We start from the raw sequence: 115,343 nt of genomic DNA on the forward strand, positions 1-115,343 counted from the left end.
ATTACCACACTTGTGCCCTACTAGGCATGGCCTTATCTGATGGAACAAAGACTCAATACATTCCTTTTGACATTGTGGCAAAATCAGATACACTACGTCGCTGGTTAGAGGATTCCTCAAAAATAAAATATATGTCTGATTCCAAAGCGTCTCAAGCAGCATTAAAACGAGCGGGTATTCAATTAGCTGGTGTTGATTTTGATTTAGTGCTTGCTTCGTATATTAATAATCCTGGACTTAGTGGGGATGATGTTGCCACTCTTGCAAGGGAGCTTGGGTATTATGATGTACAAGCAGATGAAACGGTTTATGGCAAGGGAGCAAAACGTGCTATACCTGAAATAGATAAGCTTGCACAGCATGTTAGCCGAAAAGCTTATGCTGTCTGGTCATTACAGCCGAAGCTAGAAGCATTATTAAAGGAAAATGAACAATTTGATCTTTATAAAGACTTGGAATTGCCATTGGCCGCCATTTTAGGTGAGATGGAAAGTGAAGGGGTTACCGTTAACCGTGCTACGCTAGTAAAAATGGGTCAAGAGCTTAATGAAAAGCTCGTCGTGCTTGAACAAGAGATTTATGCGGAGGCAGGAGAAACGTTTAATATTAATTCACCAAAACAATTAGGTGTTATTTTATTCGATAAATTAGGTTTACCTGTTATTAAAAAAACGAAGACGGGCTATTCTACGGCTGCTGATGTATTAGAAAAGTTAAAATCAGAGCATGCCATTATTGAATATATTCTGTTATATCGTCAGCTTGGTAAATTACAGTCTACTTATATTGAAGGATTGCTAAAGGAAATCCATGAAAAGGATAGCAAGGTGCATACTCGTTTCCAACAAGCTTTAACCGCTACAGGACGACTAAGCTCAACAGATCCAAATTTACAAAACATCCCTATCCGTTTAGAAGAGGGACGTAAAATCCGTCAAGCATTTGTCCCGTCAAAAGAGGATTGGATACTGTTTTCTGCGGACTATTCGCAAATCGAATTACGCGTACTTGCACATATGTCGGAAGATAAAAATCTTGTAGAGGCCTTCCGTGAAGGGATGGACGTTCATACACGAACAGCGATGGATGTATTCCATGTATCCGAAGATGAAGTTGATAGTAATATGCGTCGTGCAGCGAAGGCTGTTAACTTTGGGATTGTTTATGGTATCAGTGATTATGGTCTATCACAAAATTTAGATATTACCCGTAAGGAAGCGGCAACTTTTATTGAGAAATATTTCGCTAGTTTCCCAGGTGTTAAACAGTATATGGATGATATTGTACAAAATGCGAAGTTCAATGGCTATGTCACAACAATTTTAAATAGACGTCGTTATTTACCGGATATTACAAGTTCGAACTTTAATTTAAGAAGCTTTGCTGAGCGTACGGCGATGAATACCCCGATTCAGGGAAGTGCCGCGGATATTATTAAAAAAGCGATGATTGATATGGATGCTCGATTAAAAAAAGAAAATATGCAGGCAAAGCTACTTTTACAAGTGCATGATGAGTTAATCTTTGAAGCACCTAAGGAAGAGATTGCGTTGCTAGAAAAAATTGTGCCAGAGGTAATGGAAAATGCAATTGAGCTTTCCGTACCGCTAAAAGTAGATTTTAACCATGGTTCGACATGGTATGAAGCAAAATAAGGAGGGGTTCAAATGCCTGAATTACCAGAGGTAGAAGGTGTCGTCCAGGCATTGAAGCCAAAGGTTGAAGGACGTACAATTCAACATGTTCAGCTATCTGAAAGGGTACACTTTTCTTTTAGTGAGGGGAAACAATGTATCGTTAAACAAGCAGAGCCTGATGCATTTGAATTAACGTTGTCTGAAATGACGATTACAAAAATTGAACGACGTGCGAAATATATTTTCTTTCACTTATTGAAAGATGAGGTCCCCTATGTTCTTGTTAGTCACTTAGGAATGACAGGTGCATGGTTTGTTGTGAATTCACCAGAAGACATCGATGAAGCAAAATTCCAAAAGCATATACATGCTACATTTAAGATGGCTGATGGTGGTTACTTAATTTATTCAGATATACGACGCTTTGGTGAACTACGATTTCTGGCAAAAATTGAAGATCATGTACCTTTAACAAAAATGGCACCAGAGCCGTTTGATGAATTAGCGTGTGATTTTTTTATAACGAAATCAAAATTACCAAAATATGAGAATAAGGCCGTAAAAGAAGTGATTATGGATGGGCAAGTCATTTCGGGCTGTGGCAATATTTATGCAACAGAGGCGTTGTTTGCTCAGAAAATTCATCCTGCTCGAAAAATGAACCGTATAAGTGAGCAGCGTAAACGAGCATTATTTGAGGAGATCGTTGCTGTTTTGCGTCAAAGTATTGAAGCAGGTGGTTCAACCATCTCTGATTATCGAAATATTAATGGGGAAGCTGGGAGCATGCAGAATCGTTTGAGAATGTATGGGAAAAAGTTATGCCCAGCATGCGAAACGGCAACAAGTCAAATGACGATTGGTGGGCGTACATCGGTTTTTTGCCCAAATTGTCAACATTAAAGGGGATTTAACAATGATTATCGGACTTACAGGAAGTATTGCAAGCGGAAAAAGTACAGTAGCAAAAATGATGCTCGAACTAGGGTTACCGATTGTTGATGCAGATATTGTAGCGCGAGATGTCGTCGAGCCAGGAACGGAGACATTGGCATTTATTGCAGAAAACTTCGGCCAAGATATTTTACTAGAGAATGGCAATTTAAATCGGACAATGCTCGGAGACATTATTTTTCATGAGCCTGCCAAACGCAAAATTTTAAATGATATTATGCATCCGGCCATTAGAAAGGAAATGCTACGACAACGTGATGCCTATTTAGAGGGCGGTCACGAGCATGTTGTTATGGATATTCCTCTGTTATTTGAAAGTAAGCTTCAGCATTTTGTAGAGCGTATCATTGTAGTGTCAGTAAGTGAAGAGGTTCAGCTTCGACGTTTAATGGAACGCAATCATTTATCAGAAGAGGATGCCTTAGCGCGCATGCACTCACAGTTACCTATGTCTGTCAAAGAAAAGGGAGCCCATGCAGTTATTTATAATAATGAGAATTTGGAAAATACAGAGGAACAATTAAAAAAAATTCTAGCTTTCTGGGGTGTAATTTAAAGTGTTTCAAACTAAAAATGTGTAGCAAGTAAATCTTGCTACACATTTTTTTATGGGCGAATGCCATAATAAAAGATAATTTTTCAGAAAATAAGAACTTTAATAATATTAGTATATAATGTTCATCTTTTTTAAAATTGTGTTATACTAATCACCATAAAGTATATAATTAATCTGAGTATGTACTCACAGGAGGATTTTTAAATGACAGTATCAATTGCTATTAATGGTTTCGGACGTATCGGACGTATGGTTTTCCGCCAAGCGATCGTACAAGAAAATTTAAATATTGTTGCTATTAACGCTAGCTATCCAGCAGAAACGTTAGCACATTTGATTAAGTATGACACAAATCACGGAACATTTGAGGGTACAGTAGAACCAGCAGGCGATGCTTTAGTTGTAAATGGCAAACGTGTTCAAATTATTAGCGAACGCGATCCATTAAAATTACCTTGGGCTACAATGGGTGTTGATATCGTTATTGAAGCTACAGGTAAATTTAATGAACGTGATAAAGCAGCAATGCACTTAGAAGCGGGTGCGAAAAAAGTTATCTTAACAGCACCTGGTAAAAACGAAGATGTAACAATTGTTTTAGGTGTTAATGATGACAAACTTGATATTGCTAAACATGATGTAATTTCAAACGCTTCTTGTACAACAAACTGCTTAGCACCAGTAGCAAAAGTATTAAATGATACATTTGGTATTGAAAATGGTTTAATGACGACTGTTCATGCTTATACAAACGATCAAAAGAACTTAGATAATCCACATAAAGATTTACGTCGTGCACGTGGGTGTGCACAATCCATTATCCCTACATCTACAGGCGCTGCCAAAGCATTAAAATTAGTTCTACCTGAGTTAGAAGGTAAAATTCATGGTATGGCACTTCGCGTTCCAACACCCAATGTTTCTTTAGTTGACCTTGTGGTAGATTTAAATACAGATGTAACAGTTGATGCTGTTAATGCAGCATTCGTAAAAGCTGCAACAGAAGGTCCAATGAAAGGCATTTTAAATTTCTCAGTTGAACCACTAGTATCTTCTGATTACAACACAACTACTTACTCATCAACAGTCGATGGACTTTCCACAATGGTATTAGGTAACCGTAAAGTGAAAGTACTTGCTTGGTATGATAATGAGTGGGGTTACTCTGCACGCGTTGTTGACCTAGTGAAAAAAGTGGCTAATGCATTAGAAACGGTAAACGCATAATATTTTCATTTTGAGCACATTGAAATCTAACTGGTTTCAATGTGCTTTTTTTTTAAACTTTCCTTGTACTTTAGGTGCTTTAGGTTTATCATGAGCTCACTACGTGAATGCACTTTTCTTATATGTAGGAAATTTGTTATAATAGAAATATTAAATTGTTGTAAACCAGGAGAGTAATTATATGAGATGTCCATCTTGCCAATTTAACGGAACGCGTGTTGTGGATTCGAGGCCAGTAGATGATAATAAAGAAATTCGTAGACGTCGTGAATGTGAGTCATGTGGATTCCGTTTTACAACGTTTGAAAAAATTGAAGAGACCCCATTAGTTGTAGTGAAAAAAGAAGGTTCACGAGAGGAATTTAGCCGTGAAAAGGTACTTCGTGGACTTATTCGTGCCTGTGAGAAACGCCCAGTTGCGCTTGATATACTGGAGCAACTTGTCCTATCAATTGAAAAAGATCTTCGTCGTATTGGAAATTCAGAGGTACGCTCAGAAGATGTCGGTGAATTGGTAATGGATCGCTTAGCCAAAATTGATGAGGTGGCTTATGTCCGTTTTGCATCGGTCTACCGACAGTTTAAAGATATCAATGTCTTTATCGAGGAGATTAAAGATATTATTCAACGTCAAACGGAGCAGAAATCATAGAAAATAGAGAGGATGAATGACGTTGAATCATTTATATAAGGAATTGCAGCCTGGCGATCCTTTTGACATTCGTCTACCTCATGCATTTTCTACTCAAGAGCGTCAATTAGTAACATTATTCTATCAACCGTTAACGGGCTCTGACCCTATTAGCTTTTATTTAACTTTATGGGCAGAAGCAGAGCATATACCAAAGCAGCAAATGACACATTATTATTTAATGAATGTGCTTGGTCTGCCTATTGGTAAAGTGTTTGAGGCACGTATAGCCCTTGAAGCGATTGGTTTACTACGTACATGGAAAAAAGAAAATGCTGGTGAGCGAAGTTTTTTATATGAGCTACAGCGCCCATTAGATGCGGAAAGCTTTATGAAAGACCCGTTGTTGTCGATGTTTTTATTTAGCAAAATTGGAGAGCAGGCATATCGTAATTTACGGCAACGTTTTATATCCCCTGTGAGGGACGCGGATTTTAAGGATGTATCTCGTGCTTTTATAGATGTCTATAAGCCCGTTCATTCCAATATTCCATCAGATTTACAAGGGGATACGAATCGTCAGGATAAACAACAAAGGGTGTATCCCTTTTATTTGGAGCAATTTGACTTCGATCTGTTACAAGCTGGTTTATCCGAGCAATTGGTGCCATCCAATTTACTGACATTAGAAGTTCGTGAGGCTATTGCGAAGCTGGCATTTTTATATCATTTAACAGCACTTGATATGCAAAAAGTAGTGATTCTTGCTTTAGACGATGATTTAGGGATTTCACAAGAGCGCTTACGCAAGGCAGCTGCTGATTTCTACAAGTTAACGATGTCAAAAGAGCCACCAAAAATAGCGAGAGTTAGCGAGCCGTTGCCAGTAGAAGAAACCGGACAAAAATCGAAGGATCAAGAGCTACAACACTATTTAGAGACTACGGCTCCTATTCAAGTGTTGCGTGACATTAATAATGGGAAAGAACCTTTGCAAACCTCTGTACAACTTGCAGAAAGTTTAATTGTGCAGCACGGCATGCCGATTGGGGTAGTCAATGCGTTACTTGAGTATGTTATGTTAACAACGGATATGAAGTTACCTAAAAAATATGTGGAAACAATTGCGGATCATTGGGTTCGTAAAAATATTCAAACGGCTAAAGAAGCAATGGAGCTTGCACGCCAGGAGCATGATAAATATACAACTTGGAAAAACAAACCTCAAACAACCACTAAAACGAGTCAGCGAGTTAAGGGACGTTCAGGACATCAACGAGAAGAAAAAGTCCCTGAGTGGTTTTATAAACGTGATGAGAAACAAGAGGAAAGTACTTCTAGCACGATAGATTTTGAAAAAGAACGTCAAAAAATCTTAGAAATGCTAGGGAAAAGTGAATAGTAAAGAAGGTGAGCAACAATCGAACCTATAAATGGACCATTAAAACGAGCTATTAATGTACCTTCGTTTCAAGAACGCTATGAAGCCATGCGACGTGAAATTTTAGAAAACCCACGAGTACAAGAATTTATAGCACGTCATGCAGATGAATTAAGCTATGATAATATCGAACGAAATTTACCTAAGCTCCATGAATTTATTAGTCAATCTACGGAATGCTGTGGTTGTGATAACACAGAACATTGTACAAACTATTTAAAAGGCTTCATTCCTACTTTAAGGGTAGTTCGGAATACCGTTGAAATTGATTATGTACGCTGTGAGCAAAAAATCAGAGAAGAAGAGCGTCGGGATGTCGCGAATATGATTGCCAGTATGCATATGCCAAAAGATGTGCTTCAAGCAACTATTCAAGATTTAAGTATTGATGATGAGTCTCGAGTGATGATTGCCCAAAAAGCAGCACAATTTGTAAAAGCGACAAAAGAATCGGGTCATTTACCATCAAAAGGTTTTTACTTATACGGTAAATTCGGTGTAGGGAAATCTTTTGTGCTTGGTGCTCTTGCCAATGAATTAGCGTCTATTAAAATACGTTCAGTTGTTGTCTTCGTGCCAGAATTTTTACGGGAAATGAAAAATGCTATTGGCGATAATACATTGAATGAAAAAATAGACTATATTAAAAAGGCACCTGTTTTAATGCTCGATGATTTAGGGGCAGAAACAATGACCGCCTGGACACGAGATGAAATTTTAGGGACTATTTTCCATTATCGGATGGCTGAACAATTGCCAACGTTTATTACATCTAATTTTAATTATGGAGAATTAGAGCACCATTTAGCCCAATCGCAAAAAGGTGATATTGAGGTTGTCAAGGCAGGGCGTATAATGGAGCGTATAAAAGCCTTAACAGAGCCAATTGAAATGCGTGGCAATAACCGTAGGATGTAACATTGGTAGTTGCATTTTTCAACAATCGAGCGTATACTGACTCATATACTAAATATCAATATGCATTGATGAGGACATGAATTTTGTGTATCAGCTTCTAGAGAGGGAAGTCAAAGGCTGAAAGCTTCCTAGTATGAACGCATCATTTACTACCTGCTGAGCAGCGAAAGGGATAATCTTTCGCCGGTCCCTAGCCCGTTAGCTAGCCTTGAGCTTCGTCTGACTTGATAAGTCGGAAGGAAGAAGGGTGGAACCACGAGCATACGCTTCGTCCCTTTCGTGAGGGACGGGGCTTTTTTTATTTTTGTGGAAAGACCTCGCTCAATCCGAGTTGTAGAGCGCTCATATAAGCAGCCGTATCACTTTATTCACTAGTCAACATTCCATCAATCATTATGTATTCAACAAAAACAAAGGAGTGCAACGAATATGTCAGAAATGATTAAATTAACTTTCCCAGATGGCGCTGTAAAGGAATTTGTAAAAGGTACATCAACAGATGACGTAGCCTTATCAATCAGCCCTGGCTTACGAAAAAAAGCTTACGCAGGTAAAATTAACGGTGTATTAGTAGATTTAAAAACACCAATCGAAGAAGATGCTGCAATTGCTATTATCACACAAGATGATGCAGAAGCACTTGAGATTTTACGTCACTCAACAGCCCACTTAACAGCACAGGCAATTAAACGTTTATTCCCAGATGTAAAACTGGGTATTGGACCTGTTATCGATGGTGGATTCTACTACGATATTGATTCTCCTACACCAATCACTGCTGAAGATCTACCAGCAATTGAAAAGGAAATGAAAAAAATTATTGCTGAAAATCTAGAGGTAGAACGTAAAAATGTAAGTCGTGCGGAAGCACAAGCAATGTATGAAAAAATTGGCGATGAATATAAATTAGAATTACTAGAAGCAATCCCTGCAGATGAACAAGTGTCCATTTATTATCAAGGGGAGTTTTTCGATCTTTGCCGTGGTATTCACGTACCATCTACTGGTAAACTTCGCGAGTTCAAGCTGTTATCATTAGCAGGTGCCTATTGGAGAGGAAACTCTGATAACAAAATGCTACAACGTATTTATGGCACAGCGTTCTTCAAAAAAGAAGAATTAAAACATCACCTACAAATGCTAGAAGAAGCAAAAGAACGGGATCACCGTAAAATCGGGAAGGAATTAGAGCTATTTACAACTTCTCAAAAGGTTGGCCAAGGCTTACCACTTTGGTTACCAAATGGTGCAACAATTCGTCGTGTTATTGAGCGTTATATTGTCGATAAAGAATTATCACTTGGATATAAGCATGTTTATACACCTGTATTAGGTTCAAAAGAGCTTTATCAAACTTCTGGTCACTGGGATCATTACCAGGATTCTATTTTCCCACCAATGGAAATGGACAACGAGACATTAATTATGCGTCCAATGAACTGTCCTCACCATATGATGGTTTACAAAAATAGCATGCATTCTTATCGTAGTTTACCATTACGTATTGCAGAGCTTGGTACAATGCACCGCTATGAAATGTCGGGAGCCGTTTCTGGCCTACAGCGTGTACGTGGGATGACTTTAAATGATGCACATATCTTTGTTCGTCCAGATCAAATTAAAGCAGAGTTCCAAAAAGTCGTTCAGTTAATCTTAGAGGTTTATAAAGATTTCGATTTAAATGATTATTCATTCCGTTTATCGTATCGCGACCCTGCAGATACTGAAAAATACTTCAATGACGATGCTATGTGGGAAAAAGCACAAAGCATGTTAAAAGAAGCAATGGATGAGCTTGGTTTAGATTACTTCGAGGCAGAAGGTGAAGCAGCATTTTATGGCCCAAAACTGGATGTGCAAGTAAAAACAGCGATCGGTAAAGAAGAAACTTTATCAACAGTTCAGCTAGACTTCTTATTACCAGAACGTTTCGACCTAAGTTACGTTGGAGAAGACGGCAAACCACATCGTCCAGTCGTTATTCACCGTGGTGTTGTATCAACAATGGAACGCTTCGTTGCCTTCTTAATTGAAGAATATAAAGGGGCATTCCCAACTTGGTTAGCTCCAGTGCAAGTAGAAGTCATTCCAGTATCGAATGAAGCGCACTTCGATTATGCAAAACAAATTGAAGAGCAATTAACAGCTGCGGGCTTACGTGTGGAAATGGATGATCGTGAAGAGAAATTAGGCTATAAAATCCGTGAAGCACAAATGAAAAAGATTCCGTATATGCTTGTCATTGGTGATAAAGAAGTTGAAGCTAATGGTGTAAATGTTCGCCGTTATGGCTCTAAAGATTCCGAAACAATTAGCTTTGAGAATTTCCTAACAGCTATAAAAGCGGAAATTACAAAATAATCTTTCATAAAAAATCTCACTTGCATAAGTGAGGTTTTTTGTATAAAATGAATCTTGCTGTTGTATAAATTATTTAATATTAGGTCAATCTAGGTATGATAAGAAAATTAGTATTTGACAGCTTATCATATACATGCTAATATAATTAAGGTTAATGAATACAAAGTTTGTGGTTGAAGTAGAGGCTGCCCGCTTCTCACCTGATACAACGCTTTAAAGGCTGTGAACAGGTATGACACGTTGAATTGTTTTGCGTAGACTTGCGCATGCACATATAGCGGGCGGACATCTTCAAAAATGTCCGTCCTTTTTTTATGGACATGACAAGAGGATGTACCGTTCAACCGGGCAAGGCTTTGCCCAAACCATGTATTCGCGACAACTACTTGGAGGTGGATTACTATTAGCAAAGACATGTATGTAAACGAAGGCATTCGCGCACGTGAACTTCGATTAATCGATCACAATGGTGACCAGCTTGGTGTAAAGACACGTAATGAAGCGCTAGAAATCGCCACTCGTGTAAACTTGGATCTTGTCCTTGTGGCCCCTCAAGCCAAGCCGCCAGTCGCTCGTATCATGGACTATGGTAAATTTAAGTTTGAACAGCAAAAGAAAGACCGTGAAATTCGTAAAAATCAAAAGGTCATCGTAATGAAAGAGGTTCGTTTGAGCCCAACAATCGATGAACATGATTTCCAAACGAAGCTACGTAATGCGATTAAATTCCTTGAAAAAGGCGATAAAGTAAAATGTAGCCTACGTTTCAAAGGTCGTGCGATTACACACAAAGATATTGGTCAACGTGTGTTAGATCGTTTTGCTGAAGCTTGTGCTGAAGTATCAACGGTAGAACAAAAACCGAAGATGGAAGGCCGAAGCATGTTCTTAGTTCTTCAACCAAAGAACGAGAAATAATATTAGACGAACAGTTTAGGAGGAATTCGACATGCCAAAAATGAAAACTCACCGTGGAGCTGCGAAACGTTTCAAAAAAACGGGTTCAGGTAAATTAAAATATGACCGTGCTTATGGAAGCCACTTATTCGCAAACAAATCTACGAAACAAAAACGTCACTTACGTAAAGCAAACATCGTTTCATCTGGTGACTTCAAACGCATCAAATCTTTACTTGTTTACATGAAATAATTGACTACAAAAATACTAACATTCATTTTTAAATGAAAAGCAGGAGGTAATTCATATGCCACGCGTAAAAGGCGGAACAGTGACGCGCAAACGTCGTAAAAAAGTATTAAAATTAGCTAAAGGTTACTATGGTTCAAAACATACATTATATAAAGTTGCTAACCAAGCAGTAATGAAGTCAGGTCAATATGCATACCGTGACCGTCGTCAGAAAAAACGTGATTTCCGTAAATTATGGATCACTCGTATTAACGCAGCTGCTCGTATGAACGGTCTTTCTTACAGCCGTTTAATGCACGGTTTAAAAGTTGCTGGTATCGAAGTTAACCGTAAAATGTTAGCTGACCTTGCTGTAACTGATGCTGCTGCATTCACTCAATTAGCAGAAGCTGCTAAAAAAGCAGTAGCTAAATAATATTTGAGTCAGTTAAATATTATTTCTGCACCCAAAGCGAATGCGACAGGTGTAAAAAAGACTGATGGATTTTTCCATCAGTCTTTTTTGTGTTAGATTAATAATATACGTTTGTTAATAAAGGAGTAGAGAATGGGACAAGCATTATTAGCTTATATGAGTATTATATCGATTGTGTTACTCATTTTAATGGGTATGGACAAATCGCGTGCTAAAAAGCACGAGTGGCGTATTGCAGAGCGTACTTTGTTTACACTAGCCATCGTAGGAGGAGCAGTAGGCGGAGTGCTTGGCATGTATTTATTCCGCCATAAAACACGCCATAATAGTTTTGCATTTGGATTTCCTCTACTTGCAGCCATCCAAATTTTTATTATCGTACAGCTTTGGTTATAAATGGAAACATTTTAAAACACATCCTCATCAAGAGGATGTGTTACGCATAAGCTGTTCAATGGGCTGCTTCCAATTAATTTTCGCATTTGGATAATTCAATAGAATTTCTTGCTGTAAATATTCAAAGTCGCCTTTTGTAAAGCCCTGCAATGTTGCAGTATCCCGTGCGCCGACAAAAATAGTGACAACCTCGAAGGCATCCTCAGTTGTGCCTAAGTATTTTTCGCCTTCAAAAAGAGCACCCTTATAGGAAATAAAGAAATTTTTCCGGACATTTTTAACGTCATCATAAAAGTAATATTGGCCTTTTTCATAGGCTTCATCAAGTTTGCGTTTAGGATCAGTTATATAACGAATCGCTTTATAAAATACATAAATAATAAGCGCAATTACAGCAAGTCGAATTAGTAACGGCAACATGTTTAAATTTCCCCCTTGAAGAAAGGTTATTCTTTCCTATACGATTAGGGAGGTCAAATAGTTTCACTTTTATTTAAATATTTTTTAGAAATTTAGGAGAAAAAAATGAATATACAACAATTGTTTATCATGCAAAAAGAGCTGGATGATTTCATTGAGCAAACTCAAAATATTCAGCAAGATGTATTTCAAGAAAAAGGACTAGCATTAATGGTAGAGCTAGCTGAGCTAGCCAATGAAACGCGCTGCTTTAAATTTTGGAGTACAAAAGGTCCTTCAGCACGAGAAGTCATTTTAGAAGAATATGTGGATTCTATTCATTTTATCCTTTCCTTAGGCTTATTAAAGAACTATACAACAATCGAAAAATGGCCATTGATAGAAGAACAGAGACATTTAACTTCAACATTTTTAGAGACACAAAGTGCTATTTTAGCATTTATCCAACAACCGACAGAGGATCGATATATAGCGATTTGGCAATGTTATGGTTTACTTGCGTACAATCTTGGTTTTACTTTCGAAGATGTAGTTCGTGCGTATATTGAAAAAAACCAAGAAAATTATAATCGTCAACGTACAGGATATTAAATAATTAAGAAATACACCAATTTTCAGACGATTAAGCTAGGAATATTTCGGTAAACGAAGTATAATAAAATAGATACAAGACGTAGGAGGCAAAAGGATGACACAACTAGATCCAACATTACAAATGTTTAAAGATTTAACAGATGCAAATGGTATTGCAGGCAATGAACGTGCACCGCGTGAGGTCATGAAAAAATACATTGCACCATATGCAGATACTGTAGAAACAGATAACTTAGGTAGTGTAATTGCTAAAAAAGTAGGCGATGAAAACGGACCTAAAATCGTCGTGGCAGGACATTTAGATGAAGTAGGTTTCATGGTTACACAAATCGATGACAAAGGATTTATCAAATTCCAAACAGTAGGTGGCTGGTGGAGCCAAGTTATGCTGGCACAGCGCGTTACAATTACGACACGTAAAGGCGATGAAGTAATTGGGGTTATCGGTTCAAAACCACCTCATATTTTACCTGCTGATGTGCGCAATAAAGTAGTAGACATTAAAGATATGTTTATTGATATTGGTGCCGCTTCTAAAGATGAAGTGCTTGAGTGGGGCGTACGTCCTGGCGATATGGTAACACCATATTTCGAATTTAATGTGATGAAAAATGAAAAATATCTATTAGCAAAAGCTTGGGATAATCGCATTGGTTGTGCCATTGCTATTGATGTAATGAAAGCTTTACAAAATGAAAAACATCCTAATATTCTTTATTCAGTAGGAAATGTACAAGAAGAAGTTGGACTTCGTGGAGCTAAAACAGCAACACATAAAATCCAACCGGATATTGGATTTGCAGTTGATGTAGGTGTAGCGGGAGATACTCCAGGAGTAACAGCTAAAGAATCAACTAGTAAAATGGGAGCGGGCCCTCAAATCGTTGTGTATGATGCATCTATGGTATCACATCGTGGCTTACGTGAATTCGTATTAGACGTAGCAGACGAGAACAATATTCCATACCAATTTGAAGCAATGGCTGGCGGTGGTACAGATGCAGGCTCTATCCACGTAACTGCAAATGGCGTACCAGCACTATCCATCGGTATTGCAACACGCTACATCCATTCACATGCAGGTATCCTACATCGTGATGATTATGATAATGCCGTTAAATTAATGGTGGAAGTCATTAAAAAATTAGACCGTGATGCAGTGAATAAAATTACATTCGATTAAATGAATGGAAAAAAACTAAATAGAATTACAAGTGGTTTGCCTTCTAACTAAAATGTTAGGAGGCTTTTTTCGTTGGAAAGGGACCACAACGATTTAACATAATAGTTATTAATATTGATCATAAGTACATATTATTAGCACAATGAAAATGAAACGAAAATACTATATTTGAAAATTATTTTTATATGGTATAATTTCCTATAAAAGGAGTGGATTTATTTGGGAATTAAAAAACCAATCAAGTTTTTAATATGTTTATCTATTAGTTTATGCCTTCTAACTTATCCAAGTATTTCATTTGCTGAAACACTTGATACTAATAGTTCAAGTGATATTGATACGGGTATAGCAAACTTGAACTACAACAACATGGAAATATTAGCAGTGAATGGTGACAGGGTTGATAGCTTTGTTCCTAAAGAAGGAGTTAGCTCAAATGATAAATTTATAGTGGTGGAACGTAACAAGAAATCACTGACAACTTCACCAGTGGATATATCAATTATTGATTCTATGGCGAATCGTACATATCCAGGGGCATTACAACTTGCCAACCAAGCTTTTGTAGACAATCAACCTAACTTATTGGTGGCTAAAAGAAAACCACTAAATATTAGCATTGATTTACCTGGCATGAAAAGGGAAAATACTTTGACTGTGGATAATCCGACATATGGTAATGTATCTGGTGCAGTGGATGAGTTAGTGTCTACTTGGAGTGAGAAGTATTCCACAACACATACGTTGCCTGCAAGACTACAATATTCAGAATCTATGGTTTATAGCAAATCTCAAATAGCAAGCGCTTTGAATGTAAACGCCCAAGTTCTCGACAATTCTCTGGGAATTGACTTTAATGCGATTGCGAATGGAGAGAAAAAAGTGATGGTTGCGGCATACAAACAAATTTTTTATACCGTAAGTGCCGAACTGCCTAACAATCCATCAGAACTTTTCGATGATAGCGTTAATTTTGCAGAGTTAACTCGTAAAGGAGTAAGCAATGATGCCCCTCCCGTTATGGTGTCGAATGTAGCCTATGGGAGAACAATTTATGTGAAATTAGAAACAAGCTCTAAGAGTAAGGATGTACAAGCTGCTTTTAAAGCATTACTGAAGAATGTTAATACGAATGTGGAAACTAGTGCACAATACAAAGATATTTTTGAGGAAAGTTCCTTTACGGCTGTAGTATTAGGCGGAGATTCACAAAAGCATAATCAAATTGTCTCAAAGGACTTTAATGATATTAGAGATGTAATTAAAGATAATGGAGAATTTAGTCTTAAAAACCCAGCCTATCCAATTTCATATACAAGTGTTTTCTTAAAGGATCATTCAATTGCTGCTGTTCATAATAATACAGATTATATCGAGACGACAGCTACGGAATATTCTAAAGGAAAGATCATCCTCGATCATTATGGTGCATACGTTGCTCAATTTGAAGTAGCTTGGGACGAATTCTCTTACGATGAAAATGGAAATGAAGTATTAACCCATAAGACTTGGGATGGAAATTGGAAGGACAAAACAGCTCATTTTTCTACTGTAATACCGCTTCCAGCTAATTCGAAAAATATAAGAATTTATGCTAGAGAATGTACAGGTCTTGCATGGGAATGGTGGAGAACGGTTATTGATGAATATAATGTTCCGTTGTCTAATGAAATCAAAGTCTCCATTGGAGGAACTACATTATACCCAACTGGTAGTATCGAGTAAGTAGCAGTATATAAAGGTAATGACATATATAAAGAATTTTACCTCCTAACAAATTATTGTTAGGAGGTTTTTAACGTTTTCAGGTTCTTTCAATAACTGCGCTCGCTTTTCTTTCTTTATTCATAACCAATCTTTCTTTAAGTGAATTTCTACAAAGGATTCGGTCGTAAAAATAACTAGCGTGCATAAATATTCATTTTGACGAATTTTTGTCACATTTAATAATTAATGAATAAAATTATAAAAATTCAATTGATTTTATATTTATGCATGTTATACTAATTTCAACAGCAATGATACAAGGAGCGAAGGCCATGAAATTACTCGAAGAAGTACAGCTAAAGTTAGTTTCTAGTTTAAAGGGAAAAGACCTGTTAACTTTGCTAGACTATACAAGTCAAGAAGTTGAAGAGCTTATTGAATTAGCAACACAGCTTAAAATGATTACCAAAGAGGGGAAATGCCCAAGATTACTAGAAGGCAAAACACTTGGTATGATTTTTGAAAAACATTCAACGCGTACTCGTATTTCATTTGAAGTCGGCATGAATCAGCTAGGTGGAAAAAGTATGTTTATGCATGCGCGTGATTTACAAATAGGTCGTGGTGAATCCATTTACGATACAGCACATGTCTTATCAGGCTATTTGGATGGCATTATGATCCGAGCAAATTCCCATGCAATGGTGAAGGAACTAGCAGAGCATGCGGCTATTCCTGTCATCAATGGATTAACAGACATTTATCATCCATGCCAAGCTTTAGCGGATTTAGAAACAATTGCAGAGAACAAAGGTTTTTTAAAGGGGCTTAAAATTGCCTATGTGGGAGATGGCAACAACGTAGCACATTCTTTAATAGTTGCTTCAGCGCATGTTGGGATGAATGTAGCTGTGGCGACACCAGCAGGCTATGAATGTGATGCAGAAGTAATCGCTAAAGCACAAGTAATTGCCGCGGCAAATGGCAGCACAATTATGATGACACATGACCCTGTGGAAGCTGTATTAAATGCAGACGTTGTTTATGCAGATGTTTGGACATCAATGGGCCAAGAGGAAGAAGCAGCAAAACGTTTGCAAGATTTTGCAGATTACCAAATTAATGATGAGCTTGTAGCGTATGCGAAACCGAACTACATGTTCCTACACTGCTTGCCAGCACATCGTGAGGAAGAAGTGGCAACATCTGTTATTGACGGCCCTAATTCTTATATTTTTGAGCAAGCTGAGAACAGACTTCATGCACAGAAAGCAGTTCTTGCATCGATTTTAGCGTAAGATTTGATCAAACTTTTCAGGTTGAGAAGTATGATAAATAGAGTTTACGTGTGCAACAGTGGGTGCCCATGTGAATAACATACAGTGGTTGGCAGACAGAGGGATGTTCACCACGCGCGATGCTTGTTGTCAAGATGGATGGCTGCATCGCTACATAGTTAAGTAACCTGGGAGACGCTGGGTTACTTTTTTCTTTTGTATCGAGGGATATAAGACTAAAAACTAAGTTTTCCTATAAAATATAGAGAATATAAAGAATTATTTATATAATAGAGTAAATAAGGATGAAGGGATGGAATTTACATGAATATAGACCATATCGAGGCTTTTTTATATGTTGTCCATTATAAGAGTACACATAAGGCAGCCAACGCCTTGTTTCTTTCTCAACCCACCGTGACTGCACGCATCAAATCATTGGAGCGGGAGCTAGGGGTTGAGTTATTTTATCGAGAGGGACGAAGTGTAACCTTATCAGATAAAGGCAAAGGTTTCTTACCTTTCGCGACTCAAATCGTACAAACGTTTCAGCAAGGAAAGAAGCAATTGGAAAAGACACAGGAAACAGATGATGTATGTATTGGCGCAAATGGCCTAACAGCTCAATATTTTTTAGCGTATGCGTTGCCTAAATGGAAAGAACAATTTCCTAATTTGCGTTTTCAATTGGTGACAGGTTCAACAACTATGCTATTAGAAAAATTGGAGAGTCACCAAATTCATGTAGCTTTCATTCAGTATGTACACAGAGAAGGAATATTCAACGAGTTATTATTAAATAATGCGGTGAAACTTGTGAGGCATTGTGAACACCCGTTACCACAATATGATTGCATCGAAGCGAAAGAATTGGCACAACAGAAAATGGTGTTTTTTGAGTGTGGAGCGTTCGATTGGAATTATGTGCATAAAATATTCGAGGTAGAGGGGGTAGCCGCCAATATAGAGGTTCGAACAGACCATTTAGAAATCGCTAAGGCTTTCATTCGCACAAAAAACTATATTAGCTTTTTACCACAGCTTTGTGTCAAGAATGAACTTGAAAGCGGCGAATTTGTTGAAGTAGGTATCAAGCATTTACTGGATATGAATCAACATATCTTCCTAACTTATAAAAATAAAGATACATTGACTTCTGCTTTTTGGGAGACAATTTGTCATACAGCGAAGGATTTTGAAAGGGTACAAATGATGGAGTGATAAAATTTTTTATTTAAACGCTAAATTTTTTCTATTACTTAACCTATTGCATATTATCTGAATGAACTGTAATATCATTCTCAATCCAAATTTATTTATGAATGATCGTAAATAAATATTTTTTTAACATAAAAACATACTTAACCACTATGTTTAGTAAAAAATAAAAATGAGGAGGAATTAATATGGCTAGACAAGACAAAATTCGTTTTGGAGCAATTATTCACGGGGTAGGTGGTAATATTTCAAGTTGGCGTCATCCAAAGGTAGCGAGCAATCAAAGTGTCAACCTACCTTTTTATATTCAACAGGCTCAAAAGGCAGAGGAAGGGAAATTTGATGTTGCTTTTATTGCGGATGGCTTATTTATTAATGAAAAATCGATTCCTCATTTTTTAAATCGTTTTGAGCCTATTACGATATTATCAGCATTGGCTGTAGCAACTAACAATATTGGGTTAGTTGGAACAGTATCAACTTCCTATAGCGAACCATTCACAGTGGCACGCCAGTTTGCTTCTTTAGATCATATTAGTGCAGGGCGTGCAGGCTGGAATGTTGTAACTACTCCTTTAGAAAGTACAGCTTTGAACTACAATAAAACGATTGAACAACATCCTAGTCATGCAGAACGCTATCAAATCGCTGAAGAATATTTAGAGGTTGTCAAAGGTTTATGGGATTCTTGGGAAGATGATGCCTTTATCGCAGATGTCGAAAATGACCAATTTTTTGACCCGGAAAAATTGCACACATTACATCATAAAGGGCAGTATTTTTCAGTCCAAGGTCCACTTAATATTGGACGAACAAAGCAAGGTCAGCCAGTTATATTCCAGGCTGGGGCATCTGATGCTGGGATTCGATTAGCTGCTAAGGATGCAGATGCCATTTTTACACATGGAGCATCTATTGAAGAATCACAAAAATTTTATAAAAGAGTCAAGGCAGAGATTGCAGCATTTGAGCGAAATCCAGATGAGGTAAAAATTTTCCCAGGTATTTCCCCAATCATTGGCGATACAGTTGAGGAAGCAGAGGCAAAATATCAGGAGATTGTTGAATTAGTTTCCATTGACCGTGCTCTGGCTTATCTTGGACGTTATTTCGATCATCATGATTTTACACAATATGATGTGGACGCGCCTTTTCCTGAACTAGGTGATATAGGGGCCAATAGCTTTAGAAGTACGACTGATTATATTAAACGCTATGCTAAGCAGGAGGGACTTACATTACGTCAAGTCGCTTTACGTGAGGCGACTCCTAAAACAGCATTTTTTGGAACGGCAGAACAAGTGGCAGATCTAGTACAGGAATGGTTTGAAAAGGAGGCAGCAGATGGCTTCATAATCGGTGTAACGGTACCAGGTGCCTTAGAAGATTTTGTTGATAAAGTAGTACCAATATTACAAGCTAGAGGACTTTATCGAGAAGACTATGAAGCTGATACATTACGTGGAAATTTAGGTTTGCCATTTAAAGAAAGCCGGTATATCAAGCAGTCTGTTTAAAAACCAAGTAAATTTATTTGAATAAGTGAAATTAAGGAGGCTGTGTATGAGTTATACATTAGGCATATTAGATCAAAGTCCAATTATTGATGGAGCTACAAATGAACAAACATTACAAAAAACTGTCGCATTGGCACAGAAAGCGGAGCAGTTAGGCTACTCTCGTTTTTGGGTATCGGAGCATCATCATACGGATGCACTAGCAGGGTCATCTCCAGAAGTATTAGTTTCCTATTTACTTGCAAAAACCGAGACTATTCGCATTGGGTCTGGTGGAGTCATGCTTCAGCATTACAGTCCATACAAAGTAGCTGAAAATTTTCATGTCCTTGCATCATTAGAGCCGAGGCGTGTTGATTTAGGCATTGGGAAGGCACCAGGTGGTTTACCGCTTTCTACAAAAGCTTTACAATATGGCACGCTCAATCAAGGCGAGGACTTTGAGGAGAGACTAACATTTTTACAGCAATTAATTGAACAAAATGTACCTACGAATCATGATCTTCATGGTGTGCAAGCAACACCCATTCCAAAAGTAAAGCCGGCTCTATTCTTATTAGGGGCAAGTCCGCAAAGTGCAGAACTTGCAGGGAAACTTGGAATTGCATTTGTCTTTGCACGATTTATTAATAGCGACAATGAATTATTGGCTCAGTCGTCTACTATTTATCGTGAACATCATCCTAATGGTCACTTTTCTGTCTCGATCGCAGCAGTTGCTGCACCGACAAATAAAGAAGCAAAAGGCTTGATAGAAGACCAAAAAATTACAAAAGTTCATTTGGCAAGCGGTAGGACGTTGACTTTACAATCAGTAGAGCTAGCAGAAAAATTTGGGCAGGAATCTGGAGAGGAATATACGGTCAAACAATATGATGCGGATATTGTTTATGGGTCACCAGAAGAAATTAAAGATCTACTAGATCATTTTCATATGCAGTATCAAATAGATGAATTCATTTTGCACACGCCTGTACGAAAGGAATTAGAACGGCAACGCTCCTTTGAGCTTTTAAGTCCTATTCATTTAAAGTTGCAGCAACAAATAACGGTAATCTAAGGAGGAAAATTAATGACAGTGACAAGAGATATCATTGTTTGGACGAAGCAGGGATGTAGCTATTGTGATGATATAAAAGCGTATTTACAAGAACAACATATTCCTTATAAAACAGTTGATGTAACCAATAATGATACGTTTAGAGACATTCTTGACTTAAAATATGGCGTTCGTTATGTGCCGATTGTGGAAATTGGCTCGAGCGAAAGTGGTGTCTATAGAGCCATAACAGAAATTGGATTAGAGCATGTAAAGAATGCACTCGCTGTGGGCTTACCCTCACATTTATAGAAGGAGGAGAGGGAATTTTATGAAAAAAATATTATTTTATATGCTACTTTTACTGATGGCACTTTTAACAGCATGTGCGAGTTCAGAAAAATCGGACGGAGATTCGAATGAACAAAAAACAGCACAAGGTGGGAAAGATATCCAAAAAATTATTGTCGGTACAGGTACACAATTTCCAAATATTTGTTTTATAGATGAAAAAGGAAACTTAACTGGCTATGATGTGGAGCTAGTTCGAGCAATCGATGAAAAGCTACCTGAGTATGAATTTGAATTGAAAACAATGGAATTTTCAAATTTATTACTAAGTTTAGAAACAAGAAAAATAGATTTTATAGCCCATCAAATGGAAATTAATAGTGAACGAGAAGAAAAGTTTTTATTTAATAAAGAACCATATAATGTTTTCCCATTAAAGGTGACAGTTAATGAAAAGAATAATGAGATTCAATCTATTGAAGATTTGAAAGGAAAGAATGTGAGTGTTTCGCCAACAAGTAACTCCGCTGTCTTTATTGAAAAATATAATAAGGACCATCATTTAGGAGCGAATATCGTTTATTCTTCAGGTTCAGTCGATGTGAATAATCAACTGGCAAGTGGTCGTATTGATGCTATTATTACGACACCCTTTGCGGTGAAATATTATAACGAAAGCAATAAGGCACAGCAAAAGGTCGTTGGAGATGCATTATTAAATTCGAAGGTTTATTTCTTATTAAATAAGGATGAGGTGAAGTTACAAGAGCGTTTAGATGAGGCCATTGTTGAGCTAAAGAAAGAGGGAGTGATTAGCGATCTAAGTAAAAAATGGTTAGGAGATGATTACACAGTAGACTTCTAACAATTAGGAAAGGAAGAAAGAAGTATGGATAATAATTTTGATTTTGTACTTATTGCGAAAGTACTTCCGACATTGCTTCAGTATTTACCAGTAACAGCTGAAATACTAGTGTTCTCCATACTTTTTGGTATGGTGTTTGGAATAATGCTAGCTATACCAAAGCTTCTAAACATAGCAGGATTAAAGCAAATTATCACTATTTATATTTCATTTATTCGTGGCACACCAATTTTAGTACAGTTGTTTTTAGTATTTTATGGGGTACCAGCACTCCTAAAGCTCATTCAAATTGATGTTACTCGAATGGATGCCATGTATTTTGTCATTATTACGTATACTTTGAGCAATGCGGCAGCCTTTGCTGAAATATTTCGTGCAGCCATATTAACTGTCGACCGTGGGCAAATGGAGGCAGCCTATTCCGTGGGCTTAAGCGGTCCTCAGGCTTTTCTGCGAATTGTTTTCCCACAAGCAATCCGCGTTGCTTTTCCTAATATAGCGAACACAATGATTAGTTCATTAAAAGATACATCACTCGCTTTTTCCATAGGTGTAATGGATATGGTTGGGCGTGGAGAAACTTTAATCGCGTCCACAACTCGGGCATTTGAAATATATGTGGCATTATCGATCGTTTACTTTGCGATTGTCCTAATTCTTGAAAAAATATTCAAATTCAATGAACGTTATTTCAATCGCTATATGCCAAAAGAAGTTGCCACTCATTAGGGGGATGTGCTATGACCATTGATATTGCATTTGTGTTGGTGGCTTTACAAGAAATTAGTAGAGTAATACCACTAACTCTATTCATGACATTTACACCTGTTTTATTAGGTATTGTAATAGGGATACTAATAGCCTTTGTGCGGATAAAACAAATAAAATTTTTGACACCCTTCTTAAATTTCTATGTTTCCTTTTTCAGAGGCACACCTATTATTATGCATATCATGCTTGTTTATTTTGGATTACCCATGCTAGTTGATTTTGTGGCAAATACTTTCCACTTATCATTTCAATCCAGTTCCATTCCTATATTATTTTTTGTAATACTTGCACTTACATTCAGTGCAGGGGCTTATGCTTCAGAAATTATTCGCTCTGGTATTTTAAGTGTTCCGAAAGGACAATTGGAAGCGGCCTATGCAATAGGTTTAACATTTACACAAGCAATGCGACGTTATATTTTACCCCAAGCATTTGGTAAGTCAATTCCTAACTTTACTAATGTCTTTATTGGTTTTTTACATGCTACATCATTAGCCTTTTTTCTGTCCATTAAAGAATTGACAGGAGTGGCGAACATTGTTGCTTCTGTGAACTTGAAGTTTTTAGAGGCTTTCATTGCGGTTGGAATCATTTATTGGGGGATTTCAATTATTACAGAATGGATCTCACATCGTATTGAAAAAAGAGTAACGGCCTATAGTAAAAGTGGCCTGTAGTAGAAAGGGGAAAATATATGACAATAGCGGAAATTGTTATTGAACATTTACAAGAGGAAGATTATGCAGCTTATCTTGAGGTTTTAGTAGAAAGCTATGGGCAATATGAAAAGGATTATAAGGACCCAGAGCACTGGGCTTCGTATTTAAATGATATTCGAGCATCTGTTGGCAATCCAAACGCTGAAACTATTCTAGTTGCAAAACGAGGAGATGAGATTTTAGGTGGACTACAATTGTTTACCGATGCGGAGAAAGCATATGGGCTGCCTGAGCTAAATATCCAATCGACCATCGTGCGTTTATTGGGGGTCCATCCAAAAGGAAGAGGGCAGGGAGTTGCTAAGAAATTATTGCATGAAAGCTTTACCTTTGCAAGAAAGAGACAGGATCAAGCAATATATTTGCATTCAGGAGATATTATGCAGGCTGCTATTAATCTCTATTTATCTTTAGGTTTTGTAAGAGACGAGTCAAAGGAGTTTTATAAGGGAGAAATATTAGTAAAGAGCTTCCGCTATGATTTATAAATAAAAGCCGCTGATTGTTGGAATCAGCGGTTTCTTTATGGCTATAGGGGGAAGATTTTCCCTGGATTCATTATGTTAAGGGGGTCAAGTGCTATCTTAATACTTTTCATGACAGCAAGGGAGGTACCGTGTTCAGTAGCTTGATATTTCATCTTGCCAATTCCAACCCCATGTTCTCCTGTACATGTGCCCCCACGAAGTAGAGCATATTGAACGATGTGCTCGTTATAGCGATCGGCTTTTGTCTGCTCCTCTGCATCATCGGGATTTAACATTAACAGCGCATGGAAGTTTCCGTCTCCTACATGCCCGACAATTCCTCCTGGTAGTCCAACAGTATTTAGTTGCTCCCTTGCATATAAAATAGTTTCTGCAAGCATGGAAATAGGAACACAAACATCTGTGGACATAAGCTTTTTACCAGGATGAGCATGCATATAAGCATAGGCCAATGAATGGCGTGCTTCCCAAAGCTTATTACGTCCAGCATTATCGTGTTCAAACTCAACAGATAGGCAATGAAAGTCCTCAAAAATTTCTGTAGCAAATGCTATATCGGCATGCATACCTGCTTCATTTCCATGAAACTCTAAAAAGAGTGTCGGCTTTTCGTTAAAGGCAGTGTCATTATAAATATTGGTTTGTTGAATGGAGGCCTCATCGACCAATTCCACACGACCAACTGATATTCCTGTTTGTAATAATGCTGTGACGGAACTGACAGCATCACCGACTGTATTAAAGACAGCCCGTCCGGCGGTCACAAATTCAGGTATTCCATATACTTTCAGTGTAAGCTCAGTAAAGCAACCGAGCGTACCTTCTGAACCAACGAATAAACCGTTTAAATGATAGCCAGAAGAGGATTTCGCTGCCAAATTTCCTGTATGGATTACAGAGCCGTCTGCCAGTACTACTTCTAAATCACGAACTTGATCGCGCATAACACCGTAGCGAACCGCAGTAGTGCCACTAGCGTTAGTAGCTGTCATACCACCTAGTGTGGCATCAGCACCCGGGTCCACTGTAAATTGTAGCCCATACTTTTTTAATTCCTTATTCAATTGTGAACGTGTGACGCCTGGCTGTACTTTTACAAGAAGGTCTTCAGGTCTAACTTCTAAAATAGCATTCATTTCAGAGAAATCGATTGAAATACCATTTGCAATGGGAATTGCATTTCCTTCTAGGCTTGAGCCAACACCGAATGGTACAACTGGAACACGTTGTGCATGCGCGACTTTTAAGATGGCACTGACATCAGCGGTGGAACGGGGAAAAACAACGATATCAGGTAAGCTCATCGCATGATGGGATTCATCCTTACCATGTAGCTGTCGTACCGTTTCGTTTGTTGACACTTGTTCTTCTAATAATACCTGTTTGAGTTGATTGACAATAAATTCTACTGCAACAGTCATTCCAATCCCTCCAAATTTTCTGATAAGTAAAACATTATCATGCATTTATTGGAAATGGAATGCATTGCTTATAAAAAATCAGTTTGCAAATGCTTTTTCTAACTTTTGAACGAATGCTTCTTGCTCAGTGGAGTTTGATTGCTTCCACCATTTTTCAAAAAACACCCCAAGTCCTGGCAGTAAATGCTCTTCTCCACGGCTAATGGCATCTTCAACAATATCTTTAATTTCTGCCGCAGATTGACCGTGTACATTGGCTGTAATCGCATCTCTAATTTGAAAATTCATCTATTTCGCCTCCTTAATAGTAATTTGTCCAAGTATCTTTTTTATATGTACGAAATGCCAAAGAAAATATATCAAATTTACAAAAATAAGCTGTAATTAGGATGAAAAACGATAGGAATTTGAACCATATTGAGCAATCAAATGATAAAAGTGAACATTCGATTTCAAAAAATATCCAGTTTAAGATAATGTCACCTAGGAATATTGGACTGTGCATAGTCAACAGGAAGAGACAAATGACCATTCATAACAATCGAAAGCTCACAAATACCCAATCATTTGAGGAAATCTTGGAAAGTGTGCAACCGATGATTAGCTCTATTCTTACAAGTTTGAGAATTTATAAAGATTATGATTATTATCGTCAAGTAGCGACTATTGCTGTTTGGAGAGCATGGCTAAAAGCAGATCCATCAAGAGGACAATTATCTGGTTATATTTATTCCAACATAAAAGGAGAAATATTAAATGAATTAATAAAGGAAAAAAACTATTTAGCGAAAATAGCTACAGTGGATGATGAAACACTTGACTATCTTCGTAGTGAGTTTGAGTGGGAGGAATATAACTATCCAGAAAGTTCAAACCTTCTAGAAAGTTTGGTATGCCAGTTAAAACAGGTAGAAAGGAGGATCTTATACCTATATTATGTAGAAGATCTCAGTGATCAAGACATCGCTAAAATACTTGGTTTTTCCGTAGCAGCCAGTAAAAAAAGAAGGCAAAGAATCATTAAGAAGTTAAGAAATAAGGATTTTAGGGTGAGAAAAAAGCAATAATATATCAAAAGTATGCTAATATTGTAATAAAATGAATATTAGCATACTTCACTTGAATGCATACAAATTACGATAAAAGTGTTATGATTTGTAAGTAGTCAAAGAAAAATACAATTTTACATAAATTATTCAATTGTGGTAGTTAAAAATACCTAGCGTTTTTTTTACATAGTAGTATGGAGGGTTTGTGTTGGGCAAATGGTTTAATCAGATCGATAAAAAAGAGGTTTGGTACATGGTATTACCATTACTACTGGTCATACCATTATTAAGTTTTAGCAATCAAATATATGGTGTTTTTCAAGGTGAGATTTATACAAATTTAAAATTGATTATACAAGTTTTAATTATTGTATTTACAATGGCAATTGCCATACAATCTTATTTAGTTTTTTCCCACTTACTATCAAATCAAACTTTATACATAGGAAATGTGTTTTTTATTCTAGCATTACTTGAATTAGTCAGTTTATTTTTTAGCCATAATCATTACATAAAATGGGATTATATGGATAGCACTTTGCATATCTTAATACGTTTTTATTTATCACTTGGTTTTTTATTTATTATTTTATACCCTAAAAAACAATTAACAATGAAGCATCGAACCCTTAGTTATAGCGGTTCACTACTTTTTGTTATAGCAAGTATTCTCCTAGTATATATCTCACCAAAATTATTGCCTGTACAATGGATAGATCATATTGATAATATGGTACACCTATTTTCTATTGTTCTTCAACTGATAACAATAAACATTATTAGTAGGTTTTTTAAGAAAATGCCAAAGCGTTCCATGTGGCTCATCAGTGCAGCTATCTCGCTCATTATAAGTGATACGTTTTTTATTATTAGCCAAGATACGCATGCGATTTGGGATTTCTCCGCCCTTATATATCAATTTTTAGCATTTTACTTTTTCTTAAAGGCGATTTATTATACATCTGTTGAAAAACCATTTCAACAACTGTTAAAAATAAAGAAGGATCTTGAACAATCACAACGGGAGCTACAATTTCAAGCCTATCATGACGATATTACACTATTGCCAAATGAGCATTTATTACTTAAAACATTAAAGGAAAAATTACATGAAAACGGACTTCAAAAGGCGATCATTGCCATAGAGATCGATCGGTTTGCAGCCATTCGTTCTTCCATAGGGATCAGTCATTCTAATAAAATGATGCAGCTAGTGGCAGAACGTATTCAAACGATTTTACCACCGCATTATTTTGCGACTAAACTACAAGAGGGCCAATTTGTCATTTACATTCATCATGTAAAGACTGTTGAGGAGCTATTACAATTTTGCTTAAATCTAAAAAGTGCCATGAAAAAACCTTTACAAGTACAATTATTTTCTTTAAATGGCAATTTAAATATGGGAATCGCCTTACAGGAGGAAAAGTGGACAGGTGAAGAGCTATTGATGCATGCCCAATTAGCCATGCGGGAGTCTAGACAAATACCGCAAAGATTTCTTTTCTATAAGCCTTACATGTCTAAAGGAATTGCAGATCGGATATTGTTAGAGCAAGATTTACATAATGCGTTAGCCAATAACGAATTTTATTTAGATTATCAGCCACAGGTAAATTTAAAAAGTGGTGCAATTGAATCAGTTGAAGCACTAGTCCGCTGGCGACATCCAAATCGAGGATTTGTGTCACCTGAAATATTTATTCCGATCGCCGAAGAATGTGGTCTCATTATTCCACTTGGCAAATGGATATTAGAAACAGCCTGTCAGCAAGCGAAACAATGGGAGGAACAAGGGTTACCTCCAATCAAAGTGGCTGTGAATCTTTCACTTGGACAATTATTTCAACAAGATTTAGTTGAAATGGTGGGTGACATATTACAACGTTCGAAATTAGATGCCCATTATTTGCAATTAGAAATTACGGAAAGTATGACAATGAATATTGATCAAATGACACAGCTACTGCATGAATTAAAGGCGCTCGGTATTCAAATAGCAGTAGATGATTTTGGCACAGGGTATTCTTCGTTATCCTACTTAAAGGATTTCCCAATTGATTGTCTAAAAATTGACCGTACTTTTGTGAGAAATGTTCAACATAATCCAAATGATGAGGCACTTGTGTCGATGATTATTTCGATGGCAAAGCATTTACGCTTGAAGGTTGTGGCGGAGGGCATCGAAGAGGTTGAGCAACTGTCGTTTCTGATGGAAGGTGGGTGTGATTATATTCAAGGTTATTTATTTAGTAGACCGATTTCACCTCAGCAAATTTCGGAAACCTTTCATGATTTACACAACCATGTAGATGAAGTCTTAACGCAGCTTCGATATAAAAAACAATATAGTATGTAAAGCAATGCAAAGAACCTGCTTAGGTAAAGATAAGCAGGTTCTTTCTTTTCTAGTGAACGAGATATTCTTCCTTCAGTTCAGATATATCTACTTCAGACCGCTCCTCTAAAGAGCGGCGTAGGTGAACAGTCGCTGTTTTCTCATCATGAAGTTTATCGATCCAAACGGATACACCATTATAGCTTACTTCATATTCTAACGGTGAGGCGACAATTTCACGTGCACGTTGAAAATCCAACAGAAGCCCCCCTTATTTTTTCTTCTTATTGTGCTGCGTTACTGTATTTATCAGCTCCATGAACTCTTGAGAAAATTCCTCACTAACCTTATTAGGGGCGATCTTCTGGTTTTTTGGCGTTTGAGGTAATGAACCTTTATTGTTACTTTGACCTTGTTTATTGTCTCTTCCCATGTGAGTTGCTCCTTTCAAATTGGTATATCTTAATATGGCTTTGAAATAAGCTTTTTATCATGGGAAAAAATCGGGAAATGTAGCATATCTTTATTAGTTGAGTGCACAATAAAAAAACTACGGTTTTTTTATAGAAAAATTCTCATTTAAAAGTACCCAATTTTGTGGGAATGGGAAACCTAAAGCCCAATAACTAATTCCTCGAAGATTATATTGTTTGACCATGTCAAATTTAGCTTGTGCACTTCTCGCATCTTCGAACCATACCTCATGATTTCTTCCTTGTTCATCGACATAACGATAAAATGGGGATTGCGCTGTTTGGTCATATTGGATGGTGGCACCATATTTAATGGCACGATTAAGGGCCTCCTGTGGACTAAATGTCTCGGCTTCTTGGCCTTTGACATGAGGTAATACCCAATCACGGGCATATAGCTCAAAGCCTAATAAAATTTTATCCGCAGGTATTTCTGTAAGTGCATATTCAACAACTCTTTTCATTTCATTAATAGGGGAAATGGCTTGAGGAGATCCAAAACGATATCCCCATTCATACGTCATCAAAACTACAAAATCTGCTATTCGACCATGTGCCTCGTAATCATGTGCTTCATATAACGTTCCAACTTGCGTTGCACTTGTTTTAGGTGCCAGTGCAGTTGATACGAGATAACCCATAGGGTGTAGCATATCCGCTGCTAATTGGATAAATGCATTGTAATTTTCTCGATCAGCAGGCAAAACATTTTCAAAATCAATATTCAAAACTTGATAGCCCTTCTCTTTCATCACCTGTAAAACATTATTCATCACTTTGACACGTAACTCTTCATTGGACAAGACAACATGTGCCAAATTAGAGCCTTCTTCTGTTGAAGTAAAATTAGTGAGGGTTAACATAGGAATGATGCTTTTAGCCTGTGCAGCTGCTATCATTTCTTCATCATTTATAGGCTGTAATGTACCGTCTTCCTTCATTTTATAAGCAAAAGGACTAAAATAAGTAAGTAGATGGCCAACGGCATTAATGGAATCAATTGCTTCCTTATATGGTTGGTAAGAATAAGCATTTACTTCGATAAGTGGTAATTTTCTAGGGATGATTAATTGAGCACCCACATAAATCATATTAGGGTTGTTAATATGATTTGCAGCAATAATTGCTTGGATAGTCGTATCATAATTTTGAGCAATTTGCCATAAAGTTTCACCAGGCTGCACAATATGAACGACTGGTGGAATAATTAATTTAGTACCAGGTGTTAACATATCAGGGTTAGTTAGATGATTGTCTGCAATGATTGCTTGTAGCGGAACGCCAAATTGTTGGGCAATCGACCATAATGTATCTCCGCTTTTCACGGTATATGTGGTATACGATGAAGGGATAACAAGTGATTGTCCGATGGCTAATTGATCTGGTGTAGCTAACGCATTTAACAGAGTAATAGATTGAACAGATACCCCATAACGATTGGCAATATGCCAAAGCGTTTCCCCAGCACTTACTACATGAATAATCATAGAACACCTCCTAAATGATAGTTCATTACTGCATCATATGATTCAAATCATGAAATGAGTATTTTATAAGAGATATGCAAAAGCTTAAAGCTTCAAATTCTTTCCCCAGGATACCTAGCATAGGATATGACATAGATTAGATGTGAAGGGGAAGGGGTTTTAGGTGAAGAAAGCGAAACTTACAGGTAGAATTGTTACTCCTGAAGATCCGAATTATGAACAAGCGCGGACGAATAATAATTTAAATAATCCCAAATATCCGAGCTTAATTGTATTTTGTCAAAGAACAAAAGATGTGGTCAATGCCTTAAAATGGGCAAGGGAAAACAATGAACCTTTCAGGGTTCGCAGTGGCCGACATAGCTATGAAAATTATTCGTTATTAAATAAGGGTCTTGTTATTGATATAAGCGATATGAATAACATGGCGATTAATCTCCAAGATATGTCGGTCAAAATCGAGGCTGGTGCCAATTTAGGAAAGGTATACAGAGAATTATGGGAAAAAGGTGTAACGATACCTGCTGGTACAGAAAGTAGCGTTGGCGTTGTTGGCTTAACCCTTGGTGGAGGGATTGGCATGCTGTCACGACTTTTTGGACTAACTTGTGATAATCTCCTCGAATTAGAGATAGTGATTGCAGATGGGCAGGATGGTGCCAAGATTATCCAAGCAAATAGGCAAAACAATAATGACCTCTTTTGGGCAAGTTGTGGTGGCGGTGGTGGCAATTTCGGCATTGTCACTTCATTAACATTTAAGCTACATGCTATCAGCGAAGTTTCGCTTTTTTCCATCACATGGGGATGGACCGATTTTGAGCTTGCTTTTGATACATGGCAAAAATGGGCTCCATTTACTGATATGCGTCTGACATCACAAATTGAGTTAAAGACTAAAGAAGTTGGGGAGATCGTATCTCAAGGGGAATTTGTGGGTTCCGCAGCTGAATTAAAAAAACTTCTTCGACCACTAAGAAAAGCAGGTTCACCAATAAATATATGGATAAAGGAAGTACCCTATATCAAGGCTGTAGAATTTTTTGATCTACCAAGTGGTAATCAACCAGTTCTCTATAAAAGATCAGGTTCCTTTATTGAGAGACCGCTTCCTTTTGAGGCCATTAAGAGAATGAAGGAGTTTTTAACGCATGCCCCTAATCCAAATACGACAATTTGGCAGCAATCCTTACGAGGAGCTGTCAGTGAAATTACGCCTAATCGCACAGCCTATTTCTACCGAAATGCAATTATGGCTCAAGAATACAATACCTCTTGGAAAAAAACAGATGAAGAAAAACAAAATATCGAATGGGTGGAGGACATACGGAGAGCTTTATCTCCATATACCACAGGCGATTATGTCAATTTTCCTGATCGATTTATTCAGGATTGGCCAACAGCCTATTATGGCCGTAATTTTAGAAGGTTGAGAGAAGTGAAAACAAAATATGATCCTTTTAATGTTTTTCAATTTCCGCAAAGTATTCCACCTAATAGAAAATGGTTATAGCCTATAAGATGAGCAGTATGCGGATGCATTGCTGCTCTCTTTTTATAGTGAAAGCATGACCGATCTATAAGAGGAAATTAATCTTGATAATTACAGTATCAAAGGTCACAATAAAACTATTACATATATTTCTAAAAAGGAGTTAGTAGGATGGAAAATATTGTTGTTCGTAATCATGTGAAAGTAATTGGACAAGGGGATCAACCGATTATTTTTGGACATGGTTTTGGCTGTGATCAAAACATGTGGCGTTTTATTACGCCTGCATTTATGGACAAATATAAAATTATATTATTCGATTATGTCGGATCTGGAAGCTCAGATAAAAATGCCTATACATCAGAGAAATATCAAAATTTGCAGGGCTACGTGCAAGATTTATTGGATATTATTGAATCTTTAAAATTACAGCAAAGTATTTTTGTAGGACATTCTATTAGTTCCATGATTGGACTACTTGCGTCCATCCAACGACCTGAATACTTTAAAAAATTAATTATGATTGGACCTTCACCGTGTTATTTAAATGATGGTGAATATATTGGTGGATTTGAACGTAGTGATATTTCGGAATTATTAGATATGATGGAAATGAACTTTGCAGGTTGGGCAAGTTATATGGCTCCTATCGCAATGAGCAATCCTGAAAATCCAGCATTAACGGATGAACTCAAACAAACATTTAAATCTGCAGACCCTGTCATTGCGAGAGAATTTGCCGAGGTAACATTTTTATCGGATCATCGAAATGAATTATCAAAGGTAACAGTCCCGGTTTTAATTATACAATGCTCCGAGGACAGTATTGTGCCCATAGGTGTAGGAGATTATTTACATAAACATATTAAAGGCAGTACTTTTAGCTTAATGGAAGCGAAAGGACATTACCCTCACATTAGTCACCCAAATGAAACCATTCAGTGTATTACGGGTTTTTTGTAGGGAAGAATAATGAAAGGATTATTGTAAATGGAACAACGACTTAATGATGCGCCATGTGGTTTTCTTTCCATCACTCATGAAGGAGTAATTGCAGAGGTTAATGACACCTTATTAAATTGTTTAGGCTTTGAGCAGGCAGATTTGCTGCAACAACATCTAGAGATACTTCTATCTACTGCTAATAAATTAATTTTTCACTCGTATTTTTATCCGATAATAAATTTAGAACAGCAAGTAGAGGAATTGTTTATTCATCTCAAACATAAGGAAGGGATGGCTATCCCATTTCTAATGAATGCTAGATTGTATACCGAAGATACGGTAGAGCGAATTGATTGTATTTTAGTCAAAATGCAAAAACGTATTGATTATGAACAAGAATTACGTTCGGCTAAAAAGCTACTAGAGGCAGCCTACCAAGAAAAAGAACAGGCATTAGCCAATTTGGAGCAAATTCATATGGAAATCGAACAACAACAGGCAAAATTGTTAGCCATGAATGCTACTTTAGTTGAATTATCGGAGACAGACAAACTAACGGGTTTAAAAAATAGAAGATTCTTTCAAGATAAACTTGAACAACAGCTCAATAGTTATTATGAATTAGCTAAGCCTTTTTCACTATGTATTCTTGATATTGATCATTTTAAAAAGGTTAATGATACGTTTGGACATCAAGTAGGTGACGATGTTCTTGCTCAATTGGCACAGTTATTAACACAACGAGCGCGTAAAGAAGATACCGTCGCTCGTTATGGTGGTGAGGAATTTGTCATGATTTTACCGGAAACTGATATTGCCGCAGCAAAAGAGTTAGGGGAGCAAATAAGAAAAACGGTTGCGTTAGATTATTGGCCAGCTGGTCAGGTGACGATAAGTATTGGAATGGCAACCGTCACATCCGAAGATACTGGTGCGACATTGTTAAAAAATGCGGATGATGCCTTGTATGCATCGAAAAAAAACGGTCGTAACCAAGTGACTCATTTTTATGATATGAAGTAAATATGTGTTATTGTTCCGCTAATAGTTTTTCAATGGAAGGTAAATCGGCAGGAGCAAAAGAAAGCTCCAGCAGTTGCTGACGAGGAACCCATTTTGCTTCAGCGTGTTCCGATATTTGTGGAGTACCTTTAACAATAGTGGCTAGATAAGTTTCTAGGTGAACAAAAAATTGTTCGTATTCATAAAGAGTTTCGGTCACTGGTTCACCAACTTGAATGATGCAGTTGAATTCCTCAAGTATTTCTCGATAAAGTGCTTGCTGGGGAGTTTCACCGGGTTCAATTTTACCACCAGGGAATTCCCAATAATTAGCGAGTACCATAGGAGCATTTCTTAAAGCACAGAAAATTTCTTGTCGATCATTTTCAATAATGGCACCCACTACATGTATTGTTTTTTTCACCCTTATCACCTTTTTTCTCGATACTGTAAAATTATTTCGAAATATGTACCATTATAGCATGGTGGAGATGTTAGACACTGCATTAAAATTACACTTGTCTTAGGAAAATAACAGTTTTCTCACATAGCTATGAAATTTAGTATTTCCTAAGGTATAATAATGGTCAATATATAGGAAAAAGGCGGTAATAGGTAGCAATGAAGAGAATCGAATCTACGCAAAATGCGCTAGTGAAATATTGGAAAAAATTGGCGACAACAAGAAAAGAACGGGAACGATCAGGTGAATTCATAGTAGAAGGATTTCATCTTGTAGAAGAAGCATTAAAAAATAAAGAGCAAGTGCTGCAAATTATTGTACGTGAAGGTGTAGATTTACCGATGCTATGGCCGATTGATGGAATCGCTATTGTAGAGGTGACGTCAGTAGTAGCGAAGGAATTTGCGGAAACAGAAACGTCACAAGGTGTTTTTGCTATCTGTAAACAGCCTGTATTAGAAGAGGAAGTGAAGGCATCTTGGCGTAAAGTGCTATTGATAGATGCTGTTCAAGACCCAGGTAATATTGGAACAATGATTCGTACAGCCGATGCAGCTGGGTTAGATGCCGTTATTTTAGGGAAGGGCTGTGCCGATGTCTACAATCCTAAAACGTTACGAGCTGCACAAGGCTCACATTTCCACATCCCTGTAGTACGTGAAGAGTTAACAGAATGTGTAGACTTTTTACAGGATCAAGGTGTTCCAGTATTTGGTGCGGCATTGGATGAAGACGCCGTGCCATATAGCGACATTCAGCATACTGGTGCATTTGCGATTATTATGGGGAATGAAGGTAGTGGCATTCAGCCGCAGCTTTTAGCATTGACAGACCAAAATATAATCATTCCTATTTTTGGTCAGGCAGAATCACTTAATGTAGCTGTAGCAACTGGAATAGTTTTATATGGTTTTGTGAAATAATTGACAGATTCATGCGGGTTTCTGCTAGTTGCCCCTTGATTTGCAACTGTTCATTATTGTATAATCAATTCTAAAATGTAAGTTTAAATATGAAATGCTATGACCGGGAAGTAGTAAAAATTGTGAATGGACGACAGGGAGCGTGTGGCCGGAGATTGAGAGCCAACGCCGTACCGATGCAATTTTGAATTCAGCCTGTGAGCAGCTACCGGGACCAGCCTGATGCTGTAAAGGTAAGCCGGCTTTATCAAGTCGTTATGTCAATGAAGTGATTGTAAGGATATTGGCCTTGCAATAACTAGGGTGGTACCGCGAATATGTCCTCGTCCCTTTTTTAGGGGCGAGTTTTTTTATGCCTAAAAACAGGCATTAATTTTCTAAGGAGGTTTTAACATGGAAGAGCAATTAAAGCAATTAGAGCAAGAAGCACTTGCTAAAATTGAAGCAGCAGCAAGTCTAAAAGAATTAAATGAAGTACGTGTTGCATATTTAGGGAAAAAAGGACCTATTACTGATTTATTAAAGGGAATGGGGAAATTATCAGCTGAAGAGCGACCAAAAATGGGTGCTTTAGTGAATAATGTTCGTGAGAACGTAACGGCAGTATTAGAGTCAAAAGCTGCTGTACTTGAAGAAGCAGCTATTGCTGAAAAATTAGCAAGTGAGTCGATTGATGTTACTTTACCTGGACGTGAAATAAAAGTAGGAAATCGCCATCCATTGACACGTGTCATTGAAGAAATTGAAGATTTATTTATTGGGATGGGCTATGAAATTGCTGAGGGTCCTGAAGTAGAGAAGGACTATTATAACTTTGAAGCATTAAATTTACCAAAGGGTCATCCTGCTCGAGACATGCAAGACTCGTTCTATATTTCCGAGGAAATATTATTACGTACTCATACTTCGCCTGTACAGGCTCGTACTATGGAGGCTAAAAAAGGTGAATCTATTCGTATCATATGTCCAGGGAAAGTATTCCGTCGTGATAATGATGATGCCACGCACTCCCATCAATTTATGCAAATTGAAGGTTTAGTAATTGGTGAAAATATTCGTATGAGTGATCTAAAAGGAACTTTAGATACTTTAGCGAAAAAAATGTTTGGTGCTGAACGTGAAATTCGACTTCGTCCAAGCTTCTTCCCATTCACCGAACCGTCTGTTGAAATGGATATCTCTTGTTTTAAATGTGGTGGTGCAGGATGTAACGTATGTAAGAGCACTGGCTGGATTGAAATACTAGGAGCAGGTATGGTTCATCCAAACGTCTTAGAAATGGCTGGCTATGATCCGAAGAAAGTTTCTGGTTTCGCATTTGGTATTGGTGCAGAGCGTATTGCCATGTTGAAATATGGTGTCGACGATATTCGACACTTCTATACAAGTGACACTCGTTTCTTATCACAATTCGAGCGAACAGAGGCGTAAGGGGGATAAAACATGTTAGTATCATTAGAATGGTTAAAAGATTATGTCAACACACAGGACTTAGCACCTGAGCTATTAGCAGAAAAAATTACACGTTCAGGAATTGAAGTAGACGCGGTCATTGATCGTGCAAATGCAATGGATAAAGTTGTAGTTGGATATGTTGTATCAAAAGAAAAACATCCAGAAGCCGATAAATTAAATATTTGTCAAGTGGATGTTGGAGAAGAAGAGCCTCAACAAATTATTTGTGGTGCTCCCAATGTAGATGCTGGTCAAAAAGTAATTGTGGCTCGCCCAGGTGCCCATTTGCCAGGCGGTATTAAAATTAAAAAAGCTAAGCTTCGTGGACATGAATCAAATGGCATGATTTGTTCATTACAAGAGCTAGGTATTGAAGGAAAGCTTGTTCCTAAGGCGTACTCTGAGGGCATTTACGTGCTTCCAGAAGGTGCGGAAGTAGGAACGGACGCACTGGCTATTCTAGGCTTACGCGATACGGTGTTAGAGCTTGGTTTAACACCAAATCGATCAGATGCACTTTCAATGCTGGGTGTAGCATATGAGGTGGGCGCTATCCTGTCAGAGGAAGTAAAGTATCCAAATATCGCTTATCAAGCTGCCAGCGAAAAAGCAGAGGATTTACTAAAGCTTCGTGTGGATGATATGCAAGCAAACCCAATGTACGTCGCAAAAGTTGTGAAAAACGTCAAAATTGGTGAGTCACCAATGTGGCTTCAAAATCGTTTGATGGCAGCAGGTGTACGTCCCCATAATAACGTAGTGGACGTAACGAATTATGTGTTAATGGAATATGGTCAACCACTTCATGCCTTTGACTATGATAGCCTAGCAACAGGTGAAATCGTTGTTCGTAAAGCAACAGAGGGTGAGAAAATCACAACTTTGGATGATCAAGAACGTACATTAAAAGCGTCAGATTTAATTATTACGAATGGCAAAGAGCCAGTTGCTATTGCTGGTGTAATGGGTGGTGCTAATTCTGAGGTAACAGATTCTACAACGACTGTTGTCATTGAATCGGCTTATTTCGACGGCTTAACAGTGCGTCAAACATCTCGTCATCTTGGACTTCGATCTGATGCATCTGCCCGCTTTGAAAAAGGGGTAGACCCGAACCGTGTTTTACCTGCAGCCGAACGTGCTGCAACATTACTTGCTGCATTAGCTGGTGGTGAAGTATTAGAAGGTACATGTGTAGTAGACGAGTTAGATAAAACACCAGCGCGTGTTGTCGTATCACCAGATTTTATTAACGAACGTTTAGGCATGAAGATTGCATTAGAGGATATGCTTTCTATTTTAGAGCGCTTAAAATTCGGAGTAGAAGCTGCGAATGGTTTATTAATTATCGATGCACCAACACGTCGTCAGGATATTAAAATCGAAGAGGATATCGTAGAGGAAATTGCTCGTCTTTATGGCTACGACGAGATTCCAACGACATTACCAGAAGGTCCTACGCAAGTAGGTAGTTTGACATCTTACCAAGCTAATCGTCGTGTTGTTCGTAATTATATGGAGGGTGCTGGTCTGTATCAAGCAGTGACGTATTCATTAACATCTGATGCTTTGTCACAACGATTTGCATTGAAAGCTGAACCAGTGACACGTTTACTAATGCCTATGAGTGAAGAACGCTCTACATTACGACAAAGCCTGGTTCCACACTTAATCGAAGCAGCAGCCTATAATGTTGCCCGCCAAGCAGACAGTGTAGCTCTATATGAAATTGGCTCAGTATTCCTTGGTCAATCGGAGGAAGGGCAGCCTTTCGAAGAAGAGCATCTTGCTGCAGTCCTTACAGGGAAATGGCTTGATCACGCATGGCAAGGCGAGAAAAAGGCTGTAGATTTCTTCGTCTTAAAAGGTGTTATAGAAGGTGTTATTGGTAAGCTTGGCCTAGGAAATCGCATTTCATTTGAAAAAGCACAAATTGATGGATTACACCCAGGTCGTACAGCTAGTATATTGTTGGATGGCGAGCAAGTTGGTATTATTGGTGGCCTACATCCTGCAGAGGAAAAGGCTTGGGGTGTAAAAGACACGTATGTTATGGAAATGAATCTCGTTGCTCTTTTAAATGCAACTGATCAAGAAGCGCCACTTTCCTACAAACCAGTACCTCGTTTCCCTGCGATGTCTCGTGATATTGCGCTTATTATGGACCGTACAACAACTGCAGGCGAAGTCGTTAAAGCTATTAATGTAGCTGGTGTAAAATTATTGAAGGATATACGCGTATTTGACGTTTACGAGGGTGAAAAAATGGAGCAAGGGAAAAAATCCGTAGCATTCTCGCTCACATACTTCGACCCAGAACGCACGTTAACAGACGAAGAAGTAGTAGCTGCACACAATAAAGTACTAAAAGCAATTGCTACAATCGATGGTACAGAAGTGCGCTAAAATTTATTTAAAAGACTGTCGTACTAGATAGTCTCAGACTTAGTCAAAAGTCATCGAGAAGTTTACTCTCGATGGCTTTTGTCATATTTCTTACACTGTCATAAGGAAAGTGTCCCCTTCATGGAAAACAACCTTTACTTTATTTTGGTAAAGAAAAAAGACTGTCATCTAGACAATCTTTTTCGTTTGGAGCTCAATGTTTTTCTAAATCATCTTTCGCGCTTTTTCTGTATTAGCAAAATGCCATTTTGTAATGGAGCGTAGAAATTCTTCCCCTTGTTTACGCCAAATACGTGCAGCTTGCATATCTACCTTGTTTGAGGCCCCTTTCGTTAACTCTAAACCTGCCATTTCACTTAGACGATCCATTTCCTTTAAAAACGCAGCACGAGCTAGAATTGAAGCTGTAGCCACGGCTACATGTAATTGCTCGGCTTTAGTAGAAAAGTACACGCTTTCCTGTACAATTTCTCGTTCGTTTTTTAAGTAATTGTAATAAACACCTCGTTCTGCAAACTGATCAATTAAAATACATGCAGGTTTTTCGGGAGCCATTTTTGTCAGTGTGTTTTGTAGGGCCTTGTTGTGCATCATGGCTTTCATTTTCCCTTGGGAGTAGCCCTTTGCCTGTAAGCTGTTATATTTTTCATTACGTAAGATGAGAACACTATGAACGCAAGCTGCGCGTAAATCAGGAGCAATTTTCCGCATGTAATCATCCGATAACATTTTAGAGTCCTTGACACCAAGCTCATTGATCAGTTCAATTTTGGAGGCAGGTACATACACGGCAGCTACTGTGATAGGGCCAAAATAATCACCAGTGCCTGTTTCGTCTGAGCCTAATACGGACATCGTTGCAAATTGGTCGGGTAGTGTATCACCCTTTGCCCCAATAGTAGATGATTTCGAGTTCGGTGTTTTTTCAATTGTCCCCCAGCGGGCAGCTTCACGTTCAGCTCCACCACCCTGAAACATTACTTTTCCTGATTTATACATTGTTATGGAGGTATCTGGTAGTTTTGCGGCGAAGATTACACCAGCAGCCTTGCGTTCAATATAGTTGGATGCATAGTATGCCATCACCTCTTTTTGAATATTTGTTGAAATGGAAAGTACAATATTTGACATTTAATCGATCCTTTCTGTCCTCATTGTTCACAATTTTATACCTTTCATGGTATGATAATAAATAGCTTTTTTGTGTGATGGTGCTAGCAAGCAAAAAAATCTTGCGTGTATCGAATTTATAGGAGGGTGCGACTATGGAAAAACAAGAAAAGAATAAAATTTCTGTGGAAATATATGGTCATACATATAAAATGGTCGGCTTGGAATCCATTGGCCATATGCGACTTGTTGCTTCGATTGTTGATGACCGTATGCGCGAGATGAACGTACATAATCCCTCACTTGATAGCACAAAACTTGCTGTTCTGACAGCAGTAAATACAGTACATGATAATTTACTATTAAAAGAGCGGCTGGAGCAGCTGGAAGAAGAATTGAAAAAATTAAAGGGTTGAAGAGCATGTTAGATTTAATCATATTAGTGGTACTTTTAGCTGGAATTGGTGTCGGTGCAAAACGTGGTTTCATTGTACAAATGATGCACATTGTCAGCTTTATAGTAGCCCTAATTGTTGCGTATATTTATTATAAGCCATTAGCACAAAAATTTGTATTTTGGGTTCCGTATCCAGGAGTTACTGATACAGGTAGTCTTGGTGTCGTGATAGACAGTCTAGATTTAGACCGCACATTCTATCGTGTAATTGCTTTTGCAGTAATTTTCTTCGCTGTAAAAATAACATTGCAAATTGTGGCATCGATTTTTGATTTTATCGCTTATTTACCTGTACTGAACACAGTAAATCGTTGGCTTGGAGCGTTATTCGGCATGATTGAAAACTATTTAATTATGTTTATTTTGCTATACGTATGCGCTCTACTACCGATTGATAGCATACAAAATTTAATGTCGAAGTCATTGTTAAGTGGTCTTATTTTAGAGCATACACCGGTCATTACAAAGATGTTCCAAAACTGGTGGTATATTTATATGCAATAGTAACTATGCACTTCTCTCTGTTTTGAGAGAAGTGTTTTTACGATAGGAGGAATTATCGGTGAATAAAAAAACCATTATTCGCACGCTTGAAAAAATTGCTCTGTATATGGAATTACAAGGTGAAAATCCATTCAAGGTTTCTGCCTTTCGAAAAGCAGCCGCGGCACTTGAAGGAGACGAGCGTTCATTAAGTGAAATGGATGATGTAACAAAACTTAAAGGGATTGGCAAGGGGACGGCTGCTGTTATTGAGGATTTGATGGTAACAGGTGAGTCAAGTTTGCTAAAGGAACTAGAAGAGCTTGTCCCTAAAGGGTTATTGCCATTGTTAAAGTTGCCAGGTTTAGGTGGAAAAAAGATAGCCAAGCTTCACCAAGAGCTAGGCATCGACTCAGCAGAAAGCTTAAAGGCGGCTTGTGAAGCAGGCAATGTTCGTGAATTAGCTGGCTTTGCTGCCAAAACAGAGGAGAAAATTTTAAAGGAACTTGCCAATTTAGCTAATCGCTCTGAACGTCTACCTATTTGGCAGCTAGAGCCTGTGGTTTTACAAATAGAAGCCCTTCTAGATAGTATGGAGGAAGTGGAACGTTTTTCTGTAGCTGGAAGTTTCCGTCGGGCAGCTGAAACTAGTAAAGATATTGATTTTATTGTTGTAACAGAAGCAGCTGAGGCAGTCCGTGAAAAATTAATAAATACATTAGCCATTCAAGAAGTCGTTGCTGCAGGAGATACAAAAATCTCGGTGATTTTGGACTTAGATGAGCCAGTCAGCGTTGATTTCCGCTTAGTGAAGGACATCGAATATGCGACTGCCTTGCATCATTTTACAGGTTCTAAGGACCATAATGTCCGCATGCGCCAACTTGCAAAAGCACGAGGTGAAAAAATTAGTGAATATGGTGTGGAGCAGGAAGATGGTACTGTTCTAACATTTCAAGATGAAGCGGCATTTTTTGCTCATTTTGATTTACCTTGGATTCCACCAAGCTTGCGTACAGGGACAGTAGAATTTGACAAAACAGAGAGTATCCAAAAATTAGTTCGACTAGAGGATATTAAGGCCGATTTGCATTTGCATACGACGTGGTCAGATGGTGCATACTCTGTTACAGAAATGGGCAAAGCATTACTAGCGCGTGGCTATCAATATAGCGTCATTACGGATCACTCCCAATTTCTAAAAGTCGCAAATGGTTTAACACCAGAGCGTTTAGAAAAACAGCGAGTGGAAATTGAAGCATTTAATGAAGCCCATCCCGAATTCTATTTATTTACAGGTACAGAAATGGATATTTTACCGGATGGTAGCTTAGATTTTGATGATCAAGTTTTGTGCGAATTAGATTTTGTTATTGCTTCTATACATTCAAGTTTCACACAATCACAAGATAAAATTATGGCACGGCTACTGACAGCTATGCAAAATCCTTATGTCCATATGATTGCCCATCCTACAGGGCGAATTATTGAAGATCGTGATGGCTATAATCCTGATATGCGACAGTTAATTGCCTGGGCGAAGGAATATGGTAAAATTTTAGAGTTAAATGCTAATCCATATCGTCTTGATTTATGTGTTGAACATTTAGAGATGGCTTTAGCAGCAGGTGTGCCAATCGCGATTAATACGGATGCCCATGATACGGCACATTTACGTTTTATGGATATTGGAGTTCGCTATGCCAATAGAGCATGGATGCCAAAAGATTTGATTGTGAATACATGGACGCGCGAACAATTTGAGGCGTTCATACGACGAAATAAATAGGTTGAGGAGGTGTTCTCAGTGATTGCAGAACGCGCATTGAAAACACTAGAATACGATAAAGTACGGCAACAAGTGGCTACCTATTGTACTTCTTCAATTGGGAAATCTGCCATCGAGGAGCTTGTACCACAGACTGACTTTGATAAAGTAGTACAACTATTAGAAGAAATGGATGAGGGTTTATCCATTTTACGTGTAAAAGGTAATGTACCGATGGGTGGAATATTTGATGTTCGACCATCTGCAAGACGTGCACAAATCGGAGGCATGTTAGCAGCAATAGAACTAATGGAAATTTCTAGTACAATTCGAGCTAGTAGAATTCTTCGCAATTTTATTGAGGATTTGGAAGCCGATGAAGTGATTGAGATTCCCCATTTCATCGCCAAAAAGGAAACAATGCCTGTATTAACGGGTTTACAGCATGAAATTAATAACTGTATTGATGATAATGGAGCTGTTTTAGATTCGGCTAGCTCAACTTTACGAACTATTCGCCAATCCTTACGCTCTGAAGAAGCAAAGGTGCGTTCTAAATTGGAGAGCTTAATCCGTGGCAGTAATGCATCGAAAATGCTATCTGATACACTTGTTACAATTCGGAATGATCGCTTTGTTATTCCCGTTAAGCAAGAATATCGTCATCATTATGGTGGAATTGTTCATGACCAATCTTCTTCTGGACAAACACTATTCATTGAGCCAGATTCTATTGTCCAAGCGAATAATGAAATTCATCGTTTGAAAATGAAAGAACAGGCTGAGGTTGAACGAATTTTATTAGCATTAAGCGCAATGGTGCAAGAAGTAGCACCAGATTTATTTAACTTAGTAAAGGTATTAGGGGATATCGATGTCATTTTAGCTAAAGGCAAGTATGGCCAAGCCAATAAATGTACTATGCCTAAAATGAATCAGGATGGCTATATCCGCCTTGTTCGTGCACGCCACCCTCTATTACCAATAGATACAGCTGTGCCAAACGATATTGAGTTTGGGAAAGACATTACGGCAATAGTAATTACGGGTCCAAATACAGGTGGTAAGACGGTAACATTAAAAACAGTTGGCTTGTGTACATTAATGGCTCAAGCAGGGTTACCGGTACCAGCATTGGATGGATCTCAGCTTGCCGTGTTTAAAAAATTGTTTGCTGATATTGGAGATGAGCAGTCTATAGAGCAATCGCTTTCTACATTCTCATCTCATATGGTCAATATTGTTGACATCTTACAAAAATTTGATGATGAGTCACTTGTTCTTTTTGATGAGTTAGGAGCAGGTACAGACCCCCAAGAAGGGGCAGCTTTAGCCATTTCTATTTTAGACGAGGTGCATGGTCGCGGTGCTCGTGTGATGGCAACGACTCACTACCCTGAACTTAAAGCATACGGTTATAACCGACCTGGTGTTGCCAATGCTAGTGTAGAATTTGATATAGAAACATTGAGTCCTACCTATCGTCTACTAATTGGTGTTCCTGGACGTTCGAATGCATTTGAAATCTCCAGTCGCTTGGGTCTCCCAGAATCGATTATTGGGCGTGCTAAAGGCTTCACAGGAACAGATCGACATGAGGTTGAATCGATGATTGCTTCATTAGAGGAAACACGTCGTCAATCAGAAGATGATGCAGAGCGTTCTCATGCATTATTGTTAGAATCAGAGAGCTTACGTAAAGAGTTGCAAGATAAATTGCAAGCCTATGACGAACGTAAAGAGGCACTTGATAAGAAAGCTAAAGAAAAAGCTCGTAAAATTGTAGAAGAAGCAAAACATGAAGCGGAAGGCATTATTGCTGAGCTGAGAGAAATGCGTAAAAATGCCGACCAAGTTGTTAAAGAGCATGAACTAATTGAAGCGCGTAAACGTTTGGAAGAAGCAACACCGCTTGAAAACAATAAAGTATTAAAAAAAGCTGCACAAGTAAAAGCCCGTGCGCAAAACTTAGTTGTCGGGGACGAGGTAAAGGTGTTAAGCTATGGTCAAAGAGGTACTTTGATAGAAAAAGTTTCGAATACAGAATGGGTTGTCCAAATGGGGATTTTAAAAATGAAAATCTCTGATAATGATTTGGAGTATATTAAACCTGAAAAAGAGCCTATTGTACGAACAGCAGGTGTGAAAAATCGAAATGGCCATGTGAAATTAGAATTGGATTTGCGTGGAGAGCGCTATGAAGATGCGATTTTAAGGACTGAAAAGTATATTGATGACGCTTTACTTGCGAATTATGGTCGTGTATCTATAATCCATGGTGTTGGTACTGGGGCTTTACGCCAAGGTATTCAAAGCTATTTGAAAAACAATAAGCGTGTGAAATCCTTCCGTTTTGGTGAAGCCGGCGAAGGGGGCTTAGGCGTCACAGTTGTTGAATTGAAATAAGCTATAAAGGGGACGGAGAAAAATGCTGAATTCTGGCTTTTGGCGATATCCAATTATCGAAACGGCAGGATACTTTAGTGTTGTTGTGTTATGTTTGGTCGTGTCGATGGCATTGTTCGAAGTCGTGACGAAGTATAAAAATTGGGAAGAAATTAAAAAAGGTAATGTTGCTGTGGCACTTGCAACAGGCGGAAAAATACTAGGAATTTGTAATATTTTTCGTTTTTCTATTGCTCGTCATAGTACATTAAGTGAAATGATTGGCTGGGGTCTTTTTGGTTTTACGTTGTTAATTGTTGCATATTTCTTATTTGAATTTATGACACCTCGTTTTAATGTTGATCAAGAGATTGCCAATGATAATCGCTCAGTTGGTTTCATTTCCTTTACCATTTCAGTTGGACTATCGTTTGTAATTGGGGCAAGTATTGCATAGGAGTGTCATGACATGGAAAAATTAGCAAAAGTACTAATCATTGTCTGTATCGCATTTTTGGCAGTGGGCGTCTATTATATGATGACTATTTAAACACTTTAACGCATCCTTTTAAAAGGATGCGTTTTTTATTGAGCTTATTGTAGGTGGCTTCAACTAAACTCTACTAAAGCCTTGAAAGGAAAAATTATTTTTCAAATATAGAAATATATAGATTATTTCTATTTGAAAAACCAGTGAATGAATGAGTATTCATCATATGTATCCATACAAATCCTATTTAGAATTAGTCATAATAATGTTGTTAAATGCATAATAATTAATCGAAAATACGTTTATTTTCTATTTTCTGTTTGAAAGTGCATTTCTTTTTCATTATAATAAAATTAAGAATTGACAAAGTTTGGGACAAAGGGGAGAGGACGTATGACAGCAAAACCATGGCTAGCAAATTATCCTGAAGAAGTACCATCGTCTTTAACGTTTGAAGAAATTCCAGTGCAAGAGTTTTTGACACGTGCCTATAAAAAGAATCCATCAAAAGTAGCGATTCATTTTATGGGGAAGGATTTGACGTACACCGAACTATATGAGTCTGCTTTAAGATTCGCAAACTATTTACAATCATTAGGTGTGGAAAAGGGAGACCGGGTGGCAATTATGTTACCTAACTCGCCTCAAAGTGTAATCGCTTACTACGGTGCCATGTATGCAGGTGCTGTTGTCGTACAAACAAATCCACTTTATACTGAACGTGAACTTCAATATCAAATGGCAGATTCGGGTGCGAAAGTTATTCTTGTGATGGATATTTTGTACCCAAGAGTAATGAAAATTTTAAAAGAGACCGCCCTAGAAAATGTCATTGTGACAGCCATCAAAGATTATTTACCATTCCCAAAAAATTTAGTCTATCCGTTTATTCAAAAAAAGCAATATGGCTTTAGTGTCAAGGTTGAACATAGTGGACAAAATCATTTGTTTTCAGAAATCATGCGTTCTGCACCAATCAAGGTAATGGATCCTATTCCTTTCGATTTTGAAGAAGATCTAGCATTACTTCAATACACAGGTGGAACAACCGGATACCCGAAAGGAGTCATGCTAACCCATAAAAATTTAATCGCCAATACGACAATGTGTGATGCATGGATGTATAAATGTGTGCACGGTGAAGAGGTCATTATGGGTATCCTTCCATTCTTCCACGTCTATGGTATGACAACTGTTATGCTTTTATCAGTCTTCACTCAAAATAAAATGGTGCTTTTACCGAAATTTGATGCTGAAACAGCATTAAAGACAATCGATAAGCAAAAGCCAACCCTTTTCCCTGGTGCGCCAACCCTATACATCGGTTTATTAAATCATCCAGACATTGCTAATTACGATTTATCGTCTATTAAGGCTTGTCTAAGTGGCTCTGCTTCATTGCCAATTGAAGTGCAAGAGAAGTTTGAAGAGGTAACAGGTGGGAAATTAGTAGAGGGTTATGGATTAACTGAAACATCACCAGTGACACATGCTACTCCAATTTGGGGCAAGCGGGTGATTGGCTCGATTGGATTACCTTGGCCAAATACAGAAGCGATTATTTTGCGGACAGGGGATACGGAAGTATTGCCAGTTGGTGAAGTTGGTGAAATTGCAGTTAAAGGACCACAAGTGATGAAGGGCTATTGGAATCGCCCAGAGGATACGGCCGCTACATTCACAGATGACTGGTTTTTAACAGGAGATCTTGGTTATATGGATGAGCAAGGCTTTTTCTATGTAGTGGATCGTAAAAAAGATATGATTATTGCCGGAGGCTTTAACATATACCCTCGAGAGGTTGAAGAAGTGTTATACGAGCGTGAGGAAATCCAAGAATGCGTTGTAGCAGGTATACCAGACCCTTATCGAGGAGAAACGGTAAAAGCTTATATTGTTTTAAAAGAAGGATATTCGATTACAGAAGACGAATTAAATAAATATTGCCGTCAGCATCTAGCGGCATTTAAAGTTCCACGGTATTATGAATTTAAAGATGAGCTGCCAAAAACAGCCGTTGGGAAAATTTTGCGCCGTACATTAGTGGAAGAAGAAAAAACAAAAATGGCGAATAAAGAAGCGAAATAAATACGTGTTAAAGTATTGACAAGCAATGATGTAAAATATAATATGAAAATATGAATGAATGACCATTCATATTTTCATATTTTTTTAGGTTCTCACGTCATACTTGATTATGGTGACGTGCGCATGTTTTTTAGGTGGTGATATAAAAGTGAAACGAGATAAGCCAAAATATAAGCAAATTATTGATGCTGCTGTCATCGTTATTGCGGAGAATGGGTATCACCAAGCGCAAGTATCGAAAATCGCCAAACAGGCTGGGGTGGCCGATGGAACAATCTATTTATATTTTAAAAATAAAGAAGATATATTAATTTCTGTCTTTAATGAAAAAATGGCTGTTTTTGTAGAGTCATTACAAGATATAATAGAAAATGGGAATACGTCTAAAGATAAACTTTCCCGAATGATTGAAAATCATTTTAATGTTCTAGCGACAGATCGATACCTAGCAACCGTCACACAATTAGAGCTTCGCCAATCAAACAAAGACTTACGACTAAAAATTAATTCAGTATTACGTGAGTATTTACATTTACTTGATCAAATTTTAATCGAAGGTATGCTTTCAGGTGAGTTCAATCAAACGATGGATGTACGCTTGGCACGTCAAATGGTTTTTGGAACAATTGATGAAACTATTACGTCGTGGGTTATGAATGACTATCGATATGATTTGATGGAACAGGTTCCGAAGGTTCAGGCATTAATCCTGAACGCCATTAAAGGTTAAAAGGATGTGGAGAAATGGAATTTCTAAGTTGGAAAGTGGAAGATGGGGTAGCAAATGTTACAATTGCACGTCCACCAGCAAATGCATTATCTCGCGGTATTATTGCAGAAGTAAATGCTGTGCTAGATGCTGTAGAACATGATGATGCTGTAAGAGTCCTTGTACTTCATGGTGAAGGCCGTTTCTTCTCTGCAGGTGCAGATATTAAAGAATTTACTGGGGTAGAATCTGGAGAAGAGTTTACGAAGCTAGCTAGCAATGGACAGCAAGTATTTGAGCGTTTGGAATCATTTCCTAAGCCGGTTATCGCAGCTATTCATGGTGCAGCATTAGGTGGTGGTCTTGAGCTAGCAATGAGCTGTCATATGCGCTTTGTTACGGAATCAGCGAAACTAGGTTTACCTGAGTTACAATTAGGCCTTATTCCTGGCTTTGGGGGTACGCAACGCCTACCACGTTATGTTGGTGTAGCAAAGGCTGCTGAAATGATGTTTACGAGCGAACCGATCTCAGGTACGGAAGCTGTACAATGGGGCTTAGCAAACCGTGCATTCTCAGAAGAGACACTATTAGAGGAAACGTTAAAAATTGCAAAGAGTATTGCCAAGAAGAGCCCAATTGCTTTAAAGGCAGCTATTCAAACATTGCAATATGCAAAACATGCTTCATTTTATGAAGGTATTGAAGCGGAAGCGAAATCCTTTGGTACAGTGTTCGTCACAGAAGATGCAAAAGAAGGAATTCAAGCATTCATTGAAAAGCGTGAGCCTATGTTTACTGGCAGATAATTTTCCCATATGTCGATAGCAACGAGCAAGTATGTTATCGATGTTATTGAAACTAAATATATATAATATTTATAAGTTTACTTAGAATTATAAAACGTTCCAGGAGGTATGGATATATGAATATTTTTGCATTAATTAAACGTACGTTTGATACAGAAGAAAAAATCGTTGTGTCGGGTGGTAAAATCCAAGAGGACGGCGCAGAATTCATTATTAACCCTTACGATGAATATGCCATCGAAGAAGCAATCCAAGTACGTGACGCTGCTGGCGGTAAAGTGACGGTAGTAACAATTGGTGGCGAGGATGCTGAGAAGCAATTACGAACAGCTCTAGCAATGGGCGCTGATGAAGCAGTGCTTATCAATACGGAAGATGATTTAGATGAATTAGATCAAAATGCTGCTGCTTATCTATTAGCAGAATACTTAAAAGATAAAGATGCTGATTTAATTTTAACAGGAAATGTTGCGATTGATGGTGGTTCTGGTCAAGTAGGTCCACGTGTTGCAGATTTACTAGATATTAATTATGTAACAACGATTACAAAGCTTGAAATTGATGGAACTTCTGCAAAAATTGTTCGTGATATAGAAGGGGATTCAGAAGTAATTGAAACTTCTTTACCACTGTTAGTAACAGCTCAACAAGGGTTAAATGAGCCACGTTATCCATCTCTACCAGGTATTATGAAAGCGAAGAAGAAACCGCTTGCAGAGCTTGAATTAGATGATTTAGATATCGATGAAGATGATGTAGAAGTGAAGATTGAAACGGTTGATATCTTCTTACCAGCTCAAAAAGCAGCAGGGCGTGTTCTTGAAGGCGACCTTTCTGTACAAGTAAAAGAACTGGTAAATCTACTTCACACAGAAGCAAAAGTAGTTTAAAAAATCGAATCTTAAAGGGTAACGGAGGGAATATGCTATGTCAAAAAAAGTATTAGTATTAAGTGAAGTTCGTGAAGGAAGCTTACGTAATGTTTCTTTCGAAGCAATTGCAGCTGCAAAACAAATCGCTGATGGTGGCGAGGTTGTAGGGGTACTTTTAGGGGATGCTGTAGCAAATTTAACAGGTCCATTATTTGAATACGGTGCTGATCGTGTTGTAACGGTGGAACACCCACATTTAAAACAATATACATCTGATGGCTATAGTCAAGCGCTACTAGCTGTTATTGAGCAAGAAAAGCCAGCTGGCATTGTCTTTGGTCATACGGCAAATGGGAAAGATTTATCGCCAAAAATTGCAAGTAAATTACAAGCAGGTTTAGTATCTGATGTTACTACAATTGAAGGTTCAGGCGATGATGTTGTATTCATCCGACCAATTTACTCTGGTAAAGCTTTTGAAAAGGTGAAAGTAAAAGACGGAATTGTATTAGCATCTATTCGTCCAAATAACATTACACCTTTAGAAAAAGTTGATGGTAAAACAGGAGATGTTTCGGCAGTTACTGTAGAAATTACAAACCTTCGCACAATTATTAAAGAGGTTGTTCGTAAATCTTCAGAGGGTGTTGACTTATCAGAGGCAAAAGTAGTAGTTGCTGGTGGTCGTGGTGTAAAATCTGAAGAAGGATTTGAACCACTAAAAGAGCTTGCTGATTTACTAGGCGGTGCAGTTGGAGCATCTCGTGGTGCTTGTGATGCTGAGTATTGCGACTATTCACTTCAAATTGGTCAAACTGGTAAGGTTGTAACGCCTGATCTTTATATTGCTGCTGGTATTTCAGGTGCTATTCAGCATTTAGCAGGAATGTCAAACTCTAAAGTGATTGTTGCTATCAATAAAGATCCTGAAGCAAATATTTTTAAAGTAGCAGACTATGGAATCGTTGGAGATTTATTTGAAGTAGTTCCGCTATTAATTGAGGAATTTAAGGCTTTAAAAGTGAATGCATAAAGGTTATAGCAGGAAGGGATGAATCCTTCCTGCCTTTTTTTATTTTTTAAGCAAGCAACTGCTATTTGAAAATTATCGCAAAATAAAATATTGACATAATTAACAGTTGCGATTATAGTGTTGAATAATCATTAAATTTTCAATCATAATGTTTTTAAACGCAAAGATTAGGAGTAGTAAAAGTCATTATTAGGTAAAGAGAGCTGCGGGTTGGTGCAACGCAGACCAATAAGACTTTGAACTTGCCTAGGAGTGGTAAGATAAATAGAATTGTCTGATTATTCTATTTGTTTGACGATTAACCTTCGTTACAAGGTTTTAAGTAGGGTTCATAAAGAACCAATTAGAGTGGTACCGCGGTTTGCTTATGGCATATCGTCTCTTCTTTCATTTGATGATGAAGGAACAGACGGTATGCCTTTTTTGATTTTTAGGAGGTAAGAAAGTGGAAAAGAACAATCAACAACAATTAAAACGAACAATGACCTCGCGTCACATTACGATGATGGCATTAGGTGGTGCTATTGGCGCAGGATTATTTAAAGGAAGTAGTGCAGCCATCGATATGGCAGGTCCATCGGTGCTCATAGCCTATTTATTAGGGGGCATTATTTTATTATTTGTTATGCAAGGTCTTGCAGAAATGGCAGTCCGCAATAAAGAGGCAAGAACGTTTAGAGATTTAGTTGAATCCGTGTTAGGTAAATATCCAGCTTATTTTTTAGATTGGATTTATTGGAAGATGTGGGTATTAAATATTGCTGCAGAATCTGTAGTGGCTGCTATTTTTATTCAATATTGGTTACCAGAATACCCAATTTGGATATTGGCGTTATCTGTCTCGGTACTAGTGACAGCTATTAATCTGTTATCTGTGAAGATTTTTGCTGAAACAGAATATTGGCTAGCATTGATTAAAATTACAGTTATTATTGTATTTATTATTGCAGGCCTAATTTTATTGCTTGTCTCATTTGGGCATCATAGTGCTGTTGGTTTTTCTAACTTAACTTCGCACGGTGGTTTTTTCCCAAATGGATCAATGGGATTAATTGCAGCTATGCTTGTGGTGATCTATTCCTATGGTGGGACTGAAATCATTGGGATTACATTAGCTGAAACAAAAAATCCTGAAAAGGTAGTACCAAAAGCTGTGCGCAGTACATTAATCCGTATTGTTACTTTCTATTTACTGCCATTCTTTATTATCGTTAGTTTGATTCCTTGGAATGAAGTGAATGGAGTACCAGAAAGTCCATTTGTAATGGTATTTAAAATGATTGGAATTCCTGGTGCGGATCATATTATGAATGCTGTAGTTTTACTTGCCATTATTTCTTCGATGAATTCGGGCCTTTATGGTTCATCACGTGTACTTTATACGCAAGCGGTAGACGGTCGTGTCCCTAAAATCTTTGCTCAATTATCCAAAAGAAATGTTCCCGTATATGCGATTTTGATGTGTACATTAGCATTGTATTTAGGTGTCATCCTTTCGTTATATGCTGGAAGCAAGACGTTTGACTTTCTAATGGGGTCACTTGGATATACGGTATTATTTATATGGTTAATTATTGCAATAGCCCATCTAAAGTCAAGAAAAAAACAGTCAGCCAACTCAAGTGTGTATGAAGTGAAATGGTATCCTTATACTACTTGGATAGCAATCATAGCGTTGAGTACGATCTTAATTGGGATTATTTTTACCACTTCAATAATCGTGACGAGTATTACATTAGCAATCTATATTTTCATTACGTTAACTTATTTATGGAAAGGCCGTCATCAATAAATCGATAGCGTTTAATATTTCGACATGGATTTTCATAAAAAATACATTACAGGCAGATTGTTCGCTCAAGTGAATTTATCCATGCTATACTACAATCATAGTAAGTTTAAGGAGGATTTCAAATGGCAATTGTACATGCAACAGATGCTACGTTCCAAAGCGATATTAAAGAAGGTTTAGTATTAGTGGACTTTTGGGCTGCTTGGTGCGGACCTTGTAAAATGATTGGGCCAGTTCTTGAAGAAATGGACGCTGCAGGTAGTGCGGCTAAAATTGTAAAAGTTGACGTAGATAATAACCAAGGTACTGCTGCTGAGTACCAAATCATGTCAATCCCATCATTATTATTATTTAAAGATGGAGAATTAGTTGACAAAACTGTAGGCTTCCAACCGAAAGAAGCTTTAGAAGCATTTATCGCAAAACATGCGTAATGAATGAAGTTCACAAAAAGCCGGACCATCAATTGATGTGTTCGGCTTTTTTTCGTTATATAATAAAGAAAGAAAAAATGATTCATTGAGGGGAATCTTACGTAGGGGGCAGGTAGGTAATGAACGATTTAATCAAGCGTAAACTGGATATTCTACCAGACCAGCCTGGCTGCTATTTGATGAAGGATCGACAGGGGACAATTATATATGTCGGTAAAGCGAAGGTACTGAAAAATCGTGTTCGTTCTTACTTTACAGGAACACATGAAGGTAAAACGCAAAGACTTGTAAGCGAAATAGAAGATTTTGAGTATATCGTGACATCATCAAATATTGAAGCACTCATTTTAGAGCTGAATCTCATCAAACTGCATGATCCAAAATATAATGTCATGTTAACAGATGATAAGACGTATCCATATTTAAAAATTACGAATGAAAAACATCCTCGTCTAATTACGACACGTAAAGTAAAAAAGGATAAGGCTAAATATTTTGGACCGTATCCCAATGCCTATGCGGCAAGTGAAACAAAGAAGCTGTTGGACCGTTTATATCCATTAAGAAAATGTGTGCAACTACCTTCAAAAGTTTGTTTGTATTATCATATGGGTCAATGTATAGCACCTTGTGTGAAAGAAATTGAGGGTCATGTTTACCAGGAAATGATTGAGGATATGACGAAGTTTCTTAACGGCGGTGTGGAAGCAGTCAAAAAAGAGCTTGAAGTAAAAATGCTTGCGGCTGCCGAAAACTTAGAGTTTGAACGAGCTAAGGAGTTTCGTGATCAAATTGCCCATATCGATACGGTTATGCAGAAGCAAAAAATAGTATCAAGTGACACTACTAACCGCGATGTCTTTGGCTATGCTGTGGAAAAAGGGTGGATGTGTGTTCAGGTTTTCTTCGTTCGGCAGGGTAAGCTGATTGAGCGGGATGTTTCTATTTTCCCGATCTATCAAGATGCAGAGGAAGAGTTCCTAACATTTGTGGGACGATTTTATGAAAAACCAGAACATATTAAGCCAAAAGAAGTTTTTATTCCGCAAGCAATTGATGGTGCCATTTTAACGGAATTATTAGGTATCAAAGTTCTTACGCCAAAAAGAGGTCAAAAAAAGGAGTTGGTAGATTTAGCGACGAAAAATGCTGAAATTGCAGTGTCCGCTAAATTCCAGCTTATCGAACGACAGGAAGAACGTACTATTGGTGCATGCGAGGCACTTGGTGATGCCATGGGCATAACGACACCATTACGAATTGAAGCTTTTGATAATAGTCATATGCATGGAACAGACGCCGTATCTGCAATGGTTGTTTTCATTGATGGGAAACCCGCCAAAAAGGAATATCGCAAATATAAAACCCGTACAGCAGCCAAGCATGATGATTATGGTGCTATGCAAGAGGTAATTCGTCGACGCTATATTCGTGTTTTGAAGGAAGGTCTTCCATTACCAGATTTAGTGCTAATTGATGGTGGTAAAGGTCAAATGGAAGTTGCCCGTGAAGTATTAGAGGATGAACTAGGACTAGTTATACCTATTGCTGGTTTAGCAAAGGATGACAAGCATAATACATCCCAGCTATTGTTTGGTGATCCACCCGAGGTCATTGCTTTAAAACGCACAAGTGACGGTTTTTATTTATTACAACGAATACAAGATGAAGTCCATCGTTTTGCGATTACCTTCTTGCGCCAACAGCATGAAAAGCATGCTATCCAATCTGTGTTGGACCAAATTGAAGGTGTCGGTCCAAAACGAAAGCAGCAGTTACTGAAACACTTTGGTTCCGTGAAGAAAATACGTGAGGCTAGTGAGCTTGCTTTACAGGAAGCAGGGATGCCAGCTAATTTAGCAAATCAGATTTATGCCTATTTTCAGCAGGAGTCATTGTCAAAGGAATAGACATATGCTAAGGTTGTAAATAACATTGTGATCCAATGTTAACAGCCCACTTGTTAGATGAGGGCGGAAAAATTTAATATAATCACTTTTAAGGTGATGATAGAGGTGCAAGATTCAAAAGTAGCGCAAAAGAGGATGAACAAATCCTAAGACATTGCGTGAAAGGGGAGCTTGCCGAAGTACAGCATTGTTGTTTCCGCTGTTGTACTGGTTTTGCATTTAAAAAATGTAAGACTGTCGATTCTAAACGTTTCGGAGAGCTATCACACATGCGCAAGTTTTGTTATTGTACATGTTATAGGCAGCTTTCACGTTTTGTGAAGGCTGCCTTTTTAGTTTTCTAGAGGCAGTTTTACACCTTATTTTAGGTGAATTACATGACTGGGAAGGAGAGCAAAAGAAATGTCTAGAATAGTGATGAAATTTGGAGGGGCTGCTTTAGCATCGCCCGAACAAATTCAAGAGGCTGCTCGAAAAGCAATTGCTGAAAGAGATAGAGGTTTCGATGTGGTAGTAGTAGTTGGTGCGATGAGACAAACGATACAGGATGTGAAAATGAGCGTACTTCATTTCACGGATGATGTGTCAAAACGTGAATTAGATGCAGCTGTATCTTCATGCTCTCAGTTATCCAGCTCCGTGTTTGCCATTGCAATACAAGAAGCTGGCTATAATGCGGTGTCACTAACAGGCTGGCAGGCTGGCATTTACACGGATCATATGCATAGTCATGCAAGGATCAATCATATCGATGTTAGCCGTATCGATGAGCATTTGCTGCAAGGACAAATCGTCGTTATTGCTGGAGATCAAGGCATTGACAATGACCAAAATATAACAACGCTTGGGAAAGGTGGAACGGAAACGACAGCCGTTGCACTTGCTGTTGCATTAGATGCTGAGCGGACAGACATTTACACGAATGTTGATGGTGTGTATACAGCAGATCCACGCTTTGTTGTAAAGGCACAAAAACTACAGGAAATTTCCTATGATGAAATGTTAGAGATAGCACATTTAGGATCACACATCATTCATCCACGTGCAGTGGAGTTAGCTAAAAAGTTCCAAATGCCAGTGATCATACGCTCTAGTTTAGTGGAGTCAGTAGGTACTTTATTGAAGGAGGAAGTAGAGATGGAGAAAAATTTAGTAGTGCGTGGTGTTGCCTTTGAATCAGATGTTATTCGTTTAACAATTGGGTATGATGCTTATTCACATGCTTCATTAGCGGATATATTTTCAACTCTTGCTGAAAATCGCATCAACGTGGATATCATTGTTCAAGCAATCATTGATGGATTAAAACCAACTGTGTCCTTTTCGATTTTGAAAGAAGAATTTGCAGAAGCTTTACGTGTTTTAGAGGATAGTAAAGTATCACTTGGCTTTAGCTTTGCTGATTTCGAAATTGGATTAGCGAAAGTTTCAATAGTTGGCTCCGGTATGGTCTCGAATCCAGGTGTCGCTGCTCGCATGTTCGATCGTTTACGTCGTGAAAATATCCCTGTGAAGATGGTGAGCACCTCAGAAATTAAAGTGTCTGTTGTAGTACCGCAGGATGAAATGATTCGTGCAGCAAATGCACTGCATGATGAATTTAATTTAGAGCAGGCTCTTTACATATAATAATAGAAGAAACAGCATTTTCTGTAATTGTCCGAAATAAAAGGAAGGATTGTCATCCCGTTTATTGAATGGGGAGACAATCCTTTTTTGTTACTCTGTTGGAATTGTATGCATAATTCGTTCCTTCACGTCCCATTTGACTGTAAACATAACGTAATTTTGCTTTTCACGTTTTTCATCATAGCATTCTGTCAAATAGCCTTTAGCTAGCTGAATCTGTTCAGCAATAAATCCTGCCTCAAGTCTGAAGCTACGTTGTTTGATTTGCAATATTTCAGGGTCGTTTGTCAACTGGAAAATACGTCCGTCCTTTGATTCTTTCATTAGCTCTAATGTACCCCAGCAGGCATCTGCGAAAAATGCGATTAGTTCGTCTTGACTTTTACATGGAAACTTACGCGCAAGCTCTTTCCCTGCCCAATAAAGGACATCATCCTCATGTTTACCGAGTACAGAAGATAGAATATGATCGCGAATGATCTCATAACCAAAGGATGAGATTGTAGGAGATGGAGTGTTTAACATTGTTATCCTTCTTTCTTAGAATTTTCTTATAATTTAACGTTAATAAAGTAATGGTAGATTTTTCGAGAAAAAACGACGCATTATGCACTAGATTAGTTCTTTAATAAGCTCTATGAAAAACTCCGAGTTGCCTTGACGCTCGTAGCTCTTGAGAGTACAATAAACATGTCATAATATTGTACCATGATGAAATACACAGTCAATGAAGTATCATTTACAAAATGATGACTTCTTTTGTTGTGCTATTTTAAGTACTAAGGGGGGTAACAGTCTTGTCGAAAGATCGAGAGTTTTTATGGCGTCGCTTACATTCTCTACTTGGGATCATTCCAGTAGGTCTGTTTTTAACGATGCACCTGTTCATTAACTTTACAGCAACAGGCGGGGCAGATAGTTATAACGATGCTACCGCAGTAATGGAAAAGATTCCATTCCTTATCCTAGTTGAATGGATTGTCATCTATATTCCATTGATGTTCCATGCATTTTATGGAGTGTTCATTGCATTCACTGCTTCACCAAACACAGGACGTTTCAGCACATACCGTAACTGGATGTTCTCATTACAACGTTTCACTGGTGTATTCCTAGTGATTTTCATTGCATGGCATATTTTCCAAACTCGTATTCAAAAAGCACTTGGCACACACGTTGATTACGACATGATGGCGAATATTGTTGCTAATCCATTCATGCTTGGATTCTACATTGTTGGTATTTTATCAGCAACTTTCCACTTATCTAACGGTTTATGGGCATTCCTAGTAAGCTGGGGTATTGTACAATCTCCTCAGTCTCAAAAGATTGCTACTTACGTAACAAACATTATTTTCGTAATTCTAAGTGTAGTTGGTGTGGCTGCTATTTTAGCTTTCGTATAATTCAATAGAGCTACGATAGAGCACATGCAATCATTGCAATTTTTTAAGAGGAGTGAGAAATAATCATGGCGAAAAGCAAAGTAATTGTTGTCGGCGGTGGTCTTGCCGGTCTGATGGCAACGATTAAAGCAGCTGAAGTTGGTACTGAAGTTGATTTATTCTCATTAGTTCCTGTAAAACGCTCACACTCTGTTTGTGCGCAGGGCGGAATTAATGGTGCAGTAAATACAAAAGGTGAAGGGGATTCTCCATGGATCCACTTTGATGATACAGTATATGGTGGGGACTTCTTAGCGAACCAACCACCAGTTAAGGGTATGTGTGATGCAGCACCTGGCATTATCCATTTAATGGACCGTATGGGTGTTATGTTCAACCGTACACCAGAAGGATTATTAGATTTCCGTCGTTTTGGCGGTACTTTAATGCACCGTACAGCTTTCTCTGGTGCAACAACTGGTCAACAATTACTATATGCGCTTGATGAGCAAGTTCGTTCTCATGAAGTAGCTGGTTTAGTAAATAAATATGAGCACTGGGAATTCCTTGGTGTTATTATCGATGAAGACGGCGTGTGCCGTGGTATCGTAGCGCAAGATATGCGTACAGAAGAAATTAAATCATTCCGTGCAGACGCTGTTATTATGGCGACTGGTGGCCCTGGTATTATTTTCGGTAAAACAACAAACTCTGTTATTAACACAGGTTCTGCTGCTTCTATCGTTTACCAACAAGGTGCTTCATATGCGAATGGTGAGTTCATCCAAATTCACCCTACAGCGATTCCTGGAGATGACAAAAACCGTCTAATGTCAGAATCAGCTCGTGGTGAAGGTGGTCGTATTTGGACTTATAAAGACGGTAAACCTTGGTACTTCTTAGAAGAAAAATACCCAGCTTACGGTAACTTAGTGCCACGTGATATTGCAACACGTGAAATTTTCGACGTTTGTGTAAACCAAAAACTTGGTATCAATGGCGAAAACATGGTATACCTAGATCTTTCTCATAAAGATCCACATGAGTTGGACGTTAAACTTGGTGGTATCATCGAAATCTACGAAAAATTCGTAGGAGATGACCCACGTAAATTACCTATGAAAATTTTCCCAGCAGTTCACTATTCAATGGGTGGATTATGGGTTGACTACAACCAAATGACTGAAATTCCTGGTCTATTTGCAGCAGGTGAGTGTGATTACTCTCAACACGGGGCAAACCGTCTTGGTGCGAACTCATTATTATCTGCTATCTATGGCGGTATGGTTGCAGGACCAAACGCAGTAGATTATGTAAAACATCTTAAAAAGCATGCAGAAGATATTCCACAAGAGATTTACGATGCTCGCGTAACAGAAGAACAAGCGAAATGGGATGCTATCATGAAAATGGAAGGCACAGAAAACGCTTACTTACTGCATAAAGAGCTTGGTGAAATGATGACTGCTACAATGACTGTAGTACGTTACAATGATCAGCTTGAAGATACATTGAAAAAACTAGATGACCTTACTGAGCGTTGGAACAACATCAACATCAACGATACGCAAAAATGGAGTAATCAAGGCGCACACTTTACACGTCAGCTTAAAAATATGTTAGTGCTTGCGAAAGTAATGACAAAAGGTGCATTATTACGTAATGAATCTCGTGGTGCGCACTATAAACCTGATTTCCCTAACCGTGATGACGAGCAATTCTTGAAAACAACAATGGCGAAGTTTGATCCAACTACTGGTAATCCAATCATCACGTACCAAGAAGTCGACGTTTCTTTAATCCCACCACGTAAACGCGACTACTCTGCGAAAGGAGACTAAAAGTTATGCAAATCTCAGCTAATACTGGAAGAATGGTTAAAGTTGAAATCCTACGTCAAGATACACAGGGCGGCAATAGCTATTGGCAAAAATTCCAAGTGCCTTACCGTCATGGTATGAACGTAATTTCTATTTTAATGGAAATTCAAAAAAATCCTGTTACTGAAAATGGTGAAAATACATCGCCAGTATCATGGGATATGAACTGTTTAGAAGAAGTTTGTGGTGCATGTTCAATGGTTATTAATGGCCGTCCACGTCAATCATGTTCAACACTTGTTGACCAATTGACTGAGCCAATTAAATTGGAGCCAATGAAAACATTCCCTGTTATTCGTGACTTACAAGTTGACCGTGAACGTATGTTCAACGCGCTTAAAAAAGTGAAAGCATGGGTACCGATCGATGGTACTTATGATTTAGGTGAAGGTCCACGTATGCCAGAAGGTAAACGTCAATGGGCTTATGAATTATCTAAATGTATGACTTGTGGTGTATGTATGGAAGCATGTCCAAACGTGTCTGAAAAAGCTTCATTCATCGGGCCAGCTCCATTATCACAAGTACGTCTTTTCAACACTCACCCAACTGGTGCAATGATTAAAGATGAACGTTTAAATGCTATTATGGGCGATGGTGGCCTTGCAAACTGTGGTAACTCTCAAAACTGTGTTGCTGCATGTCCAAAAGGTATTCCTTTAACAACATCAATCGCTTCATTAAACCGTGCTACTACAGTGCAAATGTTCCGTAACTTCTTCGGTTCTGACCACTTCGTAGACTAATATCGGACAAGCTGACTCCCAACTCCCTTACACTTAGTGTGGGGGAGTTTTTTATAGTGATATAAACATAGTTAGCATGTTTTAAGGAAAACCATACTATGTCAAAAAAGAGATTTAGCAATAAAATAAGGGAATTTTGGTTTTTCCTATGATAATATAGCATTTTCTTTTATAATGAATTTGTATTCATTACTTATGGGCTGTCTGAACCAGACTAAAAAAGATGGCAAATTAATTGTAGGGGATGGTGTTATTATGAAAGCAAGTTATATTGAAGATTTACAAGAGTGGGAAAAGGGTTTTTCCTTTTATAGTGAGGTACGTGTACGATTTTCAGAAACAGATATGTATGGGCATATGAATAATACTGTAAGCTTTACATATTTTGAACAGGCGAGAATTGATTATTTCAGACATTTAGGTATTTTAATGCCATCTGTAGCTGATGAGAATGTGAAGAGTATACCGATTGTAGCTGATTTACAATGTGATTATGTAAAGCAGGTTTTCTTTGATGACGTGCTACGAATTTACACAAAGATAGCGAAAGTTGGAAGTTCATCAATGGATATTCATTATTTAGCAAAAAATCAAAGGGACGAAGTTTGCTTCACAGGTCGAGGAACAATTGTGCAAATGGACCCTCGAACAGGCAAAAGTGTACCGATTTCTAAAGAGGAAAGAGCGCATTTGATTAGTCTGGAAATTATCCCTAATTAGTGAGTAGGGCTATACCATAAATAATTATGAGAATAGTAGGAATTATGTTTTACATAAAATTTATGAAAATGTCGAAGCAATTTCCGAAATTTTTAAGGAAACATGTAATAATCATGCAAATAGCCGTCACCGCTTCAAGCCCCTTAACATAAGTTACAATACGTGCGGGGGAGGAGGGTGTAACTGAATGAATGGCTCTCATCATCGTTCTCTATTAACAAACCGAGAACGTGAAATATTTGCGCTTTTATTAGCTGAAAAAACAACGAGAGATATTGCAGAGCAGCTTGGTATTAGTGAAAAAACAGTGCGAAATCACATTTCCAATACAATTCAAAAGCTAGGTGTAACAAATCGATCTCAGGCGTTAATTGAGCTGTTACGCTTAGAAGAATTTAAATTAGACTAATGGACACTTGCTATTTCGTGAAAAAAACGACAAAATAGAACTATTCAACGTATTTTTAGGAGTGAAATAGTTATATGTCGGATGAAGTAACAAAACACTCACCTGAAACCGTTGCAACGGTTGAAAAGGAATTACGCTATATAGCGGCCATCGTGAAGCAAAAGGGAAGAGAAATTGTTTCCGACTATGCGATTACGCCGCCACAATTTGTTGCATTACAGTGGTTAGAAGAGCTTGGTGATATTACAATTGGCGAATTATCAAACCGTTTATATTTAGCTTTTAGCACGACAACAGATTTAGTGGACCGGATGGAGAAAAATGAATTAGTCAAGCGTATGCGTGATGAAAATGACCGCCGTGTCGTTGTTGTTCATCTTCTCGAAAAGGGCGAACGTATTATTCAAGAGGTTATAGAAAAAAGACAGCAATATTTGCAAGAGATGCTTGTTGGTTTTAATGAGCAAGAAGTCGCGCAATTATCAAGCTACCTAGAAAAACTACATGTACACATGAAACAGGATTGAGGCGGAAAGTATGAATGCCCCGATAGGCGTTATTGATTCAGGAGTAGGCGGGTTAACCGTAGCAAAAGAAATTATGAAGCGATTGCCAAACGAAACAATTTATTATATTGGCGATACAGCAAGGTGTCCATATGGTCCAAGAAGCCGTCAGGAAGTACGGAACTTCACTTGGCAAATGGCGAAAGCGCTAGAAAAAATGAATGTTAAGATGCTCGTTATTGCTTGTAATACAGCGACTGCAGTAGCACTCGAAAGTTTACAAAGAAATATGCCTTTTCCGGTACTAGGCGTTATAAATGCTGGCGCACGTGCAGCTGTAAAGAAAACGAAGCGACATGAAGTCGTTGTGCTTGCAACAGAAGGAACAATTAAAAGTGGTGCATATGAAGAGGCCTTACTGTCACTTAATACGTCAACACACATTATTCCACTAGCCTGTCCAACTTTCGTTCCACTTGTAGAAAGTGGCGAGTATAAAGGTGAATTTGCGACGAAGTTAATAGCAGAAGGCTTAAAGCCGTTGAAAAATCAACAATTTGATACGGTTATTTTAGGGTGTACACATTACCCTATTCTACAAAAACAAATTGAAGCTGTCGTAGGAGATGAAGTGAATGTTTTATCTTCTGCGGAAGAAACAGCAAAGGATGTTCAAGAAATGCTAGCTTATAATGGCACTTTAGCAAATGCAAATACAGTGCCTGCTCATAAATTTTTTGCAACTGGTTCTGTTCCAATTTTCCGTTCAATCGCTGAAAATTGGTTGGAGCAAGGTACTCTCGACATAAAACGCATTACATTAAAATAAAAAATCAGCTTAGCAATGGGCTAGGCTGATTTTTGCCGTTTTCAGCATTTTACATAATCATTGAGTACTTTTTTGAAGAAATAAATTATGATAAGATGAGGGCGCGAAAGTTTTTAGGAGGAACAATAAATATGACAAGATTTGATGGAAGAATGGCAGATGAACTACGACCTGTAAAAATGGATGGTGAGTATTTACTACACCCAGAGGGCTCGGTCTTAATTCAAGTAGGAAATACAAAAGTAATTTGTACAGCAACAATCGAAGACAAAGTTCCTGGCTTTTTACGCGGGCAAGGGAAAGGCTGGATCACAGCTGAATATTCGATGTTACCTCGTGCAACAGCTCAACGTACACCACGTGAATCATCTCGTGGGAAGGTCAATGGACGTACGATGGAGATTCAACGTCTAATTGGGCGTGCATTACGTGCTGTGGTCGATTTGGAGGCGCTTGGAGAGCGTACAGTATGGATCGATTGTGATGTGATTCAAGCAGATGGTGGCACTCGTACAGCCTCCATTACAGGAGCATTTGTTGCGATGACACAGGCAATTGCTAAATTTGCGGAAGAAAAGCCGTTCGTGAAGTTTCCTGTAACTGATTTTTTAGCCGCAACTAGTGTAGGTATTGTAGAAGAACAGGGTGCTGTTTTAGATTTAAATTATGTAGAAGATGTGGCTGCTGCTGTTGATATGAATATTGTTATGACAGGTGCAGGTCGCTTTGTAGAATTACAAGGTACTGGCGAGGAAGCAACATTCTCTCGTGAAGAATTGAATGATTTACTAGCATTAGGTGAAAAAGGCATCCAGCAATTAGTTGAGCTCCAAAAAGCAGCGCTTGCTGAACAAGCAAACATGGTCGGAGGGAAATAGTATGAAACAGGTAGTGATCGCAACAAAAAATAAAGGAAAAGCTAAAGATTTCGAAGTATTATTTGGCCCACTTGGTTATGAAGTTGTCACAATGTTTGAAGTAGCACCAGACATGGAGATAGAAGAAACAGGTACAACTTTTGAAGAAAATGCAATCTTAAAGGCAGAAGCCCTAGCGAAAAATCTTGGTACCATTGTTATTGCTGATGATAGTGGTTTAGCAGTAGATGCATTAAATGGTGAGCCAGGGGTCCACTCTGCACGTTATGCTGGGGATCATGATGATGAAGCTAATATGGTGAAGCTGTTAGAAAACCTACAAGGTGTAGAAGATGGCAAACGTACCGCTCGATTCTGCTGCTGTATTGCTATTGCAGGTCCAGATTTTGAAACGACGACTGTATTTGGTACTTGCGAGGGCGTGATTGCACACGAGAAACGTGGTACGAATGGCTTTGGCTATGATCCAATCTTCTTTGTTCCACGTCTTGATCGTATGATGGCTGAGCTTACGCCAGAAGAAAAAGGCGCCATTTCTCACCGAGGCAATGCTATTCGTAAGTTGAAGGAGCAATTGCCGAATCTTATTAAATAAGAGGTGGTATTCATGAAAATACTTATCATGAGCGATACACATGGCGACAGTCATGTGATCGACAAGGTCAGAAATTTTTATCCTGAAATAGATGTTCGCATACATTGTGGTGATAGTGAGCTTCCTTATGTGCATGATGCATTAAAAGAAATGAAAAAAGTACGAGGGAACTGTGATCGGGAGGAATCTTTTCCTGAGGAAGAAATTTTTACGGTCGATGGTGTAAAAATCTTGGTGACTCATGGTCATTTATTTAATGTAAAAAGTTCTATGCTGTCTTTAACCTATCGGGCAAAAGAATTGAATGCCCAAATAGTTTGTTTTGGTCACTCTCATATTCTCGGGGCTGAAATGATGGATCATATTTTATTTATTAATCCAGGAAGCTTATTAAAGCCACGGGGTCGCAAAGAAAAAAGCTTTGCTGTGCTAGAAATAGTAGATTCGACTTTTACAGTGGAATTTTTGACGGATGATCAACAATGTATATCAAGTCATACTTTCCAACGAAATTAATACGACTTAAAAATCCGCATTACTCTTAAAGTAAGCGGATTTTTATATTGGGTGGTAAAATTGACTAGGAATGAATGATGTTGAAGTGGAAAAAATAAATGGAAAAGGTAACAAAGGAGAAAATATGGAAAAGACAATTGGCTGGAATATGGACAATAGCTATGTTCAACTTCCAAGTATTTTTTATTCCGATATGACGTTAAACCCTGTTCGCTCACCCAAATTAGTCTTGTTAAATGAAGCGGTTGTTGCATCACTAGGATTAAATAGTCAAGCTTTAAAAGGCGAAGAGGGCCTAGCCATATTAGCCGGTAATAAATCCCCTGAGGATAGTATTCCTATTGCGCAGGCTTATGCAGGACACCAGTTTGGGCATTTTAATATGTTAGGTGATGGAAGGGCACTTTTATATGGTGAGCAAATAACACCCTCTAATGAGCGTATGGATATCGGGCTAAAAGGGTCTGGCAGAACACCTTATTCACGTGGCGGAGATGGACGAGCCGCATTGGGGCCAATGCTTAGGGAGTACATTATTAGTGAAGCGATGTTTGCGTTGGGGATTCCCACTTCCCGAAGTTTAGCGGTAGTGAGCACAGGTGAAACGATTATCCGTGAAACTGATCTACCTGGTGCTATCCTTACGAGAGTTGCCAGCAGTCATTTACGGGTAGGGACCTTTCAATATGCAGCACAATGGGGTACAGACGAAGAACTCCAGATCTTAGCAGATTATGCAATAGAACGGCATTTCCCAAATCAATACGGTGACATGAATCGCTATCTTTATTTATTGCAGGAAGTCATTAAAAAACAAGCATCTCTTATAGCAAAGTGGCAGTTAGTGGGCTTCATTCACGGGGTCATGAACACCGATAATATGACCATTAGTGGGGAAACCATTGATTATGGGCCATGTGCCTTTATGGATGCCTATGACCCAGCAACAGTGTTCAGTTCAATTGATCGACAAGGGCGTTATGCGTACGGTAACCAGCCAAACATTGGTGGTTGGAACTTAACACGCTTGGCAGAGGCGTTACTTCCCTTAATTCATGAAAATCAAGAGCAGGCCATTGAACTTGCTCAAGCTACCTTAGAACAATACCCTCAGTTGTACGTTCAAAACTGGCTGAAAGGAATGCGAGCAAAATTAGGATTATTTGATGAAGAGCAAGAGGATATGAAGCTTATAGAAGAACTTTTACAGCTCATGCAACAGGACAAAGCGGATTATACCAATACGTTCATTGCCCTAAGTTTTGACCAAATCGAAAAAACCTCGTTATGGAAGTCGTCAGCATTTAAAGACTGGCATCAAAAATGGCTTGCACGATTAGCAAGACAGTCACAAACAAAAGACATGTCACAACAATTAATGCGCCAACATAATCCCGCTGTTATTCCACGTAATCATAGGGTGGAGGAAGCATTGGAAGCAGCTGTAGAGCGGGGAGACTATAGTGTGATAAATAACTTAATGACAGCTCTGACCCATCCCTTTGCCCACACGAATGAACAACAGGAATATGCTTCATTACCAGATCCGTCTAGTCAACCATATCGGACTTTTTGTGGCACATAAGAAGACAACGAGAGGAATTTCTCCTCTCGTTTTTTTATTGTGCAATGGCACCCTACACAAACCAAGCGCATACGCTATGTATGAATAAAGGTAAAGGAGAATGGATTCGGTGCATAAATATTCAAAAGGTTGGTTTGTAAAAGAGTTACGAACACATGGCATTTTAGTACATCCACAACTTAAAAGTCATCTAGGGTTATTTAAAGAATCTGAATTACGAAATTTATATTATCGCTATGTAGAAAGAGAAGCGGCTGAGCAGGATCAAAAATAGCCTTTGTTGTTTGAATAACTCCTTTCTAGGAAAAAATGAGAATAGAAAGGAGTTTTACTATGTGGATGATAGCACAGACTTGGCAGGATGTCCTATTTTTACATTGGCCAGTCTCACCCCCAGAACTAGAAAAACATATACCTCCAGAAATGACGCTAGATCTATTCGCAGATGATGCCTGGGTGAGTGCGGTTCTTTTTAAAGTCCATGGGCATCGCTTGCGATTTCTACCACCCATTCCTGGCTTGAATACTTCCTTACAATTGAATGTACGAACATATGTTGAGTATGAGGGCAAGAAAGGAATTTATTTTTTTCATTTAGATGTGACCAATTATGTCTTCTCAAAAATAACGGCATTAGTCAGTTTACCCTATCGATATTCAAAAATTGTAGGAAAGCAAAAGGACAACGACAACGACAACGCCTATACAAGCTATTACAAAACGTTGGATGAAAGATTGAGGGTGTCTTATACAATAGGGGACAACACTCAAACTAATTTTGACCAATGGCTTGTAGAGCGTTATCATTCATGGGCAATATGGAACGAGACATTATTTCGTATTGATATTCAACATACACCGTGGGAATTACGACAGGCTGAAGTAAAGATACAAAGCAATACGTTAGCTTCTTTTATGAAGGGAACCTTCCAGGGGACACGACCCATTGCACATTATGCAAAGAAAAAAGAGGCAAAAGTTTTTCCTCCAGTGATTGAACAACGAAAAACAAGATCTAACCAAAATTAGACCTTGTTTTTTGTAAGTGAGAGAAAAACCTGTTTTTATTTTAAAAGAGATAACAAAATTGCATGACAATAGCGCCGGCAATCATATCTGACATGGCAAGTGCCTCCGCCTCAATGTCATCAAATATGTCCACGTCGGCTTGATAATCTTTTTGGATCATGGACACGGCTTCATTCTTTGTTAAAGCCAAATGCATATAAAACATCTTTTGTACGGCCTCTATACTTAAATAAGGATTGATCGTATGCAAAAATTGTGCAATATCGTCTGCATTACGATACCAATCTCTTTCTTTTGCCTCAGCCGTTGCAGTATCTCCTTTAGTAGCAGCAGTCACTAACTGAGCTGCAATAACAAGATGCTCTTTAATTAAAGCTGCATATCGATCCGCTATAGAGTCACCATAAAAGGGACGGAGGCAATTACCTAAATCGGTTGCATTTCGTAACAAACGCTGTTGTACAAAGGGTAAATCCGGCAAATTGAAAACGATGCTAATAATCGTCATCCGTGTCCAATTCACATGCTCCATCCACAGTAACCGATTCATCGCCATATAATCCGCCTCAGCTTTACTAATACAGCGTCGATTATCAGAAGAACGTAAAAAGTGACGAATTGGTGCTGTGTATTGCGTAGAGGGTGATTGATACGACTGGCTTAATGAAAACCCATTTGAATAAGGGTACAAAACTTCACTCCTTTTCATTCTTTTTCCTACACTAGCATACTCTCGGGTCGCTCTATGTATGAAAGCAAAGAAGGCAAAGGGAGGAGGTATAGCATCAATCCTCGTACATCATTTTCTTCGTCATCCCACCGTCGACCGTTAAGTTAATGCCCGTAACAAAATCATTCAACGGATTTGTTAAATAAAGACATGCTTGAGCAATATCCTCTGGCACACCCACTCTCCCAGACAAATGCTGGGCATGGTCAATCGGACGAAGCTCCTCATAATTGCCAGTCTCAATCCACCCAGGCGAAATACAATTCACAGTGATCTGATCAGGACCAAACGATCGTGCTAAAGCATGAGTCAATGCCACAATCCCACCTTTTGTAGCGGTATAGGCTTCAGTAAAAGGCTCAGACATTTCAGCCCGTGTAGAGGCTAGACATACAATCGAGCCACCTTTGGCATTGTGCCTCATCACTTTCGCAGCCTCCCTTGCACAGAAAAGGGCACTCGTTAAATTCGTTTGCAAGAGATCATTCCACTCCTCCCACGTAATATCATAAGGGGATATATGTCGAAACTTTCCAGCATTATTAATGAATATATGAATCGTCCCATATTGTACTACCGCTCGTCGCATCAATGAAACAATATCCTGTTCCTTCGCCACATCCGTATGAACAAAGATGACAGAGAAGCCCTGATCGAGCAAATCCTTCTCTAATTGCTGACCTAATCCCTTATTTATATCAGCAATGACCACCTTCGCACCCAGTCGTGCATACGCCAGCACAATGCCTTTGCCTATTCCTTGTGCACCACCAGTAACAACTACAACAGCATCCTTAAACATCTACATACCTCCCATTGATTTCTAGCCAATATTTTAACAAAAATTTTCATGTTCGACCTATCGATAAGGCAAAAAAGTGGTATAATCTATATGGCTAAAACATAGGATAAAACATAGATGAGGGAAACCTTGCCTACATAGTAAAATTAATGTTGACATTACGCCATAAAATACATATAATAAATATTGTCCTTCCTATGAAATACATAAGAAACGACATCATGTCTCAGTAGCTCAGCAGGATAGAGCAACGGCCTTCTAAGCCGTCGGTCGGGGGTTCGAATCCCTCCTGGGACGTCAATAAAAGCCTTACAGCCATAACGGCTGTAAGGCTCTTTCTTTTTATTCATGATTGTATAATTCACTATTTGGTGCCCAAGAGGTGCCCAAATTAAAAGTGTTAGTGTGATTGGATCTATCTTCAATTCACTGGAAATAGTGATGTGTATAGGAATATTTATAAACGAAATAGGTGTAAGATTTTCTTCTTATATAGTTATTTTAATTTATTTGGATGACATTTTTTGAATTTGATTAGTACTATAAGACATTAAAAATGATTATTTAGTATTGAGTGAAATTTCCTATTTATGATACCATATAGATTAATACATATTTGGAGGAATTATTATGGAAAAGAGTAATATAAAGTTATTTTTATTACTAAGTTTATTTTATGTTTTAATTTTATCAGCATGTAATCAAAAAGAAGAAAGTGTTGATAAATCAGGTGAGAAGGAACAAGAAAAAGTAGAAACTTTAAATCAAGAGGAAAAAGAAAAAGCAGAAACATCAAATCAAGATGTTGAAAGTATCGAGAAAATTTCCAATAATGAAGAAATTGCTGAAGATAATCATTTAAATACATCTTTGACATTGGTTTTAGAAGATGTTATTCCTAGAGACCCAAGTATTGATCATAATGTATATGGATATGAATTAAATTTTATTTTGAAATATATTAACCATACAGATAAAGACATTAAAGGATTTTTAGCAGAAACATATTTTTATGATATGTTTGGTGAATTAGTATACACATTAGATTTCAAATACGAGTGGGATGTTATTCCTGCAAATGGTTCTACAAACTTCAATACTGCTGTTGATTTAAATCAATTCAAAGATGCAGATATGCGTTTTTATAATTTGCCATTTGAGAATATGACATTTAATTACAAAATTAAATCCATAATCTTTACGGATGGAACAAGTATATAAAAAGTAATGTTGACTCAAGACTCGGCGCATTTTTACTGTAGCAGCAATCATGGCCGCAATTGTATTAGCAGTTTCAGAGGTACTAAAAAAGACATTTAACCTTAATACACAGTACATGCCAATCACATCGGTAGTGATTGGTATTTTTATTGGTTTGGTTTTATGGCCGTTAGCTGAATATTCAATGTATGTCATGTTAATGGCTGGGTTTATTCCAGGTTTAATAGCGCCAGGTACATTTGATTTGTTAAAGGCGGCAAAAAAAGAAGGTGAGCAGTAATGGCTTACACTTTTAAACAAACCTTTTTGCCAGCAAGCAAGTATTCAATCAAGGTGCCATACACAATGGTGCCTCAATAAATCACTTCACAATACAGCCAATGACGCACCTGCAGCCAATGAAATTTCGTACATGATTGGCAATAACAATCAGGTTTCTTATCACGTTGCTATTGATGATAAAGAGGTAATTCAAGCTATACCATTCAACCGTAACGCTTGGCATTGTGGGGACGGTGGAGGTAGTTCCGATCCTAACCCCTTAAAGAAAGGTAATCGTCTTTCTATTGGTATTGAAATCTGTTACAGCAAAAGTGGTAGTGTACGCTATGGGGTTGCAGAGGAAAACGCTGTTCAATACATTGCAAAGCTTTTAAAAAAGTTTGGATGGGGTATTGAGCGAGTGAAGAAGCACCAAGATTGGAACGGCAAGTATTGCCCGCACCGTATATTGGCAGAAGACCGTTGGAATAGTTTCTTGAACCGTATTAAAAAAGCTATGGAATCAAATGAATCAGAACAACAAATTGTAGTGGATGATGATACGATGAAATTCACAAGCACAACCGCAAAAGCTGCAGTACGTGATTACATTCAACAAGCCGTAGACAAAAAGGTGATTGATAAATCTTGGTTGGAGAAATTCGATAATGGTACTATGACAAGCGGTGATTTTGAAGGTTTGAAAATTATCATTTCACAACGTAGCGCTTAACAACAATGACCAGCAAAGCTGAATTTATGCTGAGCTGGTCATTCTATAAACTATCAATATACAAATATAGTGGAATTATTACATAGAAAAAGGTTTAAGTGATAATGGACAGACATCTACCATTATTCTTTTTTTCGTTAAGGAAGATATTTATCTGTTGTTACTTCTACATTGTTTTCATTAGATACTGCATATCCACGTACCTCTTTATGATGTGAATTGTAGTAATATTCATAACGTATTGACGGAAGATCTTTATAAAAGACTATTACGTAAGTATCTCCTGTCTTGAAGTTATATTTCGCTTTCTTTGATTTAATATCTACCGTGTAATTTTGCGATTCTAAGAAATTATCAACTTCGTCAACTGTTTTCTCATGTTCTTTCCATTTTACAAAAGAATAACCAGCTATAATAAAAATTACTATTAAAAACAAAATTGTTAAAAATTTGGTTATTTTCAAAATAACACCACCTTTTGGTTATTTTTGGTATATAATGTAATTAGAATTCTAACATATGTTGAGTTCTAATTACAAATGGAAAGAGGATGATGGTACGATGTTCAAGAAGTTAGCGTTTTTCATGCTGTTTGTTTTATCATTTACTTTACTATTTAGTTTTGGTGGAGAGAAAGCAAGTGCAAGTGAAGAATTATCTAATGCACCAGATTTAAGTTATGAAACCTACGAAAAATTAGTCAATGAAGGGATACTAGGAGAAGATATCTCTTATGATTTATGGGTTTCAATTAATACGGAGTCTTCCGAGGGTGGAGCCTTTTCATCAGGAGTAGATGAACCGACGATATCTACTTTAGCGGCTTACACGTTAAAAACTGGTGATATATTAATTTCTAATGGTACTAGTTCAGCTGGGTTAACTGGACATGCAGGTATTGCAATTAGCACATCAGAAATTTTACACATTTCTGGACCAGGTGCATATCCTACCGTAGTTAGTTTAGATACTTGGGTTTCAATATACGGCAAAGGTAAGGGTGGAAACGTTAAAACGGAAGTATATAGAATTGCTTCTTCATATGATGCATCTCAAGCGGCTAACTGGGCTAGTAATAATTACAAAGGTAAAAAGTATAGCTATGGTATAACTACTACGTTACATAAATTAGATCCTACGTATTGTTCAAAAATAGTATGGCAAGCATATCTGAACGGTCCTTATTCTGCTCAAGTCTTTAATCCAGCTGGAATGATTGTTTTACCTTATAGTCTACCATCATACTTCAAGAAAGAAGCAGACATAAAACAAGTTACAACTATATAACTAAAAAAGAGACAAGCTTATAAATTGCTTGTCTCTTTCTAAATTCCTAAAAGTTGCTTTTTCTTCGCGTCAAATTCTTCTTGCGTTAATATCCCATCGTCTAATAAATCCTTTAATTCTCGAATTTCATCGGCTACATCAAACATGTCCTTTTCAACTTTACTAGTAGGAGCCGTTGACGTATTTGTCATTGCCTTTAGGTTCTCAATCCCACTTTTTATTTCAAGTGCAATATGCGCTGGCACATCGTCAATGATTGCTTTGTTTCCTGTAGATACGATTTCGATACTAGAGCAAACAAGCTTATTAGAAATGTTGATACTGCTAATTGAAGCTAAAGGAATGCTTCTTTCATCGTTTGAAACAATCCCTTTGATTTCATTTAATAAAATACGTTGGTCAGTTACATAAAGCTGTTTGATGCCTTTAACAGATGCACATACAGCAAGTAGAGTTTTACCTTGATCCGTTAAGCGATCATCAAACATTTGAATTTGTTTAGCCATTGCTTTCTTCTTACCAAAGCCAGCAAATTTAATAGTTTCTGCAATTGTATCCATGTCATGCACCCCTTACAGATATTTGTAATCTCATTTTATAGAAAATCCTGCCAATAGAACATATAAAAAGCTACTCCTTTAATTTGAGTAGCTTGTGAAAATTATTGAATTTGTTTAAGAGCTTCATTCATTTGTTCTTCATTAGATTTTACAGCTTCACTATCTATAGTATCGACACCACGATATGTATATTTCATGTTCTGGAGGTAATCGAAAGCGAAGTCTTTTATTGCCCCTTCACTACCTTTCTCAACGTAATAAGATTTAAAAATGTTTGTTAACATACGTTCATGATTATCGATTTCACTTAGGTAGTTGCCAGATTTATAGTCGTCAACAATAAATGTTGAAAATTCTTTAATTTCTGAATCAGTTGCAGTATATTCCATTAACATTTTTTCAAGTGCATAAAACTTATCAGCAGCAGTATCAGAATTTGAAGCTATTTTTGAAATTTCATCCTGCCAATTAAATACCTCAGTATTTGTATCAGCTTGTTTAGTGTTCGTATCAGTTTGTTCAGTAGTTGAAGTATTTTCTTTAGGAGCAGTTTCTTCTCCACATGCAGTTAGTAAAAGTGCTGACAAAACACCAATATAAAAAATTTTTTTCATAGTTTAAAATCCTCCCTCAATAATTCTATTGTAGGAAATTATGGGAGAATTGTACATATAAAAAACAAACAACTTATCTAGTTATCTATTAATAAGTATATACTCTATTGAGCCAAAAAAATGGATAATTTCCTATTGATAAAGAGTGTGATTCCTAGTAGAGTTAGAGCAGTAATTTAAGTTCAAAAAAACAAGGTTTAATTGTCGCAACACAAATGCTACACAATAACCCTATGAAACGTTGATATTATGCACTTTTACCCTCCGAGGGCATCATTATGGGTGAGTTACCTAATTAACTAAAAAGCTTATGCATTATTTTCTACACATTTTCTACACAATAGTTTATATAAAGTCAGTCATACTAACGTTTCGGGGGTATAGGATACTTCCTCCTGGGACGTCAATAAAAGCCTTACAGCCATAACGGTTGTAAGGCTTTTTGTTTTTATACACAAATGTGAATAGCTTTAAAATTTGCCCATATTTTGTCCGATTCAATCTTATTAAAAAGCTTATCAAAGTGAGCGATAGCTCTTTGATCTGTTTCTTCTAATAAATGACCTTGGGTATTCATTGTTGTGGTAATACTTGAATGCCCCAAACGAGCTTGAATAACTTTTGGATGCTCACCTTCATGAATTAAAAGAGTTGCTGAAGTATGGTATGGCGTAGGTCCTGAAATGATGTAAATGTATTAATTGGCTATTATGTAAGACTTAGCAACATAGGAAAAATACATTCTATAACTTTTGTTAATTTTGTAATATAATACAGGTAAAAAAGAAATGCGGGATTTTATGTCGGTTACACACAGAGATAGGTATTGGGATATTGTAAAAGGACTAGGAATAATGACAGTAGTATTAGGTCATTCAGGTCTACCTAATCCTATGATTTTATTTATTATTAATTATTTCCACTTAGCGATTTTCTTCTTTGTACCAGGATTCTTATACAGTGATAAACACTCTACGGATCCTCTAACTTACACAGGTAGGAAATTAAAAGACATTTGGTGGCCAACAATGAAATATGTTATTGTGTTTATTTTACTGCATAACGTATTTTTGAAATTGAATATTTATAGTACTGTAATAGACCAACCTATGATTTATGCTAAACAAGCATATTCAGGAAACGAACATCTTACTAAGATATTTGAAGCCTTTTTAAATTCAATGTATTCAGTTGAAATGGCAGGAGCAATGTGGTTTATTTTTCCTTTATTAGTGACGATGGTTACTTTTTGTGTCATTAGATACACATCACAATTGTTATTGTTAACTGGTATAAAAAAGGAGATTTATTCATTAATTTTCGCTGCTGTTTTGGGTGGAATTGGAGCATATCTTACACTAAATTCTCTAAAATTAGCATGGAGAGCCGATATTGCCTTTTTGGTTATGCCTGTTGTGTATGTAGGATTTTTAGCAAAGTTATATTGGAACAAAGTTCCTTTAAAATGGTATTTAGCTATAATTTCTGTTGTAATTCTTTATGTTAGTTATCGGAGAGGTTTAGAAATTAGTTATGCTGCAGGAATAATTGGCAATAGTTCCTTACTATATTATTTTGTTACTTTCGCAGGTATCTATTTGGTTTTATATGCAGCAAAATTAATTAATAATGTGAAATATTTATCTAAAATGTTTGCTTATTTAGGTGAAAAATCATTTCATATAATGGCTTTACATTTCTTAGCTTTTAAAGTGATTAACTATATTGATGTTAAATTAAACCATAAAGAGACATACATGATTGCTCAATTCCCTTCTTCTAACTGGGATTGGTGGTATTTGTATCTGGTTGCCGGATTGGTGATACCTATCGTAGGTGTTTATACTTACGGAAAACTCGAAGAACGAATTAAACTATTTTATATGAAGTTTGCAAATACTAAATTATAAATATAATATAATGGATTATTTTTTCCATATTGTTCAGTAAGCGCTACTCACAACGAGTAGCGTATTTTTATTGTGAAAGAAGGTGATGAGATGCTATCAATCACTAACTACGAAGAACCTTAACAGAGGCGTTAGTTTGTAGAGGAAAACCAGTTGTGAGGAAAAGCATCGATGGTTTATTTGAACTGACATTGGATGCCAGTGAACATGATAACCCTCATTCCTCACTGTGATAACAGAGGAAGGGGGTTATTATATTTCTGTTTGTCCTACTGATACTGGCAACACACTATTAATTATGTGTTTATTGATGATAGCACCACCGATATTCACGAGGTTTATCTTCTGATCATTTAATGTTACTGTGAATGCAGTTATATTATTTATTGGGGTTGTAGGATTAGCATTAATTTCAATAGTAAACTAACGGGCCAGATTGTTGAGGAACATTTTAGAACAATATTCAAATCTATGTAAATTAATGGACGAACAGCAGACGCAGGCATAGGCCTAGCGTTATTTTTATGCAGTAAAAAAGAGGCTCACATAGAAGGAGCCTCTCAATCACAAAGTAGGCGCAATTGGGAATGTCTTTGAATTACGAGCTGAATACTATGAAAAAGGGATGGATCGTATTAACGAAAATAAAAAAGTTTAGGATTATTGTTAGTAGAAATATTAAAAGATTAGAAGCTACAAGTAATATATGACTGTAGCTTTTTATTATGTATAAAGGAGGTGTTGTAATGGACAGTCAAACAGTAGCTTTAATAGGTATTTTATGCACAGTGTTAGGTGCTGTTATCACTGTACTTACCTATAATCGAAATCGAGATAAAGATGTGAAAAATGATGCGTCTGATTCGGCTGTAATACGAACCAAATTAGACAATATTAATGCAGGTGTCGAATCGATTAGAATTGATATTAAAGCACAGGAAATGCGTGTTACAGGGCTATCAGAGCGTGTAATTCGAGTAGAGGAATCAAGTAAACAAGCTCATAAACGTTTGGATAAAATGGAGGGAATTGCACATGAAAATTAATTGGAAAGTACGTTTAAAACATAAGCCATTCTTAGTGGGAACATTTTCATTGTTGTTGTTATTAATTCAACAAATTGGAACTTTATTTGGTTTTGATACTACAATTTATAATGATCAAGTAACCGATATTTTTAATACTGTACTAGCTTTGCTGGTTTTATTTGGAGTAGTGAGTGACCCAACAACGCCGGGTATAAATGATAGTGAAAGAGCCTTGAAATATGACAGGTCAAAGGGTGAGGTTAAATGAGCTACAAATTCAAACAAACTCTTTTACCTTCAACCAAGTATTCAATAAAGGCGCCTTTCATCATGGCACCACAATTCATTACCGTACACAATACAGCCAATGACGCGCCTGCAGTTAACGAAATTTCGTACATGATTGGTAATAACAATCAGGTTTCATATCATGTGGCTGTAGATGATAAAGAGGTTATTCAAGCAATACCTTTTAATCGAAACGCTTGGCATTGTGGGGATGGCGGAGGTAGTAGTGATCCTAACGCTTTAAAGAAAGGTAATCGCCTTTCTATTGGTATCGAAATTTGCTACAGCAAAAGTGGAGGCGTTCGTTATGGAGTTGCAGAGGAAAACGCTGTTCAATACATTGCAAAGCTTTTAAAACAGTTTGGGTGGGGCATTGAGCGAGTGAAGAAGCATCAGGATTGGAACGGTAAGTATTGCCCACACCGTATATTAACAGAGGGTCGTTGGAATAGTTTCTTGAACCGAATTAAAAAAGCTATGGAGTCAAATGAATCAGAACAACAAATAGTAGAGGATGATGATACGATGAAATTCACTAACACAACCGCCAAAGCTGCAGTACGTGATTACATTCAACAAGCAGTCGATAAAGGATTGATTGATAAATCTTGGTTGGAGAAATTCGATAATGGTACTATGACAAATGGTGATTTTGAAGGATTAAAAATCATTATTGCACAACGTAGCGCTTAACAGCACATGCCCCTTACCTTAATTGGTAATGGGCTTTTTAATAGTTAAATTTAATTTTATGACCTCAAACCAGCTTAACCCCGTTCTAAGTAAGGGACGGGGTAAAAAACATAGTTGAAATTTTAGTTTTTTTAGAGAAAATGGTAATAGAAATTCCTTTGATATCCATGTATATTTGTGGGGAAGGGAGATTGAACAAATGAAAAAATTGCTTATTTTACTACTTACATTGCTACTAAGTATTTTATTAATAGCTTGTAGCAACGGTGATGATAGTGGTAAGAAAACAGATGGTGCTGATAAAGCATCCGAAGAACCATTAAAAGTTGATAAAGGTCTTATAAATGTTGAAGTTACAATACCAGCTACATTATACGAGGGGCAAGATATAGATTCTATTATTTCTGAGGCAAAAAATAGTGGAATTAAGGAAGTTACTAAAAATGATGATGGTTCTTTAACTTATAAAATGTCAAAATCACAGCACAAAGAAATGATGAAGGATTTAAAAGAAGGAATTGTAAAAAGTGTAGAAGAGCTAAAAACTAGCGAAGATTTTGCTTCTATAAATGATGTGGCTTATAACAAATCATTTTCTGAGTTTACACTCACAGTAAATAAAGAAAAGTTTGAAGGTAGTTTCGATGCAATAGCGTCTTTTGGGCTAGCTTTAGCAGGTATGTACTACCAATTATTTAATGGTGCTGACGTGAAAGATTATAAAGTCACAATAAATTTTAAAGATGAATCAAATGGAGAAGTATTTGATACTATGGTTTATCCAGAAGCTTTAAATGAAAATGACAACAAGTAAGTTAGAGCTCCTAAAATATAGAAGGGATTTTCATGAAAAAGCTAGGGTTATTATTATTGGTAGCTTGTGGTCAAAGCGATAACAACAGTAATTCAGATAACGATCCAAAAGAATCTGATGGAAAAAGTGCTGAAGAAGAAGTTAGATCAACTGAAAATAATGAAGAAAATGAAACCGAGGTAGAGGACGTTCTGACGATTACTAAAGGTAACACATTAGTAGTTGATAATTACGCAGAAATCACAATTAACAACAATGATTTCGGTAAACAAATTTCATCACCCAATCCGAGTTCCGTGTATACATATTACCAAAATGAAGAGGAAGGGGAAGTGTATTTAGAAACTATTATATTTGTAAAAGGTTTACTAACAACAGGTCATCATCTGATGGATTTGTGGATGTGAGAATTATTTATGATGGAAAATATGAATACACAACTTTCTCAACAATAGAAGATCAAGGTGGAGCAGATTTCACATTTACCAATATTACATCGATCGAACCCCTTAAAACTGGTACACTACATTTTATTGCTTCTGTACCAGAACAAGTAGAAAAGGATGGGAAACCATTAAAAGCAATATTAACAGTAAAAGGGAAAACGTATGAACAAATAATTAGATAAATTTTAACTTATTAAGCACTCATATTTGGGTGCTTTTTATTGTATCAAAAAGAGGTGAGATCATAGCAATCACTATAACAAAAAACTAAATCAAAGATTTTTTGAGCCAGCTAGAAAAGCAATGTACAGGGCTGTTATAATGATGAACATTACCACAGCCTTCTAAGCTGTTTAATTATGCCATGCTAGACTTTTTTATTTCTAAAGCCAAGGAAAAAAAGAATAAAAAATACTCCTCTCTTTTAGTAGAAAATGGTTTGCTACAACCAAACCATTTAATGGGAGGAGCACTTTTTACTGAAATTATTAGTAGATCTCTAATAAGTTTTAAGATTTATACGGATAGCAAATTTCGCGGTCTTACCAAACAAACCCCACTGGCCAATATGGCATTTTATAGAGACCGGAAATATTATTCCGTTGCGCTACCTCATCAATCATGTCCATTGTATGCTCATAAGTATCTTCGTTTATTTTCTCGACTGACTCTGGAATACGAATATAGCCCGATAGCAATTCACCAATATGATAAGCATGTTGAAAAACAGCTGCTTCTCCAACAGGTTTGTAATCAGGTATAAAATGAGGCATAACGATGGTATGATCCAAGTTCACATCTTGTAGGGCACCAACGTTCATTGAAAAACCAACACCAGACTTATAAATACCAACGACTTGAAAATCCATTACTTCAGAAATTAATTCCAAGGAAAATATATCGCCAATTTTATAAATATCCTTATACGCATTTCCCAACACAACACTAATGGGTTTGTTTGGTGCCTCAAGTGTAAAATCAGACTTTTTAAGGTTTCTACCTACATCAATACTATTATCGAAGTGATTAAAAGTGTCTTCACCTAATAAAATCGTTTTTAAAGGTGTTGTCAAAAACTCATTACCTTCCTGATCAAGCGAAACAACATTAACTGGGTTAGAAATAACCTTATCGTTGCCAGCAGCTTGATACTCTTCATATCCATCCACAAAACTTGTTTCGCCCTCATAATTTCCTCTATAAACTAAGGGATATTCATTTACAAGAACATAATTAAAAGCTGTTTTCATTTCATCATACATAGCCTTTACTTCTTCAATCGGCACAGATTTGATGCCATCTGAAAGTTCTTCAAAAGCAAAAACGGTTTTATAGTACGGTTCAAATTCAGGTATATCGGAGATGTAATCTATGTAATCCTCGTAACCGTCAAACGACTCTGGCTTTGGTTCCGTTGTTTGTGATTTTTCTGGTTCAACGGTTTCGGTTTGAGGTTGCTGTACATCTGGTACACTTACATCATCTGTTGCACTACATGCAGTCAGCACGACGAGAAACATAATTCCGACAATTGTATAAATAAGCCTTATAAAGCGTAACAATAAGTTTTTTATCTTCATTACCAATTATAGAAAATGCGAGGTGTAGCATTTGGAACAAGGCCAGTAGCTAGAAAAGAAGTTGCATTTGCTCTAATCCCACTATTCAATTGATTATTACCAGTAGTGTTCAGTCGACCATTTGACCAAACTTCTGCACGTGCAGTGAATCTTGGCGCAGTTGCATCTACCCAGCCAGATGAAAAATGGTCACCGCCATGTCCATGTGAAGAATCAACATACAATCGAACATCACTGCCCGTAACTTTATAAGAACTTCTCGTGATACTCATACTTTTGTTGTCAGATGTTACATTACCACTTCCACCACCTGCAGACTTATCCATTATAAACACTTTACCATCCATAGTAATTGATTCTGGTAATTCTACTGGAGTAATTGGCTCTGACAATTCTGTGGCAAATGCCGGAATGCTAGAAAACATAATTCCAGCAACTACCACGATAGGGGCTATCTTGCTTATAAATTTTTTCTTCTTCATACGAATCATCCTTTCTTTTTTCACACTTTGATTTTTTGCTTATAAAACCTACAACCTTTAAAACTATAAAACCTAATTAAACAATAACGTATATGTAAATATAAGTAAAATAAACATAATATTTCAATTGTATTATAATTTATAAATCTAACCTAAATAAACACAGTAGTTTTAATAGAAACTGAAGTAAAAAAATATAAAATTGGTAATTTTTTTGAAGTATTCGTTGTTATAAATAGTAAGGAACTTATTCAAAACTGAACTGGTGGAATCGGAAGTAATTACATACACTTCTTCCTATACTTGTTGTCGAAAGAAATGGTTACTTATTTTTAGTTTTTTAGGAGGTTTTTAATGAATATAACAATCTGGAATTCAGGAGATTGAGGCCAGTTTATAAAACCTAAACAGGCGGGTTCTCCGTTGGAGTATTCGGCCCAAGAGGTGACCAATTATAAAATAATATATAAAATGAATGTTATCGAATAAAAGTATGTTCATTAAAAATGGGTGAACTTAACGGAAATAGAAAAGATAAAATCACTACTTAAAATATCCGGTAAATGCTAGTTAAAAAACTAACATTTACCGGATATTTTTATGACAACATTTGTGTTAATTAGTAATGATTATACGAATTGTCTATTGCGATACCTAACAACTTGACAGAAGTCTAAATGGGGAGTACTATACATTGGTCGCGAAAAAAGCTATCGTGACGTAACATTATTTTAAATTTAATGGAATACTTATAATCTTAATTAATATACATCAAGATTTACATTCAATAAGTAAAAGGTAGGTGCAAGAAATGAGAAATTTATTAAGTAAAAAAGACGACCTATTGAACAACTTTTTTGGAATATATGTAGTAGCTGTTTTAATGTTATGGATTAAAACATATATCTCTCAACAAACACAATTTGACCTAGGCGTAGAAGGAGTTATTCAACAGTTCCTTTTACTATTAAATCCACTTGGTTCAGCAATGCTATTTCTAGGATTTTCATTTATCTTTAGAGGAAAACGAAAATATACATCACTTGTAGTAGTGTACACACTGATGTCTATTCTTTTGTATGCTAATATTGTTTATTACCGATTTTTTAGTGATTTCATTACATTGCCAACACTTTCTCAAACGCAGAACTTTGGTGATTTAGGTGGTAGTGTTCTTTCTTTATTAAAACCATATGATATCTTGTTCTTTGTTGATGTATTCGTAATGTTCTACCTACGATTCTCAAAAAGAATTCAAAAAGATACTAATCGTTTTGGCTACAAAAAGGCAATGGCGATTATTACATGTGCATTAGCAATTTCAATCCTTAATTTAGGGTTAGCTGAGGCTAATCGTCCGCAGCTATTAACAAGAGGTTTTGATAGAAACTATATTGTGAAATATTTAGGAATGTATAACTATACGATTTATGATTCAGTAGAAACGATGAAAGCATCTTCACAAAGAGCTTTGGCGGATAGTAGTGATATTACAGAAGTGATTAACTATACTAAATCTAACTATGCAAAGCCTAATGCTAACTATTTTGGTAAAGCAAAAGGAATGAACGTTATCTATTTACATTTAGAATCATTCCAAAACTTTCTTATCGACTATAAATTAAACGGTGAAGAAGTTACACCATTTTTAAATTCATTAGCAAAAGATAAAAATACATTGTATTTTGATAATTTCTTCCATCAAACTGGACAAGGTAAAACGTCCGATGCAGAATTTATGCTAGAAAATTCTTTATTTGGGCTACCACAAGGTTCTGCTTATATTACAAAAGCCCAAAATACGTACCAGGCAGCTCCTAGTATTTTAAAAGATTATGGTTATACATCGGCTGTATTCCATGGTAATAACGGTAGCTTCTGGAACAGAAATGTGATTTATAAATCCTTTGGTTTTGATAAGTTCTATGATGCTAGTTATTATAATACGGGCACTTCAGGTGACATGGCTGAATATGGATTATTAGATAAACCGTTCTTTGAACAATCGCAAAGTCTTTTAAGTTCTTTACCACAACCGTTTTATACAAAATTAATTACGGTTGGGAATCACTATCCATATAAAATGAATCAAGACTTAGTAACAATCGATAAAGCAAATACTGGCGATGCAAGTGTTGATAATTATTTCCAAACTGCTCGTTATGCAGATGAAGCAATCGAACAAGTTTTCCATCAATTAAAAGAATCCGGTTTATATGATCATTCGATGATTGTTCTTTATGGCGACCATTATGGTATTTCAGATAATCATAACGCTGCAATGAGCCAAGTAATTGGAAAAGATATTACACCATATGAAAGTGCTAATTTACAACGCGTTCCATTATTTATACATGTTCCGGGTATGGAGGGTGGTACTAACCATACGTATGGTGGGCAAACAGACCTTCTTCCAACGTTATTACATTTACTTGGAATTGATTCGCAACAATTTGTTCAATTTGGATCTGACCTATTGTCAGAAGAGCATCATGAAATTGTGCCATTTAGAAATGGCGATTTTGTCAGCCCTAAAATCTATTCAGTTAATGAAAAATTTTATGATAATGAAACAGGTTTACCACTAGATGATAGTCAATTAGAATCTGCGAGAACAATTAAGAATGAAGTAGATCTTAAATTGCAACTATCTGATAAAGTCGTGAATGGTGACTTATTGAGATTCTATAAGCCAACAGGCTATACGCCAGTTGATCCTTCTCAATTTAATTACTCCAAAGAAGACGATGTAGAATCGCATTAATGGTTATCCTTTGCTAGGCAGGTTAAGAAAATGAGTAAGGTATCTAGGAGAGTAGGTTTGAGTGCTCGGATGATATCTTACCGTTAGCTTGACCTGTTTTTTTATGCCTGATGATTCAGCATTTGGCAAAATAAATAAGTTAAACCTTACAGCTATAAGATTGTAAGGCTGTTTATCTTTTTCCGGAAAGATGCTGTGATTTAATGAAACTAACGAGTATTAGCAGTAATTGTGAGAAAATGGAGGAAAACTATCCATATATGAAGAAGTAGTAAAGGGCTATTATATTTTTTTCAAGAGGGGGGATTCTTTTGCAATTATTGTTTAAATATAATTGGATGGTAAGAGAAGATTGGTTCCGTTGGTGTGAAGAGTTGAGTGAAGAAGAACTTTTAGAAAATAGAACAGGTGGTATGGGAAATATACTACATACACTCTTCCATATAGTGGATGTAGAGTGGAGTTGGATACGCGTTTTACAAGGTAAAGAGGATTTTCAGGAGAATTTTGATGACTATAAAAGCCTTGAAAAAGTTCGGAAATTAACAGCTGAATTTCATTTAGAAGTAGAAAGTTTTGTAAACAAATGGGATGCTAGTATGGAAGAGCGTTTACTTCATCTTCCATTAGAGGATGGAACAATTGAGACGCATACATGGGGTGAAATCATTCGCCATACTATTGCACATGAAATTCACCATATAGGACAATTATCAATTTGGGCTAGGGAGATTGGGAGAAAGCCAGTTTCTGCAAACTTAATTAGACGAGGTCTTTCTTCAGCATTCGTGGATTCGGTAGATGCACTTCAAGCAGACACAAAATAAAAAGCCACTCAGATGAGAGGCAATTTGTCTTTGAATGGTTGAATAGACCCGTGATAAACCTCTCTCTTTAGGGTGAGGTTTATTTTTATGCAATTTGTTCCGTTTTCTTTACATAATCGGTGCCAAAATATGATCTAATAAATACTATCTTTTCATCTTACGAATATATGCTAATTGTCCAATATGGTAGGCATTATGAGTGGCGGCATTAGAAATGATAGCCCACCATTCGGCCTTCACTGGATAACCATTTACAACAGATAGTAGTTGCTCCTCTTCAAGAAGTTCCTGCCACTGAAGTAGCGTTTTTAACAATTTATCCTTTAGCTCCAAGAAAGTGACCTCATCTCTAAGAAGAAAGGTATCATCATTGCTTTTGACTTGTGGACTGGCTTGGACATGATTTTCCTTGTATCTGATTTGCCAAGTTTCATTCCAATAAATGAGATGTTGGACAATTTCAGCGATACTATGACTGGATTCACCGGGTTTCCAAAATGCTTCTTCCTCAGATAGTCCTTCAACTACTTCATGAAATGACATATACCAGCTACGATCATTTGCATTTGCTAGAAGTTGATCTAATAAAATAGTCTTAGCATCCATCATTCACGTTCCATCTCCTTCCTAGTATACTTCTTACTAGTTTATCATGTTAATGACTGGCCTGAAAACAATACATAAATACGAGCTATATCTGTACAAAACATTCGCATAAAAGACTTTTGCTTACGATGAGCAAATTGATATAATAAAGAATTGTACCTATGACACAGCTTGAAAAGAGATTGGAGGAATAAGGTGAAGAAAGAGCAAATTATAGCAAAAGCTATTTGTGTATTTAGAAAAGAAGATGTAATACTTGTCTGTGAAGGCTTTGATGAAGTAAAGGGGACATTTTATTATCGACCAATAGGCGGAAAAATTGAATTTGGTGAGACGAGTTCGAAAGCGGTGAGGCGAGAAATATTGGAAGAAATCAAAGCGAGTATTACTAACTTAAAGCATGTAGGTACAATCGAAAATATATTTACATATAATGGTGATAATAGGCATGAAATAGTGTTTGTCTATGAAGCGGAATTTATTGAAATGTCCTTTTATGAAAAAGCTTCTTTTTGGGGGCAAGAAGATAATGGCATACGCTTCAAATTGCTGTGGAAGCCCATTAGTGACTTCTCAAATAATAAATGTACATTAGTTCCGGATGGATTATTTGAATTGCTCTAGCTTTTACGTAATGGCTTGTGTAAGTATCGGATGATTGCTAAGCTTAATGGGGTGAGAACTTGAGTAAAACTAGGCTTTTTGTGATGTTCTTATTATTTGCATTTGTAGGTTTGCTTGTAGCCGGTATTTATTCTATTAATAATGTGCAAGTTGAAAGCACCTATCTACTTGAAGAACAAAATATTATCGAAAAGAACGGCCAATATTATTTGTTAATTGATGACCGAGAGTTGACTTTATCAAAGAACCTTTACGAAAAAATACAATTAGAAAAGTACAATGAATATAAAATTAATTATGTCTACAATCGTTTGATCAATAATGATGGTGATGTCGTGAAGCTTAAAAGATATGGTGAACAGCCATGGGGGAAATAACAAGCGCTATGAATGTTCAGCATTAATTTTCATTGGTCATGGTTCACGACATTAAGATACATCTGCAATTAATTTGCCTACACCTCTTAACAACCAAAAAACTAATCTGAATGGGAATAAAAACAGTTCTGGTATCCAAAAAAGCACATCTAGAAATAATTCAAATAAGGAGTAATTCTTCTTTTCTTTGCTTTTTCTCTTTTTTCTTCTCTTACTTTGCCACCATTCATTCATTCATAAAACAAACCCTGTTTCCCAAAATTCAGTCGAATCATATAACTTTTATTAAATAATTTTACGTTCCAGATTTGATTTAGTTTCATTTTTTGTAGCGTTTCATTTTTTTATAATAGCCAGTTACTCACTATTATTCGAGTAACTGGCTATTTATTTAATCCATGTGGTTAAGGAGATTATAATGGTATATAGAGTTTAATAATATGATCATGATTGTTCATAGCTGCTAGATCATCCCATTGTTCGATATCAAATGGTCGCGGGGTTACATAGTTATTGTCTTCTAACCACTCATTCATAGCCATATAGGTACTATCGATACCTTCCTCAGGTCCTTGGTGCTTAAATACTAAAAATTCACCGTTAGGAATGGTATGTGTAATCATATCGTTTGGTACAAATGAAAAATCACTTACTCCCACTGCTACAATATGTGTATAAGGAGTGTCAGGTGTCCATTCTTCTTCATCATATACTTGGATAAGAAAAATGCTATCCTCGATCCTATTTTTTATGTAAGGAATTTGAATTAAAACTTGTTCTCGTAGATTTTTTACAATGTTAAAATGAATGTCCTCGTTTAGACTGGCCTTAGTAGAAAATCCTATGAAATTCATCTTTTGTTTATGGACCTTTTCAACATCTATTAATAACATTTGCTCACTAACCTTTCTGTTTTAGAATAACTTAGCATAATATTGTTGGTACATAATCAAAAAGGTTCGTGGCATCCTGATTATCTACATACTCTCAAACATTTCATAGACAATTAATCTTGCACTTTTCTTTTTGTCATAATGAGTATAATCCCCCATGTTAAATATAGAATACAAGCCATTATAAGGCTATACAATAATACCGATATAGAGGTTGGTGCCCACACCTTAATAAAGGTCCAATTTAAACCGCCAAGTAATACTTCTGGTGCCATAAAAATTGCTGTTATCAGTATGGCAACAAGTAATGAATGGGAAACTAATAGAATTATTCTCTTGTAAGTTAGCTTAGTCAATTGGCGTCTTTTTTTATAAATGTTTGTGGCAGTTTTGATTAAAAGATAGCAAAGGATTAGACAGATTCCTATTATCATGATACTTATTATCGTGACGATTTTATCAAGCTTCTGATAGCTATTAGCATGTTGGGGAGCCGTCGTTTTACCTTCCCACAAATCCATGATTCCTTGGCCGATAGCAGTTGTCGAGCTTGTATTCATATTGGCTAAGATTGCAACCCCTATTTGCTCATCAGGCTGCATAATGAAATACGATGTAAAAGTCGGATTTTCTCCAGCATGATAAATGTATGGCTTGTTATCATTTTTAACCAGTGCCCAACCGGTAGCATAATAAGTATTTGTATCAAAAGGCTCTACAGAGTGGTCAGGGATATGTGATTCTTTAATGGTGTTAGCATCAATTGAATAAATTTCACTATTGCCCAACTGTAATTTCAACCATTTTGCAATATCATTTGCGTTACTGATCACATAGCCAGCGGGGATATTTCCACGGTAGATAGGGGGTGTAAAAGGTTGCTCTTTCATAAGCCCTATTTTATAACCCAATGCCATATGAGGGGATTCTACTTGATGAATTCCTACAAACGATTCATACATACCAATAGGTTCTAAAATCTTTTGTTTGACGTATTGATCATATGGTAGTTTGGATACTTGTTCAATGATTAGTCCTAACACATCATAATTAATCGTTGCATACTCAAAAGAGCTTCCTGGTTTTCGATTTAATGTTTGATTTAGTAATGTTTTGACCGTTTGTTCAAGGGCATTTTTGGCTGTGCTTTCGGGAATTTTAACAATGGAATTAGAAGGAATCCCACTTGTATGCGACAGTAACTGCTGAATTGTTATAACTTCCTTTTTTCCATTATAGGTTAATGTTAACCATGGGATATATTTTTGAATATCATCTGAACGTTTCAGTACTCCCTTTTTTTCCAATTGAAGAATGGCAAGGCCAGTAAAGGCTTTAGATGTGGAGCCTAGCTCAAAAAGAGTATCTGAAGTAACGGGTGTCTTTGACTTCGTATCTGCATACCCAAAGCCTTGTTGATATACGGTTACCCCCTTATCAACAATAATTACTGAAAGGCCAGGGATTTTACTAAGGGCTTGTTGTTCCTCAATAAAGTGTTCAATTTTACGGATTTTGTCATCGGATATTGCGTGTGCGAATTGTGGTAGCATCGTACAAAATACTAGCATTACAGCAATCACAACAGATTTTTTAATAAATAGTGTCATGCTCATTTCTCCTTAACATATAAATTGCTTGTTACAACAAGGATTACTATAACAAGCAATTTATGGTCAAACTATCGATTAACATGACTATTCCATGGAGTACATGACAATTTTGTCATATAAGAGAAAAGGGCTACTCCTATAGTAAATAGGAGAGCCCTAATAAGATTATTTTGTTTGCTCTGGAAGTAAATCGTTCCCGTGAATGATTAACTTCGAAGCCGAAATCAGAATGTCTCTATTTTCCAAATAATATGGATCTAAAATTTTATAAAAGGCTTCCCATTGGGCAGCAGCCTTTTCATCTTCACCTTTTTGATCTAAGGCATTTGCTTCCTCATAGAGCTGTTTTAGTTTTGTGTAATCTGATTCGCTAATGTCAAATTCGATATCTGACATATATTCTTCAAAGGAAATTGGCTTATAATATGAATTAATGACTTCGTAGAATTGATCCCATAGCTTGATGGAAAGCTCTTCGTTTTTATCTTTATCTGCTTTTTGAGCTTCCTCATAGATCGCCTTTAACTTTACGAGATCCTCTTTTGTTATGTCTAAATCCATATCAGCCATATACTGCTCAAAAGTTAGTGGAGGATATAGCTCTTGGAAGTATGCCTCTAAAATAGTAAAGATTTTATCTATTTTTTCTTGTGCCTCATCTGATTTATCTTCTTTAGTGAATTTTACCCAGTCAGCATAAAGTGCTTTAAGCTGTTCTTTATCTTGTTTTTTGATGACGATATTTTGCTCAGCAAAAGCAGCTTCATTAATAAAATCTTCAAAAGGCTCAGGCTGCCAATTTGCCAATTCATAAGGTCTTGTAATTTTATTCATAGCCTGATAAACTCGGTCCATTTCTTCATAATTCTCTTCTTTTTCTGCCTTTTTCATGTCAGTGAAGAGCTTTTCTAATTGAACTAACTCTTCTTTTGTAACTTCTTTAGGTAAGCTTTTTTTATACACATCAAATGTATAGAAATCTGAGTAATCTTCTACAATGCTTCCTTCAACAGCGATTTCCTGTCCTTCTACTAGCTTTAATTGTTCGATTTGCTTGTCAGAGAATTTGTGTAAGCCAATAAAATAATTTTTGCCATCGGCTCCTTTAATAGAGAGGCCATCGCCATCAAAGTACTTAATGGTACCTTTTATCTTTTGTTCTACTTGTATAGTGACTTGTTTAGTTGTATCAACTGATGTTGCACCAGCTTGAAGCGGGGTCATTACGGCCATTCCTAGTGTTAATGCGGAAGCTAAAATCCAAGTTTTCTTAAAAGGTTTTTTCATCTTTATCCATTCTCCTTTAGGTTAACTTCTGTTACCAATTATTAGACGTTTTACCAAATGAAAAAGTTTTATCTTTTTTTAAAAAACTTTAAAAAGAATATGGTGGTTTTTAAGGCAAAAAAGGCATCCCTTTTTAAGGGAATGCCTTTTTTATAATGAAATAAGGGTAAGCCATTGAGTTTCACTAAGCGGTCAAGCTATAGCACTACAACCATCGAGCGTGAGCTTCTCTCATTTATATTTCATCCTGGAAATAAATTTTATAAAATTTTCGATTTGTTTCCTCATCATAGCCAACTTCAATCAGTTCGTCTATTTGATCGATATGCTGAATATTGACTTGAATTTCAATATTGGAATCAAGCTTTATTTTGCGTTTATATTTCTTTTCAGCTTTTTCTAGTGCGCTGTCAGAAATAACAGTTTCATAAGGTTTGACTGAATTGACGAGGATATCCTTTTGGGTAGCATCCGCTTGCTCAAATACGGTTTCAATATAGTGGTCAACTTGAAACTCCTCTTCATTTCTAAAATAATCTAACGTTTTATTTAAAAAGCCCAGCTTCTCTGTGTTCGAGTAATTCTCTTCTTTTAAAATATACTTCTTACATTCATTGAGCGCTAAATCGGTTTTATGATAATGTTCATCTGCTGCTTTAATTTTTAAGAATCGTTCTTGCCAGTAGACGATATCCTCTTTTCGCTTCGTCTTTATAAATACAGCAGGGGGGTGCTCTTGTCCCACATCTACGATGATCGCCATATTATTAATTTTTTTCACATTTATACCATCCACACCGTGAATGATCATTTTGTTATTGTCATTTTTGACATCTAAAAACATTTCTTTTTCATCAATTTTAACAATGGCAATGACCTTTTTAACCTCATTTAATAGAAAACAATTTTCAAACAAGCCAATAAATAGCTCTCCGCTTTTGATATTTGGGTGCTGGGATACACTATGTAAGTGCTTCGCCATATTTTGAGATTGTTCAAGAAAGCTACTGTCCTGCTCGAATATTTTTTTTGAATAGGCAAAAACTTCATTTAGCGCAATATCTGTTTCATGGAAAAATTCATATTGCTGCTCCAGCTCTATTTTACTAAATGCAAGCTGTGTAAATGCAGCTTCTAACATGAGCTCTGGCTGTGTAAATGCCTCTTCTCCTAAAAGAAGTGTCGCCTCGCTCAAATAATGGATACTATAGTGGGCTAATTTACTTTCATTAACTTCTAGCATATATGTCACCTTCTAATTTTTCATAGTAGCTAGTATACCATATCTTATTTTATAGATTTCAATGATCCGAATAAATAAAAGGGGATATTAAGGACTGAGGAAAGCTAATGAATCATTAAGCTAAGAATACATCCCAATGCTAGCACTTTGTCATGGAAAGATGTTGACGTTTAGAAGTTTAAAATAGGACCGCTTAGATAATGATAAAAACATGTAGTAATTCTATGTTCGATTGTATTAAAGAGGGTGATCATTATGTGGGAAAGGATAATATTCTACATACCACATTGGCAAGTTTTTATGCAGGCTTTTTTAGTATTCATTATTCCATTTTTAATTTTCAAATTATTTAATGGTTTATTACTTGAAAAAAAGAATAATGGCAAGATCGACATGAAAGAATATTCGAACCAAAAGGAAGTAGATCAGCCATCTGGTCAAGAAACAGTTGCCCCGATTACAGGTGATTTTAACAAAGATTTTGAACAAATAAAAAAAGAACTTGGGCATAATTGGGATGCCCACTTTAGAGAGTTTCACATAGGAAACACTGATATTCGTGCGGCCATTGTTTTTCTGGAAGGACTGGCAGATAAAGTGCAAATCGAAGAGCATATTTTGACTTCGATTATGGAACGTTTTTCGGACACATCCGCCTCTACTTTAACAGAAAACGGCAATCTGCAGAACCTCATGAAAAATAATATACCTATCGGGGATATACTAGAAGAATCAACGATGCAAGGAATAGTAAGTAAAGTATTAACAGGGTATACAGCTTTATTTGTAGACGGTATGCCTAATGTTTTATTACTTTGTACGATAAATGGCAAGACGCGTAATATTGAGGAGCCTATTTCAGAAGCGGTTGTTAGAGGGCCAAGAGTAGGCTTTACAGAAAGATTAAGTGACAATACGGCCCTTCTAAGACAGCAAGGTGAAAATCAGCAATTATCTATCATTCAGATGGCAGTGGGGGAGAGGGTAAAAAAGGAGCTAGTTATTGCCTATATGGATGAGATAGTAGATCCAGAGTTGGTGGAGGAGGTAAAAAAACGGATACAAACAATCGATCTTGATAACCTATTAGAATCGGGCTATATAGAGCAATTAATTGAAGATAATTTTCTGAGCCCTTTTACACAAGTGCAGAACACGGAGCGTCCTGATCGAGTATATGGGGCATTAATGGAGGGGCGAGTTGCCATTATATTAGATGGCACACCATTCGCTTTAATTGTACCAGTTACCATTAATATGCTACTACAATCGCCAGAAGATTATTATGAACGATGGTTTGCTAGTTCGCTCATTCGTCTTCTACGATACTTAGCAGCTGGGATTACACTTTTTGGTCCATCCATGTATATTGCTTTTGTGTCGTTCCATCAGGGATTAATCCCAACTAAGCTAGCACTGTCCATGATGTCCACAAGGGAAGGAGTTCCATTTCCTGCGTTAATCGAGGCGCTTATTATGGAGGTAGCAATCGAAATTTTACGAGAAGCTGGACTTCGTTTACCCAAGCCGATCGGTCCCACAATGGGAATCGTCGGTGGTCTTGTTATTGGAGAAGCAGCTGTCCAAGCTGGAATTGTAAGTCCGATTATGGTGATCGTCGTTGCTTTAACCGCTATTTCATCCTTTGCTATCCCTCAATATAACGCTGGTATTACATTACGAATGCTCCGATTTGTGGCCATGTTTTTCGCTGCAATATTTGGTCTTTACGGAGTCATTTTATTTTTCCTGTTCCTTTGCAGTCATTTAGTGAAGCTGAAAAGTTTTGGTGTTCCTTATGTTAGTCCGACTGTTCCATATAGAGCAGGGGATTGGAAAGATTTTATGGTACGTATGCCATTAATGATGATGAAACGCCGACCAAAATTATTACAGCCAAAAAATTCTGTTCGTAAAGGGGAAATACGAGGAAAGGAAACTAGTAGCCATGATCACCAGTCCAAAAGATAAAATTACGACGTCCCAAACAATAGTCATTATTATTAATTATATTCTTGCAACTGGCATTCTCACCTTGCCTCGTGCCTCGGTAGAGAAGGTGAAAACACCAGATGTATGGATTAGTGTTTTTTTAGGCGGCCTTGTTGCCATGATTGCAGGTGTAATTATCGTCAAGCTAAGTCAACAATATCCAGACAAGACATTTTATCAATATAATCAAGATATTGTTGGGAAATGGCTAGGCTGGTTGATTAGTTCGCTTGTCATTACTTATTTCTTTACGATTTCTGCATTTGAGGTTCGAATCATGGCTGAAGTAACCTCCCTCTTTTTATTGGAGGGAACACCCACATGGGCTATTATTTTGCCTTTCTTATGGGTGGGGCTCTATTTGGTGAGTGGTGGGATAAATTCGATCGGTCGCTTATTCGAAATTATATTTCCCATTACCTTTGTGATTTTCTTACTTGTTGCTTTTTTAAGCTTAGGAATCTTTGAGATCGATAATCTTCGACCTGTTTTAGGGATGGGAGTCGTTCCGATATTGAAAGGAATCAAAACGGCGACTTTAGCGTTTCTAGGCCCTGAGATTATGCTGCTTTTAGTGGCATTTATGTACCCATCTGATAAAAAGAAAGCAGTCAAAGTCGTCTTAGTGGGCATAGCGATTCCATTACTTTTTTATGTTATTACAGTTGTAATGGTGATTGGCGCTCTGTCCATCGAAGGGGTTCTGACAAGAACATGGCCAACAATCGAACTTATGCGGAGTTTTGAAATTCCAGGATTAATTTTCGAGCGCTTTGAATCATTTTTACTTGTTATTTGGATTATGCAAATTTTTGCTACCTTCACCATTACCTATTATGCTGCCGCTTTAGGATTAGCTCAGCTTTTTAAGAAAAGCATACACCCTTTTCTATATGGGTTATTACCGATTATTTATATTATCGCCATGACACCTAAAAATATTAATGACTTGTTTAAGTTTGGCGATAAGATCGGTCATGCTGCGTTATTTTTATTTGGTGTATTACCCATAACTTTACTCCTTATATCAAAACTGAAAGGCGATAAAACATGAAGAGACCCTATCGATATTTGCGTATTTCTCTTGTGGTAATGGCATCTCTCTTACTTACTGGCTGCTGGAGTAGTAAAGAGATTGAGGATTTAGGATTGATTGTTGGTACCTCATTGGATTTAGCAACAGGAGAGGCTACGACTGAGGAACAAACAGAGGCTAAATATGCTAATAGAACGTTGCTTACCGTTACGAATCAATTGGTCACTTCTGAGACAACTGTTACTGGAATGAAAGATGGAACATTACGAGAAAAGGCATATAAAAATGTTTCTGAAACAGGGGATGTTGTTTTACCTACTTTACGAAATATGCTATTAAAGTCAGACAAACATTCATTTGCAGAGCATTCCAAGGTCACAATTATTGGCGAGGATCTTGCCAGCACTATTAACTTACAGCAACTGTTGGATTTTTTTTTAAGAGAGCTCGAAATACGACCAAGCGGACTTCTACTTATTGCTCAGGGGCGGGCAAGTGATACACTTGAAACGAATGAACCAACGAAAATCCCTGCCTTTCAATTGGTAGAGATGATGGGGGGGCATGAAAGAACAACTAAAATATTACCACCTATGACCATTGCGAAATTAGAAGGAAAATTATATTCGGATTCAAGCTTTTTATTACAAAACGTTATTTCAGAAGATGGAGAAGTAAAATTTGTAGGCGCTGCTGTCATTGATGGGAAAACTAAAAAACTTCGAGGTTTTTTGAATGAAAGCGACTTAGAGGGCATTACATGGATCACAGGGAAAGGTGAAGGAGGTTTAGTAAAGAGTTTTGATAAAGAATCGGGCTCGCCTCTCGTTTATGAAATCATGTCTATGAAAAGTAAGATCGTACCAAAAGTAGATGGTGACCATATTTCTTTTACAGTGAAAATTCAATCTGAAGGAAGAATTGCTGAACATTGGGTACTGTCAGATAAAGCATTTAACAATAAATTTTTAAAAAAAGCGGAGAAAACAATCGAGCAAGAAATTGAACGATTAGTGATGAAAACGTCTGAAAAGCTTCAACAAGAATATCAAACAGATGTTTCAGGATTCGGTAATAAATTAAGAATTAAGTATCCAAAAGAATGGGAAAAGATAAAAAAAGATTGGGATGAAATATTTAGTGAGGTACCTATAAAATGTGAAGTGAACGTAACCATCAAGGATTATGGAACGTCAGGTGATTAATACGTTAATATCCTTTTTTATATTTATTCCCATATACCAGAATTATGGAATGCAATATATGATTCAACCAATTGCTACAGTTAGCAACAGCCGGAAAACAATAAAAGAGGATTACTGGGGAGAAATTATATCAACCATTGAACTCTCAGAAAATTTTCATGAAGAGTCGTTGAAAGGAATAGAAGATTTTTCTCATTTAGAAATCATTTTTTATTTTGATCAGGTTTCAGACGATCAAATTCAGTATGAAGCAAGGCATCCAAGAAATAATCAAAACTATCCAAAAGTAGGCATTTTTGCACAAAGAGGTAAAAATGGACCAAATAAAATGGGAATTACGATGTTGAATTGGTAGAGGACAAACAGAGAACATTGTTTGTAAAAAGGCTTGATGCCATTGATGTGACGCCTATTATAGACATGAAGCCAGTTATGAAAGAATTACTACCGAAAGGAGTTATTAAACAGCCAGCATGGTAAACAGATTTAATGAAAACATATGGGGAATGAATGTAAACAATATATGGTATTTGCTTATTTTCGATTCAGATGTCTAATTCGATAGGCTCAAAGGGGGGAGAAATGTGTTCCCCCTATTAAATAACCCCCTCTTGATATAAAATACTGATGGCATGCGTGCGATTTTTGGCCTGTAATTTTTTGATGGCGGATTTTACGTATTGATTGATTGTTAATTCACTTAAATTCATAAAATCAGCCATTTCCTTCGTGCTATCTCCTAAAGCAATCTGTCTCATGACCTCTAATTCTCTCTTACTAAGTATACTATCCTTTTTAGGGTCTCTAGCTTGAATGATGAGCTGACCAATCACATTGCCAAAGGCTGTAAAGTCATCTAGTAGCTTTCCGGTTATTTCATCCATATCTATTTGTGTACTGCAAATATAACCAAACACATAATGTCCAATAAAGATAGGAACAATTAAAAAAGCGTTGTTTTGAGAGGGGATGGAATATTTAATACTGATGTTTTTTAAATAGTCCATGCCCGTACAAAATTTAGCTTTTTTCTCAACGATAGCTGAATAAATAATAGGGAAGCTACGTATTTCCTCACGAATTTCTCCGATATGACTGCCACCCTCTTCATTTAAAAAAATAATACCTTCAGCGACAAAGCCTATTGGTGAATACCTTAATAAATAAGCATCCTTGATCGGAAAAGAATCTAGATATACCTGCAAAATGTGAATCAACAACTCTTCGTGATTGGAATAGTTTTGCACAGTGTCGAAACGTTTTTGAATGGTATAGAGATTGGACATGACCTATCCCCTTTTTTAAGTATATACTACGCTTAAAATAAGGAATTTTCAATATTTTCTGTAAGTTGTAGCATTTATGTTAAGAAAAGCTATTTTTTTCTTAATGTTCACTTGAGAATTTTTTAGATGAGGGGGAATGATGTGAAAAATCAACCAGTTAAAGAGGTAGATGCAGTTATTCTAGGCGCAGGATTTGCAGGCTTATATATGTTACATCAATTAAAGAGTAAAGGATTCTCAACGATTGTCTATGAAACTGGTGATGGTGTAGGGGGCGTTTGGTATTGGAATCGATATCCTGGTGCTAGATGTGACATTGAAAGTATTTATTATAATTATACTTTCTCTAAAGAATTATATGAAGAATGGACGTGGACATCTAGATTTCCTGAGCAAGAAGAAATATTACGGTATTTAAACTATGTGGCAGATCGTTTAAAGTTGCGAGCAAATATTCAATTCAACACACGCGTCAAGGCTGCACATTTTGATGAGGAACAGAATAAATGGCTGGTTTATCTAAATGATGGACATCAAGTTTTAGCGAAGTATTTTATTACAGGGATAGGCTGCCTTTCTGCAGCGAATGTTCCTAAGTTTCAGGGGTTAGATCAGTTTAGTGGAGAATGGTATCATACCGGGCATTGGCCACATGAAAAAGTAGATTTCACAGGCAAAAGAGTAGGTATAATTGGAACAGGCTCTAGTGGCATTCAAGCCATTCCGGTAATTGCTAAAGAAGCCAAGCATTTAACTGTCTTTCAACGAACACCACAGTATACAATTCCTGCTCGGAATCATCTGTATGATGAAGGCTTTATACGAGAGACCAAGGGGAATTTCGAAAATCTGAAGCATGCAATGAGAAATTCAGTTTCAGGCACACCTTTTGCCTATAACCACCCATCTGCTATTGAGGATAGTGATCATCATAGACAGGAAGTTTTTGAGGAAGCATGGGCGCAAGGTGGATTTGCCTTTGCATCGACTTACAAGGATTTATTAACAAATGAACAGTCGAATGAAAAGGCGGCGGCATTTATTCGTTCTAAAATACGCGAAACTGTTCAAAATCCAATCGTTGCAGAAAAGCTATGTCCAAAGTATATGTATGGCACAAAAAGACAAGTTTTAGATAGCGATTATTTTGAAACATATAACAGAGATAATGTTTTACTGGTGGATGTAAAGGAATCGCCAATCTTAGAGATTACTGAAACAGGGATCCAAACAGCTACCGATCATTTCGAGTTAGATATGATCATATTTGCAACGGGCTATGACGGCATGACGGGTCCTTTATTTAAAATAGACATTCGTGGAAGGAATGGCGTGACATTAAAAGACAAATGGGAAAATGGAGCATCTGTTCAAACATATCTTGGACTAGCTACAGCATGTTTTCCAAATCTATTTATGATTACAGGTCCAGAAAGTCCTTCTGTCCTTGTAAATATGCCAATTGCTATAGAGCAACATGTAGAATGGATAGCACAATGCATCGATTATTTACGTGAACATGATTTCGATGTCATGGAGACAAATGCGGAAGCAGAGCAGGCATGGAGTAAACATTGTCGAGAGATTGCAAATGAAACATTATATGTAAAAGGCGATTCGTGGTATACAGGCGCAAATATTGCAGGGAAACCGCGTAGCTTCTTAATCTATCTAGGTGGATTCAATTATTACACAAAACGCTGTCAGGAGGTTGCCCAAAATAATTATGAAGGCTTTCAGTTATTAAAATTAAAATCTATATCATAGTGTCCGAGGAAGGAGCATAAAAAATATGGAGCAGCAAGTAGTGATTATTACTGGTGCGGGAAGCGGAATAGGTAGAGAAACAGCTAAACTACTAGCGACAAAAAACAAGGCATTAATATTAGTAGATTTTGATGAAAGGAGTGGTCATGATACTTTAAATACTGTGAAAGAGCATCAGCAGCAGGCCATCTTTGTCCAAGCAGATGTTTCTAACAGTCAAGATGTAAGGAAGTATGTGGATGCTGCCAAGCAGGCATTTGGTCGAATTGATGCTTTCATTAATAATGCGGGCATATTAAGTCCACCCTCGTTACTAGGTAATTTAGATGAGGAGATGTTTGATCGTGTAATCTCTGTAAATCTGAAAGGGGCATTTTTAGGCTTAAAGTATGTACTAAAAGAGATGGAACAACAACAATCAGGTGTCATCGTGAATACCGCTTCAGCTGCTGGAATACAAGGGCAACCCTATTTGGGTGGCTATTCCGCAAGTAAGCATGGTGTCATTGGGCTAACTAAAACGGCTGCCATAGAGTATGGACCAAGCGGTGTCCGCGTAAATGCTATATGCCCTGGTGGTGTTATGACAAACATGACAAAGGGACTTGAAACGAGCCCAGAGGAGAATGGACCTCTAAGAAGATTAGCAAACCCTACTGAAATCGCAAATGTAATCGCTTTCTTAATTTCACAGGAGTCTTCCTATATGAATGGTGCAGTTGTGACGATTGATGGCGGACTTACATCGTAAAGAACAGATAAAAGAGAGGATGAAGCTTAATGGAACATCGTATTGATCCAGAACTAAAAGAATTATTAGCTGTTTTTCCACCTTTAGACTTAGACAATGTACAAGCTACAAGAGATGGTATGGCGGCAGTAGCCGTACCAGCCACAATAAACGAGCAGATTTTAGTTACTAATAAAATGATTCAAGGACCTGAAGGGGGTGTTGCACTGCGCATTAGAATCTACCAGCCAAAAGAGCAAAGTGAAATTTACCCAGCAATGGTATGGATTCATGGGGGTGGCTATGTTTTAGGAGCTCCAGAGGGCGATGATTTGCTTTGTCAGCGCTTTGTTACAGATGCAAAGTGTGTCGTTGTATCAGTAGACTACAGACTTGCACCTGAGCATCCTTACCCAGTACCGCTCGAAGATTGTTATACTGCGTTAAAATGGGTGGCAGATCATGCGGACGATTTAAAGATTGATAATCTGCGTATAGGGATAGCCGGGGCAAGTGCTGGAGGTGGGCTAACCGCTGCTCTTGCACTGCTAACACGTGATCGCAATTATCCAAAGCTTAGCTTCCAAATGCCTCTATATCCAATGATAGATGATCGTAATAATACACCATCCTCCTTAGAAATTACTGGTCATATGATCTGGAATCATTCCCTTAATCAAAAGGGATGGGAAATGTATTTAAATGGAGAAAACGGCAGTGATAATGTGCCAAAATATGCTGCTGCTGCAAGAGCCGATGATTTAACTGGGCTTCCCTTTACTTACACATGTGTTGGTCAGCTAGATCCGTTCCGTGATGAAACGTTACAATATGTAACGAAACTCTGCCAGGCAGGTGTAGATGTTGAGTTTCATTTATACCCAGGATGCTATCATGGCTTTGAAAGCTTAGTGCCAACTGCCGCAGTTAGCCTAAGGGCTGTTACAGAATATGTAGAAGTCGCTAAATATGTTTTAAATCGAACAGTCTCAGTTCCTTTATAAATTATTTACTAAAGTCTCGAAGCCATGTTAGTAAAGGGCTTTGGGATTTTTTTGCTGAGTGTGAGAAATAGTTTGTAATTCCTCTTTTTAGGATAGACTTTTATCAAGTAAAAGGAGGAGGTTTCAAAATGCTACAGTTTGATTCAAAAATAGTTGGAAAAGAGATAGGCTATGGTTATTTGCGAGATCATATTATTCATCGTGGTTTTACAATTGGTGGAAATTGGGAATATCATAAAGGGAGCTTCGACGCGGTACTATGGAGAGGCGGGGGCGAAACGATATATTTGCGCGTGCCCTTTATCGTAACAGCTGGGGAATTGGATAATGAAGATGCTCAAATTCGATTTCAAAAGCCGTTTGTCATTAAACATGTTGCTAACGTTGGTTTAGACTATGATGAAGGTTCTTTACTGGAGGCTACAGGAGCTAGTCAATTCCAGACGCCGCTTGATAAGGATGGGCATATTCATGATAAAAGTAGATGGATTCAGGCGGGTGAACAAGTTGTAGAAGAAAAAGTACTGCCTTTTTTTATCAACTAATTAGATAAATATGTATATTCCTTCGAGAAATCATATGTCTTTTATCCTTCAATTTTTGGGAACTTATAATCAAAAATAGAAAATAGAATTGTCGTAAGAATTTACCAACCTTATAATAGTGTTAGCATATACTACTATAAGAGGTGAGTTTATGAATAAAATAACAATAGATGAATTTTATTATTCCTATCAAAAATTACGACAAGAACGACTCATCCATCGAAAAGAAGCTTATTTTAAAGTGCTAGAGCACACAAAAACATTTGGTGAAATAATTATGTTCGAAAGTATAAAAATAAGTAAAAGAGACGTCTAGGGCCGACGTCTTTTTCTATTTTCAAAAAAAGGAGGAGACAAGATGAAGCGAATGATTCCCGTTTTACTGTTAGCTATTATTATGTGTTCGGCCTGTACTTCTACTAAGGGGAAGGATGAGAGGAAGGTAAAACAAGAAGAACTCTCAAAAGTCACTCCAAACGTTGAAATAATAGCGGAGCAATTGCAAACGCCTTGGTCGATTGAAAAAAGCGATACAGCGTTATTTGTAACAGAAAGACCAGGAAATATTGTGATGATTACGGAAGATGTAGTTGAAAGACAACAGGTCCTATTAAAGAAACAATTATCGGCAGCTCCTGAAGCTGGTCTCCTAGGATTTGTGCTAGCTCCTGATTTTACAACAACCAATATTGCTTATGCTTACTATACGTATGAGGAGGGATCAGCGCAATTTAATCGGGTTGTGACATTAATATTAATCGATAATAAGTGGCAAGAAACGGATCTCTTGATTGATCGAATACAGAGCGGTACATATCATCATGGTGGACGTTTAAAAATAGGTCCCGATAGCAAATTGTATGTTACTGTCGGAGATGCCACCCAACCATCTTTAGCACAGGATTTAGATGCATTGGAAGGAAAGATTTTACGTCTCAATTTGGACGGTTCCATACCGAATGATAATCCTTTTCCTCGTTCGTATGTGTATAGCTATGGGCATCGAAATCCGCAGGGATTAGCATGGGCAACGGATGGGACGATGTACGCAAGCGAACATGGCAATGCGGCAAATGACGAAATCAACATTATTGAAAAAGGGAAGAATTATGGTTGGCCGCTTATGGAGGGAACAGACAAACAGCAACATTTGGTAACGCCTCTATTTACTTCAGGCTCGACAAATACGTGGGCGCCATCTGGTATTACTGTAGTAGATGATCAATTATATGCTGCAGCACTAAGGGGGACAGCAGTGCTAACATTTGATGTGAACATGAAAAAACAAGATGTACTACTATCGGAATTTGGAAGAATCCGAGATGTTTTTATGGATGATAGCTATTTATACTTTATCAGTAATAATACGGATGGACGCGGAAATCCACAACCCGATGACGATAAACTATACAGAACACCGTTATGATATAATATTTGTGAAAACATGGAATGGCATGAAGAATGGAGAGGACTAAAATGGCTAACTATCTTAAAATCGCAGTAGCAATTGATTTCTCAGAACAATCATTGAAGGCTTTAGAAAGAGCAAGTCAATTAGCAATGCAACACAATGCAACTTTGCAATTAGTGAATGTGATTGATACAAAATCTTTTGGAGCGGTGTCAGCATATGATTTAAAATATGCGGAAGAATTGAAGAAAGAAAACAAGAGCAAAATGGAAAGCTTAGAAAAGCAAGTGGTTCAGATAGGTGTTCAAAGCGTAGAGTCAGTAGTAGAAACGGGTTCGCCAAAGGGGATTTTGACACAGCTTACGCATGTTGATTTAATCGTGTGTGGGGCAACAGGGTTAAATCGAATGGAAAAAATGATGCTAGGGTCTGTAGCAGAAAAAGTAGTACGTCATGCTCACTGTGATGTATTAATCGTTCGATAATTTTACGGAAATCTTCGTCATATTTATATGGATAAAAACAAAACAAACCTGCTTGTAGAGAGATGACAAGCAGGTTTGTTTTTTATTCGATTGTTTGGGCGTTATCTACAATGCTCTGAGGAATATCAATTGTTTTAAGATGATTGAAATCAGTATAAGTAACGACTGATTTTGTATTCATTAACAATTCATCGCCTTCCACTGCCATTTTCAAATCAAAATTCATATCCATTTTTTTCGTATCGAAAGTCTCTTTATCAATGTGTAACACATAGTTGATTTTTTCGATTGTTAATTGATCCATAGGGTTTTCTTCTAATCCCATGTCCTCAATTGATTTATTAATCTCAGAATCAATTAACTCTTTAAATTTATCACCTTTTGCTTCTAATGTAAGGACATATTCATTATCAGTTTGTTCAAAGGTAAAATCATTAATAAACTTTTTGAGTTGTTCTAACTGTTCCTTAGCGTCAGCAGAAGTAGCCGTTTGATCTAAAATTGCATCAAAGTTCTCATCAGGAAGCTTTAACCAGCTGTCAGTAGTCACATCTTTCATGAAAAGGCCAGCGTCTTTTTTCATATACATTTCAATAGGCATGTCCGTTGTTTCTTGGCCTTCACTCATCATATCTGGCATCGACATAGAGCCCGATAAATGCATAGCAAGTGGGTCAACGATAATGTCCATTTCCATTTTTGAGTTGATAGAGAACTCCATAGCCTCTTCACCAGATCCAACCTTCGTTATCTGTGTCATATCCATATTGGCACTAGCACTTTTAATGTCAGACTGACGATCCACTGCTTTGTCATACACTTGTTCTAAAGTGAGATTGCTAGTTTTAGTTGTGTCTTTCGTAGGTGTGGCACTTGAATTACAAGCAGCGAGCGTCAATGCCAGTGTTCCAACTGCTAATACTTTAAAAATCTTCTTCATTACTTTCATCTCCTATTCTTGGTAAAAAACACTATCTACTAGTATACGCCCAAGAAAAGGAAAAGTTTCGTTATTTTATAAAATATATCTAATTCCTTATTAAAAAAACAATAATCTTGCAATAACGACCAGTGAGAAGCATGAAAATTAATAAAAAAGCTGCCACCAACCAATCGTTTAATACGAAAGTAGGTGACAGCTTTTTGAGGAGCGTTTCAATAAGCTCGAAAATATCTACATGTAATTCCTTAGTAACCCCAAATCATGGCGAATAATGTACCAATGATTGTTACAACACCTACGAATACTGAATATAAAATCGTTGTATATAACGTTTTCTTATCTTCAGATTCACCGATGTGCATGAATAACACTAACTGTACAGTTGCTTGTGCAAGGGCAGTGACAAGTAAAATAGCGAATGCCATTTTATAACTCATATCAAAGGTTACAACGGCTAAAGCGACAAGTGTCAATAATAATGAGAAGCCGAAGCCCATGACATGTTGTTTTGGGAATAATTCCTTCATCAGCTAATCAATCCTTTCAAATAGACGAAGCTGAAGATGAAAATCCATACAACGTCTAGGAAATGCCAGTACAATGAGAAGATAAATGCTTTGTTCGCTGTTTGTGGATTTAAACCACGTTTAGCTACTTGGATAATGATAGCTAGGCCCCAGAAGAAACCAAATGTTACGTGGGCACCGTGTGTTCCAAGTAATGTCATTAATGATGACAGGAATGCGCTTGTTTGAATTGTCGCACCTTCATGCACATAAGTGATGAACTCATCAATCTCAATAGCTAAGAAACCTAAGCCTAGTAAAAGGGTAATGATGAAGAAAGTCATCATTGCCTTTTTACGACCAATACGCATTGCATGAACACCAAGACCAATTGTGAAACTACTTGTTAATAATAAGAATGTTTCCCATAGAACTGGTGTTAACTCAAAGATTTCAGCACCATTCGGGCCACTACCTGTCCGTGTGTGAAGTGTGAAATACACAGTAAACAATGTGGCAAATAACACGATCTCGGCGCCAAGGAAAATCCAGAAACCAAAGATTTTTAGGCGATTTTCCTCTGTACTATATTCTAATGGAAGTGAAGAATCGATTTTCATATTATTTATCACCTCTCAAGCTTTTCTCAGTTGCCATAACTTCCTCAACTGAAATATAACGACCATGGTCTTTTTCGAAAGAACGATGGATCATGAAGCCAAATACACCAAGCATACTAATGATGGCTGGCACCCATAGATTGAATACAGCAAAGAATGCTGCAAGGAAGAAGAATCCACTCATCCAGAATGGTGTGCCTGTATTATTTGGCATGTGAATTTTTTCAATTTTACCTGCTGTAATATCGCGACCTTCTTTTTTCGCGAACCAGAACTCATCTAAGCGAGTAACAGTTGGAACTACAGCAAAGTTGTATTCTGGTACTGGAGAATGAGTAGCCCATTCAAGTGTACGACCATCCCATACATCAGCCTTTTCATTGCGAGGCATATGTTTCCAGCTGTAATAGATATTATAAACGATCAACGCAAAGCCGACTGCAAGTCCTAAAGCACCAACAAATGATAACATGTTCAATGGTCCATAGCCTGTTGATTCTGAGTAAGTGTACATACGACGAGCATAACCATCTAAACCTAAAATGAATAATGGGAAGAATGTTACGTTGAAGCTGATTGCAATGAACCAGAACGCAGTTTTCCCTAATTTTTCATTTAAACGGAAACCGAACATTTTTGGCCACCAGTAGTGGTAACCTGCAAGTACACCGAATACTGTACCTGGAATTAAAACGTAGTGGAAGTGGGCAACTAAGAACATCGTATTATGATATTGATAGTCAGCACTTGCCATCGCTAGCATTACCCCTGTAACCCCACCAATTGTGAAGATCGGTATAAAGCCAAGTGCATAAAGCATTGGTGTTGTAAATTGAATTTTCCCGTTCCTCATTGTCAGTAGCCAGTTAAATATTTTAACACCAGTTGGAACGGCGATTGCCATTGTTGTAATAGAGAATACGCTGTTTACCATAACCCCGTGACCCATTGTATAGAAGTGGTGGGCCCAAACTAAGAATGATAGTAAAGAAATGACAACCATACTCATAACCATTGATTTATAGCCGTACAAGTTTTTACGTGCAAATGTTGCAATGATTTCTGAGAAAATACCGAAAGCAGGTAGAATAACGATATAAACTTCAGGATGTCCCCAAACCCAGAATAGGTTGGCCCAAAGCATATCCATACCGCCGTCTTGCATAGCAAAGAATTTAGTACCGAATTGTCGGTCTAACATCATAAGAGCAAGCGCTACAGTTAATACTGGAAATGCGAATACAATAATTACGTTTGTAATTAAAATCGACCAAGTAAACATTGGCATTTTCATTAATTTCATACCAGGTGCACGCATTTTAATAATTGTCGTGATGAAGTTAACACCTGTCATCAATGTACCAATACCTGATAATTGAAGTGCTAAAGAATAATAGTTATTCCCTACAGTCGGACTAAAATCCGTACTTGCAAGAGGGAAGTAGGCTGTCCAACCAGCGTCTGGTGAACCACCGATAATGAATGATAAGTTTAATAAACCAGCACCTGCTGCAAATAGCCAAAAGCTGACAGCATTTAGACGTGGGAAAGCAACGTCACGTGCACCGATTTGAAGTGGGATGACAATGTTCATTAAACCAATCACAAATGGCATCGCCATAAATAAAATCATTAATAAACCGTGTGTTGTGAAAATTTCATTATAATGTTGTGCATCAAGAAGCCCGTTATCCGGAACAGCTGTTTGTGCACGCATTAATAGTGCATCGATACCACCGCGGAATAGCATTAATAATGCTACAGCGATATACATAATCCCGATTTTTTTATGGTCAACAGTTGATAGCCAGTTTTTGTAGAAATAGCCCCATTTTTTGAAATAAGTAAGGCCAGCTACGATAACGACTGCTCCAACTACGATACTAATAGCTGCCGCTAAAATCATCGGTTCTTGCATTGGATGGAATAATTCTTCCATACTCATTGGATGCGCTCCTTTCAAAATTAAAAATTAATATTCTACTCGTTCAAAGTTAAATGTAAATTAATGACCTGAATGTTCATTATTCATATCTTCTTCAGACATGTCACCATGATCCATGTCACCCATTTTCATGTTTTTACCATGTTCCATTGGGGCAGGGCTGAATTCTAAGTGTGTAGATGAGAAGCTTTGGCGACCAACATGCTCAGCCTTTAATAGCTCATCAAATTTTTCTTCTGTTAATGGTTTTTCTTTTGCTTTAACATCAGCAACCCATTTATCGAAGTCTTCTTGTGTCATAGATTGTGCTTCAAATTCCATTTCTGCAAATCCACGTCCATTAAAGTTAGAGTTACGTCCCATGAATGAACCCACTTCATCTGCTGCAAGGTGAATAGTTGTTAACATATCACTCATGGCATATTTTTGACCTGCTAATTGAGGGATCCAGAAACTTGTAATCGGACCGAATGAGTATAATTTAAACTCAATTGGACGATCCACTGGAAGGTTGACATAGTTAACTGTTTCAACACCTTCTTCAGGGTAACTAAAATGCCATTTCCAGTTTGATGATGATGCATAAATTACTAAAGGTTCTTTATCGTCATAACCTGCTGGCTGAGCCTCTACAGTAGATGTTGTTCTTACAGTTACAACAGCCAAGAATGCAACAATAATAATAGGAATTACTGTCCATGTGATTTCTAGAAGATGACTACCCTCTTCATGAGGTGGCTCATAATCTGCAGATGCTTTTGACGCACGATATTTAGTTAGCATAAAGGCTAAAAGCACATACACGACTAGTAATATAAAGGCCATTGTAATAATGGATAAAATAATTGTGTTTGATAATGTTTCGGCATTTGGTCCTTTAGGATTGAACACTGTTAATGGCTCACAACCAGCAAGAAGTGCAAGGGCACCCAATGCTACAAACATTAAACTTAATTTTTTCTTCATGTTTGACTCCTTTCTATAGAACGGCTATTCATAAAATTCATGTGTTTTTTGTCAGTTCACATTTATAAATAGTGGATACTGAGGTCACCTCTTTTATCTTGGCGTACCAATCAACAACTTAAGAATTTACAATGGCATGGTTCAATATGAAACATAAATCTTGAAGTTGATTGGTCTAATGCAAGCGTTAGCAAAATCAATGATTTGTGCAATCATTTCACATACGTACATGTCTATTACGATTGTCACATCTTGTCGTTGTTTGCACATTGGATTATACGCCCTGTTTTTAAGAAAAAACATAATTTTGTTATGGAAATGATAGTAAAGATACATTGAATTTGAACATTTTTTGAACAAAAAACGTTATTTTAGTATTGGTATTTTAAGGTTTTGTTTATTAAACACTGTGGAAACGTTGAAAATACTACATTCTTCATGTTTAACTAAGTAAATAGTTTTTTTTATGAAAAATGGCATTTCACATTTTGGACGCTGTTTTGTAATAAAATCAGTATCCCAACGGACATAATAATATTTTTTATTTGCGTTTTTTATATAAAAGGAGTAGAAGAAGAGCATTGTGTGGAAACATTAGGATGAACTATCAATGAAAGGAATGATTGAAAAGGGAATAAATGGGGAGTGTTATTAATTATGTTAATATAACAAATAGTTTTCTTGATTATACATAAATTTACATTTCTATATTCTGTTTGAAAAACAAAAAGCAAACTAAGAAGTAACTTAGTTTGCTAGTATGGTAGAAATTTTTTATGTTTCTGAGAAAGATACGTATCGAATTAGCATTTTTTAATCAGTCACCAAGCTTGAGCCATTTGGCTACGTGCCCATAGATTGTATTTTGTAGTTTGAGGGCTTTATTATTCATTTTTAAAGAAAAATACAATGTCTTCATGAAGTTTAATGTACAAGTACGCCCACTAAAAAAGCTTTCATTATATCCTTGCGTCATTAAATGCATTTCAAACTTATCAAAGGCTTGTTCAACAAATTCGATCAAAGCTTCCTCCGAGTAGTTTTGTTGTAATAAAGCATCTACTATGTTGGTTAATCGCTCTTCTTCATCGTTGATAAAGACTGTGCCTTTCCACGTGACAAGCTTTAGTGCATGTAAAATGGATGGGGCATATTGTAAATCGAATTTAGGATGTTTAATAGTCATGGCGGCTAAATCAGCCCCATGTGAAATACTATGAGCCCATCCTTTATCCTTCACGTAACCTCTTGTATCTTGTTCTAATAATAGATAGCGTCCAATTCTTTTAAAGAACGGCTGCAATTCGTCGTCTTTTAAAACGAGCATCTCGGCATCCTTTGCAAGTAAACCTGCAACAAGCAGTGCGGAGAATGACCTAGTAAAGACACTGTCTGTTGGTGCTTCTCCGATATGTACATATAAAAATTCCTCACTTGTTGCTGTCTCAAATAATAATTGTAATTGTTGTGTGCTTAATAAATTATCACTCAGTAAATCAACAAACGTACGATAAATTAAATGATCGCGCAATTCAGCATCAGTTGAACCAATGTGCGTTAGCATCTCCTGTAAGAGCCATTCTCCTTTGTCCTTCATCACTGCCTGACGTTCATGCAGTGTCATGGTAGAAAAAGATCGTAGTGTTTCTTTTAAATTCATATTTATGTGCGCCTCCATCATAAGGTTTGTTTTATTATTATAGCTCCTTTTTCAAGCAAATCGACCAATTTGCAATCCTAATGCAGGACGGATAGCCTTTTGCTGTTTGAAACGACAATACAAACACTTTAATGTTGGTGGCTGATATAATATTATTTCCAGAAACTATAGAAAGTTGTTATGATAGAAACGCAATAAAATGGAAAGGCTTAAATAAGAGTAACAAAAAAAGACATACGATGAAGTATGTCTATCTCTACCTATATTATGGCTGCTGATTTTATACCGATTGGCCATTCAATCAGTGAGTGCTGGTTTGTCTTCAGCTCAACGAGAATATTGGTATTTTTTATAGCATCAATAAGCCATTCGCTGTAATGACGATTCGGCTCAGGATGTTGTAAAATTTGATGCATATCTTTTTTGTCAACATGTAACAGCTTGTCATTACATTCGATGTTTACTTTTTGAGGAATAATGGAAAGAGTTTCATTTTGATGCCCAAGTGCAATGGAACCAGGAATTGTTCCAAGAATACGTAAAAGATAAGTGCTAGCTTCTTGTGTGTACACATCAATTTTTGTACGTGTTAAAAATTCAAATTCGATCGGATTATCTTGAATAGGTCCGTCCGTTGTAGAAAATGAAATGACTTTAATCGATAATGCCTCGAATGCAGGTGAGATACAATGGTCAAATTCAGTGATTGTATCTAGTAATTGCATGTATTCCACTCCTTATTAAGAACTTGATTTTCTGTATGCAGATAACCAGGTAGAAAGTCTGCAAGTTATAATAAATTTTAGACTATTCTAATTATAATACATTTTATTACAAAATATGAATGAAAAAGCAATTATTTTTTGTAAAAAATAAGAAACTTGTGGATTTTTTTAGTAAATAATCGAAATAAAAAATAGAACCGAGGAGGTGAGGGAATTGACAAAACGTAAGCGTCATGTCATTAAACATGACAATATTGTTGTATTTCCAGGCGCTGTCCAAACATTAATACGTGAAGGGCATATGTTTGCTGAAAATTATCAATACGAGAAAGCTATTGCAAGTTTTGAAAAGGCCTTTATATATGAAACTGGTGATGAATTTGCGCTTAGCGCCTATGCTTTTGCTTTATACGAATTAAAGGATTATGACAAAGCAAAAGGGGTTTGTGAACAGCTTTTTGCAATGGGGACAACGATGTATGTGGAAGTGATGGAATTGTATATTACAATTTGTATGCAATTGAAGGAATACCATCAAGTAGAAACATTGATTACAACCCTCCTAGAGGAAAGTGTACTTCCAAGTGATCAAGTGGAGAAATTTGAACGATTAAAAAGTCTTAATAGAGAAGTATCTAAAAATCTTGAAAAAAAAGAAAATGCCCAGCGGTTCATAGAGGAGCAGGAATATGAGCTTGAAAAATTTAGTGCACTAACTGCCAATGAGCAATCTATAAAATTACATCGTCTGATGGATACCAATGTAAGACAGTTAAAAACGGTGTTGCAAGCAATTATTGAAAGTACGACCGTTCATCCTTTTGTCCAAAGCTTGGCTTTAATCCTATTAGTTGAACAGGAAGTTTCAATTAATATTACGGTTTCAAAATTAGGGCAATCAAAAACGATAAACCCCGCACAACTATCTTTACCTAATCAATTACCACAATATGGGGAAATAAAAAATATAGTTGAAAGTAAGTTGGCACAAGACCCAACGACGTTGGAAATGGTACAATACTTAATGGCGAAACATGCCATTGTCACATTTCCCTTTGAATGGCATCCATTTGAGGCAGAAGATGTTGCCTATAGTTATATAGACTTTGTATCATCAATGCTAGGGAATGTAAAAGAAATGGACTATGAAATCGTAGACTTTTTACAAATGTTAGAAAAGCTAACAGAACTACATTAGGTATGAAAAAAGTTGAAACTATACACATCTATGTTATACTAAAATGGTTGTCAAAATCGTAGTTACGAATGAATTGTCTAACATCCTAAACTTGATTATTTATTTGGAGGTATTTATACATGTCAGCAAAATGGGAAAAACAAGAAGGTAATATCGGTACTCTTACAATTGAAGTACCAGCTGCAGAAGTAGATGCAGCAATGGACCAAGCGTTCACAAAAGTTGTAAAACAAATTAACGTACCAGGTTTCCGTAAAGGTAAAATGCCTCGTAAAATGTTCGAACAACGTTTCGGTATCGAATCTTTATACCAAGATGCATTAGAAATTATCGTTCCTGATTCTTATGCAAAGGCAATCGATGAAGCTGGAATTATGCCAGTTGATTACCCAGAAATCTCTGGTACAGAAAACTTTGTACATGGTCAAGATTTCTCATTCACTGCACAAGTAACAGTTAAACCAGAACCAAAACTTGGTAACTACAAAGGTCTAGAAGTAGCTAAACTTCCAGTTGAAGTAAGTGATGAAGAAGTAGATGCTCAAATTCAAGACCAATTAGCTCGTAAAGCTGAACTTGAAATTAAAGAAGACGAAGCAATCGTTGAAGGCGATACAGCAGTAATCGATTTCGAAGGTTTCGTAGGTGAAGAAGCGTTTGAAGGTGGTAAAGGCGAAGACTATCCACTAGAAATCGGTTCTGGTTCTTTCATTCCTGGTTTTGAAGAGCAATTAACAGGTGTGAAAGCTGGCGAATCTAAAGATGTAGTTGTTACATTCCCAGAAGAATACCATGCGGCTGAATTAGCAGGCAAAGAAGCTACTTTCAAAGTAACAGTGAAAGAAGTTAAAACAAAAGTACTTCCTGAATTAAATGATGAATTCGCAAAAGAATTAGATTCAGAAGTGGAAAGCGTAGAAGCTTTACGCGCTAAAATTAAAGAACAAACAGCAGCACAAAAAGTAGCAGAATCTGATGCAGCTCTTCGTGATGAGCTAGTAGAAAAAGCTTCTGAAAATGCTGAGTTTGAAGTACCAGCAGGTATGATTAACTCTGAAACTGATCGTATGTTACAAGAGTTTGGTCAACGTCTACAAACACAAGGTATGAACTTAGATCTATACTACCAATTCTCTGGCCAATCTGAAGAAGATTTACGTGGTCAAATGAAAGAAGAAGCAGAAAGCCGTGTACGTGTTTCTTTAACACTAGAAGCGATTGCTGAAGCTGAAAAAATTGAAGCAACTGAAGCTGATATTGAAGCAGAATTAGAAAAAATGGCTGCTCAATTCAACATGACAAAAGAGCAAATTACAGGTGCTTTAGGTGGTACAGCAGTACTTGAAAACGACATCAAAATTCAAAAAACAGTTGAATTTTTAGTAGAAAACGCTAAAATTACTGAATAAGATTTTGTGTAATTAGATAGCTAAAAAAAACAAGGTACGGCATTAAACCGTGCCTTGTTTTATCACATCAACTAAAAATCAGTCCCCTTAAAGTTTAGTACGACTCACTTTACACTTCACTTATACATAGTATTGTTTTTATTTTTACACGATGCTCATTTTACTTCATTCTGTAAGATCATAATAAAGACATTAACAATCAACATTTCTTCGAATGAAAAAAGCCTTGGTAGATAAATGTAGTAGATTTATAAATAAAAAGCTATGTAGCTGATCAAGATATCAGTAGTTGATGACAGCTTGAATCTTATGTGTCAGTAGTGAAGAACCGAGACCTTAGAAATCAAAGGGTCGCGCAAATGGGTTCCTGAAAAATATGCTGCAGACGGCGAATGAAGTAAACAACATGATGTTATAATCTACTTGCATGAATGCGAGGGCATAAATGATGCAGACAATTTATTTGATAAAGGTTCAATAATCTTGTAAGATTGTTGCTTGAATAGGGGTGAAACATATTGTTCAAATTTAATGATGAAAAAGGCAATTTAAAATGCTCATTCTGTGGAAAACCACAAGAACAAGTGCGTAAATTAGTAGCAGGTCCTGGTGTGTATATTTGTGATGAGTGTATTGAGCTTTGTTCAGAAATCGTTGTAGAGGAACTAGGTGTAGAAGAGGAAATCGAATTCCAAGATATCCCGAAACCAAAAGAGATTCTAACGATTTTAGATGAGTATGTAATTGGACAAGAGCGTGCTAAAAAAGCATTAGCAGTTGCGGTTTATAATCACTATAAACGCATCAATACAAACAGTAAAATTGATGATGTTGAACTGGCAAAATCGAACATTGTGTTAATCGGCCCAACTGGTAGCGGTAAAACATTATTAGCTCAAACGTTAGCACGTATATTAAATGTTCCATTCGCTATCGCGGATGCTACTTCATTAACTGAAGCAGGATATGTGGGTGAGGACGTTGAAAATATTTTATTAAAGCTAATCCAATCAGCAGATTATGATATCGAACGCGCTGAAAAAGGTATTATCTATATTGATGAAATCGATAAAGTTGCACGTAAGTCAGAAAACCCATCTATTACACGCGATGTTTCTGGCGAAGGCGTTCAACAAGCACTTCTTAAGATTTTAGAAGGAACTGTTGCAAGTGTTCCACCACAAGGTGGCCGAAAACATCCTCATCAAGAGTTTTTACAGATCGATACAACCAATATTTTATTCATTGTTGGTGGAGCGTTTGATGGCATTGAATCCATCATTAAACGTCGCCAAGGTGAAAAAATAATTGGATTTGGGTCAGATCCGAATATAGTGGACGTAGATGAAGGTTCTATCATGTCTAAGTTGATTCCTGAGGATTTACTGAAATTTGGTCTAATACCAGAGTTCATTGGTCGATTACCAGTACTTGCTAGCCTAGAGCAATTAAATGAAGCGGCACTAGTACAAATTTTGACGGAGCCTAAAAATGCGTTGGCTAAGCAATATCAGAAAATGCTTGAACTAGACGGTGTTGAGCTTGAGTTTGATGAAGGTGCGCTTGCGGAAATTGCGAAGGAAGCAATTGAGCGTAAAACAGGTGCGCGTGGTCTTCGTTCAATAATTGAGTCAACGATGCTTGATGTAATGTACGAACTGCCTTCACGTGAAGACGTTAAAAAATGTATCATTACTGCAAAAACAATTACGGATAAAGAAAAACCGAAATTGCTTCTTGAAGATGGCACTGAACTCGATGAAGGTAGCGACACAAAAACTTCAGCATAGCGTATAGATTTGGCTGTCTACCGTTATGAGATAAAGAGTAATTAGCTGACTTCGATTGTGCAATGTTCGCACATATCGACAGTCAGCTTTTTATTCATTCTTACATATTGGCCGACTGACTTGTAGAAATTTTTGGCTCGTTTCAATAACTAGTGTGAATC

116 protein-coding genes, 1 tRNA gene, 1 pseudogene, 1 riboswitch and 1 other annotated feature (1 of these 120 running past the window's edge) are annotated in these 115,343 nt (G+C 37.1%); of the genes and pseudogenes, 89 read left to right on the plus strand and 29 right to left on the minus strand.

Annotated elements, in window-relative coordinates:
* The 12 genes from polA to B3D94_RS08350 all read left to right on the plus strand — a co-directional run.
* Window positions 1-1,655, plus strand: partial view of a DNA polymerase I gene (gene polA, locus B3D94_RS08295; protein ID WP_069482307.1) — the 3' portion only. 973 nt of this gene lie to the left of the window's left edge; only the last 1,655 of its 2,628 coding nucleotides appear in the window; its start codon lies off the left edge, out of view; the stop codon is at window positions 1,653-1,655.
* A gap of 12 nt (window positions 1,656-1,667) precedes the next feature.
* Window positions 1,668-2,540 (plus strand): bifunctional DNA-formamidopyrimidine glycosylase/DNA-(apurinic or apyrimidinic site) lyase, encoded by an 873-nt coding sequence (mutM, locus tag B3D94_RS08300; protein ID WP_069482306.1) that lies wholly within the window; start codon window positions 1,668-1,670, stop codon window positions 2,538-2,540.
* A 13-nt stretch (window positions 2,541-2,553) separates the two neighbouring features.
* On the plus strand, window positions 2,554-3,147 hold the full coding sequence (gene coaE / locus B3D94_RS08305; RefSeq protein WP_069482305.1) for a dephospho-CoA kinase: 594 nt from the start codon (window positions 2,554-2,556) through the stop codon (window positions 3,145-3,147).
* Between the two features lie 204 nt (window positions 3,148-3,351).
* Window positions 3,352-4,374 carry a glyceraldehyde-3-phosphate dehydrogenase gene (locus B3D94_RS08310; protein WP_008176871.1) on the plus strand — a complete coding sequence of 341 codons (1,023 nt, stop codon included), beginning with the start codon at window positions 3,352-3,354 and terminating at the stop codon, window positions 4,372-4,374.
* A gap of 181 nt (window positions 4,375-4,555) precedes the next feature.
* Complete coding sequence (gene nrdR / locus B3D94_RS08315) at window positions 4,556-5,026, plus strand: transcriptional regulator NrdR (RefSeq protein ID WP_008176873.1); 471 nt, start codon at window positions 4,556-4,558, stop codon at window positions 5,024-5,026.
* A gap of 16 nt (window positions 5,027-5,042) precedes the next feature.
* The gene (locus B3D94_RS08320) at window positions 5,043-6,407 is read left to right on the plus strand and encodes a replication initiation and membrane attachment family protein (RefSeq protein WP_069482304.1); all 1,365 of its coding nucleotides are present in this window, start codon (window positions 5,043-5,045) and stop codon (window positions 6,405-6,407) included.
* Between the two features lie 27 nt (window positions 6,408-6,434).
* Window positions 6,435-7,364 carry a primosomal protein DnaI gene (dnaI, locus tag B3D94_RS08325; RefSeq protein ID WP_291757313.1) on the plus strand — a complete coding sequence of 310 codons (930 nt, stop codon included), beginning with the start codon at window positions 6,435-6,437 and terminating at the stop codon, window positions 7,362-7,364.
* 429 nt (window positions 7,365-7,793) lie between these two features.
* The gene (gene thrS, locus B3D94_RS08330) at window positions 7,794-9,725 is read left to right on the plus strand and encodes a threonine--tRNA ligase (RefSeq protein WP_069482302.1); all 1,932 of its coding nucleotides are present in this window, start codon (window positions 7,794-7,796) and stop codon (window positions 9,723-9,725) included.
* 414 nt (window positions 9,726-10,139) lie between these two features.
* Complete coding sequence (gene infC, locus B3D94_RS08335) at window positions 10,140-10,643, plus strand: translation initiation factor IF-3 (RefSeq protein WP_024363824.1); 504 nt, start codon at window positions 10,140-10,142, stop codon at window positions 10,641-10,643.
* A 31-nt stretch (window positions 10,644-10,674) separates the two neighbouring features.
* Window positions 10,675-10,875: a 50S ribosomal protein L35 gene (rpmI, locus tag B3D94_RS08340; RefSeq protein ID WP_004226312.1), complete on the plus strand. Its 201-nt coding sequence runs from the start codon at window positions 10,675-10,677 to the stop codon at window positions 10,873-10,875.
* A 55-nt stretch (window positions 10,876-10,930) separates the two neighbouring features.
* On the plus strand, window positions 10,931-11,290 hold the full coding sequence (rplT, locus tag B3D94_RS08345) for a 50S ribosomal protein L20 (RefSeq protein WP_024363826.1): 360 nt from the start codon (window positions 10,931-10,933) through the stop codon (window positions 11,288-11,290).
* Window positions 11,291-11,422: 132 nt separating this feature from the next.
* Window positions 11,423-11,686, plus strand: a complete 264-nt coding sequence (locus B3D94_RS08350; protein WP_025114501.1) for a DUF1294 domain-containing protein — start codon at window positions 11,423-11,425, stop codon at window positions 11,684-11,686.
* Between the two features lie 27 nt (window positions 11,687-11,713).
* On the opposite strand, the gene B3D94_RS08355 is transcribed toward B3D94_RS08350, so the two are convergent.
* Window positions 11,714-12,106: a sigma-w pathway protein ysdB gene (locus B3D94_RS08355; RefSeq protein WP_069482301.1), complete on the minus strand. Its 393-nt coding sequence runs from the start codon at window positions 12,104-12,106 to the stop codon at window positions 11,714-11,716.
* A gap of 105 nt (window positions 12,107-12,211) precedes the next feature.
* Between B3D94_RS08355 and B3D94_RS08360 the strand changes: the two genes are divergently transcribed.
* The 12 genes from B3D94_RS08360 to B3D94_RS08415 all read left to right on the plus strand — a co-directional run bounded on the left by B3D94_RS08360 (window position 12,212) and on the right by B3D94_RS08415 (window position 23,775).
* Window positions 12,212-12,697 carry a dUTP diphosphatase gene (locus B3D94_RS08360; protein WP_069482300.1) on the plus strand — a complete coding sequence of 162 codons (486 nt, stop codon included), beginning with the start codon at window positions 12,212-12,214 and terminating at the stop codon, window positions 12,695-12,697.
* A 97-nt stretch (window positions 12,698-12,794) separates the two neighbouring features.
* Window positions 12,795-13,883 carry a M42 family metallopeptidase gene (locus B3D94_RS08365; protein WP_008179256.1) on the plus strand — a complete coding sequence of 363 codons (1,089 nt, stop codon included), beginning with the start codon at window positions 12,795-12,797 and terminating at the stop codon, window positions 13,881-13,883.
* Between the two features lie 213 nt (window positions 13,884-14,096).
* Window positions 14,097-15,608 (plus strand): thiol-activated cytolysin family protein, encoded by a 1,512-nt coding sequence (locus tag B3D94_RS08370; protein WP_069482298.1) that lies wholly within the window; start codon window positions 14,097-14,099, stop codon window positions 15,606-15,608.
* Window positions 15,609-15,922: 314 nt separating this feature from the next.
* Window positions 15,923-16,888, plus strand: coding sequence for an ornithine carbamoyltransferase (gene argF / locus B3D94_RS08375; protein WP_069482297.1), 966 nt, complete (start codon window positions 15,923-15,925; stop codon window positions 16,886-16,888).
* Between the two features lie 303 nt (window positions 16,889-17,191).
* The gene (locus tag B3D94_RS08380; protein ID WP_069482296.1) at window positions 17,192-18,088 is read left to right on the plus strand and encodes a LysR family transcriptional regulator; all 897 of its coding nucleotides are present in this window, start codon (window positions 17,192-17,194) and stop codon (window positions 18,086-18,088) included.
* A gap of 185 nt (window positions 18,089-18,273) precedes the next feature.
* Window positions 18,274-19,602, plus strand: coding sequence for an LLM class flavin-dependent oxidoreductase (locus B3D94_RS08385; protein WP_069482295.1), 1,329 nt, complete (start codon window positions 18,274-18,276; stop codon window positions 19,600-19,602).
* Window positions 19,603-19,648: 46 nt separating this feature from the next.
* Window positions 19,649-20,662 carry an LLM class flavin-dependent oxidoreductase gene (locus tag B3D94_RS08390; protein WP_291756600.1) on the plus strand — a complete coding sequence of 338 codons (1,014 nt, stop codon included), beginning with the start codon at window positions 19,649-19,651 and terminating at the stop codon, window positions 20,660-20,662.
* A 12-nt stretch (window positions 20,663-20,674) separates the two neighbouring features.
* Window positions 20,675-20,953, plus strand: a complete 279-nt coding sequence (locus tag B3D94_RS08395; protein WP_069482293.1) for a glutaredoxin family protein — start codon at window positions 20,675-20,677, stop codon at window positions 20,951-20,953.
* A 19-nt stretch (window positions 20,954-20,972) separates the two neighbouring features.
* Entirely contained in the window at window positions 20,973-21,797 is an 825-nt protein-coding gene (locus tag B3D94_RS08400; protein WP_291756603.1) for a transporter substrate-binding domain-containing protein, read from the plus strand.
* 24 nt (window positions 21,798-21,821) lie between these two features.
* Entirely contained in the window at window positions 21,822-22,526 is a 705-nt protein-coding gene (locus B3D94_RS08405; protein ID WP_069482291.1) for an amino acid ABC transporter permease, read from the plus strand.
* An 11-nt stretch (window positions 22,527-22,537) separates the two neighbouring features.
* Entirely contained in the window at window positions 22,538-23,245 is a 708-nt protein-coding gene (locus B3D94_RS08410) for an amino acid ABC transporter permease (RefSeq protein WP_291756608.1), read from the plus strand.
* A gap of 17 nt (window positions 23,246-23,262) precedes the next feature.
* Window positions 23,263-23,775 carry a GNAT family N-acetyltransferase gene (locus B3D94_RS08415; RefSeq protein ID WP_291756611.1) on the plus strand — a complete coding sequence of 171 codons (513 nt, stop codon included), beginning with the start codon at window positions 23,263-23,265 and terminating at the stop codon, window positions 23,773-23,775.
* Between the two features lie 41 nt (window positions 23,776-23,816).
* Here the strand turns inward: B3D94_RS08415 and B3D94_RS08420 are convergent, their stop codons facing one another.
* Both B3D94_RS08420 and sspI read right to left on the minus strand, forming a co-directional pair.
* Window positions 23,817-25,196 carry an FAD-binding oxidoreductase gene (locus tag B3D94_RS08420; protein WP_291756614.1) on the minus strand — a complete coding sequence of 460 codons (1,380 nt, stop codon included), beginning with the start codon at window positions 25,194-25,196 and terminating at the stop codon, window positions 23,817-23,819.
* A 78-nt stretch (window positions 25,197-25,274) separates the two neighbouring features.
* Window positions 25,275-25,484 carry a small acid-soluble spore protein SspI gene (gene sspI / locus B3D94_RS08425; protein ID WP_069482287.1) on the minus strand — a complete coding sequence of 70 codons (210 nt, stop codon included), beginning with the start codon at window positions 25,482-25,484 and terminating at the stop codon, window positions 25,275-25,277.
* Between the two features lie 236 nt (window positions 25,485-25,720).
* Between sspI and B3D94_RS08430 the strand changes: the two genes are divergently transcribed.
* Both B3D94_RS08430 and B3D94_RS08435 read left to right on the plus strand, forming a co-directional pair.
* On the plus strand, window positions 25,721-26,263 hold the full coding sequence (locus B3D94_RS08430; protein ID WP_069482286.1) for an RNA polymerase sigma factor: 543 nt from the start codon (window positions 25,721-25,723) through the stop codon (window positions 26,261-26,263).
* Between the two features lie 190 nt (window positions 26,264-26,453).
* Entirely contained in the window at window positions 26,454-28,604 is a 2,151-nt protein-coding gene (locus tag B3D94_RS08435) for a bifunctional diguanylate cyclase/phosphodiesterase (protein WP_414673981.1), read from the plus strand.
* A 49-nt stretch (window positions 28,605-28,653) separates the two neighbouring features.
* Here B3D94_RS08435 and B3D94_RS08440 read toward each other — a convergent pair whose 3' ends face one another.
* From B3D94_RS08440 to B3D94_RS08450, 3 genes are all read right to left on the minus strand, one after another.
* Window positions 28,654-28,842, minus strand: coding sequence for an H-type small acid-soluble spore protein (locus tag B3D94_RS08440; RefSeq protein WP_008179225.1), 189 nt, complete (start codon window positions 28,840-28,842; stop codon window positions 28,654-28,656).
* A 12-nt stretch (window positions 28,843-28,854) separates the two neighbouring features.
* Window positions 28,855-29,016 (minus strand): YfhD family protein, encoded by a 162-nt coding sequence (locus B3D94_RS08445; protein ID WP_139133748.1) that lies wholly within the window; start codon window positions 29,014-29,016, stop codon window positions 28,855-28,857.
* 117 nt (window positions 29,017-29,133) lie between these two features.
* The gene (locus tag B3D94_RS08450) at window positions 29,134-30,543 is read right to left on the minus strand and encodes a LysM peptidoglycan-binding domain-containing protein (RefSeq protein ID WP_069482285.1); all 1,410 of its coding nucleotides are present in this window, start codon (window positions 30,541-30,543) and stop codon (window positions 29,134-29,136) included.
* A 163-nt stretch (window positions 30,544-30,706) separates the two neighbouring features.
* Between B3D94_RS08450 and B3D94_RS08455 the strand changes: the two genes are divergently transcribed.
* The 3 genes from B3D94_RS08455 to B3D94_RS08465 all read left to right on the plus strand — a co-directional run bounded on the left by B3D94_RS08455 (window position 30,707) and on the right by B3D94_RS08465 (window position 34,003).
* Window positions 30,707-32,056 (plus strand): FAD-binding oxidoreductase, encoded by a 1,350-nt coding sequence (locus B3D94_RS08455; protein WP_069482284.1) that lies wholly within the window; start codon window positions 30,707-30,709, stop codon window positions 32,054-32,056.
* A 150-nt stretch (window positions 32,057-32,206) separates the two neighbouring features.
* Complete coding sequence (locus B3D94_RS08460; RefSeq protein ID WP_069482283.1) at window positions 32,207-32,998, plus strand: alpha/beta fold hydrolase; 792 nt, start codon at window positions 32,207-32,209, stop codon at window positions 32,996-32,998.
* A 27-nt stretch (window positions 32,999-33,025) separates the two neighbouring features.
* Entirely contained in the window at window positions 33,026-34,003 is a 978-nt protein-coding gene (locus B3D94_RS08465) for a sensor domain-containing diguanylate cyclase (RefSeq protein WP_069482282.1), read from the plus strand.
* A gap of 7 nt (window positions 34,004-34,010) precedes the next feature.
* Here B3D94_RS08465 and B3D94_RS08470 read toward each other — a convergent pair whose 3' ends face one another.
* Window positions 34,011-34,406: a (deoxy)nucleoside triphosphate pyrophosphohydrolase gene (locus B3D94_RS08470; protein WP_069482281.1), complete on the minus strand. Its 396-nt coding sequence runs from the start codon at window positions 34,404-34,406 to the stop codon at window positions 34,011-34,013.
* A gap of 197 nt (window positions 34,407-34,603) precedes the next feature.
* On the opposite strand from B3D94_RS08470, the gene B3D94_RS08475 reads away from it, so the two are divergent.
* The 3 genes from B3D94_RS08475 to pheT all read left to right on the plus strand — a co-directional run bounded on the left by B3D94_RS08475 (window position 34,604) and on the right by pheT (window position 39,229).
* Window positions 34,604-35,368, plus strand: a complete 765-nt coding sequence (locus B3D94_RS08475; RefSeq protein ID WP_291756629.1) for a TrmH family RNA methyltransferase — start codon at window positions 34,604-34,606, stop codon at window positions 35,366-35,368.
* 393 nt (window positions 35,369-35,761) lie between these two features.
* A complete protein-coding gene (pheS, locus tag B3D94_RS08480) occupies window positions 35,762-36,799 on the plus strand; it encodes a phenylalanine--tRNA ligase subunit alpha (RefSeq protein ID WP_008179193.1) in 1,038 nt (345 codons plus the stop codon).
* Between the two features lie 12 nt (window positions 36,800-36,811).
* Entirely contained in the window at window positions 36,812-39,229 is a 2,418-nt protein-coding gene (gene pheT / locus B3D94_RS08485) for a phenylalanine--tRNA ligase subunit beta (RefSeq protein WP_069482279.1), read from the plus strand.
* A gap of 204 nt (window positions 39,230-39,433) precedes the next feature.
* Here pheT and rnhC read toward each other — a convergent pair whose 3' ends face one another.
* Window positions 39,434-40,360 carry a ribonuclease HIII gene (gene rnhC, locus B3D94_RS08490; RefSeq protein WP_069482278.1) on the minus strand — a complete coding sequence of 309 codons (927 nt, stop codon included), beginning with the start codon at window positions 40,358-40,360 and terminating at the stop codon, window positions 39,434-39,436.
* Window positions 40,361-40,494: 134 nt separating this feature from the next.
* Between rnhC and zapA the strand changes: the two genes are divergently transcribed.
* The 14 genes from zapA to B3D94_RS08560 all read left to right on the plus strand — a co-directional run bounded on the left by zapA (window position 40,495) and on the right by B3D94_RS08560 (window position 57,198).
* Window positions 40,495-40,755 (plus strand): cell division protein ZapA, encoded by a 261-nt coding sequence (gene zapA / locus B3D94_RS08495; protein WP_012295575.1) that lies wholly within the window; start codon window positions 40,495-40,497, stop codon window positions 40,753-40,755.
* Window positions 40,756-40,760: 5 nt separating this feature from the next.
* Window positions 40,761-41,300 carry a CvpA family protein gene (locus B3D94_RS08500; RefSeq protein WP_012295574.1) on the plus strand — a complete coding sequence of 180 codons (540 nt, stop codon included), beginning with the start codon at window positions 40,761-40,763 and terminating at the stop codon, window positions 41,298-41,300.
* 58 nt (window positions 41,301-41,358) lie between these two features.
* Entirely contained in the window at window positions 41,359-43,068 is a 1,710-nt protein-coding gene (polX, locus tag B3D94_RS08505) for a DNA polymerase/3'-5' exonuclease PolX (RefSeq protein WP_291756635.1), read from the plus strand.
* 18 nt (window positions 43,069-43,086) lie between these two features.
* Window positions 43,087-45,453 (plus strand): endonuclease MutS2, encoded by a 2,367-nt coding sequence (locus B3D94_RS08510; protein WP_291756638.1) that lies wholly within the window; start codon window positions 43,087-43,089, stop codon window positions 45,451-45,453.
* A 22-nt stretch (window positions 45,454-45,475) separates the two neighbouring features.
* Window positions 45,476-45,889 (plus strand): DUF350 domain-containing protein, encoded by a 414-nt coding sequence (locus B3D94_RS08515; RefSeq protein WP_008179180.1) that lies wholly within the window; start codon window positions 45,476-45,478, stop codon window positions 45,887-45,889.
* A gap of 426 nt (window positions 45,890-46,315) precedes the next feature.
* On the plus strand, window positions 46,316-48,010 hold the full coding sequence (locus B3D94_RS08520) for a long-chain-fatty-acid--CoA ligase (protein ID WP_291756645.1): 1,695 nt from the start codon (window positions 46,316-46,318) through the stop codon (window positions 48,008-48,010).
* A 148-nt stretch (window positions 48,011-48,158) separates the two neighbouring features.
* Complete coding sequence (locus B3D94_RS08525) at window positions 48,159-48,740, plus strand: TetR/AcrR family transcriptional regulator (protein WP_025114529.1); 582 nt, start codon at window positions 48,159-48,161, stop codon at window positions 48,738-48,740.
* A 14-nt stretch (window positions 48,741-48,754) separates the two neighbouring features.
* On the plus strand, window positions 48,755-49,528 hold the full coding sequence (locus tag B3D94_RS08530; RefSeq protein ID WP_291756647.1) for an enoyl-CoA hydratase: 774 nt from the start codon (window positions 48,755-48,757) through the stop codon (window positions 49,526-49,528).
* 116 nt (window positions 49,529-49,644) lie between these two features.
* Window positions 49,645-50,418 (plus strand): electron transfer flavoprotein subunit beta/FixA family protein, encoded by a 774-nt coding sequence (locus B3D94_RS08535; RefSeq protein WP_025114531.1) that lies wholly within the window; start codon window positions 49,645-49,647, stop codon window positions 50,416-50,418.
* 37 nt (window positions 50,419-50,455) lie between these two features.
* Entirely contained in the window at window positions 50,456-51,433 is a 978-nt protein-coding gene (locus tag B3D94_RS08540) for an electron transfer flavoprotein subunit alpha/FixB family protein (protein ID WP_193832819.1), read from the plus strand.
* A 154-nt stretch (window positions 51,434-51,587) separates the two neighbouring features.
* Window positions 51,588-51,819, plus strand: a binding site (T-box leader).
* Window positions 51,820-51,914: 95 nt separating this feature from the next.
* On the plus strand, window positions 51,915-53,225 hold the full coding sequence (locus B3D94_RS08545; RefSeq protein WP_069483400.1) for an amino acid permease: 1,311 nt from the start codon (window positions 51,915-51,917) through the stop codon (window positions 53,223-53,225).
* Between the two features lie 122 nt (window positions 53,226-53,347).
* Complete coding sequence (trxA, locus tag B3D94_RS08550; RefSeq protein WP_008179170.1) at window positions 53,348-53,659, plus strand: thioredoxin; 312 nt, start codon at window positions 53,348-53,350, stop codon at window positions 53,657-53,659.
* Between the two features lie 119 nt (window positions 53,660-53,778).
* A complete protein-coding gene (gene uvrC / locus B3D94_RS08555) occupies window positions 53,779-55,569 on the plus strand; it encodes an excinuclease ABC subunit UvrC (RefSeq protein ID WP_069482274.1) in 1,791 nt (596 codons plus the stop codon).
* Window positions 55,570-55,661: 92 nt separating this feature from the next.
* Window positions 55,662-55,840: riboswitch (Lysine riboswitch) on the plus strand.
* A gap of 131 nt (window positions 55,841-55,971) precedes the next feature.
* Window positions 55,972-57,198 (plus strand): aspartate kinase, encoded by a 1,227-nt coding sequence (locus tag B3D94_RS08560; RefSeq protein WP_291756653.1) that lies wholly within the window; start codon window positions 55,972-55,974, stop codon window positions 57,196-57,198.
* A 90-nt stretch (window positions 57,199-57,288) separates the two neighbouring features.
* Here the strand turns inward: B3D94_RS08560 and B3D94_RS08565 are convergent, their stop codons facing one another.
* The gene (locus B3D94_RS08565) at window positions 57,289-57,723 is read right to left on the minus strand and encodes a YslB family protein (protein ID WP_069482272.1); all 435 of its coding nucleotides are present in this window, start codon (window positions 57,721-57,723) and stop codon (window positions 57,289-57,291) included.
* Between the two features lie 272 nt (window positions 57,724-57,995).
* Here B3D94_RS08565 and B3D94_RS08570 point away from each other — a divergent pair, with 272 nt between their 5' ends.
* From B3D94_RS08570 to B3D94_RS08630, 13 genes are all read left to right on the plus strand, one after another.
* Window positions 57,996-58,604 (plus strand): succinate dehydrogenase cytochrome b558 subunit, encoded by a 609-nt coding sequence (locus B3D94_RS08570; RefSeq protein ID WP_008179164.1) that lies wholly within the window; start codon window positions 57,996-57,998, stop codon window positions 58,602-58,604.
* Between the two features lie 65 nt (window positions 58,605-58,669).
* On the plus strand, window positions 58,670-60,424 hold the full coding sequence (gene sdhA, locus B3D94_RS08575; protein ID WP_008179162.1) for a succinate dehydrogenase flavoprotein subunit: 1,755 nt from the start codon (window positions 58,670-58,672) through the stop codon (window positions 60,422-60,424).
* 5 nt (window positions 60,425-60,429) lie between these two features.
* Complete coding sequence (sdhB, locus tag B3D94_RS08580) at window positions 60,430-61,209, plus strand: succinate dehydrogenase iron-sulfur subunit (protein WP_025114536.1); 780 nt, start codon at window positions 60,430-60,432, stop codon at window positions 61,207-61,209.
* A gap of 255 nt (window positions 61,210-61,464) precedes the next feature.
* The gene (locus tag B3D94_RS08585; protein ID WP_069482271.1) at window positions 61,465-61,929 is read left to right on the plus strand and encodes an acyl-CoA thioesterase; all 465 of its coding nucleotides are present in this window, start codon (window positions 61,465-61,467) and stop codon (window positions 61,927-61,929) included.
* Between the two features lie 187 nt (window positions 61,930-62,116).
* Entirely contained in the window at window positions 62,117-62,338 is a 222-nt protein-coding gene (locus tag B3D94_RS08590; RefSeq protein ID WP_004226437.1) for a helix-turn-helix domain-containing protein, read from the plus strand.
* Window positions 62,339-62,412: 74 nt separating this feature from the next.
* Window positions 62,413-62,865, plus strand: a complete 453-nt coding sequence (locus B3D94_RS08595; RefSeq protein WP_025114538.1) for a MarR family winged helix-turn-helix transcriptional regulator — start codon at window positions 62,413-62,415, stop codon at window positions 62,863-62,865.
* 10 nt (window positions 62,866-62,875) lie between these two features.
* Entirely contained in the window at window positions 62,876-63,673 is a 798-nt protein-coding gene (gene racE / locus B3D94_RS08600) for a glutamate racemase (protein ID WP_008179152.1), read from the plus strand.
* A gap of 131 nt (window positions 63,674-63,804) precedes the next feature.
* Window positions 63,805-64,551, plus strand: coding sequence for a ribonuclease PH (gene rph, locus B3D94_RS08605; protein WP_069482269.1), 747 nt, complete (start codon window positions 63,805-63,807; stop codon window positions 64,549-64,551).
* A 1-nt stretch (window position 64,552) separates the two neighbouring features.
* Window positions 64,553-65,146: an XTP/dITP diphosphatase gene (locus B3D94_RS08610; protein ID WP_069482268.1), complete on the plus strand. Its 594-nt coding sequence runs from the start codon at window positions 64,553-64,555 to the stop codon at window positions 65,144-65,146.
* Window positions 65,147-65,158: 12 nt separating this feature from the next.
* On the plus strand, window positions 65,159-65,662 hold the full coding sequence (locus B3D94_RS08615; protein WP_291756686.1) for a metallophosphoesterase: 504 nt from the start codon (window positions 65,159-65,161) through the stop codon (window positions 65,660-65,662).
* A gap of 124 nt (window positions 65,663-65,786) precedes the next feature.
* Window positions 65,787-67,247 (plus strand): protein adenylyltransferase SelO, encoded by a 1,461-nt coding sequence (locus tag B3D94_RS08620; RefSeq protein ID WP_069483399.1) that lies wholly within the window; start codon window positions 65,787-65,789, stop codon window positions 67,245-67,247.
* A gap of 100 nt (window positions 67,248-67,347) precedes the next feature.
* On the plus strand, window positions 67,348-67,521 hold the full coding sequence (locus B3D94_RS08625; RefSeq protein WP_175423066.1) for a DUF2639 domain-containing protein: 174 nt from the start codon (window positions 67,348-67,350) through the stop codon (window positions 67,519-67,521).
* 59 nt (window positions 67,522-67,580) lie between these two features.
* Entirely contained in the window at window positions 67,581-68,276 is a 696-nt protein-coding gene (locus B3D94_RS08630; RefSeq protein ID WP_291756691.1) for a YqjF family protein, read from the plus strand.
* Between the two features lie 40 nt (window positions 68,277-68,316).
* Here the strand turns inward: B3D94_RS08630 and B3D94_RS08635 are convergent, their stop codons facing one another.
* Window positions 68,317-68,985: a hypothetical protein gene (locus tag B3D94_RS08635; protein WP_414673982.1), complete on the minus strand. Its 669-nt coding sequence runs from the start codon at window positions 68,983-68,985 to the stop codon at window positions 68,317-68,319.
* Window positions 68,986-69,061: 76 nt separating this feature from the next.
* Window positions 69,062-69,808, minus strand: a complete 747-nt coding sequence (locus B3D94_RS08640) for an SDR family NAD(P)-dependent oxidoreductase (RefSeq protein WP_291756695.1) — start codon at window positions 69,806-69,808, stop codon at window positions 69,062-69,064.
* A gap of 223 nt (window positions 69,809-70,031) precedes the next feature.
* On the opposite strand from B3D94_RS08640, the gene B3D94_RS08645 reads away from it, so the two are divergent.
* The 4 genes from B3D94_RS08645 to B3D94_RS23005 all read left to right on the plus strand — a co-directional run bounded on the left by B3D94_RS08645 (window position 70,032) and on the right by B3D94_RS23005 (window position 72,023).
* Window positions 70,032-70,105: transfer RNA gene (locus B3D94_RS08645), tRNA-Arg, on the plus strand.
* 333 nt (window positions 70,106-70,438) lie between these two features.
* Window positions 70,439-71,029 (plus strand): hypothetical protein, encoded by a 591-nt coding sequence (locus tag B3D94_RS08650; RefSeq protein ID WP_069482263.1) that lies wholly within the window; start codon window positions 70,439-70,441, stop codon window positions 71,027-71,029.
* 49 nt (window positions 71,030-71,078) lie between these two features.
* On the plus strand, window positions 71,079-71,309 hold the full coding sequence (locus B3D94_RS08655) for a hypothetical protein (RefSeq protein ID WP_291756699.1): 231 nt from the start codon (window positions 71,079-71,081) through the stop codon (window positions 71,307-71,309).
* A gap of 132 nt (window positions 71,310-71,441) precedes the next feature.
* Window positions 71,442-72,023: a peptidoglycan recognition protein family protein gene (locus B3D94_RS23005; protein WP_414673983.1), complete on the plus strand. Its 582-nt coding sequence runs from the start codon at window positions 71,442-71,444 to the stop codon at window positions 72,021-72,023.
* Window positions 72,024-72,160: 137 nt separating this feature from the next.
* Here B3D94_RS23005 and B3D94_RS08665 read toward each other — a convergent pair whose 3' ends face one another.
* A complete protein-coding gene (locus B3D94_RS08665) occupies window positions 72,161-72,487 on the minus strand; it encodes a DUF3139 domain-containing protein (RefSeq protein ID WP_069482262.1) in 327 nt (108 codons plus the stop codon).
* Window positions 72,488-72,584: 97 nt separating this feature from the next.
* On the opposite strand from B3D94_RS08665, the gene B3D94_RS08670 reads away from it, so the two are divergent.
* Window positions 72,585-73,310 carry a hypothetical protein gene (locus B3D94_RS08670; RefSeq protein ID WP_069482261.1) on the plus strand — a complete coding sequence of 242 codons (726 nt, stop codon included), beginning with the start codon at window positions 72,585-72,587 and terminating at the stop codon, window positions 73,308-73,310.
* Between the two features lie 38 nt (window positions 73,311-73,348).
* On the opposite strand, the gene B3D94_RS08675 is transcribed toward B3D94_RS08670, so the two are convergent.
* On the minus strand, window positions 73,349-73,870 hold the full coding sequence (locus tag B3D94_RS08675) for an SHOCT domain-containing protein (RefSeq protein ID WP_291756702.1): 522 nt from the start codon (window positions 73,868-73,870) through the stop codon (window positions 73,349-73,351).
* A 101-nt stretch (window positions 73,871-73,971) separates the two neighbouring features.
* Entirely contained in the window at window positions 73,972-74,484 is a 513-nt protein-coding gene (locus B3D94_RS08680; protein ID WP_291756705.1) for a hypothetical protein, read from the minus strand.
* Between the two features lie 800 nt (window positions 74,485-75,284).
* Here B3D94_RS08680 and B3D94_RS08685 point away from each other — a divergent pair.
* The 7 genes from B3D94_RS08685 (at window position 75,285) to B3D94_RS08715 (ending at window position 79,845) form a co-directional block, all read left to right on the plus strand.
* Window positions 75,285-76,394 (plus strand): acyltransferase family protein, encoded by a 1,110-nt coding sequence (locus B3D94_RS08685; protein WP_349679799.1) that lies wholly within the window; start codon window positions 75,285-75,287, stop codon window positions 76,392-76,394.
* A gap of 746 nt (window positions 76,395-77,140) precedes the next feature.
* Window positions 77,141-77,440 (plus strand): hypothetical protein, encoded by a 300-nt coding sequence (locus B3D94_RS08690; RefSeq protein ID WP_193832725.1) that lies wholly within the window; start codon window positions 77,141-77,143, stop codon window positions 77,438-77,440.
* On the plus strand, window positions 77,430-77,690 hold the full coding sequence (locus tag B3D94_RS08695; RefSeq protein WP_069482256.1) for a phage holin: 261 nt from the start codon (window positions 77,430-77,432) through the stop codon (window positions 77,688-77,690). The genes B3D94_RS08690 and B3D94_RS08695 overlap by 11 nt, the downstream gene beginning before the upstream one ends.
* Entirely contained in the window at window positions 77,687-78,403 is a 717-nt protein-coding gene (locus B3D94_RS08700) for a peptidoglycan recognition protein family protein (RefSeq protein WP_069482255.1), read from the plus strand. Before B3D94_RS08695 ends, B3D94_RS08700 begins: the two co-directional genes overlap by 4 nt.
* Before the next feature lie 199 nt (window positions 78,404-78,602).
* A complete protein-coding gene (locus B3D94_RS08705) occupies window positions 78,603-79,217 on the plus strand; it encodes a hypothetical protein (protein WP_291756712.1) in 615 nt (204 codons plus the stop codon).
* A gap of 32 nt (window positions 79,218-79,249) precedes the next feature.
* Window positions 79,250-79,624, plus strand: coding sequence for a hypothetical protein (locus B3D94_RS08710; RefSeq protein WP_291756714.1), 375 nt, complete (start codon window positions 79,250-79,252; stop codon window positions 79,622-79,624).
* Window positions 79,621-79,845: a hypothetical protein gene (locus B3D94_RS08715; protein WP_069482253.1), complete on the plus strand. Its 225-nt coding sequence runs from the start codon at window positions 79,621-79,623 to the stop codon at window positions 79,843-79,845. The genes B3D94_RS08710 and B3D94_RS08715 overlap by 4 nt, the downstream gene beginning before the upstream one ends.
* A gap of 360 nt (window positions 79,846-80,205) precedes the next feature.
* On the opposite strand, the gene B3D94_RS08720 is transcribed toward B3D94_RS08715, so the two are convergent.
* Both B3D94_RS08720 and B3D94_RS08725 read right to left on the minus strand, forming a co-directional pair.
* Window positions 80,206-81,225, minus strand: a complete 1,020-nt coding sequence (locus B3D94_RS08720; protein ID WP_291756717.1) for a hypothetical protein — start codon at window positions 81,223-81,225, stop codon at window positions 80,206-80,208.
* Between the two features lie 17 nt (window positions 81,226-81,242).
* Window positions 81,243-81,734, minus strand: a complete 492-nt coding sequence (locus tag B3D94_RS08725) for a hypothetical protein (protein ID WP_291756720.1) — start codon at window positions 81,732-81,734, stop codon at window positions 81,243-81,245.
* Between the two features lie 802 nt (window positions 81,735-82,536).
* Here B3D94_RS08725 and B3D94_RS08730 point away from each other — a divergent pair.
* Both B3D94_RS08730 and B3D94_RS08735 read left to right on the plus strand, forming a co-directional pair.
* Window positions 82,537-84,489, plus strand: coding sequence for an LTA synthase family protein (locus B3D94_RS08730; RefSeq protein ID WP_069482250.1), 1,953 nt, complete (start codon window positions 82,537-82,539; stop codon window positions 84,487-84,489).
* Window positions 84,490-84,800: 311 nt separating this feature from the next.
* Window positions 84,801-85,316, plus strand: coding sequence for a DinB family protein (locus B3D94_RS08735; protein ID WP_069482249.1), 516 nt, complete (start codon window positions 84,801-84,803; stop codon window positions 85,314-85,316).
* A 144-nt stretch (window positions 85,317-85,460) separates the two neighbouring features.
* Here B3D94_RS08735 and B3D94_RS08740 read toward each other — a convergent pair whose 3' ends face one another.
* The gene (locus tag B3D94_RS08740; protein ID WP_291756723.1) at window positions 85,461-85,925 is read right to left on the minus strand and encodes a DinB family protein; all 465 of its coding nucleotides are present in this window, start codon (window positions 85,923-85,925) and stop codon (window positions 85,461-85,463) included.
* Between the two features lie 192 nt (window positions 85,926-86,117).
* On the opposite strand from B3D94_RS08740, the gene B3D94_RS08745 reads away from it, so the two are divergent.
* Complete coding sequence (locus B3D94_RS08745) at window positions 86,118-86,546, plus strand: NUDIX hydrolase (protein WP_069482247.1); 429 nt, start codon at window positions 86,118-86,120, stop codon at window positions 86,544-86,546.
* 59 nt (window positions 86,547-86,605) lie between these two features.
* Window positions 86,606-86,923 (plus strand): hypothetical protein, encoded by a 318-nt coding sequence (locus B3D94_RS08750; RefSeq protein ID WP_069482246.1) that lies wholly within the window; start codon window positions 86,606-86,608, stop codon window positions 86,921-86,923.
* A 413-nt stretch (window positions 86,924-87,336) separates the two neighbouring features.
* On the opposite strand, the gene B3D94_RS08755 is transcribed toward B3D94_RS08750, so the two are convergent.
* The 4 genes from B3D94_RS08755 to B3D94_RS08770 all read right to left on the minus strand — a co-directional run bounded on the left by B3D94_RS08755 (window position 87,337) and on the right by B3D94_RS08770 (window position 91,959).
* Window positions 87,337-87,816, minus strand: a complete 480-nt coding sequence (locus B3D94_RS08755) for a GyrI-like domain-containing protein (protein ID WP_291756726.1) — start codon at window positions 87,814-87,816, stop codon at window positions 87,337-87,339.
* Between the two features lie 113 nt (window positions 87,817-87,929).
* Window positions 87,930-89,426, minus strand: a complete 1,497-nt coding sequence (locus tag B3D94_RS08760) for a serine hydrolase domain-containing protein (RefSeq protein ID WP_069482243.1) — start codon at window positions 89,424-89,426, stop codon at window positions 87,930-87,932.
* A gap of 168 nt (window positions 89,427-89,594) precedes the next feature.
* Entirely contained in the window at window positions 89,595-90,716 is a 1,122-nt protein-coding gene (locus tag B3D94_RS08765; RefSeq protein ID WP_069482242.1) for a hypothetical protein, read from the minus strand.
* 235 nt (window positions 90,717-90,951) lie between these two features.
* Window positions 90,952-91,959, minus strand: coding sequence for a nucleoid-associated protein (locus B3D94_RS08770; protein ID WP_291756731.1), 1,008 nt, complete (start codon window positions 91,957-91,959; stop codon window positions 90,952-90,954).
* Window positions 91,960-92,214: 255 nt separating this feature from the next.
* Between B3D94_RS08770 and B3D94_RS08775 the strand changes: the two genes are divergently transcribed.
* The 4 genes and pseudogenes from B3D94_RS08775 to B3D94_RS08790 all read left to right on the plus strand — a co-directional run bounded on the left by B3D94_RS08775 (window position 92,215) and on the right by B3D94_RS08790 (window position 96,672).
* Window positions 92,215-93,930, plus strand: a complete 1,716-nt coding sequence (locus tag B3D94_RS08775) for a spore germination protein (protein ID WP_291756734.1) — start codon at window positions 92,215-92,217, stop codon at window positions 93,928-93,930.
* On the plus strand, window positions 93,908-95,005 hold the full coding sequence (locus B3D94_RS08780; RefSeq protein ID WP_291756737.1) for a spore germination protein: 1,098 nt from the start codon (window positions 93,908-93,910) through the stop codon (window positions 95,003-95,005). The genes B3D94_RS08775 and B3D94_RS08780 overlap by 23 nt, the downstream gene beginning before the upstream one ends.
* Window positions 95,002-96,192 (plus strand): Ger(x)C family spore germination protein, encoded by a 1,191-nt coding sequence (locus B3D94_RS08785; RefSeq protein WP_291756740.1) that lies wholly within the window; start codon window positions 95,002-95,004, stop codon window positions 96,190-96,192. Before B3D94_RS08780 ends, B3D94_RS08785 begins: the two co-directional genes overlap by 4 nt.
* 49 nt (window positions 96,193-96,241) lie before the next feature.
* Window positions 96,242-96,672, plus strand: a pseudogene (locus tag B3D94_RS08790) (TrmO family methyltransferase domain-containing protein).
* A gap of 116 nt (window positions 96,673-96,788) precedes the next feature.
* Here B3D94_RS08790 and B3D94_RS08795 read toward each other — a convergent pair.
* Window positions 96,789-97,478, minus strand: coding sequence for a response regulator transcription factor (locus B3D94_RS08795; protein WP_291756743.1), 690 nt, complete (start codon window positions 97,476-97,478; stop codon window positions 96,789-96,791).
* A gap of 141 nt (window positions 97,479-97,619) precedes the next feature.
* On the opposite strand from B3D94_RS08795, the gene B3D94_RS08800 reads away from it, so the two are divergent.
* The 7 genes from B3D94_RS08800 (at window position 97,620) to B3D94_RS08830 (ending at window position 103,420) form a co-directional block, all read left to right on the plus strand.
* Window positions 97,620-99,245, plus strand: coding sequence for a flavin-containing monooxygenase (locus B3D94_RS08800; protein WP_291756746.1), 1,626 nt, complete (start codon window positions 97,620-97,622; stop codon window positions 99,243-99,245).
* A 25-nt stretch (window positions 99,246-99,270) separates the two neighbouring features.
* Window positions 99,271-99,996 carry an SDR family NAD(P)-dependent oxidoreductase gene (locus tag B3D94_RS08805; RefSeq protein ID WP_291756748.1) on the plus strand — a complete coding sequence of 242 codons (726 nt, stop codon included), beginning with the start codon at window positions 99,271-99,273 and terminating at the stop codon, window positions 99,994-99,996.
* 29 nt (window positions 99,997-100,025) lie between these two features.
* Entirely contained in the window at window positions 100,026-100,979 is a 954-nt protein-coding gene (locus B3D94_RS08810) for an alpha/beta hydrolase (RefSeq protein WP_291756751.1), read from the plus strand.
* Between the two features lie 128 nt (window positions 100,980-101,107).
* Complete coding sequence (locus B3D94_RS08815; RefSeq protein WP_069482233.1) at window positions 101,108-101,524, plus strand: YugN family protein; 417 nt, start codon at window positions 101,108-101,110, stop codon at window positions 101,522-101,524.
* A gap of 151 nt (window positions 101,525-101,675) precedes the next feature.
* Window positions 101,676-101,840 carry a hypothetical protein gene (locus tag B3D94_RS08820; protein ID WP_291756754.1) on the plus strand — a complete coding sequence of 55 codons (165 nt, stop codon included), beginning with the start codon at window positions 101,676-101,678 and terminating at the stop codon, window positions 101,838-101,840.
* Window positions 101,841-101,882: 42 nt separating this feature from the next.
* The gene (locus B3D94_RS08825; RefSeq protein WP_291756756.1) at window positions 101,883-102,950 is read left to right on the plus strand and encodes a PQQ-dependent sugar dehydrogenase; all 1,068 of its coding nucleotides are present in this window, start codon (window positions 101,883-101,885) and stop codon (window positions 102,948-102,950) included.
* A gap of 50 nt (window positions 102,951-103,000) precedes the next feature.
* Window positions 103,001-103,420: a universal stress protein gene (locus B3D94_RS08830; protein WP_069482231.1), complete on the plus strand. Its 420-nt coding sequence runs from the start codon at window positions 103,001-103,003 to the stop codon at window positions 103,418-103,420.
* 82 nt (window positions 103,421-103,502) lie between these two features.
* On the opposite strand, the gene B3D94_RS08835 is transcribed toward B3D94_RS08830, so the two are convergent.
* The 7 genes from B3D94_RS08835 to B3D94_RS08865 all read right to left on the minus strand — a co-directional run bounded on the left by B3D94_RS08835 (window position 103,503) and on the right by B3D94_RS08865 (window position 110,785).
* On the minus strand, window positions 103,503-104,360 hold the full coding sequence (locus B3D94_RS08835) for a DUF6612 family protein (RefSeq protein WP_069482230.1): 858 nt from the start codon (window positions 104,358-104,360) through the stop codon (window positions 103,503-103,505).
* Between the two features lie 248 nt (window positions 104,361-104,608).
* Entirely contained in the window at window positions 104,609-104,890 is a 282-nt protein-coding gene (qoxD, locus tag B3D94_RS08840) for a cytochrome aa3 quinol oxidase subunit IV (protein ID WP_012295499.1), read from the minus strand.
* A complete protein-coding gene (gene qoxC / locus B3D94_RS08845) occupies window positions 104,890-105,489 on the minus strand; it encodes a cytochrome aa3 quinol oxidase subunit III (protein ID WP_025114588.1) in 600 nt (199 codons plus the stop codon). Before qoxC ends, qoxD begins: the two co-directional genes overlap by 1 nt.
* A gap of 1 nt (window position 105,490) precedes the next feature.
* Complete coding sequence (qoxB, locus tag B3D94_RS08850; protein WP_069482229.1) at window positions 105,491-107,434, minus strand: cytochrome aa3 quinol oxidase subunit I; 1,944 nt, start codon at window positions 107,432-107,434, stop codon at window positions 105,491-105,493.
* A 60-nt stretch (window positions 107,435-107,494) separates the two neighbouring features.
* Window positions 107,495-108,400, minus strand: coding sequence for a cytochrome aa3 quinol oxidase subunit II (qoxA, locus tag B3D94_RS08855; protein ID WP_008180850.1), 906 nt, complete (start codon window positions 108,398-108,400; stop codon window positions 107,495-107,497).
* An 817-nt stretch (window positions 108,401-109,217) separates the two neighbouring features.
* Complete coding sequence (locus tag B3D94_RS08860) at window positions 109,218-110,060, minus strand: DUF2785 domain-containing protein (RefSeq protein ID WP_291756774.1); 843 nt, start codon at window positions 110,058-110,060, stop codon at window positions 109,218-109,220.
* A gap of 260 nt (window positions 110,061-110,320) precedes the next feature.
* Complete coding sequence (locus tag B3D94_RS08865; protein ID WP_069482227.1) at window positions 110,321-110,785, minus strand: hypothetical protein; 465 nt, start codon at window positions 110,783-110,785, stop codon at window positions 110,321-110,323.
* A 205-nt stretch (window positions 110,786-110,990) separates the two neighbouring features.
* On the opposite strand from B3D94_RS08865, the gene B3D94_RS08870 reads away from it, so the two are divergent.
* The 3 genes from B3D94_RS08870 to clpX all read left to right on the plus strand — a co-directional run bounded on the left by B3D94_RS08870 (window position 110,991) and on the right by clpX (window position 115,182).
* Entirely contained in the window at window positions 110,991-111,983 is a 993-nt protein-coding gene (locus B3D94_RS08870; RefSeq protein ID WP_254664317.1) for a DUF3196 family protein, read from the plus strand.
* A gap of 119 nt (window positions 111,984-112,102) precedes the next feature.
* Window positions 112,103-113,392, plus strand: coding sequence for a trigger factor (gene tig, locus B3D94_RS08875; RefSeq protein WP_069482225.1), 1,290 nt, complete (start codon window positions 112,103-112,105; stop codon window positions 113,390-113,392).
* Between the two features lie 518 nt (window positions 113,393-113,910).
* Window positions 113,911-115,182: an ATP-dependent protease ATP-binding subunit ClpX gene (gene clpX / locus B3D94_RS08880; RefSeq protein ID WP_008180649.1), complete on the plus strand. Its 1,272-nt coding sequence runs from the start codon at window positions 113,911-113,913 to the stop codon at window positions 115,180-115,182.
* Window positions 115,183-115,343: the final 161 nt, after the last annotated feature.

Source organism: Lysinibacillus sp. UBA5990 (assembly GCF_002429815.1).
Lineage (GTDB): Bacteria > Bacillota > Bacilli > Bacillales_A > Planococcaceae > Lysinibacillus > Lysinibacillus fusiformis.

Coding starts and splice junctions, on each gene's coding strand:
- mutM (WP_069482306.1), top strand. CDS start 1,668: ATGCCTGAATTACCAGAGGTAGAAGGTGTCGTCCAGGCATTGAAGCCA.
- coaE (WP_069482305.1), top strand. CDS start 2,554: ATGATTATCGGACTTACAGGAAGTATTGCAAGCGGAAAAAGTACAGTA.
- B3D94_RS08310 (WP_008176871.1), top strand. CDS start 3,352: ATGACAGTATCAATTGCTATTAATGGTTTCGGACGTATCGGACGTATG.
- nrdR (WP_008176873.1), top strand. CDS start 4,556: ATGAGATGTCCATCTTGCCAATTTAACGGAACGCGTGTTGTGGATTCG.
- B3D94_RS08320 (WP_069482304.1), top strand. CDS start 5,043: ATGACGTTGAATCATTTATATAAGGAATTGCAGCCTGGCGATCCTTTT.
- thrS (WP_069482302.1), top strand. CDS start 7,794: ATGTCAGAAATGATTAAATTAACTTTCCCAGATGGCGCTGTAAAGGAA.
- infC (WP_024363824.1), top strand. CDS start 10,140: ATGTATGTAAACGAAGGCATTCGCGCACGTGAACTTCGATTAATCGAT.
- rpmI (WP_004226312.1), top strand. CDS start 10,675: ATGCCAAAAATGAAAACTCACCGTGGAGCTGCGAAACGTTTCAAAAAA.
- rplT (WP_024363826.1), top strand. CDS start 10,931: ATGCCACGCGTAAAAGGCGGAACAGTGACGCGCAAACGTCGTAAAAAA.
- B3D94_RS08350 (WP_025114501.1), top strand. CDS start 11,423: ATGGGACAAGCATTATTAGCTTATATGAGTATTATATCGATTGTGTTA.
- B3D94_RS08355 (WP_069482301.1), bottom strand. CDS start 12,106: ATGTTGCCGTTACTAATTCGACTTGCTGTAATTGCGCTTATTATTTAT.
- B3D94_RS08360 (WP_069482300.1), top strand. CDS start 12,212: ATGAATATACAACAATTGTTTATCATGCAAAAAGAGCTGGATGATTTC.
- B3D94_RS08365 (WP_008179256.1), top strand. CDS start 12,795: ATGACACAACTAGATCCAACATTACAAATGTTTAAAGATTTAACAGAT.
- argF (WP_069482297.1), top strand. CDS start 15,923: ATGAAATTACTCGAAGAAGTACAGCTAAAGTTAGTTTCTAGTTTAAAG.
- B3D94_RS08380 (WP_069482296.1), top strand. CDS start 17,192: ATGAATATAGACCATATCGAGGCTTTTTTATATGTTGTCCATTATAAG.
- B3D94_RS08385 (WP_069482295.1), top strand. CDS start 18,274: ATGGCTAGACAAGACAAAATTCGTTTTGGAGCAATTATTCACGGGGTA.
- B3D94_RS08390 (WP_291756600.1), top strand. CDS start 19,649: ATGAGTTATACATTAGGCATATTAGATCAAAGTCCAATTATTGATGGA.
- B3D94_RS08395 (WP_069482293.1), top strand. CDS start 20,675: ATGACAGTGACAAGAGATATCATTGTTTGGACGAAGCAGGGATGTAGC.
- B3D94_RS08400 (WP_291756603.1), top strand. CDS start 20,973: ATGAAAAAAATATTATTTTATATGCTACTTTTACTGATGGCACTTTTA.
- B3D94_RS08405 (WP_069482291.1), top strand. CDS start 21,822: ATGGATAATAATTTTGATTTTGTACTTATTGCGAAAGTACTTCCGACA.
- B3D94_RS08410 (WP_291756608.1), top strand. CDS start 22,538: ATGACCATTGATATTGCATTTGTGTTGGTGGCTTTACAAGAAATTAGT.
- B3D94_RS08415 (WP_291756611.1), top strand. CDS start 23,263: ATGACAATAGCGGAAATTGTTATTGAACATTTACAAGAGGAAGATTAT.
- B3D94_RS08420 (WP_291756614.1), bottom strand. CDS start 25,196: ATGACTGTTGCAGTAGAATTTATTGTCAATCAACTCAAACAGGTATTA.
- sspI (WP_069482287.1), bottom strand. CDS start 25,484: ATGAATTTTCAAATTAGAGATGCGATTACAGCCAATGTACACGGTCAA.
- B3D94_RS08430 (WP_069482286.1), top strand. CDS start 25,721: ATGACCATTCATAACAATCGAAAGCTCACAAATACCCAATCATTTGAG.
- B3D94_RS08445 (WP_139133748.1), bottom strand. CDS start 29,016: ATGGGAAGAGACAATAAACAAGGTCAAAGTAACAATAAAGGTTCATTA.
- B3D94_RS08450 (WP_069482285.1), bottom strand. CDS start 30,543: ATGATTATTCATGTAGTAAGTGCTGGGGAAACGCTTTGGCATATTGCC.
- B3D94_RS08460 (WP_069482283.1), top strand. CDS start 32,207: ATGGAAAATATTGTTGTTCGTAATCATGTGAAAGTAATTGGACAAGGG.
- B3D94_RS08465 (WP_069482282.1), top strand. CDS start 33,026: ATGGAACAACGACTTAATGATGCGCCATGTGGTTTTCTTTCCATCACT.
- B3D94_RS08475 (WP_291756629.1), top strand. CDS start 34,604: ATGAAGAGAATCGAATCTACGCAAAATGCGCTAGTGAAATATTGGAAA.
- pheS (WP_008179193.1), top strand. CDS start 35,762: ATGGAAGAGCAATTAAAGCAATTAGAGCAAGAAGCACTTGCTAAAATT.
- pheT (WP_069482279.1), top strand. CDS start 36,812: ATGTTAGTATCATTAGAATGGTTAAAAGATTATGTCAACACACAGGAC.
- rnhC (WP_069482278.1), bottom strand. CDS start 40,360: ATGTCAAATATTGTACTTTCCATTTCAACAAATATTCAAAAAGAGGTG.
- zapA (WP_012295575.1), top strand. CDS start 40,495: ATGGAAAAACAAGAAAAGAATAAAATTTCTGTGGAAATATATGGTCAT.
- B3D94_RS08500 (WP_012295574.1), top strand. CDS start 40,761: ATGTTAGATTTAATCATATTAGTGGTACTTTTAGCTGGAATTGGTGTC.
- B3D94_RS08515 (WP_008179180.1), top strand. CDS start 45,476: ATGCTGAATTCTGGCTTTTGGCGATATCCAATTATCGAAACGGCAGGA.
- B3D94_RS08520 (WP_291756645.1), top strand. CDS start 46,316: ATGACAGCAAAACCATGGCTAGCAAATTATCCTGAAGAAGTACCATCG.
- B3D94_RS08530 (WP_291756647.1), top strand. CDS start 48,755: ATGGAATTTCTAAGTTGGAAAGTGGAAGATGGGGTAGCAAATGTTACA.
- B3D94_RS08535 (WP_025114531.1), top strand. CDS start 49,645: ATGAATATTTTTGCATTAATTAAACGTACGTTTGATACAGAAGAAAAA.
- B3D94_RS08540 (WP_193832819.1), top strand. CDS start 50,456: ATGTCAAAAAAAGTATTAGTATTAAGTGAAGTTCGTGAAGGAAGCTTA.
- B3D94_RS08545 (WP_069483400.1), top strand. CDS start 51,915: ATGACCTCGCGTCACATTACGATGATGGCATTAGGTGGTGCTATTGGC.
- trxA (WP_008179170.1), top strand. CDS start 53,348: ATGGCAATTGTACATGCAACAGATGCTACGTTCCAAAGCGATATTAAA.
- uvrC (WP_069482274.1), top strand. CDS start 53,779: ATGAACGATTTAATCAAGCGTAAACTGGATATTCTACCAGACCAGCCT.
- B3D94_RS08560 (WP_291756653.1), top strand. CDS start 55,972: ATGTCTAGAATAGTGATGAAATTTGGAGGGGCTGCTTTAGCATCGCCC.
- B3D94_RS08565 (WP_069482272.1), bottom strand. CDS start 57,723: ATGTTAAACACTCCATCTCCTACAATCTCATCCTTTGGTTATGAGATC.
- sdhA (WP_008179162.1), top strand. CDS start 58,670: ATGGCGAAAAGCAAAGTAATTGTTGTCGGCGGTGGTCTTGCCGGTCTG.
- sdhB (WP_025114536.1), top strand. CDS start 60,430: ATGCAAATCTCAGCTAATACTGGAAGAATGGTTAAAGTTGAAATCCTA.
- B3D94_RS08585 (WP_069482271.1), top strand. CDS start 61,465: ATGAAAGCAAGTTATATTGAAGATTTACAAGAGTGGGAAAAGGGTTTT.
- B3D94_RS08590 (WP_004226437.1), top strand. CDS start 62,117: ATGAATGGCTCTCATCATCGTTCTCTATTAACAAACCGAGAACGTGAA.
- B3D94_RS08595 (WP_025114538.1), top strand. CDS start 62,413: ATGTCGGATGAAGTAACAAAACACTCACCTGAAACCGTTGCAACGGTT.
- racE (WP_008179152.1), top strand. CDS start 62,876: ATGAATGCCCCGATAGGCGTTATTGATTCAGGAGTAGGCGGGTTAACC.
- rph (WP_069482269.1), top strand. CDS start 63,805: ATGACAAGATTTGATGGAAGAATGGCAGATGAACTACGACCTGTAAAA.
- B3D94_RS08610 (WP_069482268.1), top strand. CDS start 64,553: ATGAAACAGGTAGTGATCGCAACAAAAAATAAAGGAAAAGCTAAAGAT.
- B3D94_RS08615 (WP_291756686.1), top strand. CDS start 65,159: ATGAAAATACTTATCATGAGCGATACACATGGCGACAGTCATGTGATC.
- B3D94_RS08620 (WP_069483399.1), top strand. CDS start 65,787: ATGGAAAAGACAATTGGCTGGAATATGGACAATAGCTATGTTCAACTT.
- B3D94_RS08625 (WP_175423066.1), top strand. CDS start 67,348: ATGGATTCGGTGCATAAATATTCAAAAGGTTGGTTTGTAAAAGAGTTA.
- B3D94_RS08630 (WP_291756691.1), top strand. CDS start 67,581: ATGTGGATGATAGCACAGACTTGGCAGGATGTCCTATTTTTACATTGG.
- B3D94_RS08635 (WP_414673982.1), bottom strand. CDS start 68,985: ATGAAAAGGAGTGAAGTTTTGTACCCTTATTCAAATGGGTTTTCATTA.
- B3D94_RS08640 (WP_291756695.1), bottom strand. CDS start 69,808: ATGTTTAAGGATGCTGTTGTAGTTGTTACTGGTGGTGCACAAGGAATA.
- B3D94_RS08650 (WP_069482263.1), top strand. CDS start 70,439: ATGGAAAAGAGTAATATAAAGTTATTTTTATTACTAAGTTTATTTTAT.
- B3D94_RS08655 (WP_291756699.1), top strand. CDS start 71,079: ATGGCCGCAATTGTATTAGCAGTTTCAGAGGTACTAAAAAAGACATTT.
- B3D94_RS23005 (WP_414673983.1), top strand. CDS start 71,442: ATGATTGGCAATAACAATCAGGTTTCTTATCACGTTGCTATTGATGAT.
- B3D94_RS08670 (WP_069482261.1), top strand. CDS start 72,585: ATGTTCAAGAAGTTAGCGTTTTTCATGCTGTTTGTTTTATCATTTACT.
- B3D94_RS08675 (WP_291756702.1), bottom strand. CDS start 73,870: ATGGATACAATTGCAGAAACTATTAAATTTGCTGGCTTTGGTAAGAAG.
- B3D94_RS08680 (WP_291756705.1), bottom strand. CDS start 74,484: ATGAAAAAAATTTTTTATATTGGTGTTTTGTCAGCACTTTTACTAACT.
- B3D94_RS08685 (WP_349679799.1), top strand. CDS start 75,285: ATGTCGGTTACACACAGAGATAGGTATTGGGATATTGTAAAAGGACTA.
- B3D94_RS08690 (WP_193832725.1), top strand. CDS start 77,141: ATGGACAGTCAAACAGTAGCTTTAATAGGTATTTTATGCACAGTGTTA.
- B3D94_RS08695 (WP_069482256.1), top strand. CDS start 77,430: ATGAAAATTAATTGGAAAGTACGTTTAAAACATAAGCCATTCTTAGTG.
- B3D94_RS08700 (WP_069482255.1), top strand. CDS start 77,687: ATGAGCTACAAATTCAAACAAACTCTTTTACCTTCAACCAAGTATTCA.
- B3D94_RS08705 (WP_291756712.1), top strand. CDS start 78,603: ATGAAAAAATTGCTTATTTTACTACTTACATTGCTACTAAGTATTTTA.
- B3D94_RS08710 (WP_291756714.1), top strand. CDS start 79,250: ATGAAAAAGCTAGGGTTATTATTATTGGTAGCTTGTGGTCAAAGCGAT.
- B3D94_RS08725 (WP_291756720.1), bottom strand. CDS start 81,734: ATGATTCGTATGAAGAAGAAAAAATTTATAAGCAAGATAGCCCCTATC.
- B3D94_RS08730 (WP_069482250.1), top strand. CDS start 82,537: ATGAGAAATTTATTAAGTAAAAAAGACGACCTATTGAACAACTTTTTT.
- B3D94_RS08740 (WP_291756723.1), bottom strand. CDS start 85,925: ATGATGGATGCTAAGACTATTTTATTAGATCAACTTCTAGCAAATGCA.
- B3D94_RS08755 (WP_291756726.1), bottom strand. CDS start 87,816: ATGTTATTAATAGATGTTGAAAAGGTCCATAAACAAAAGATGAATTTC.
- B3D94_RS08760 (WP_069482243.1), bottom strand. CDS start 89,426: ATGACACTATTTATTAAAAAATCTGTTGTGATTGCTGTAATGCTAGTA.
- B3D94_RS08765 (WP_069482242.1), bottom strand. CDS start 90,716: ATGAAAAAACCTTTTAAGAAAACTTGGATTTTAGCTTCCGCATTAACA.
- B3D94_RS08770 (WP_291756731.1), bottom strand. CDS start 91,959: ATGCTAGAAGTTAATGAAAGTAAATTAGCCCACTATAGTATCCATTAT.
- B3D94_RS08775 (WP_291756734.1), top strand. CDS start 92,215: ATGTGGGAAAGGATAATATTCTACATACCACATTGGCAAGTTTTTATG.
- B3D94_RS08780 (WP_291756737.1), top strand. CDS start 93,908: ATGATCACCAGTCCAAAAGATAAAATTACGACGTCCCAAACAATAGTC.
- B3D94_RS08785 (WP_291756740.1), top strand. CDS start 95,002: ATGAAGAGACCCTATCGATATTTGCGTATTTCTCTTGTGGTAATGGCA.
- B3D94_RS08795 (WP_291756743.1), bottom strand. CDS start 97,478: ATGTCCAATCTCTATACCATTCAAAAACGTTTCGACACTGTGCAAAAC.
- B3D94_RS08805 (WP_291756748.1), top strand. CDS start 99,271: ATGGAGCAGCAAGTAGTGATTATTACTGGTGCGGGAAGCGGAATAGGT.
- B3D94_RS08810 (WP_291756751.1), top strand. CDS start 100,026: ATGGAACATCGTATTGATCCAGAACTAAAAGAATTATTAGCTGTTTTT.
- B3D94_RS08815 (WP_069482233.1), top strand. CDS start 101,108: ATGCTACAGTTTGATTCAAAAATAGTTGGAAAAGAGATAGGCTATGGT.
- B3D94_RS08820 (WP_291756754.1), top strand. CDS start 101,676: ATGAATAAAATAACAATAGATGAATTTTATTATTCCTATCAAAAATTA.
- B3D94_RS08825 (WP_291756756.1), top strand. CDS start 101,883: ATGAAGCGAATGATTCCCGTTTTACTGTTAGCTATTATTATGTGTTCG.
- B3D94_RS08830 (WP_069482231.1), top strand. CDS start 103,001: ATGGCTAACTATCTTAAAATCGCAGTAGCAATTGATTTCTCAGAACAA.
- B3D94_RS08835 (WP_069482230.1), bottom strand. CDS start 104,360: ATGAAGAAGATTTTTAAAGTATTAGCAGTTGGAACACTGGCATTGACG.
- qoxD (WP_012295499.1), bottom strand. CDS start 104,890: ATGAAGGAATTATTCCCAAAACAACATGTCATGGGCTTCGGCTTCTCA.
- qoxC (WP_025114588.1), bottom strand. CDS start 105,489: ATGAAAATCGATTCTTCACTTCCATTAGAATATAGTACAGAGGAAAAT.
- qoxB (WP_069482229.1), bottom strand. CDS start 107,434: ATGAGTATGGAAGAATTATTCCATCCAATGCAAGAACCGATGATTTTA.
- qoxA (WP_008180850.1), bottom strand. CDS start 108,400: ATGAAGAAAAAATTAAGTTTAATGTTTGTAGCATTGGGTGCCCTTGCA.
- B3D94_RS08860 (WP_291756774.1), bottom strand. CDS start 110,060: ATGAATTTAAAAGAAACACTACGATCTTTTTCTACCATGACACTGCAT.
- B3D94_RS08865 (WP_069482227.1), bottom strand. CDS start 110,785: ATGCAATTACTAGATACAATCACTGAATTTGACCATTGTATCTCACCT.
- tig (WP_069482225.1), top strand. CDS start 112,103: ATGTCAGCAAAATGGGAAAAACAAGAAGGTAATATCGGTACTCTTACA.